This window comes from Variovorax multivorans, assembly GCF_051216835.1.
Classification (GTDB): Bacteria; Pseudomonadota; Gammaproteobacteria; order Burkholderiales; family Burkholderiaceae_C; genus Variovorax.
On the sequence record NZ_JBPJZL010000012.1, the window covers coordinates 110,650 to 193,003 of the forward strand.

At 64.1% G+C, this 82,354-nt stretch carries 84 protein-coding genes, 1 tRNA gene and 3 pseudogenes (1 of these 88 cut by a window edge); 27 read left to right on the top strand and 61 right to left on the bottom strand.

The window, feature by feature from the left end:
- From ACSFCA_RS27480 to lptF, 6 genes are all read right to left on the bottom strand, one after another.
- Nucleotides 1–83 carry the 5' portion of a DUF3592 domain-containing protein gene (locus ACSFCA_RS27480; protein WP_435461726.1) on the bottom strand. 373 nt of this gene lie to the left of the window's left edge, so only the first 83 of its 456 coding nucleotides appear in the window; the start codon lies at nt 81–83; the stop codon falls past the left edge of the window.
- 22 nt (nt 84–105) lie between these two features.
- Nucleotides 106–1,278, bottom strand: a complete 1,173-nt coding sequence (locus ACSFCA_RS27485) for a pyridoxal phosphate-dependent aminotransferase (RefSeq protein WP_435461727.1) — start codon at nt 1,276–1,278, stop codon at nt 106–108.
- Nucleotides 1,275–2,216 carry a CysB family HTH-type transcriptional regulator gene (locus tag ACSFCA_RS27490; protein WP_007832298.1) on the bottom strand — a complete coding sequence of 314 codons (942 nt, stop codon included), beginning with the start codon at nt 2,214–2,216 and terminating at the stop codon, nt 1,275–1,277. The genes ACSFCA_RS27485 and ACSFCA_RS27490 overlap by 4 nt, the downstream gene beginning before the upstream one ends.
- Nucleotides 2,217–2,282: 66 nt before the next feature.
- Nucleotides 2,283–2,642 (bottom strand): sirohydrochlorin chelatase, encoded by a 360-nt coding sequence (locus ACSFCA_RS27495; RefSeq protein WP_435461728.1) that lies wholly within the window; start codon nt 2,640–2,642, stop codon nt 2,283–2,285.
- Complete coding sequence (gene lptG, locus ACSFCA_RS27500) at nt 2,639–3,748, bottom strand: LPS export ABC transporter permease LptG (RefSeq protein WP_307614103.1); 1,110 nt, start codon at nt 3,746–3,748, stop codon at nt 2,639–2,641. The genes ACSFCA_RS27495 and lptG overlap by 4 nt, the downstream gene beginning before the upstream one ends.
- On the bottom strand, nt 3,745–4,866 hold the full coding sequence (gene lptF / locus ACSFCA_RS27505; RefSeq protein ID WP_258355080.1) for an LPS export ABC transporter permease LptF: 1,122 nt from the start codon (nt 4,864–4,866) through the stop codon (nt 3,745–3,747). The genes lptG and lptF overlap by 4 nt, the downstream gene beginning before the upstream one ends.
- 21 nt (nt 4,867–4,887) lie before the next feature.
- Between lptF and ACSFCA_RS27510 the strand changes: the two genes are divergently transcribed.
- From ACSFCA_RS27510 to ACSFCA_RS27525, 4 genes are all read left to right on the top strand, one after another.
- Nucleotides 4,888–6,411, top strand: coding sequence for a leucyl aminopeptidase (locus ACSFCA_RS27510; RefSeq protein WP_435461729.1), 1,524 nt, complete (start codon nt 4,888–4,890; stop codon nt 6,409–6,411).
- The gene (locus ACSFCA_RS27515) at nt 6,408–6,848 is read left to right on the top strand and encodes a DNA polymerase III subunit chi (protein ID WP_258355078.1); all 441 of its coding nucleotides are present in this window, start codon (nt 6,408–6,410) and stop codon (nt 6,846–6,848) included. Before ACSFCA_RS27510 ends, ACSFCA_RS27515 begins: the two co-directional genes overlap by 4 nt.
- A gap of 1 nt (nt 6,849) precedes the next feature.
- Complete coding sequence (locus ACSFCA_RS27520) at nt 6,850–7,245, top strand: hypothetical protein (protein ID WP_435461730.1); 396 nt, start codon at nt 6,850–6,852, stop codon at nt 7,243–7,245.
- A gap of 136 nt (nt 7,246–7,381) precedes the next feature.
- A complete protein-coding gene (locus ACSFCA_RS27525; protein WP_093054731.1) occupies nt 7,382–8,596 on the top strand; it encodes a branched-chain amino acid ABC transporter substrate-binding protein in 1,215 nt (404 codons plus the stop codon).
- 91 nt (nt 8,597–8,687) lie between these two features.
- Here ACSFCA_RS27525 and ACSFCA_RS27530 read toward each other — a convergent pair whose 3' ends face one another.
- The 5 genes from ACSFCA_RS27530 to ACSFCA_RS27550 all read right to left on the bottom strand — a co-directional run bounded on the left by ACSFCA_RS27530 (nt 8,688) and on the right by ACSFCA_RS27550 (nt 11,237).
- On the bottom strand, nt 8,688–9,077 hold the full coding sequence (locus ACSFCA_RS27530; RefSeq protein WP_258355076.1) for a response regulator: 390 nt from the start codon (nt 9,075–9,077) through the stop codon (nt 8,688–8,690).
- A 91-nt stretch (nt 9,078–9,168) separates the two neighbouring features.
- Nucleotides 9,169–9,525 carry a hypothetical protein gene (locus ACSFCA_RS27535; RefSeq protein ID WP_093054735.1) on the bottom strand — a complete coding sequence of 119 codons (357 nt, stop codon included), beginning with the start codon at nt 9,523–9,525 and terminating at the stop codon, nt 9,169–9,171.
- A gap of 207 nt (nt 9,526–9,732) precedes the next feature.
- A tRNA-Ser gene (locus tag ACSFCA_RS27540) sits at nt 9,733–9,823 on the bottom strand.
- A gap of 25 nt (nt 9,824–9,848) precedes the next feature.
- Entirely contained in the window at nt 9,849–10,778 is a 930-nt protein-coding gene (locus ACSFCA_RS27545) for an SPFH domain-containing protein (RefSeq protein WP_258355074.1), read from the bottom strand.
- 33 nt (nt 10,779–10,811) lie between these two features.
- Nucleotides 10,812–11,237 (bottom strand): NfeD family protein, encoded by a 426-nt coding sequence (locus tag ACSFCA_RS27550; protein WP_258355073.1) that lies wholly within the window; start codon nt 11,235–11,237, stop codon nt 10,812–10,814.
- A gap of 216 nt (nt 11,238–11,453) precedes the next feature.
- Here ACSFCA_RS27550 and ACSFCA_RS27555 point away from each other — a divergent pair, with 216 nt between their 5' ends.
- The gene (locus tag ACSFCA_RS27555) at nt 11,454–13,751 is read left to right on the top strand and encodes an arginine/lysine/ornithine decarboxylase (RefSeq protein WP_093054744.1); all 2,298 of its coding nucleotides are present in this window, start codon (nt 11,454–11,456) and stop codon (nt 13,749–13,751) included.
- A gap of 37 nt (nt 13,752–13,788) precedes the next feature.
- On the opposite strand, the gene ACSFCA_RS27560 is transcribed toward ACSFCA_RS27555, so the two are convergent.
- A complete protein-coding gene (locus ACSFCA_RS27560; protein WP_435461731.1) occupies nt 13,789–14,631 on the bottom strand; it encodes a DNA ligase in 843 nt (280 codons plus the stop codon).
- A gap of 64 nt (nt 14,632–14,695) precedes the next feature.
- A complete protein-coding gene (gene fabI / locus ACSFCA_RS27565) occupies nt 14,696–15,478 on the bottom strand; it encodes an enoyl-ACP reductase FabI (protein ID WP_130424770.1) in 783 nt (260 codons plus the stop codon).
- Nucleotides 15,479–15,584: 106 nt separating this feature from the next.
- Between fabI and ACSFCA_RS27570 the strand changes: the two genes are divergently transcribed.
- The 12 genes from ACSFCA_RS27570 to ACSFCA_RS27625 all read left to right on the top strand — a co-directional run bounded on the left by ACSFCA_RS27570 (nt 15,585) and on the right by ACSFCA_RS27625 (nt 31,741).
- The gene (locus tag ACSFCA_RS27570) at nt 15,585–17,348 is read left to right on the top strand and encodes an extracellular solute-binding protein (RefSeq protein WP_435461732.1); all 1,764 of its coding nucleotides are present in this window, start codon (nt 15,585–15,587) and stop codon (nt 17,346–17,348) included.
- A 19-nt stretch (nt 17,349–17,367) separates the two neighbouring features.
- A complete protein-coding gene (locus ACSFCA_RS27575) occupies nt 17,368–18,381 on the top strand; it encodes a microcin C ABC transporter permease YejB (RefSeq protein WP_093054750.1) in 1,014 nt (337 codons plus the stop codon).
- Nucleotides 18,374–19,417 (top strand): ABC transporter permease, encoded by a 1,044-nt coding sequence (locus ACSFCA_RS27580; protein WP_435461733.1) that lies wholly within the window; start codon nt 18,374–18,376, stop codon nt 19,415–19,417. The genes ACSFCA_RS27575 and ACSFCA_RS27580 overlap by 8 nt, the downstream gene beginning before the upstream one ends.
- The gene (locus ACSFCA_RS27585; RefSeq protein ID WP_435461734.1) at nt 19,417–21,054 is read left to right on the top strand and encodes an ABC transporter ATP-binding protein; all 1,638 of its coding nucleotides are present in this window, start codon (nt 19,417–19,419) and stop codon (nt 21,052–21,054) included. Before ACSFCA_RS27580 ends, ACSFCA_RS27585 begins: the two co-directional genes overlap by 1 nt.
- A 16-nt stretch (nt 21,055–21,070) precedes the next feature.
- Nucleotides 21,071–22,270, top strand: coding sequence for a YbfB/YjiJ family MFS transporter (locus ACSFCA_RS27590; RefSeq protein ID WP_435461735.1), 1,200 nt, complete (start codon nt 21,071–21,073; stop codon nt 22,268–22,270).
- A 177-nt stretch (nt 22,271–22,447) separates the two neighbouring features.
- Entirely contained in the window at nt 22,448–23,095 is a 648-nt protein-coding gene (gene rimP, locus ACSFCA_RS27595; RefSeq protein ID WP_258355067.1) for a ribosome maturation factor RimP, read from the top strand.
- A 16-nt stretch (nt 23,096–23,111) separates the two neighbouring features.
- A complete protein-coding gene (gene nusA / locus ACSFCA_RS27600) occupies nt 23,112–24,605 on the top strand; it encodes a transcription termination factor NusA (protein ID WP_093054760.1) in 1,494 nt (497 codons plus the stop codon).
- A gap of 24 nt (nt 24,606–24,629) precedes the next feature.
- Nucleotides 24,630–27,617 carry a translation initiation factor IF-2 gene (infB, locus tag ACSFCA_RS27605; RefSeq protein WP_435461736.1) on the top strand — a complete coding sequence of 996 codons (2,988 nt, stop codon included), beginning with the start codon at nt 24,630–24,632 and terminating at the stop codon, nt 27,615–27,617.
- A gap of 21 nt (nt 27,618–27,638) precedes the next feature.
- The gene (gene rbfA, locus ACSFCA_RS27610) at nt 27,639–28,010 is read left to right on the top strand and encodes a 30S ribosome-binding factor RbfA (protein WP_062479819.1); all 372 of its coding nucleotides are present in this window, start codon (nt 27,639–27,641) and stop codon (nt 28,008–28,010) included.
- Between the two features lie 2 nt (nt 28,011–28,012).
- A complete protein-coding gene (gene truB, locus ACSFCA_RS27615) occupies nt 28,013–28,969 on the top strand; it encodes a tRNA pseudouridine(55) synthase TruB (RefSeq protein ID WP_435461737.1) in 957 nt (318 codons plus the stop codon).
- Entirely contained in the window at nt 28,966–30,804 is a 1,839-nt protein-coding gene (gene typA, locus ACSFCA_RS27620) for a translational GTPase TypA (protein ID WP_093054766.1), read from the top strand. The genes truB and typA overlap by 4 nt, the downstream gene beginning before the upstream one ends.
- Nucleotides 30,805–30,823: 19 nt before the next feature.
- Nucleotides 30,824–31,741, top strand: a complete 918-nt coding sequence (locus tag ACSFCA_RS27625) for a DMT family transporter (protein ID WP_258355064.1) — start codon at nt 30,824–30,826, stop codon at nt 31,739–31,741.
- A 17-nt stretch (nt 31,742–31,758) separates the two neighbouring features.
- On the opposite strand, the gene ACSFCA_RS27630 is transcribed toward ACSFCA_RS27625, so the two are convergent.
- The 6 genes from ACSFCA_RS27630 to smpB all read right to left on the bottom strand — a co-directional run bounded on the left by ACSFCA_RS27630 (nt 31,759) and on the right by smpB (nt 36,100).
- Entirely contained in the window at nt 31,759–33,180 is a 1,422-nt protein-coding gene (locus ACSFCA_RS27630) for a hypothetical protein (protein ID WP_435461738.1), read from the bottom strand.
- Nucleotides 33,181–33,301: 121 nt separating this feature from the next.
- Nucleotides 33,302–33,697 (bottom strand): COG4315 family predicted lipoprotein, encoded by a 396-nt coding sequence (locus ACSFCA_RS27635; protein ID WP_258355062.1) that lies wholly within the window; start codon nt 33,695–33,697, stop codon nt 33,302–33,304.
- Between the two features lie 92 nt (nt 33,698–33,789).
- Entirely contained in the window at nt 33,790–34,608 is an 819-nt protein-coding gene (locus ACSFCA_RS27640; RefSeq protein WP_258355061.1) for an anti-sigma factor family protein, read from the bottom strand.
- A gap of 13 nt (nt 34,609–34,621) precedes the next feature.
- Nucleotides 34,622–35,137 carry an RNA polymerase sigma factor gene (locus tag ACSFCA_RS27645; protein ID WP_258355060.1) on the bottom strand — a complete coding sequence of 172 codons (516 nt, stop codon included), beginning with the start codon at nt 35,135–35,137 and terminating at the stop codon, nt 34,622–34,624.
- Nucleotides 35,138–35,155: 18 nt separating this feature from the next.
- Complete coding sequence (locus ACSFCA_RS27650) at nt 35,156–35,524, bottom strand: COG4315 family predicted lipoprotein (RefSeq protein WP_093054778.1); 369 nt, start codon at nt 35,522–35,524, stop codon at nt 35,156–35,158.
- A 99-nt stretch (nt 35,525–35,623) separates the two neighbouring features.
- Complete coding sequence (gene smpB, locus ACSFCA_RS27655) at nt 35,624–36,100, bottom strand: SsrA-binding protein SmpB (RefSeq protein WP_007832247.1); 477 nt, start codon at nt 36,098–36,100, stop codon at nt 35,624–35,626.
- Between the two features lie 63 nt (nt 36,101–36,163).
- Between smpB and ACSFCA_RS27660 the strand changes: the two genes are divergently transcribed.
- Nucleotides 36,164–36,610 carry a type II toxin-antitoxin system RatA family toxin gene (locus tag ACSFCA_RS27660; protein WP_258355058.1) on the top strand — a complete coding sequence of 149 codons (447 nt, stop codon included), beginning with the start codon at nt 36,164–36,166 and terminating at the stop codon, nt 36,608–36,610.
- A complete protein-coding gene (locus tag ACSFCA_RS27665) occupies nt 36,610–36,948 on the top strand; it encodes an RnfH family protein (protein ID WP_435461739.1) in 339 nt (112 codons plus the stop codon). The genes ACSFCA_RS27660 and ACSFCA_RS27665 overlap by 1 nt, the downstream gene beginning before the upstream one ends.
- A 15-nt stretch (nt 36,949–36,963) precedes the next feature.
- Here the strand turns inward: ACSFCA_RS27665 and ACSFCA_RS27670 are convergent, their stop codons facing one another.
- Entirely contained in the window at nt 36,964–37,497 is a 534-nt protein-coding gene (locus ACSFCA_RS27670; protein ID WP_435461740.1) for a DUF4124 domain-containing protein, read from the bottom strand.
- 128 nt (nt 37,498–37,625) lie between these two features.
- Here ACSFCA_RS27670 and guaB point away from each other — a divergent pair, with 128 nt between their 5' ends.
- The 5 genes from guaB (at nt 37,626) to ACSFCA_RS27695 (ending at nt 43,122) form a co-directional block, all read left to right on the top strand.
- Nucleotides 37,626–39,095, top strand: coding sequence for an IMP dehydrogenase (guaB, locus tag ACSFCA_RS27675; RefSeq protein ID WP_093054786.1), 1,470 nt, complete (start codon nt 37,626–37,628; stop codon nt 39,093–39,095).
- 166 nt (nt 39,096–39,261) lie between these two features.
- Nucleotides 39,262–39,510, top strand: coding sequence for a type II toxin-antitoxin system Phd/YefM family antitoxin (locus ACSFCA_RS27680; protein WP_093074566.1), 249 nt, complete (start codon nt 39,262–39,264; stop codon nt 39,508–39,510).
- Nucleotides 39,511–39,521: 11 nt separating this feature from the next.
- Nucleotides 39,522–39,941, top strand: coding sequence for a type II toxin-antitoxin system VapC family toxin (locus ACSFCA_RS27685; RefSeq protein WP_258355301.1), 420 nt, complete (start codon nt 39,522–39,524; stop codon nt 39,939–39,941).
- 11 nt (nt 39,942–39,952) lie between these two features.
- Entirely contained in the window at nt 39,953–41,572 is a 1,620-nt protein-coding gene (gene guaA / locus ACSFCA_RS27690; RefSeq protein ID WP_258355055.1) for a glutamine-hydrolyzing GMP synthase, read from the top strand.
- A 293-nt stretch (nt 41,573–41,865) separates the two neighbouring features.
- Nucleotides 41,866–43,122 carry a tyrosine-type recombinase/integrase gene (locus tag ACSFCA_RS27695; RefSeq protein ID WP_435461741.1) on the top strand — a complete coding sequence of 419 codons (1,257 nt, stop codon included), beginning with the start codon at nt 41,866–41,868 and terminating at the stop codon, nt 43,120–43,122.
- Here the strand turns inward: ACSFCA_RS27695 and ACSFCA_RS27700 are convergent.
- Nucleotides 43,100–43,483 carry a helix-turn-helix transcriptional regulator gene (locus ACSFCA_RS27700; protein ID WP_435461742.1) on the bottom strand — a complete coding sequence of 128 codons (384 nt, stop codon included), beginning with the start codon at nt 43,481–43,483 and terminating at the stop codon, nt 43,100–43,102. The genes ACSFCA_RS27695 and ACSFCA_RS27700 overlap by 23 nt on opposite strands.
- A 294-nt stretch (nt 43,484–43,777) precedes the next feature.
- On the opposite strand from ACSFCA_RS27700, the gene ACSFCA_RS27705 reads away from it, so the two are divergent.
- Nucleotides 43,778–44,611: a hypothetical protein gene (locus ACSFCA_RS27705; RefSeq protein WP_435461743.1), complete on the top strand. Its 834-nt coding sequence runs from the start codon at nt 43,778–43,780 to the stop codon at nt 44,609–44,611.
- Between the two features lie 51 nt (nt 44,612–44,662).
- Here the strand turns inward: ACSFCA_RS27705 and ACSFCA_RS27710 are convergent, their stop codons facing one another.
- From ACSFCA_RS27710 to ACSFCA_RS27875, 35 genes and pseudogenes are all read right to left on the bottom strand, one after another.
- Entirely contained in the window at nt 44,663–44,908 is a 246-nt protein-coding gene (locus ACSFCA_RS27710) for a DUF2274 domain-containing protein (RefSeq protein ID WP_435461744.1), read from the bottom strand.
- Nucleotides 44,905–46,191, bottom strand: coding sequence for a TraB/TrbI/VirB10 family type IV secretion system protein (locus ACSFCA_RS27715; RefSeq protein ID WP_435461745.1), 1,287 nt, complete (start codon nt 46,189–46,191; stop codon nt 44,905–44,907). Before ACSFCA_RS27715 ends, ACSFCA_RS27710 begins: the two co-directional genes overlap by 4 nt.
- 2 nt (nt 46,192–46,193) lie before the next feature.
- Entirely contained in the window at nt 46,194–47,204 is a 1,011-nt protein-coding gene (trbG, locus tag ACSFCA_RS27720) for a P-type conjugative transfer protein TrbG (protein WP_435461746.1), read from the bottom strand.
- Nucleotides 47,201–47,914 carry a conjugal transfer protein TrbF gene (trbF, locus tag ACSFCA_RS27725; protein WP_435461747.1) on the bottom strand — a complete coding sequence of 238 codons (714 nt, stop codon included), beginning with the start codon at nt 47,912–47,914 and terminating at the stop codon, nt 47,201–47,203. Before trbF ends, trbG begins: the two co-directional genes overlap by 4 nt.
- 22 nt (nt 47,915–47,936) lie before the next feature.
- A complete protein-coding gene (gene trbL, locus ACSFCA_RS27730) occupies nt 47,937–49,307 on the bottom strand; it encodes a P-type conjugative transfer protein TrbL (protein ID WP_435461748.1) in 1,371 nt (456 codons plus the stop codon).
- Nucleotides 49,308–49,310: 3 nt separating this feature from the next.
- The gene (locus ACSFCA_RS27735) at nt 49,311–49,631 is read right to left on the bottom strand and encodes an EexN family lipoprotein (RefSeq protein ID WP_435461749.1); all 321 of its coding nucleotides are present in this window, start codon (nt 49,629–49,631) and stop codon (nt 49,311–49,313) included.
- A 9-nt stretch (nt 49,632–49,640) separates the two neighbouring features.
- Nucleotides 49,641–50,369 (bottom strand): P-type conjugative transfer protein TrbJ, encoded by a 729-nt coding sequence (gene trbJ, locus ACSFCA_RS27740; protein WP_435461750.1) that lies wholly within the window; start codon nt 50,367–50,369, stop codon nt 49,641–49,643.
- Nucleotides 50,366–52,804: a conjugal transfer protein TrbE gene (gene trbE / locus ACSFCA_RS27745; protein ID WP_435461780.1), complete on the bottom strand. Its 2,439-nt coding sequence runs from the start codon at nt 52,802–52,804 to the stop codon at nt 50,366–50,368. Before trbE ends, trbJ begins: the two co-directional genes overlap by 4 nt.
- Nucleotides 52,805–52,811: 7 nt before the next feature.
- The gene (locus ACSFCA_RS27750) at nt 52,812–53,084 is read right to left on the bottom strand and encodes a VirB3 family type IV secretion system protein (RefSeq protein ID WP_435461751.1); all 273 of its coding nucleotides are present in this window, start codon (nt 53,082–53,084) and stop codon (nt 52,812–52,814) included.
- On the bottom strand, nt 53,081–53,413 hold the full coding sequence (locus ACSFCA_RS27755) for a TrbC/VirB2 family type IV secretion system protein (protein WP_435461752.1): 333 nt from the start codon (nt 53,411–53,413) through the stop codon (nt 53,081–53,083). The genes ACSFCA_RS27750 and ACSFCA_RS27755 overlap by 4 nt, the downstream gene beginning before the upstream one ends.
- Nucleotides 53,410–54,423: a P-type conjugative transfer ATPase TrbB gene (gene trbB / locus ACSFCA_RS27760; protein WP_435461753.1), complete on the bottom strand. Its 1,014-nt coding sequence runs from the start codon at nt 54,421–54,423 to the stop codon at nt 53,410–53,412. Before trbB ends, ACSFCA_RS27755 begins: the two co-directional genes overlap by 4 nt.
- Nucleotides 54,420–54,899: a CopG family transcriptional regulator gene (locus ACSFCA_RS27765; protein ID WP_435461754.1), complete on the bottom strand. Its 480-nt coding sequence runs from the start codon at nt 54,897–54,899 to the stop codon at nt 54,420–54,422. Before ACSFCA_RS27765 ends, trbB begins: the two co-directional genes overlap by 4 nt.
- The gene (locus ACSFCA_RS27770; protein WP_435461755.1) at nt 54,896–56,908 is read right to left on the bottom strand and encodes a conjugal transfer protein TraG; all 2,013 of its coding nucleotides are present in this window, start codon (nt 56,906–56,908) and stop codon (nt 54,896–54,898) included. The genes ACSFCA_RS27765 and ACSFCA_RS27770 overlap by 4 nt, the downstream gene beginning before the upstream one ends.
- A gap of 278 nt (nt 56,909–57,186) precedes the next feature.
- The gene (locus ACSFCA_RS27775; protein ID WP_435461756.1) at nt 57,187–58,074 is read right to left on the bottom strand and encodes a LysR family transcriptional regulator; all 888 of its coding nucleotides are present in this window, start codon (nt 58,072–58,074) and stop codon (nt 57,187–57,189) included.
- A 99-nt stretch (nt 58,075–58,173) separates the two neighbouring features.
- Complete coding sequence (locus tag ACSFCA_RS27780) at nt 58,174–59,142, bottom strand: D-2-hydroxyacid dehydrogenase (RefSeq protein ID WP_435461757.1); 969 nt, start codon at nt 59,140–59,142, stop codon at nt 58,174–58,176.
- Nucleotides 59,142–59,909, bottom strand: a complete 768-nt coding sequence (locus tag ACSFCA_RS27785) for an amino acid ABC transporter ATP-binding protein (RefSeq protein ID WP_435461758.1) — start codon at nt 59,907–59,909, stop codon at nt 59,142–59,144. The genes ACSFCA_RS27780 and ACSFCA_RS27785 overlap by 1 nt, the downstream gene beginning before the upstream one ends.
- 80 nt (nt 59,910–59,989) lie before the next feature.
- Nucleotides 59,990–60,646 (bottom strand): ectoine/hydroxyectoine ABC transporter permease subunit EhuD, encoded by a 657-nt coding sequence (gene ehuD, locus ACSFCA_RS27790; protein WP_435461759.1) that lies wholly within the window; start codon nt 60,644–60,646, stop codon nt 59,990–59,992.
- Complete coding sequence (locus tag ACSFCA_RS27795) at nt 60,639–61,295, bottom strand: amino acid ABC transporter permease (RefSeq protein ID WP_435461760.1); 657 nt, start codon at nt 61,293–61,295, stop codon at nt 60,639–60,641. Before ACSFCA_RS27795 ends, ehuD begins: the two co-directional genes overlap by 8 nt.
- A gap of 9 nt (nt 61,296–61,304) precedes the next feature.
- The gene (locus tag ACSFCA_RS27800) at nt 61,305–62,186 is read right to left on the bottom strand and encodes a transporter substrate-binding domain-containing protein (RefSeq protein ID WP_435461761.1); all 882 of its coding nucleotides are present in this window, start codon (nt 62,184–62,186) and stop codon (nt 61,305–61,307) included.
- Nucleotides 62,187–62,267: 81 nt separating this feature from the next.
- Nucleotides 62,268–63,437: a mandelate racemase/muconate lactonizing enzyme family protein gene (locus ACSFCA_RS27805; protein ID WP_435461762.1), complete on the bottom strand. Its 1,170-nt coding sequence runs from the start codon at nt 63,435–63,437 to the stop codon at nt 62,268–62,270.
- Between the two features lie 79 nt (nt 63,438–63,516).
- A complete protein-coding gene (locus ACSFCA_RS27810; RefSeq protein ID WP_435461763.1) occupies nt 63,517–64,509 on the bottom strand; it encodes a Bug family tripartite tricarboxylate transporter substrate binding protein in 993 nt (330 codons plus the stop codon).
- A gap of 48 nt (nt 64,510–64,557) precedes the next feature.
- On the bottom strand, nt 64,558–65,955 hold the full coding sequence (locus ACSFCA_RS27815) for an MmgE/PrpD family protein (protein ID WP_435461764.1): 1,398 nt from the start codon (nt 65,953–65,955) through the stop codon (nt 64,558–64,560).
- A gap of 31 nt (nt 65,956–65,986) precedes the next feature.
- On the bottom strand, nt 65,987–67,561 hold the full coding sequence (locus ACSFCA_RS27820) for an ABC transporter substrate-binding protein (protein WP_435461765.1): 1,575 nt from the start codon (nt 67,559–67,561) through the stop codon (nt 65,987–65,989).
- Between the two features lie 61 nt (nt 67,562–67,622).
- Nucleotides 67,623–68,540, bottom strand: coding sequence for a LysR substrate-binding domain-containing protein (locus ACSFCA_RS27825; protein ID WP_435461766.1), 918 nt, complete (start codon nt 68,538–68,540; stop codon nt 67,623–67,625).
- Between the two features lie 59 nt (nt 68,541–68,599).
- Entirely contained in the window at nt 68,600–70,549 is a 1,950-nt protein-coding gene (locus ACSFCA_RS27830; protein WP_435461767.1) for a DUF3363 domain-containing protein, read from the bottom strand.
- Nucleotides 70,504–70,791 (bottom strand): annotated as a pseudogene (locus ACSFCA_RS36545) (hypothetical protein); the annotation flags it as partial. The gene ACSFCA_RS27830 and the pseudogene ACSFCA_RS36545, both read right to left, overlap by 46 nt.
- A 133-nt stretch (nt 70,792–70,924) precedes the next feature.
- Nucleotides 70,925–71,458: a S26 family signal peptidase gene (locus tag ACSFCA_RS27835; RefSeq protein ID WP_435461768.1), complete on the bottom strand. Its 534-nt coding sequence runs from the start codon at nt 71,456–71,458 to the stop codon at nt 70,925–70,927.
- Entirely contained in the window at nt 71,455–71,904 is a 450-nt protein-coding gene (locus ACSFCA_RS27840) for a DUF2840 domain-containing protein (protein WP_435461781.1), read from the bottom strand. Before ACSFCA_RS27840 ends, ACSFCA_RS27835 begins: the two co-directional genes overlap by 4 nt.
- Before the next feature lie 65 nt (nt 71,905–71,969).
- A complete protein-coding gene (locus tag ACSFCA_RS27845; protein ID WP_435461769.1) occupies nt 71,970–72,233 on the bottom strand; it encodes a ribbon-helix-helix protein in 264 nt (87 codons plus the stop codon).
- Nucleotides 72,230–72,979 carry a ParA family partition ATPase gene (parA, locus tag ACSFCA_RS27850; RefSeq protein WP_435461770.1) on the bottom strand — a complete coding sequence of 250 codons (750 nt, stop codon included), beginning with the start codon at nt 72,977–72,979 and terminating at the stop codon, nt 72,230–72,232. Before parA ends, ACSFCA_RS27845 begins: the two co-directional genes overlap by 4 nt.
- Nucleotides 72,980–73,179: 200 nt before the next feature.
- A pseudogene (locus ACSFCA_RS27855) lies at nt 73,180–74,004 on the bottom strand (replication initiator protein A); the annotation flags it as partial.
- Between the two features lie 25 nt (nt 74,005–74,029).
- A complete protein-coding gene (locus ACSFCA_RS27860) occupies nt 74,030–74,335 on the bottom strand; it encodes a helix-turn-helix transcriptional regulator (RefSeq protein ID WP_435461771.1) in 306 nt (101 codons plus the stop codon).
- Between the two features lie 92 nt (nt 74,336–74,427).
- A complete protein-coding gene (locus ACSFCA_RS27865) occupies nt 74,428–74,967 on the bottom strand; it encodes a DUF2285 domain-containing protein (protein ID WP_435461782.1) in 540 nt (179 codons plus the stop codon).
- A 13-nt stretch (nt 74,968–74,980) separates the two neighbouring features.
- A complete protein-coding gene (locus tag ACSFCA_RS27870) occupies nt 74,981–75,226 on the bottom strand; it encodes a transcriptional regulator domain-containing protein (protein ID WP_435461772.1) in 246 nt (81 codons plus the stop codon).
- A gap of 102 nt (nt 75,227–75,328) precedes the next feature.
- Nucleotides 75,329–75,670 (bottom strand): DUF2958 domain-containing protein, encoded by a 342-nt coding sequence (locus ACSFCA_RS27875; protein WP_435461773.1) that lies wholly within the window; start codon nt 75,668–75,670, stop codon nt 75,329–75,331.
- Nucleotides 75,671–75,866: 196 nt separating this feature from the next.
- Between ACSFCA_RS27875 and ACSFCA_RS27880 the strand changes: the two genes are divergently transcribed.
- Entirely contained in the window at nt 75,867–76,157 is a 291-nt protein-coding gene (locus tag ACSFCA_RS27880; RefSeq protein WP_435461774.1) for a helix-turn-helix domain-containing protein, read from the top strand.
- Nucleotides 76,158–76,202: 45 nt separating this feature from the next.
- Here the strand turns inward: ACSFCA_RS27880 and ACSFCA_RS27885 are convergent, their stop codons facing one another.
- Entirely contained in the window at nt 76,203–76,550 is a 348-nt protein-coding gene (locus ACSFCA_RS27885; RefSeq protein ID WP_435461775.1) for a DUF2958 domain-containing protein, read from the bottom strand.
- A gap of 426 nt (nt 76,551–76,976) precedes the next feature.
- On the opposite strand from ACSFCA_RS27885, the gene ACSFCA_RS27890 reads away from it, so the two are divergent.
- Complete coding sequence (locus ACSFCA_RS27890; RefSeq protein ID WP_435461776.1) at nt 76,977–77,801, top strand: DUF6988 family protein; 825 nt, start codon at nt 76,977–76,979, stop codon at nt 77,799–77,801.
- A 54-nt stretch (nt 77,802–77,855) separates the two neighbouring features.
- On the opposite strand, the gene ACSFCA_RS27895 is transcribed toward ACSFCA_RS27890, so the two are convergent.
- The 4 genes and pseudogenes from ACSFCA_RS27895 to ACSFCA_RS27910 all read right to left on the bottom strand — a co-directional run.
- The gene (locus tag ACSFCA_RS27895) at nt 77,856–78,161 is read right to left on the bottom strand and encodes a DUF736 domain-containing protein (protein WP_435461777.1); all 306 of its coding nucleotides are present in this window, start codon (nt 78,159–78,161) and stop codon (nt 77,856–77,858) included.
- Nucleotides 78,162–78,750: 589 nt separating this feature from the next.
- Complete coding sequence (locus ACSFCA_RS27900; protein WP_435461778.1) at nt 78,751–79,200, bottom strand: thioesterase family protein; 450 nt, start codon at nt 79,198–79,200, stop codon at nt 78,751–78,753.
- Nucleotides 79,201–79,443: 243 nt separating this feature from the next.
- Entirely contained in the window at nt 79,444–81,444 is a 2,001-nt protein-coding gene (locus tag ACSFCA_RS27905) for a ParB/RepB/Spo0J family partition protein (RefSeq protein WP_435461779.1), read from the bottom strand.
- Between the two features lie 642 nt (nt 81,445–82,086).
- Nucleotides 82,087–82,239 (bottom strand): annotated as a pseudogene (locus ACSFCA_RS27910) (JAB domain-containing protein); the annotation flags it as partial.
- Between the last annotated feature and the right edge of the window lie 115 nt (nt 82,240–82,354).

Here is an 82,354-nt window from a genome sequence, read left to right on the forward strand (position 1 = left end):
TACAGCAGCAGGGCGATGCCGCACAGCAGCGCGCCGACCACGCTGAAAACGAGCCTGACGATGGTGGTGGGCTGTTTCGTCATCGACGTGCGGCTGCCGCAAGCGTCAGAGCCGCGCGAGGCGCTCCAGCGCGGCCAGCAGCGTCTCGTCCTTCTTGGCGAAGCAGAAGCGCACCACGCGCTGGTCGAAGCCGTTGCCGTAGAAGGCCGACAGCGGAATGGCGGCAACGCCGATCTCGTGCGTGAGCCACAGGCAGAACTCGGCTTCGGACAGGTCGCTCACCGCCGAGATGTCGACGCACTGGAAGTAGCTGCCTTCGCTGCGCAGTAGCTTGAAGCGAGTCTTCTCGGCCAGGCCCGCCGCGAACAGGTCGCGCTTGCGCTGATAGAAGGCTGGCAGTTCGAGGTACGGCGCCGGCTCGCCCATGTACTGCGCAAGCGCGTGCTGCATCGGCGTGTTCACGGTGAACACGTTGAACTGGTGCACCTTGCGGAACTCGGCCATCAGCGGGGCCGGTGCGGCCACATAGCCGACCTTCCAGCCGGTGACGTGGTACGTCTTGCCGAAGCTGCTGACGATGAAGCTGCGCGCTGCCAGGCCTGGAAAGCGGGCCACGCTTTCGTGGCGGGCGCTGTCGAACACCATGTGTTCGTAGACCTCGTCGCTGATCACGAACACGTTGGTGGGGGCGAGCAGCTCTTCGAGCTGGCGCATTTCGGCTTCGGTCCAGACCGTGGCGCTCGGGTTGTGCGGCGTGTTGATGATGATGGCGCGCGTGCGCGGCGTGAGCGCTGCGGCGATCTTGTCGAAGTCGGGGCGGAAGGTCCCCGGCGTGAGCGGCACGCGCACTACGCTGCCGCCGGCCAGCTCGATGTTGGGCACGTAGCTGTCGTAGCAGGGTTCGAGCACGATCACTTCGTCGCCCGGGCGCACGATGGCGAGGATGGCGGTGATGATGGCCTGCGTGGCGCCGGCGGTCACGGTGATTTCCGTGGCCGCGCTGTAGCTGTAGCCGTACATCGCCGAGATCTTGGCGGCGATGGCGTCGCGCAGCGCCGGGATGCCGGGCATCGGCGGGTACTGGTTGTGGCCCGCGGCCATGGCGGCCGTGACGTCCTCGAGCAGCTTCGGGTCGCAGTGGAAATCCGGAAAGCCCTGGCCCAGGTTGACCGCGTTCTTCTCGGCGGCCAGCGCCGACATCACGGTGAAGATGGTGGTGCCGACTGCCGGCAGCTTGGTGACGATGTCGGGCGTGCGTGGGGATTGAACTGTGCTCATAGCTCGTAGTCTTGTTGATGGCCGCTCAGGGCTTTTGCGATCAGGTTGCGGTCGAGGCGGTCGGAGAGCAACTCGGCGAACTTGAAGACGAAGTTGCGCAGATAGGCGCTGCGCTTGAACGCGACACGCGCAATATTCTGGCCGAACACATGGCCCATCGGGCGCACCACGAGGTCGGCGTTCGACTCGTCGCGCACGGCCATTTCGGCCACGATGCCCACGCCCAGCCCGAGGCGCACGTAGGTCTTGATCACGTCGGAGTCGATGGCTTCGAGCGCGATGCGCGGCGTGAGCTTTTTCTGCGCGAACGCATGATCGATGCGCGTGCGGCCGGTGAACGACGGGTGGTACGTGATGATCGGCTCGCTCGCCAGGTCTTCGAGCGAAATGCGCTCCTTGGCGGCCAGCGGATGGTCTTTGGGGAGCACCAGCACGTGCTGCCATTCGTAGCAGGGCAGGGTCACCAGCTCGGCATAGCCGTCGAGCGATTCGGTGGCGATGCCGATTTCGGCGATCTCGTCGATCACCATGCGAGCCACCTGGTCGGGCGAGCCCTGGTGCAGGCTCACGTTGACCTTGGGATAGGCCTCGCGCAGGTTCGCCACGGGCACGGGCAGCACGTAGCGCGCCTGCGTATGGGTGGTGGCGATGGAGAGGGTGCCGCTGTCCTGTGCGCTGAACTGTTCGCCGATGCGCTTGAGATTGCCCACCTCGCGCATGATCAGCTCGATGCTGGCAATGACGTGCTGGCCTGGCTCGGTAACGCGTTTGAGCCGCTTGCCATGGCGCGCGAAGATTTCAACGCCCAGTTCTTCCTCGAGCTCGATGATGGCCTTGGAGACACCGGGTTGCGAGGTGTGGAGCGCCTTGGCCGCCTCGGTGAGGTTCAGGTTGCGCCGCACGGCTTCCTGAACAAACTTGAACTGATGCAGATTCATATCAAATTCCGTCTTATTGCGGAATTCATTATGCCTTCGGAATCTATCGAAATTGCCGGATGTTCACTATTTGACCGCAATTCTGGCCAGGAGATCGACCAGTTCGGGCTCTTCGCCCACGATGCGGGCGAGCGAGAAGCCAATGTCGGGCCAGCGCTGGCGCAGTGCCTCGAGTTGGTGCGGCAGGTCTTCGCGGGCGTGCTTGCCCATGCCGAGGAAGAGAGGAACGACGCGGATGGCGGTGGCACCGCCTGCAATCAGCGCCGCAACCGCCGTGGGCAAGTCGGGCGTTGCCAGCTCCATGTAGGCGCAGGCCACGCGGGCATCGGGCTCGTTTTTGCATACGCGCTCGGCCACGGCCTCAATGGGCTCCCGCCAGCGCTCGTCGCGCGAACCGTGCGCCAGTAAAACGATGCCCTGGGTCATCGTCGCAAGACCAGCCAGCTGAAGGCTGTCAACGACATCACCGAATAGATCATTCCCGGCGCCGCCGCTGTGAGCCATGGCGACCAGTTGCTGAGGTTGCCGAGGTAGCCGAACACGTTGTTCAGCAGGAAGAAGCTGATGCCGATCATCACGCCGCCGAACACGTAGGTGGTGATGCCGGCCTGGCGGAAGTGAAGGTAGGCGAAGGGCAGGGCGAGCACCACCATCACCAGGCACGAGAGCGGATAGAACACCTTGCGCCAGAACTCGATCTCGTAGCGCTGCGCGGTCTGGCCATTGGCGTCGAGGTGGCGTATGTAGTCGAACAGGTCGATCGTGCTCATGCGGTCGGGGCGCAGGAGCGCGACCGAGACCATTTCGCTGGTCAGCGAGGTGGCCCAGTTCAGCTGCGGGGTCTTGGTCGTGGCAATGCGGGCCTGGTCGGCCGCGCCGCGCGTGTCGTACTTCTGCTCTTCCACGTCGGTGAGCATCCAGTGCCCGTCGCCGATGCGGGCCGAGCCTGCGGTGATCTGGGTGCTGATGTAGCCGTTGTCGTCGAATTCGAAGATGCGCGGGCTCTTCAGCGCGCCCTTGCGGTCGATGGACAGCACGTTCACCGCGTACGAGACATTGCCCCGTTTTTCCTTGAGCCAGGCGCCCGTGTTGCCCGCCAGCGAATAGATGCCCTGGTACTTGGCCTTGAGCAGTTGCCCCGTGCGCTCGGAAGCCGGGGCGACATAGTCGCCGACTGCGAAGGTCAGCACGACGAAGCCGATGCCCAGCAGCAGCAGGGTGCGCAGCGCGCGCCAGGGGCCCAGCCCGCTGGTGCGCAGAATGGTGTATTCGGAGCTCTGCGCCAGCCGGGCCATGACGAAGATGGAGCCGATCAGCACCGTGATCGGCAGCAGCTCGTAGAGGTGGCTCGGCACCAGCAGCATCACGTAGGCCAGCGCCTGTGCGGGCCCGTAGTTGAGGCTGTCCGGCTTGCCGATGGATTGCAGCTCGTCGACGAAGTCGAAGAAGAAAAAGAGGCTCAGGAAGCCGAGCGTCACGAACGCAACGGCCTTCAGCACCTCCACGTAGATCAGGCGTCTTATCGTTTTCACGTGGGTTCGATCTTGGGTGTGGGCGGCACGGCTGCGGACGGGCTTTGCTTCATGCGCCGGCCCCAGTTGTTCTGGCGGGCGCCAAGCCATGCCAGGTTGATCAGCAGCACGCCGCCATGCAACAGCAGCATGAAGTTGCCCATGCCGTACTTGCCGGAGCTGATCCAGCTCTGGCCCAGGTTGAGCATGTTGTAGTAGACGACGAACGCGAACAGCGCGAGCAGCAGGTTGCCGCTTCGGCCGACGCGCGGGTTGGCGCTCGACACGTTCAGCGCCAGGAGCACGAAGTTGATGGCCGTCAGCAGCATGCCGATGCGCCAGGCCAGTTCGCCGCGGCTGGGGGCGCTGGCGTCGGGCAACAGGGACAGCGTGCTGCGCGCGCGCGGCGGTGTCACGTCGTTGACCAGGCCGCTGTTGCCGCCTGCCCGGGTGCCGTAGGTCTTGAACTCGCTGATCTTCAGGCCGGTGTTGGCCATGGGCTGCTCGAGCCGCTGGCCGTTGTTGAGCAGCAGGTAGCGCGAATCGCCGATGTTCTCGATGCTGCCGCTGCGTGCCGAGGTCGTGATCTGCATGTTGCGCTCGATCGACCAGATGAAGACGTTGGTGGCCTTGGAGTTGTCCGGCGTCTCCTTGTCGATGAAGAACACGCGCACCCGGCCCGCGGATTCGCGGAACTCACCCGGCGCCACCCGCTCGATGTCGCTGCGCTGCTCGTACTGCTTGCGCATGCCGATGGTTTGCGAGTTGGCCCACGGCCAGCCCACCAGTGCCATCACCGCGATCAGGATCAGCACCGGCCAGGCGAAGCGGAACAGCGGCTTGATGAAGTCGGTCAGGCCGCGCCCGCTGGAAAACCAGATCACCATTTCGCTGTCGCGATACATGCGCGACAGGGTGCCGACGATGGCGATGAACAGGCTCAGGCTCAGGATGGTCGGCATGTAGCCGAGCACCGTGTAGGCCATCACCAGGAACACCTCCTGCGGGTTCACACTGCCCTTGGACGCGAGCCCGAGGGTACGGATGAGCATCATGGTCATCACGATGGTGACCAGTACCACGAGGGTCGCTCCGAAGCTGCGGGACAGCTCCTTGCGTAGGGAAGAATGGAATAACATCGTTCGAGGAAAAAAAGGATTATGGACTTTCAACTCAAGACCCTCACCGTCGCCCAGGCCGCAGCCGAGAAATCCGATGTCCTGATCGTGCTCGTCGGCAGCGCTCCTCTTACCTCCAAAGACCCGTTGTCGGTGCTCGCCGCCAGTGCCCGCAAGGCCGGCGACCTGCCCGACAAGGCCGGCAAGCTGCTGGGGCTTTACCGTCCGGAAGACGTCGTGGCATCCCGCGTGGTGCTCGCCGCCATCGGCGACGGCAAGCCCGCATCGGTGCGTAGCGGCGTGGTCGCAGCGGTCAATTCGGCCAAGGCCCAGGCCCCCAAGCGCGTGACCCTGGTGTTTGCCCAGCCTGCCGAAGGTGCGGCGGTGGCCAGCGCCGTCACGGCGGCGGCTGACGCCAGCTATGTCTACACCGCCACCAAGTCGAAGGCCGAACCCCGCAGCATCCGCCACCTGACCGTCGGCGTGGCCGATGCCGCGGCTGTCACCGGCGCCTTCGACGCCGCCCGAGCCACTGTCGCGGGCATCGAACTGGCCAAGGAGTGGGGCAACCGGCCCGCCAACCACGCCACGCCCACGCTGCTGGCCGAGGCCGCCAAGGGGCTGGCCAAGCTGCCGAACATCAAGTGCGAAGTGCTGGGGCCGAAGGAGGTCGAAAAGCTCGGCATGGGCTCCTTCGCCGCGGTGGCGCAGGGCTCGGCGGAGCCGCTGCGCTTCATCGTGCTGCGCTACCACGGGGCGCCCAAGGACCAGGCGCCCGTGGTGCTGGTCGGCAAGGGCATCACCTTCGACACCGGCGGCGTCTCGCTCAAGCCCGCTGCCGAAATGGACGAGATGAAGTTCGACATGTGCGGCGCGGCCAGCGTGCTCGGCACCTTCCGCGCGCTCGGCGACATCCAGCCCGCCATCAACGTCGTCGGCCTCATTCCTTCGTGCGAAAACATGAACGACGGCCGCGCGGTGAAGCCGGGTGACGTGGTGACCAGCATGAGCGGCCAGACCATCGAGGTGCTCAACACCGACGCTGAAGGCCGGCTGATCCTGTGCGACGCGCTGACCTATGCCAAGCGCTTCGAGCCAGCGGCAGTGATCGACATCGCCACGCTGACGGGCGCCTGTGTGGTGGCCCTGGGCGGCGTGCGCAGCGGCCTGTTCTCGACCAACGAAGCATTGGCCGCGGCGCTCGAAGCCGCTGGCGAGACCTCGCAGGACCGCTGCTGGCGCCTGCCGCTCGACGACGACTATGCGGAAGGCCTCAAGAGCAACTTCGCCGACGTGGCCAACATCGCCGGCCGCGCAGGTGGCGCCATCACTGCCGCCAAGTTCCTGCAGCGCTTCGCGGGCGACTTCGCCTGGGCGCATCTGGATATCGCGGGCACTGCGTGGAAGAGCGGGGCGGCCAAGGGTTCGACCGGCCGGCCAGTGGGCTTGCTGGTGTCGTACCTGACGAGTCGCGCGGCCAGCGGCGACGCTGACGCCAAGACCGGCAAGGCCAAGAAAACCAAGACCCCCGGAGCCCCGGCCAAAAAGGCCCGGGCCGCGAAGTGACGGAAATCGGCTTTCACTACAACGCGCGGGACAAGCTGAACTACGCCTGCCGGCTGGTTCGCAAGGCCGTGAACACGCGCGGCCTGCGCGTGGTGGTCGTGGGCGATGCGCAGGCGCTCGACGCCGTGGACGCTGCGCTCTGGCAGCTGTCGCCGGTGGACTTCGTCGCGCACTGCCGAGACGATGCGCCGGCTCATGTGGTCGCGCGTTCGCCCGTCGTGCTGTCGGCGCAGGGCGCTGATGCGGCCTCGCTGCCGCACCGCGAGATGCTGGTGAACCTGGGCCTCGAAGTGCCTGCGGGCTTCGAGCGCTATGAACGCATGATCGACATCGTGAGCAACGAGGACAACGACCGCCAGGTCGGCCGTTCGCGCTGGCGCCACTATGCCGATCGTGGCTACACCATCCAGCCGCACGACTTCGCAAAGAGTCCCTGACATGGCCAGCACACTGCGCACGCCGCCCCGGTTCGTTCCCACGCTGACCACGGTGCTCGAGATCCCGGAGGAGCCCGCGATCCCCGAGCCGCAGGCCGCGCCGGCACCCCAGCCTGACCCGGCGAGCGCCATGGCATTGCCGCCAGCTGCGCAGCTTTCGCAGGCGGAAATCGTCAGCCTCGAAGAGCAGTTGTTGCACCGCGTTCTGCAGCGCGTCGACCTGTCTCTGGAAGAGCGTTTGAGCGACACCGTGTCAGCTGCCGTTCAGCATCAACTCGATGCGATGGTGCCGCGATTGCGCAATGAAATCGAAGCCGTTTTGCGCGCGTTGGTGATCGAAGCCATGGCCGCCGAACTCAGCGAAAACACAGGGTCTACGCCAGCTTCCGGAGCCTGAATCCTCGGCTAAACTGCGCCGCAGGTCGGAAGGGCGTGAGGGTGCCGCTGGTCCGCGGCGCGAAACTTGCGAGGTCAGCGCGCCCGGATCACACGACCGGTTTTTTATTCTTTTCATCCAAGTTCTGGAGGTTCTCATGCAATTGAAATGGACTGCGGTCGCACTGGCTGCAATCACGCTCGTGGCTTGCGGCAAGAAGGAAGAAGCTGCTGCTCCCGCTGCAGCGCCCGCGCCAACGGCTGCGGCCCCGGCTGCACCTGCACCCGCACCTGCCGGAGAAACACTGGTCGTCAAGATCGGTCACGTTGGACCTACCAGCGGCGCCATCGCCCACCTCGGCAAGGACAACGAGTTCGGCGCCAAGATGGCCATCGAAGACCTGAATGCAAAGGGCCTCAAGATCGGCGACAAGGTTGCCAAGTTCGAACTGATCGCCGAAGACGACGCAGGCGATCCGAAGCAGGGCACGGCTGTGGCCCAGAAGCTCGTGGACGAAAAGGTCAACGGCGTGGTCGGTCACCTGAACTCGGGCACCACCATCCCCGCCTCGAAGCTCTACAGCGACGCCGGCATTCCGCAGATCTCGCCTTCGGCCACCAACCCGAAGTACACGCGTCAAGGCTTCAAGACCACGTTCCGCGTGGTGGCTGACGACACGCAACTCGGCGGCACGCTGGGCAAGTACGCTGTCGAAACGCTCAAGGGCAAGAACATTGCCGTGATCGACGACCGTACCGCCTACGGCCAAGGCGTTGCCGAAGAGTTCGAGAAGTCGGCCAAGGCCGCTGGCGCCACCATCGTGGGCCACGAGTTCACCACCGACAAGTCGACCGACTTCAACGCCATCCTGACCAAGCTGAAGGCCTCCAAGCCCGACGTGCTGTTCTTCGGCGGCATGGACGCCGTTGGCGGCCCGATGCTCAAGCAGGTCAAGCAACTCGGCCTGAACGTCAAGTTCATGGGCGGCGACGGCCTGTGCACCAGCGAACTGCCGAAGCTGGCTGGCGATGCCATCGGCGAAGAGATGGTGGTGTGCGCCGAAGCCGGCGGTGTGGACGGCGACTTCAAGCAGCCGCTGGAAGACTTCAAGGCCAAGTTCAAGACCAAGAACGGCGTGGAAGTACAGATCTATGCACCGTACGTGTACGACGCGGTCAACGTGCTGGCCGAAGCCATGGTGAAGGCCGGTTCGTCCGACCCCGCCAAGTACCTGCCTGAAGTCGGCAAGGTGCAATACAAGGGCGTGACCGGCCCGATCGCCTTCGACGAAAAGGGCGACATCAAGAACGGTGCCCTGACGCTGTACACCTACAAGGGTGGTGCACGCACGCAGATCGCCGTGGTGCGCTGATTCGCTTCGGCAAACCTGCGGTTGTCCGCAAAAGAGAAAAGGGCCTTCGGGCCCTTTTTTCATGGCCACTCGAAGGCGGCTTACTCAGAGCTCAGAGCGGAGCAAGGCCCGAGGGGCGGTTGGCATTGCAGTACTCGATGAAGGCATCGAGGTCTCGCGACTTGTCGAACACCGCGTCGGCGCCGAGTGCCGTGCAGCGCGCCCGGATGTCCGCCGTCACGTAGTTGCTGAGCACCACCACCCGCTGGCTGGGCTTGCGGGTCTTGCAGCCGCCCAGCACGCCGAGGCCGGAGCCTTCCTTCAGAAACAGGTCGACGATCAGGAGCTGCCAGTCGTCGGGATGCGCCGCGAGCCATGCAAGGGCGTCTGTCTCGGTTTCGGCGAAGCCGACCACGCGGCCATTGACCAAATCCTCGAGTGCCGGGACCAGGTTATCCCTGATGGTCTTGTTGTCCTCGACGAGGAACGTGATGAGGGCCATGCCGTGGTTTCGCTTTGAGAACCAATAGCGTAGCGTGCCTGACGCTGATGCAGCGTAGGAGAAAGGATACGGACGGCGTATTGCGCGCCGGTCAGTCGGAGCTTTCGGCGCGGATCTTTGCCTTGAGCTTCTCGGCCAGAGCCTGGCTTTCGTCGCGCTCCGCGGTGACCTCGAGACGCTTCTCGATTTCCTCGCTCAGCGCGGCATTGACCTCGGCCAGCTTCTCAGCGGACTTGGCCAGCTTTTCTTCAAGTTGGCTCGTGTGCTCGATGGCCTGCGCCACCTCGCCGACCTGCACTTCCTCGGGCAGTTCCTGTTCGAGCACCGTGTTCACCACGGCGAGGTTGTCCGATGCCCGTTGCACGTCGGCGGCCACCTGCTCGCTCTTTTCGAGGGTGCGGTCCAGCGGTGTCTTGCCACGCGGCTGGGTTTTCGGTTGTCCGGCCATCGAGGCTCCTTTGTGGGCTTGAAATGAAAACCTTTGGATGGTACTGCCAGAAGAAAGTGTCCGAGTTCAGGAGTCAAGTTGTTGCAAAGCAACGCACTGCCTTTCAAGTCTGGTTGGGCCAGACGACAAAAAAGCCCAAGTGCTTGTGGCAACTTGGGCTTCTTGCTTTGTCTTCATGTCCGTGAACGGTTACGAACAATCAATCTCTGGCGGAGCAGGCGGGATTCGAACCCGCGGAGGGCTATTAACCCTCACACGCTTTCCAGGCGTGCGACTTAAACCGCTCATCCACCGCTCCTGAGCCCACGATTGTAGCAGTCAGTTCAGGTCGGATTCGACGGCTTGCCTGCCTGGACCATGCGCATGGCCGACGCGATGAGCGCGGCGGTCTCGCTCATGTTGCTCGGCACGATCAGCGTGGTCTTGGAGTCGGCCGCGACCTTGCCGTAGGCGTCGACGGCGCGCTCGGCCACCTTGAGCTGCACAGCCTGTTCGCCGCCGGGCTTCTGGATGGCGGCTGCCACGCGTTCGATGGCGTCCGCCGTCGCAGTTGCAACAGCGGTGATGGCAGCGGCCTCACCCTGGGCGTTGTTGATCTGCGCCTGCTTCTCGCCTTCGGAGCGGGCGATGAAGGCCTCGCGTTCGCCGGTGGCGATGTTGATCTGCTCCTGGCGGCGGCCTTCTGAAGCCGCGATCAGCGCGCGCTTGCCGCGCTCGGCGGTGATCTGTGCCTGCATGGCCAGCAGGATTTCCTTCGGCGGCGTCAGGTCCTTGATTTCATAGCGCAGCACCTTCACGCCCCAGTTGAGCGCGGCCTCGTCGATGGCGGCGACCACCTGGGCGTTGATGACGTCGCGTTCCTCGAAGGTCTTGTCGAGCTCCAGCTTGCCGATCACGCTGCGCAGCGAGGTCTGTGCGAGCTGCGTCACCGCCACGATGTAGTTCGACGAGCCGTAGCTTGCGCGCATCGGGTCGGTCACCTGGAAGTACAGGATGCCGTCGACCTGCAACTGCGTGTTGTCGCGCGTGATGCAGATCTGGCTCGGCACGTCGAGCGGGATTTCCTTCAGGCTGTGCTTGTAGGCCACCCGGTCGATGAACGGAATCAGGAAGTTGGGGCCGGGCGTCATGGTGCCGTGGTACTTGCCAAGGCGCTCGCGCACCCAGGCGTTCTGTTGCGGCACGAACTTCACCGACTGGCTGATGAAGATGATCGCGATGACCAGGATGATGAGAGGGACCGAAAATTCCATGGTGCGCTTCCTTTTCTGAGTTCTACGTATTGACTAAACCTTGTCGACGACCAGCCGGCTGCCGATGACTTCGACCACGCGGTGTTCGCCTGTCGAGGGCGTGCGGCCCGCGCGCTGGATCACCGTCCACTGCGCACCCCGGTAGCGCACGGTCGCCGTGCCGTCGGCATTCCAGGCATCGACGTGCACGGTCTCGCCGATGTCGAGGTTCACGTCGCGGTTGGTTCCGGTGGGCGGGGCAGGGGGGCGCTTGCGCTGGATCGAGTACCAGGTCAGCACGGCGCCCACGCCGATGACCGAGGCCACGATCAGCTGGGTGACGGTGCCGAAGCCCAAGTGAGCCGCGATTGCCGCGGCCGCGAAGCCGGCGGCCAGCAGCAGAAGATAGACGGTGCCCGAGAGCAACTCGACCACGATGGCTACCCCCGCAATCAGCCACCAGACGGTGGAATTCGCCATGTCGACTCCTCTTTTCCTTATTCGATGCGCGCCATTCTGATGCATCTGCTCCAAGCGCTTGCCCTGCGTAGGGGTACTGCGCCGAAGCCGGCGAAAGGGAGCTTGCCGCACAGGCCCGAATGGCTTGCACGAGCCTGACCAGATTCGTCATCCGAATTCCGTACACTTCGCGCCTCGCCTTATTGCCTGTCTGTCAGTCCGTCCGGAGCCCCGCTCATGAAATTCCGCTTTCCCATCGTCATCATCGACGAGGACTTCCGCTCCGAAAACACCTCGGGCCTCGGCATTCGCGCGCTCGCGCAGGCCTTCGAAAGCGAGGGCTTCGAGGTGCTGGGCGTCACGAGTTATGGCGACCTGAGCCAGTTCGCCCAGCAGCAAAGCCGCGCCAGCGCGTTCATCCTGTCGATCGACGACGAGGAGTTCACGGTCGGCCCCGACCTCGACCCGGCCGTGCTGAACCTGCGCAACTTCATCGGCGAAGTGCGGCGCAAGAACGCCGATGTGCCGATCTATATCTACGGCGAAACGAAGACTTCGCGCCACATCCCGAACGACATCCTGCGCGAGCTGCACGGCTTCATCCACATGTTCGAGGACACCCCCGAATTCGTGGCGCGCCACATCATCCGCGAGGCCAAGAGCTATCTCGAGGGCGTGCAGCCGCCGTTCTTCAAGGCGCTGATCGACTACGCGGAAGACGGCTCCTATTCGTGGCACTGCCCGGGCCACTCGGGTGGCGTGGCGTTCCTGAAGAGCCCGGTGGGCCAGATGTTCCACCAGTTCTTCGGCGAGAACATGCTGCGCGCAGACGTCTGCAACGCGGTCGAAGAGTTGGGTCAGCTGCTCGACCACACTGGCCCGGTGGCTGCCAGCGAGCGCAATGCGGCGCGCATCTTCAATGCCGACCACTGCTTCTTCGTGACCAACGGCACCAGCACCAGCAACAAGATGGTGTGGCACCACACGGTGGCGCCGGGCGACGTGGTGGTGGTCGATCGCAACTGCCACAAGTCGATCCTGCACGCGATCATCATGACCGGCGCGATTCCGGTGTTCATGAAGCCCACGCGCAACCACTTCGGCATCATCGGCCCGATCCCGAAGAGCGAGTTCGAGCAAAGCGCGATCAAGGCCAAGATCAAGGCCAACCCGCTGCTGGCCGACGTGGACCCCGACAAGGTCAAGCCGCGCGTGATGACGCTCACGCAATCGACCTATGACGGCGTGATCTACAACACCGAGACCATCAAGAACATGCTCGACGGTTACGTCGACACCCTGCACTTCGACGAGGCGTGGCTGCCGCATGCGGCTTTCCACCCGTTCTACGGCGCCTATCACGCGATGGGCAAGCGCCGCGTTCGCCCCAAGGAATCGCTGGTGTTCGCCACGCAGTCGACGCACAAGCTGCTGGCCGGCATCAGCCAGGCCAGCCACGTGCTGGTGCAGGACTCGCAGAACCGCCAGCTCGACCGCGACCTCTTCAACGAGGCCTACCTGATGCACTCGTCGACCAGCCCGCAATACGCGATCATCGCGAGTTGCGACGTGGCTGCCGCCATGATGGAGCCGCCCGGCGGCACCGCGCTGGTGGAAGAAAGCATTCTCGAAGCGCTCGACTTCCGCCGCGCCATGCGCAAGGTCGAGGCGGAGTTCGGCAAGGACGAGTGGTGGTTCAAGGTCTGGGGCCCCGAGAAGCTCGTCGAAGAAGGCATTGGCCGCGCCGACGACTGGATCATGCAGGGCGAGAAGAACGGCAAGCCCAAGAACAAGAAGTCGCCGCGCAACTGGCACGGCTTCGGCGAATTGGCTGATGGCTTCAACATGCTCGACCCGATCAAGTCGACCATCGTCACGCCGGGCCTCGACCTCGAAGGCAACTTCGCCGAAACCGGCATCCCGGCCAGCGTGGTGACCAAGTTCCTCGCCGAGCACGGCGTGATCGTGGAGAAGACCGGGCTCTACAGCTTCTTCATCATGTTCACCATCGGCATCACCAAGGGCCGCTGGAACACGCTGCTCACGGCGCTGCAGCAGTTCAAGGACGACTACGCGCGCAACCAGCCCATGTGGCGCATCCTGCCCGAGTTCTGCCAGCAGCACCCGGGCTACGAGCGCCTCGGCCTGCGCGACCTGTGCCAGCACATCCACCAGCTGTACGCGCGCTACGACGTGGCCCGCCTCACGACCGAGATGTACCTGAGCGACCTCACGCCGGCCATGAAGCCCAGCGACGCCTTCGCCCACATCGCGCACCGCAAGACCGAGCGCGTGGAAATCGACGAGCTCGAAGGCCGCATCACCACCAGCCTGATCACGCCGTACCCGCCGGGCATTCCGCTGCTGATTCCGGGCGAGGTTTTCAACAAGAAGATCGTCGACTACCTCAAGTTCTCGCGCGAGTTCAACACGCAGTGCCCGGGTTTCGAGACAGACATCCACGGCCTGGTTGCGCGCGTCGACGAGACGGGCAAGAAGCGCTACTACGCGGACTGCGTCAGGGAAGTGAAGTAGGCCCAAGCCTGCCGGCCGGACCGATCGAAGGGCCGGCCTAGCCTTCGCGCACCCGCATGAAGCGCGCGAAGCGGGGCAGGCCCTTGGCGGTGGTGCCGTTGTAGCGGTAGGTCACCCAGCTGCCGATGGCGGGCGGGTTCTCACGCTCGGCGTCGGTCAGTCCGGTGCCGAGCTTGAAGCGCTTGCCGTCGGCCGTCTCTACCACCAGCGCGCCTAGCCGGCCACTGTGCTTGCCCTTGCCGGGCACGTGTTCGACCACGCGGGCCTCGGCGTCTTCGTAGGGCTTGACCTTCAGCAGGTCGCTGTTGCGCTCCCCACGGTACTGGGAGCTGCCGCGGTGGAGCATCAGGCCTTCACCGCCCATCTTTACTGTCTTGTCGAGCAGCGCCTGCAAGGCGGCGTGCGTGGTTGCGCGTTCCTGCGGAACCACGACGACCCATGGCGCGTCGGTAATCGGCAGCAGCTTGCGCAGCACGGCGAGGCGCGTCGTGAAGTCGCCGCCCTGCGCGGGCAGGTCGAACACCATGAAGTGCATCTCGCGCCAGGCGATGTCGTTGGGCGTCTGGCTGCGCACCGTGGAGACGGCGCGCGCGAACTGGCCGCGTCCCGCCCACAGTTCGCCATCGAGCGGCTGCTTTGGCAGCGGGGCGGTGAACCATGCCGGCGCCACGATCCGCTCGCCACCGCGTGTCCAGAGCTGCTTGCCGTCCCAGTAGCCGCGTACACCGTCGTACTTCTCGCTGACCCAGTAGTCGTGTAGCGACATGCCGGGGCGGTAGACCTCGGCCAGCATCAGCGAGGGCGCCGCCTCGCGCGCGAACGCGGCAGGCGCGGCGATCGCGCCGAAAGCGGCAAGCAGGAGGGAGCGTCGGTTCAGCACGATGCTATGAAATGAATAGTGCAACACGGCCATCTCGTGGCCGTGTGAGGGATCGATGGCAGGGTTACTCGGCCATCCCGCCGACGACGTTGCTGAAGCCGCCGTCCACGTAGGTGATCTCGGCGGTCACGCCGCTGGCCAGGTCGCTCAGCAGGAAGGCAGCCACGTTGCCGACTTCCTCGATGGTCACGTTGCGGCGGATCGGCGAGGCATCGGCCACGGCCGCCAGCATCTTGCCGAAACCCTTGATGCCACTGGCTGCCAGCGTCTTGATCGGACCCGCGCTGATGCCGTTGACGCGCATGCCCTTCGGGCCGAGCGAGGCGGCGGTGTAGCGCACCGAGGCTTCGAGCGAGGCCTTGGCCAGGCCCATGGTGTTGTAGTTGGGCAGCGCGCGCTCGGCGCCCAGGTAGGTCAGCGTGAGCAGGGCCGACTTGTCGTTGAGATAGGGCAGGGCCGACTTGGCCATGGCCGGAAAGCTGTACGCGCTGATGTCGTGCGCGATCTTGAAGCCTTCGCGCGAGAGCCCGTCTAGGAAGTCGCCCGCGATGGATTCGCGCGGTGCGAAGCCGATGCTGTGCACGAAGCCGTCGAACTTCGGCCAAGTCTGTGCAAGGTCGGCGAAGAGCTTGTCGATCTGCGCGTCGTCGCCCACGTCGCAATCGAAAATCAGCTTCGAGCCAAAGTCTGCGGCATATTCGGTGATACGGTCCTTGAATCGCTCGCCGACATAGCTGAAGGCGAGCTCCGCGCCCTGTTCATGACAGGCCTTGGCAATGCCATAAGCAATGGAGCGATTGCTCAACACACCGGTGATCAACAGTTTTTTGCCGGAAAGAAAGCCCATGAAGTTGCCTCGTGAAAATCTTGGGCAGAATTCTCGCATGCGAGGTTGGCTGCTTCTGATATTGGCTCTCTTGGCGCTTCCCTCGTGGGCAGCGCATGGTCTGGGCATGGGTTACGAGCCGAAGTACCCGGCGTCGTTCAAGAATTTCGACTACGTGAATCCCGATGCCCCCAAGGGCGGCGAGCTGATCCTCTCGGCCAGCGGAACCTTCGACAAGCTCAACCCCTTCACGCTGCGGGGCGTGCCGCCGCAGGGCATGGGCTACAGCGCCAACGGCTTCGTGTTCTCCGAATACGGCCTGATTTTCGATTCGCTGATGACGCCGAGCGAAGACGAGCCCTTCTCCAACTACGGCATGCTGGCCGAAGACGTGCAGCTTGCCGCAGACCGCCTGAGCGTCACTTTCCGCCTGAACCCGAAAGCCAAGTTCTCCGACGGCTCCCCGGTGCTCGCGAAGGACGTGAAGTACTCCTTCGACACCTTGATGAGCAAGCAGGCCGGGCCGACCTTCCGCTCGTACTGGGTCGACATCAAGGACGCCGTGGTGGTGGGAGAGCGCACGATCCGCTTCGACTTCAAGCGCCAGAACTCCGAGCTGCACATGATCATTGGCCAGTTGCCGGTGTTCTCGAGTGCCTGGGGCAAGGGCAAGCCCTTCGACCAGATCGTGAGTGAGCCGCCGATAGCCAGTGGGCCGTACGTGGTGGACAAGGTCGACTTCGGCAAGTACATCTCGTACCGCCGGCGGCCGGACTACTGGGCCGCGGATCTTCCGGTGCGCAAGGGGATGTTCAATTTCGGCGAGGTGTCGTACCAGTACTTCAAGGACTCGCTGGGTGAAGAGGAGTCGCTCAAGGCCGGCTCACTCGATGCGATGGAAGAACGCTCGATCATCGCCTGGGTGCGCCGCTACAAGGGGCGACGCTTCGATTCCGGCGAACTGGTCAAGGAAGAGATTTCGCACCGCCGCTTCACCGGCATGCAGGGCCTCTCGCCCAACCTGCGGCAGCCTCGCTTCCAGGACATGCGCGTGCGACAGGCATTGGCGCTGGCCTTCGATTTCGACTGGCTCAACCAGCATCTCTTCTACGGGCGCAGGGCCCGCACGATGAGCTACTTCCAGAACAGCGATGACCTCATGGCCCAGCCCGAGATCAGCCCCGAGGAGCAAGTGCTGATCGAGCACCTCAAGAACAGGCAGCGATACATCGACAACACGAAGGGCGAACTACCGCGCCCCGCCAGCAGCGGAGACACCTCCGAAGGCCTGCGGCGCAACCTGGTCCGCGCGCAGGAACTGCTCAAAGAGGCGGGCTGGACCTACAGGAATGGCGCCTTGCGCGACAAGGACGGCACGCCTTTCGTCATCAACTTCGACATTCCGGACCGCAGCTCGGGTGTGGTGCTTGCGCCCTATGCGCGCAACCTCGCCAAGCTGGGAATCGCGCTGGACTATCGCTTGCGCGACCCGAGCCTGATAAAGAAGAAACAGGACGAGCTCGACTTCGACATGGTCATCAACATCGCGGGTGGTTCATCGAGTCCGGGCAATGAGCTGTACGACGATTTCGGCTCGAAATCGGCCAGTGAAAAGGGGAGCCAGAACCTAAGCGGCATCAGCGATCCGGTGATCGACGAGATTCTCGAAGTGATCGTCAACAGCCCGGACCGCAAGTCGCTCGCGGCCGGTGCGCGCCTGCTGGACCGTTACTTGCTCCACCAGAACTACGTGATCCCGATGTACTACGGCAAGCAATATTTCATTGCCCACAAGCGCAAGCTGCGCCGCCCCGAAGCGCCATTGCCGCAACGTCTTCTCGCCGGTTCGGCGATGCTGACGATGTGGTGGATCGACCCGGCGACGAAGTAGACAGACACAGACAGACCGCATGGCCGCCTACCTGCTCCGACGCCTTCTGCTGATCATTCCCACGCTGTTCGGGGTGTTGCTGATCAATTTCGCCATCGTTCAATTCGTTCCGGGCGGCCCGGCCGAGCAGTTGCTGTCGCAGCTGACCAACAAGGAAAACCGCCTCTCCGGTGGCCCCACGGGGCGCTCACTCGACGCCAAGCAGGTGGCGGAAATCAAGGCTCTGTACGGCTTCGACAAGCCGGCGCCCGAGCGCTTCTGGCAGATGCTCAAGCAGTTTGCCCGCTTCGACCTGGGCAAGAGCTTCTTCCAGAGCAAGGACGTGTGGCAGCTCATCAAGGAGAAGCTGCCGGTTTCGATCAGCCTGGGGCTCTGGACCTTCTTCATCAGCTACCTGATAGCGGTGCCGCTCGGTGTTGCGAAAGCGGTTCGCGCCGGTTCGCGCTTCGACTTTCTTACGACGCTGCTGGTGCTCGTTGGCTACGCGATTCCGGGTTTTGTGCTGGGCGTGGCGCTGCTGGTGATCTTCGGCGGCCAGCTGCAATGGTTTCCGCTGCGCGGGCTGACTTCGCCGAATTGGGAGTCGCTGAGCTGGGGCGCGCGCATCGTCGACTATTTGTGGCACATCACCTTGCCGGTGACGGCGATGGTGCTCGGCAGTTTCGCGATCACCGCGATGCTCACCAAGAACTCCTTCCTCGAAGAGATCCGCAAGCAGTACGTGCTGACGGCGCGTGCCAAGGGGCTGGCCGAACGCCAGGTGCTCTGGAAGCACGTGTTCCGCAACGCGCTGATTCCGATCATCACGGGCTTCCCGACCGCCTTCATCGGGGCCTTCTTCTCAGGCGCGCTGCTGATCGAGACGCTGTTCTCGCTCGACGGGATGGGCCTGCTCAGCTACGAAAGCGTCCTGCGGCGCGACTACCCGGTGTTTCTGGGCACGCTCTATCTGTTCACGCTGATCGGTCTGGTGACCAAGCTCATTTCCGATCTTTGCTATGTCTGGGTCGATCCGAGGGTGAAGTTTGACTAAAGCGCCTGTCGTGTCCGTGAGTCCCGGCCGTCGTGCCTGGCGCCGTTTTCGCCGCAATCCGCTGGGGTTCTGGAGCCTGTTGATCTTTTCGGTGCTGGTGGTGCTGAGCCTTTTCGCCGATGTGTTGTCGACCGACAGGCCGTTGGTGGTGCGCTACGAAGGCAAGACCTATTTCCCGGTGCTGCGGGACTATTCGGAGAAGACCTTCGGCGGCGACTTCGAGACGCCGGCCGACTACCTCGATCCGTTCATCGAGCAGCGCATCACCCAGGGCGACAACTGGGCGATCTATGCCCCGAATCGCTATGGCCCGGCCACGCTCAACTATTTCTCGAAGCCGCCGAACCCCGCGGCCCCTTCGAGCGAGAACCTGCTCGGCACGGATGAACGGGGTCGCGATCTGCTGGCCCAGCTGATCTACGGCTTTCGCGTGAGCGTGCTGTTCGCGCTGGCGCTCACGGTAATAGGGGTGGTGCTGGGCATCGCGACCGGCGCGGTGCAGGGCTTCTTCGGCGGAAAGATCGACCTGACCTTCCAACGGCTGATCGAGATCTGGGGGGCGATGCCCGAGCTGTACCTGCTGATCATCTTCAGCGCGATCTTCACGCCTAGCGTGGCGCTGCTGCTGATCCTGCTGAGCCTGTTCGGCTGGATGGGGTTGTCGGACTACGTGCGCGCCGAGTTTCTGCGCAACCGGCAGATGGACTATGTGCGCGCCGCGCGCGCGCTCGGCGTGGGCAATCTGCAGATCATGTGGCGCCACATCCTGCCCAACAGCATGGTGCCGGTCGTCACCTTCCTGCCGTTCCGCATGAGCGCGGCCATTCTGGCGCTGACCTCGCTGGACTTTCTCGGCCTCGGCGTGCCGCCCGGTACGCCATCGCTCGGCGAACTGCTGAGCCAGGGCAAGGGCAACATCGACGCCTGGTGGATCTCGCTGTCCACCTTCGTCGTGCTGGTCGTCACGCTGATGCTGCTGACCTTCATGGGCGACGCGCTGCGCGATGCGCTCGATCCGCGCAAGGCCGACAAGTGATGAGCGATTCACAACAACCCAACCAGCCCCTGCTCGACGTAAAGGGCCTGCGCGTCGCGTTCAGCGGCAAGGAGGTTGTGCACGGCATCGACTTCCAGATGGCCGCTGGCGAAAAGCTCGCACTCGTCGGCGAGTCGGGCTCGGGCAAGACGGTCACTGCGCTGTCGCTGCTGCGGCTGGTGCAGAACGCCGACCTGTCCGGCACGGCCCAGCTTTTTAGCGGCGGGCGCTCGCAGGGCGCGCGCGACTTGCTGTCGATTCCCGAGCGGGAGTTGCGCGGCATCCGCGGCAAGGAGATCGCGATGATCTTCCAGGAGCCGATGACCGCGCTGAATGCGCTCTACAGCGTTGGCGACCAGATCGCCGAGGTGCTCGAACTGCACGAAGGGCTATCGGCCCGCGCTGCGCAGGCGGCCGCAGTCCAACTGCTGGCCGACACTGGCATTCCGGAACCGGCGCGGCGGGCGAGGGCGTTTCCGCACCAGCTCTCGGGCGGCCAGCGCCAGCGCGCGATGATCGCGATGGCGCTTGCCTGCAAGCCGCGCCTGCTGCTGGCCGACGAACCGACCACCGCGCTCGACGTGACCGTACGGGCGCAGATCCTGGAATTGCTGGCCGACCTGCAGCGCAAGTACGGCATGGCCGTGCTGCTCATCACGCATGACCTGAACCTGGTGCGGCGCTTTGCCGATCGGGTGGTGGTCATGGAGAACGGCTATGTCGTCGAACATGGCGCGGTGGCGCCTGTGTTCGATGCCCCGCAGCATCCCTACACACGCAAGCTGATCGACAGCCATCCCGAGCGCAATGTGGCGGCTGTCGCTGCGCGTGCCGACGCGGCGCCGGTGATCGAGGCCAAGGCCCTGCGCGTGATCTATCCCGTGCCGAAGCCAGGCTTCGCCGGCTGGTTCCGCAAGGGCGAGTTCGTGGCGGTGCAGGGGGCGGATTTCCGCATCGTGCCGGGCGAGACGCTGGGCGTGGTCGGTGAATCGGGTTCGGGCAAGTCGACGCTGGCGCTGGCAGCGCTGGGGCTGCTGAAGCACCAGGGCGCGCTGACGGTCGCGGGAAAGGGCTGGGCTGTCGACCGCGCCTCCGATCTCGGCCTGCGCCGCGTGATGCAGGTGGTGTTCCAGGACCCGTTCTCGTCGCTGTCGCCGCGCATGACGGTGGAGCAGATCGTGGGCGAGGGGCTGCGCGTGCACGCGCCCGAACTCGACACCGCGGCGCGCCGTGCCCGTGCACTCACCGCGCTGGCCGATGTCGGGCTGATCGAGGCCCAGTTCCCCTCGCTGCTCGACCGCTATCCGCACGAGTTTTCGGGCGGTCAGCGGCAACGCCTGGCGATTGCCCGCGCGCTGATCGTCGACCCGCAGCTGCTGGTGCTCGACGAGCCCACCAGTGCGCTCGACGTGACGATCCAGAAGCAGGTGTTGAGCCTGCTGCAGCGCCTGCAGCGCGAACGGGGGCTGAGCTATCTGCTGATCACGCACGACGTCGAGGTGATCCGGGCGATGGCGCATCACGTCATCGTGATGAAGGACGGAGCCATTCTCGAAACCGGGTCGGTCGAGCGCGTGCTCGACGCGCCTGAGCACCCCTATACAAAGAAGCTGGTGGCCGCCGCGCTGCTGGAATAAACGGAGACTGCAAGAAATGTCGGAAATCGGACGCGACCGGCGCGGCGCCTGGCGCGCGGCGCTGGCCTGCATGGTCACCCTTGCAGTGGCGATGGGCCTGGGGCGCTTTGCCTTCACGCCCATGCTGCCCATCATGCTGCACGAGGGAAAGTTGGAGCTGGCGGCGGGCGGAGTTCTGGCGTCGCTCAACTACCTGGGGTACTTCCTCGGCGCGGTGAGCTGCGCGGCCATCGGCATCAAGGCGTCGAGCATGGTGCGGGGTGGGCTGGTGGCCACGGCCGCTCTGCTGATTGGTATGGGCTTGTTGCACAGCTTCACGAGCTGGGGCGTGCTGCGCACAGCGGCAGGCGTGATGAGCGCCTGGGTCTTCGTCTTCGCCTCGGGCTGGGGCCTGCGCCGGCTGGCTGAGACAAACGCGCCGACGCTGGCCGGCGTGATCTACACCGGGCCGGGAATCGGCATCGCGATGACGGGCTTGCTCGGCGGTGCGCTGGGGCGCTGGGGTTCCGAGGCGGGCTGGATCGGCCTGGGCATCCTGGCGGTCGTGCTGATCGCGGTTATCTGGCGGGTGTTTGACGACGGCGAGCGGGCGTCGGTGGGTGGCGGTGCTGCTCCGGCGCCGGCTGCGCCGGTTCGTGCGGCCGCGCCGGCTGACCGCAGTGACGCGATCTGGCTGGTCGCGCTCTACGGGCTGGCGGGCTTCGGCTACATCATCACCGCCACCTTCCTGCCGGTGATCGCCCGGCAGGCGCTGCCGGGATCGTCCTGGCCGGACTTCTTTTGGCCGCTGTTCGGGCTGGCCATCATTCCAGGCGCGCTGATAGGGGCCCGCGCGCCCACGCATTGGGACAACCGGCTGCTGCTGGCTTGCGCCTACGCGTTGCAGGCGCTGGGCGTCGTGCTGTCGGTGGCATGGCCGAGCATTGTCGGATTCGCGCTCGGAAGCCTGCTGCTGGGCATGCCGTTCACTGCCATCACCCTTTTTGCCATGCGGGATGCGCGCCGGCTGCGCGGCAATGCGGCTGCCGGGCTGATCGGCTACGCGACGGCTTCCTATGGGGTAGGGCAGATCGTCGGACCGTTGTTTGCGGCGCCACTGGCCCAGCGGACGGGGTCTTTTCAGCTGCCGTTGCTGGTCGCGGCGGCGGCATTGGCGCTCGGCGCGGTGCTATTCGCATTGGTTTGGTTCAAATCGCGCCAATCAATAGGTGGCTGAGCCTCGAAGCCCCTTCATTTATTACACAAATAGCATATAATTCGAGGCTCACGACCAAACGGGCGGGTACCAACCGCCCGTTTTTTTTGGTCTATGCATTCTGAGCATTCATGGCGATCTGGCATCCGTGGCGGGCGGATGGCATGAACCCAGTATTTAAAAGGCACCTTCAAACACGTGGCATTGCAGCAAATAGTGGAACAAACCGTGGCCGGTCTCGGCTATGACCTGGTCGAGATCGAACGCTCGGCCGGGGGATTGCTGCGCGTGACGATTGATTTGCCCTGGACGGCCCCCACCTCCGAAGATGCGGCTGCCGGCGTGCCAGAGCCCTTCGTGACGGTCGAAGACTGCGAGAAGGTAACGCGCCAATTGCAATTCGCGCTCGAGGTCGATGGTGTCGATTACAAGCGGCTCGAGGTGTCCTCGCCCGGTATTGACCGTCCGCTGCGCAATGAGCAGGATTTCGAGCGTTTCGTGGGCGAGGTGATCGACATCACGCTCAAGGCGCCCATGGGCGCTGCGGCGGCGGGCCAGGTGTCGGCCAGCCGCAAGAAGTTTCGCGGCACGCTGGAGCGTGTTGCACAGGTTGAGGGCGCTGTCGGCGCCCAGGGCTGGCAAATCGTCTGGAGCGATGCGCCGGAGCCCAAGCCGGGTCAAAAAGTGAGCAAGAAGCGCGCGCCTGCAACGCTGCAGGCGCTGGGCTTCGTGCTTGACGAGCTGCGCGAGGCGCGGCTCGCGCCTATTGTGGATTTCAAGGGCCGCAAGGCCAAAACCCAACCGGGTTTTTCGGATATTGACGACGGAACGCAGGTTCCGGACTGACTAGAGGAGTGGTGGCATGAATCGCGAAATGTTGATGTTGGTGGATGCGATCTCGCGCGAGAAGAACGTCGAGCGTGACGTGGTTTTCGGTGCGGTCGAGTCCGCTCTGGCGCAAGCCACCAAGAAGCTCCATCAGGGCGATGTGGACATTCGCGTCGCGGTCGATCGCGACAGCGGCGACTACGAAACCTTCCGCCGCTGGCACGTCGTACCCGACGAGGCCGGCCTGCAGCTGCCCGACCAGGAAATCCTCCTGTTCGAAGCCAAGGAAGAAATGTCAGACATCGAAGTCGGCGAGTACATCGAAGAAGCGGTGGACTCGGTGCCGATCGGCCGCATCGGCGCCATGGCCGCCAAGCAGGTCATCCTGCAGAAGATCCGCGACGCCGAGCGCGAGATGCTGCTCAACGACTTCATGTCGCGCGGCGACAAGATCTTCGTGGGCACCGTCAAGCGCCTGGACAAGGGCGACATCATCGTCGAGGCCGGCCGTGTCGAAGGGCGCCTGCGCCGCAGCGAAATGATCGCCAAGGAAAACCTGCGCAACGGCGACCGCGTGCGCGCCATGATCATGGAAGTCGACCTGACGCTGCGCGGCGCGCCGATCATCCTGTCGCGCTCGGCTCCCGAGTTCATGATCGAGCTGTTCCGCCAGGAAGTGCCCGAAATCGAGCAGGGCCTGCTCGAAATCAAGAGCTGCGCCCGTGACCCGGGTTCGCGCGCCAAGATCGCAGTGCTATCGCACGACAAGCGCGTCGACCCCATCGGCACCTGTGTCGGCGTGCGCGGCACCCGCGTCAACGCCGTGACCAACGAGCTCGCCGGCGAGCGCGTGGACATCGTTCTATGGAGCGAAGACCCGGCCCAGTTCGTGATCGGTGCGCTGGCTCCGGCCAACGTGTCGTCGATCGTGGTGGACGAAGAAAAGCACGCCATGGACGTGGTGGTCGACGAGGAAAACCTCGCCATCGCCATCGGCCGCGGCGGCCAGAACGTGCGCCTGGCTTCCGACCTCACCGGCTGGAAGATCAACATCATGGACGCCAACGAGTCGGCCCAGAAGCAGGCGACCGAAACCGATGCCAGCCGCAAGCTCTTCATGGAAAAGCTCGACGTCGACGAGGAAATCGCCGACATCCTCATTTCGGAAGGCTTCAACAGCCTCGAGGAAGTGGCCTACGTGCCGATCTCCGAAATGCTGGAAATCGAGGCCTTCGACGAAGACACCATCAATGAGCTGCGCTCGCGTGCCAAGGATGCGCTGCTGACCATGGAAATCGCCAAGGAAGAGGGCGTCGAGGCCCAGTCGACGGTGTCGCAAGACCTGCACGACCTCGAAGGCCTGGACCCCGAGCTGATTCCCAAGCTGACCGAAGCGGGTGTGAACACCCGTGACGATCTTGCCGACCTCGCGGTCGATGAACTCACCGAGATCACCGGCCAAAGCGCCGATGACGCCAAAGCCCTCATCTTGAAAGCCCGCGAACACTGGTTCGCCGGCCAAGAGTGACGGTCATGGAGGCACGAAACCAATATGTCCAGTACCACTGTCGCCGAGTTCGCGAACGAGCTCAAGAAGACTCCCGAAACCTTGCTTGACCAGCTCAAGAGCGCAGGTGTGCCCAAAGCGGCCGCCACCGATGCGCTCACCGAGGCTGACAAGCAGCGCCTGCTCGGCCACCTGAAGGCCAGCCACGGCACCGTCGAGCCCGAGCGCAAGAAGATCACGCTGACCAAGAAGTCGACCAGCGAGATCAAGCAGGCCGACGCCACCGGTCGCGCCCGCACCATCCAGGTCGAGGTGCGCAAGAAGCGCACCTTCATTCAGCGCGAAGACGGCCACCCCGCCACGCCCGAGACGGCGCAGCAAGTGGCCGAGGCACCTGCCGCCGCGCCCGCCGCTCCCCGCATCGACGAGGCCGAACTGGCCCGCCGCGAGGAAGAAGCGCGCCGCCAGGCCGAGCTGATCCGCCGCCAGGAAGAAGAGCTGGCCGAAAAGCGCCGCCTGCGCGAAGAAGCCGAAGCCCGCGAACGCGAGCAGGCCGAAAAGGCTGAGAAGGCCGAGCAGGAAGCCGCGCGCGTCGCCGCCGAAACCGCCGAGAAGAAGGCCGCTGCCGCAGCAGCCGCTGCCGCCGCGAGCGCAAAGGACAGCACCACGGCCACCAAGCCGGCGGCTGCTCCCGCGCCTGCCGTGACAGCTGCCGCCGCTGCTGCAGAGCAGCAGGCTGCCGACACCAAGCTCGCCGCGCAAACCGCCGCGACGCAGGCCAAGGAAGACGCGAAGGCCAAGGCCGCCGCCGAATCGAAGGCCCGCGCCGATGAGGAAGCTGCGCGCGCCAAGGATCTCGACGAGCGTCGCCGCAAGGCCCTGGCCGAAGCCGAAGCCATCCGCGCCATGATGAACGCACCGGCCCGCGTGCTGGTGCCGCACAAGGCACCCGAGAAGCCGCAGCCCGAAAAGGCCGCGGTCAAGGGAACGCTGCACAAGCCGACCGCGCCCGCAGCGCGTGCCGGCGCACCTGCCGCGCCCGGCGCTGCAGCAGCTGCACCCGGCGCTGCCGGTGCCGCAGGCAAGGAAGTCAAGTCCGCCAAGCTCTCGTCGAGCTGGGCTGGCGATCCTGCCAAGAAGAAGGAAATCAAGACCCGCGGCGATGCCAGCGGTGGTGTCGGTCGCGGCAACTGGCGCGGAGGCCCGCGTGGTCGCCGTGGCAACGACCGCGGCGGTCACGACGAGCAACACGCGCCGGCCGCACCGGTCGAGGCGCGCATTCTCGAAGTGCATGTGCCCGAAACCATCACGGTGTCCGAGCTCGCGCACAAGATGGCCGTCAAGGCGCAAGAGGTCATCAAGCAACTGATGAAGCTCGGCCAGATGGCGACCATCAACCAGTCGCTCGACCAGGACACCGCAATGATCCTGGTGGAGGAAATGGGCCACAACGCGGTGGTTGCCGCGCTTGACGACCCGGAAGCCTTCACCGACGAGGACGTGTCGGCGCAAACCGCCGAAGCCCTGCCGCGCGCACCGGTCGTGACCGTCATGGGTCACGTCGACCATGGCAAGACCTCGCTGCTCGACTACATCCGCCGCGCCAAGGTCGCAGCGGGCGAAGCCGGCGGCATCACGCAGCACATCGGCGCCTACCACGTGGAAACCGAACGCGGCATGGTGTCGTTCCTCGACACCCCGGGTCACGAGGCCTTCACGGCCATGCGTGCCCGCGGTGCTCAGGCTACCGACATCGTGATCCTGGTGGTGGCGGCCGACGACGGCGTCATGCCCCAGACCAAGGAAGCCATCAAGCACGCCAAGGCTGCTGGTGTGCCGATCGTGGTTGCCATCAACAAGGTGGACAAGCCCGACGCCAACCTGGACCGCGTGAAGCAGGAACTGGTGGCCGAAGAAGTCGTGCCCGAAGAGTACGGCGGCGACGTGCCGTTCGTGCCGGTGTCCGCCAAGACGGGCCAGGGCATCGACGACCTGCTTGAACAGGTGCTGCTGCAAGCCGAAGTGCTGGAACTCAAGGCGCCGGTGGATGCCGCCGCCAAGGGCCTGGTCATCGAAGCCCAGCTCGACAAGGGCCGCGGCCCGGTTGCTACCGTGCTGGTTCAGTCCGGTACGCTCAAGACCGGCGACGTGGTGCTGGCTGGCTCGACCTATGGCCGCGTGCGAGCCATGCTGGACGAAGACGGCAAGTCGACCAAGACCGCAGGCCCGTCGATCCCGGTCGAAATCCAGGGTCTGACCGAAGTGCCGCAAGCGGGTGACGAGTTCATGGTGATGAGCGACGAGCGCCGTGCGCGCGAAATCGCAACCTACCGTGCCGGCAAGTTCCGCAACACCAAGCTGGCGAAGGCGCAAGCCGCGAACCTGCAGAACATGTTCACCGACCTGTCGGCGGGCGAAGTGCAGACGCTGCGCATCATCATCAAGGCCGACGTGCAGGGCTCGCAGGAAGCGCTGGCGCAATCGCTGCTCAAGCTGGCGACGGACGAGGTCAAGGTGCAGGTGGTGTATGCCGGCGTGGGTGGTATCAGCGAAAGCGACATCAACCTCGCCATCGCCTCGAAGGCGGTCGTGATCGGCTTCAACGTGCGTGCCGATGCCGGTGCGCGCAAGCTGGCCGAGAACAACGGCGTGCAGCTGAACTACTACAGCATCATTTACGACGCCGTGGACGAGATCAAGGTCGCGATGTCGGGCATGCTGGCTCCGGAGCGCCGCGAGGAAATCATCGGCTCGGCCGAGATCCGCACGGTGTTCGTGGCCTCGAAGATCGGTACCGTTGCAGGTTCCTACATCACCTCGGGCTCGGTCAACCGCAGTGCGCATTTCCGCCTGCTGCGCGACAACGTGGTGGTCTACACGGGCGAAGTCGACTCGATCAAGCGCATGAAGGACGATGTGCGCGAAGTCCGCGAAGGTTTTGAGTGCGGTATCAAGCTCAAGAACTACAACGACATCAAAGAGGGCGATCAGCTCGAATTCTTCGAAATCAAGGAAATCGCCCGGACGCTGTAAGCGTTCGATGCGAGAAAGTCCATGCCGAAGAGAAAAGCCGCCGCCCCCAACCGCGCGTTCAAGGTTGCCGATCAGATCCAGCGCGATCTGACGGAGCTGATCGCGCGCGAGTTGAAGGACCCGCGCGTGGGCATGGTCACGATCCAGGCCGTCGAGGTCACGCCCGACTATGCGCACGCGAAGATTTTCTTCAGCCTGCTCACGGGCGACGTGGCCGAGACCACCGAAGCGCTGAACCAGGCCGCGGGCTTCCTGCGCAACGGCCTGTTCAAGCGCCTGCACATCCACACCGTGCCCACGCTGCACTTCCTGTTCGACCGCACCACCGAGCGTGCGGCCGACATGAACGCGCTCATCGCGCAAGCCGTCGCTTCGCGCTCGAAAGACGACTAGCCATGAACGCGCCACGCACAAGGGTGCAGCGGCGCCCTGTGCATGGGGTGTTGTTGCTCGACAAGCCGCTGGGACTCTCCAGCAACCAGGCCTTGCAAAAGGCCAAGTGGTTGCTGCGCGCGGAAAAAGCGGGCCACACCGGCACGCTCGATCCGCTCGCGACGGGTGTTCTGCCGCTTTGCTTTGGCGCGGCCACCAAGTTCAGCCAGTTGCACCTCGAAGCCGACAAGACCTACGAGGCCACGGCTCGCCTGGGCGTCAAGACCGCGACCGGCGATGCCGAGGGCGAAGTGATCGCCGAGCGGCCCGTGCACGTCACGCCTGAAGACCTGGCGCGCGCAGAGGCACGGTTCACCGGCCCGATCCGCCAGGTGCCCCCGATGCACAGCGCGCTCAAGAAGGACGGCAAGGCGTTGTACGAATACGCGCGTGAGGGCGTCGAGGTCGAGCGGGCGCCGCGCGACGTCGTGATCCACAAGCTCGAACTCAGCGCGATCGGCGACGACGTCATCCGCATCCTCGCCTCCGTCAGCAAGGGCACCTACATCCGCACCCTCGGCGAAGACATCGGCGAAGCGCTTGGCTGCGGTGCACACCTGAGCTCGCTGCGCCGGACCGCCACGGGCGGCTTCGTCGAGGCCCAGTGCATCACGCTCGAGGCGCTCGAAGCCATGGACGAGGAAGAGCGCCTGGCACAACTCCTGCCTGCCGAAGCCCTGGTGGACGGCCACAGCCGCGTCACGCTCGGCGCGGAAGATGCGGCACGTTTTCTTTCGGGCCTGCGCCGCCGTGGCGGCTGGGCCGATGCCGATGAGGTGGCCGTGTTCGGCTCCGACCCGCAGGCGTTCCTGGGCACAGCCCATGTAACGGCCGGCGAATTGATCCCGGGGCGCTTGCTGAACCCCATCGAAATCCAGCAAATTCTTTTGAACGCACAACAGACCGAAGCGACACCATGAGTACCAAGCAAATTCGCAATATCGCCATCATTGCCCACGTGGACCATGGCAAGACCACGATGGTCGACCAATTGCTGCGCCAGTCCGGCACCTTCGCCGAGCACGAGAAAGTGGTCGACACGGTGATGGACAACAACGCCATCGAAAAGGAACGTGGCATCACGATCCTGGCCAAGAACTGCGCCGTGACCTGGGAAGGCACGCACATCAACATCGTCGACACCCCGGGCCACGCGGACTTCGGCGGTGAAGTGGAACGCGCGCTGTCGATGGTCGACGGCGTGGTGCTGTTGATCGACGCGCAGGAAGGCCCGATGCCGCAGACGCGCTTCGTGACCAAGAAGGCGCTGGCCCTCGGCCTGAAGCCCATCCTCGTGGTGAACAAGGTCGACAAGCCGGGCGCCAACCCCGACAAGGTGGTCAACGCCGCCTTCGACCTGTTCGACAAGCTCGGCGCAACCGACGAACAGCTCGACTTCCCCGTGGTGTACGCCTCGGGCATCAACGGCTGGTCGTCGCTGGAAGAAGGCGCGCAGGGCGAGCAGTGGGGCCCCGACATGTCGGCCCTGTTCAACACCATCCTGAAGCACGTGCCTGCGCAAAAGGGCGATCCCGCTGCGCCGCTGCAACTGCAGATTTCCGCGCTCGACTTCTCGACCTTCGTCGGTCGCATCGGCGTGGGCCGCATCAGCCAGGGCACCCTGAAGCCGATGATGGACGTGGTGGTGATGGAAGGTCCGGACGGCAAGGCCATCAAGGGCCGCGTCAACCAGGTGCTGACCTTCCAGGGCCTGGACCGTGTGCAGGCCACCGAAGCCGGCCCGGGCGAGATCGTGCTGATCAACGGCATCACCGACATTGGTATCGGTGTCACCGTGACCGACCCCGCGAACCCCGCGCCGCTGCCGATGCTCAAGGTCGACGAGCCGACGCTGACGATGAACTTCTGCGTCAACACCAGCCCGCTGGCTGGCCGCGAAGGCAAGTTCGTCACCAGCCGCCAGATCTGGGACCGCCTGCAGAAAGAACTGCAGCACAACGTTGCGCTGCGCGTGAACGAAACCGACGAAGAAGGCATCTTCGAAGTGATGGGTCGCGGCGAACTGCACCTGACCATCCTGCTGGAAAACATGCGTCGCGAAGGCTATGAAATGGCCGTGTCGAAGCCGCGCGTGGTGTTCCGCACCGTCAACGGCGAGAAGCACGAGCCGATCGAACTGGTGACGGCAGACATCGAAGACCAGCACCAGGGCGGCGTGATGCAGGCCCTGGGCGAGCGCAAGGGCGAACTCGTCAACATGGAACCGGACGGCCGTGGCCGCGTGCGCCTCGAATACCGCATTCCGGCGCGTGGCCTGATCGGCTTCACGAACGAATTCCTGAACCTGACGCGCGGCTCGGGCCTCATCAGCAACATCTTCGACAGCTACGAGCCGCACAAGGGCGACATCGGCAGCCGCAAGAACGGCGTGCTGATTTCCATGGACGACGGCGAAATCTTCACCTACGCCCTGGGCAAGCTGGACGACCGCGGCCGCATGTTCGTGAAGGCGAACGATCCGGTGTACGAAGGCATGATCGTCGGCATCCACAGCCGCGACAACGACCTGGTGGTGAACGCCACGCGCACGAAGCAGCTGACGAACTTCCGCGTCTCGGGCAAGGAAGACGCGATCAAGATCACGCCCCCGATCGAACTCACGCTCGAATACGGCGTGGAATTCATCGAGGACGACGAGCTCGTCGAAATCACGCCCAAGAGCGTGCGCCTGCGCAAGCGCTACCTGAAGGAACACGAGCGCAAGCGCGCCGGCCGCGATACGTCGCAAGGCTGATCGACTCCGTCGATTTGCCATGCGCCTGACGCACGGCGGCGCCGTCTGGCTGATGGTCGTCGTGACCCTGATGTGGGGCACGGCGGGCGTCGTCACACGGCATCTGGCGCAGGCGCACAGTTTCGAGATCACCTTCTGGCGCAGCCTCTTCACGACGCTGGCGCTGCTGGTGATCTTGCCGCTTTGGCGCGGCCGTGCCGTGTTCTCGCAACTGCGCCGTGGCGGGCGCGAACTCTGGATCTCGGGCGTGTGCTGGGCCGTGATGTTCACGGCCTTCATGGTCGCGCTCACGCTGGCTTCGACGGCCAGCGTGCTCGTCACCATGTCGCTCGGGCCATTGCTCACCGCGCTGGCGGCACGCTTCTTCATCGGCCACAAGCTGCCCGCGCGCACCTGGCTGGCCATCGTGGTCGCGGGTGCGGGCATCGGCTGGATGTACGGTACACAGTTGATGCAGGGCGGGGGCGGATCGTTGGCCGGCACGCTGCTCGCGCTGTGTGTGCCGCTGGCCGGCGCGGCCAACTGGACCGTCGTTCAGCACGCGCAGGCAAAGGGCCACAAGGTGGATCTGGTGCCTGCGGTGCTCATCGGCGCGGTGCTTACAGCGCTCTTCACGCTGCCATTTGCGTGGCCCTTCCGTGCAAGTGCGCACGACCTCGGGCTGCTGGCCTTCCTGGGCGTGTTCCAGCTCGCCATTCCCTGCGTTCTCTCGGTGCTGTGCGCCCAGGTGCTGAAGGCGCCCGAAGTGGCGTTGCTGGCTCTACTGGAAGTAATTTTCGGCATTGCGCTGGCCTGGATCGGTGCGGGCGAGCAGCCCGCAGCGAGCGTGCTGACCGGCGGGGCGCTGGTCATCGGCGCGCTGGTGTTCAACGAACTGTTGGCGCTGCGCGGTCGGCGCACCACGGTCGCCGACACCGTGGTGCCGGGTGCGCACTGACCGACTGGCGCTTCTGCCTACTGCGGCATGGCCGCGTCGGTGACGCCCATGCTGCTCAGCCGCGCTTCAAGCACCTTGCGCACGAAGGTCTTCGGAAAGTCGTCGCTGACGCGCCAGCTGCCGTTGTCTTCCACGAAGGTGAATTCTCCGGTCACCGGCAATGAGGTGTCGCTGCCCGAGAGGGCGCCCAGCAGGCTGTCGTTGTATTCGATGACCAGTGGGCAGGCGTGGCCCGCGCCGTCGTCCAGCTTGCGGCAGGGGCCCGTGGGCTCGATCTCGGCGATCTCGCGCGAGCGGTTCGGGTCCTTGCGCACCAGGCCCGAGTCGGTGCGCGGACGCATGCGCATGGCGGAAGCCGAGCGTGCCGCGCTCAGCGGCGCCGCGCCTTCGCGGAAGGCTTTCTCCATCGCCTCGCGGCCAATGGGCTCTGCGTTGTAGAGCGGCCTGCCGTCGGCGTCGAGGTGCCCGAAGCGGGCCTCGACGATGGCGACGTCCGCGCCGCGCACCACCATCTCATCGCTCTTCGGCTCCGTGGGGCCGATGGTGTAGGCCATCGGTTCCTTGCTGTCGCCCCGCGTCATGACCGCCACGCAACCGCGCACGCGCTCCGGCTTGCGGTAGCCGACTTCGCGCATGCTGCCGACGGAGGGTGTCTCGATCACGGTGCCAGCGTTCGGGTCTAGGTGGCGCATGCGTACGTCCATGGTCACGCGGCGCATGAGGCTGTCGAGTGTCTTGCGCGTGGAGGCGGCGTCGCAGGCGGGCACGCTGGCCGGAGCGAACAGGTACCAGCCGAGGCCGCCGCCGATCACTGCCACGGCCAGGATGAACTTCCACGCGCCGATGCGGCGGCTGCGCTGCGCGCGGGCCTGCCATGCCTTGACGGCCTGCTCGTCGGCTTCGATGAGGGCCTGTGCCTCGCTCACGATGCGCGTGCGCTCGGCGGCCATGGCAAAGGCGGGCTCGACGGCGACCTGGGCGCGCAAGGCGTCGAAGCGTTCTTTTTCGAGCGGGCCTTCGGTCGCCAGCCAGGCCAGCGTGGCCACGGGTGAAGCGGCCACGGTGCCCACGACGGGCGTTTCCGTCAGCGCCATGTCGCGCGTCTCGGCGTCGATGAGGCTGTCCTTGAAGAGCGCCTGAATAGCTTCGTGCGTGATGCCTTGCTCGGCCAGCTCGATGAGATCGTCGGCATCGATGGCGGTGTCGGCCGCGTCGTCGACGTGAGGGGCGTCGTCGCCGATCTTGTCGAGTGCCGCGTTCTGCTCTGCCTCGGTGACCAGGCCGCGTACGCGCATCCAGGCCAGCGCATGGGCCGGGCTCGGGAGCGGGGGAAGGGCGGCGGCTTCAGGGTGGGCGCGCGCGGCGTCGTGCTGTGCGTCGCTGATCAGGCCCTGGGTCAGCAGGGCGAGGAAGGCATCCGGATTGGCGTCAGAGCTCATGCGGGGATTCTGCCGTGGGTGGTGCCGGCCTCTACACCGGGAAACACCGGGAGAAGCCGGGAAAGGCCGATAAAAGAAACGCCGGCGGGTGCCGGCGTTCTTGCATCAGATCCGTGATGGATCAGGGACGGGCGACTTTCCAGGCGCCGTTGGCCACGCCGTCGCCGGTCTTGTCGCCGGGCTTGGCATCTTTCGCCCAGTAGTACAGCGGCCAGCCCTTGTAGGCCCACTGGCGCTTGCCGTCTTCGCGAATGATGATGGTGTAGCCGCCGATGGGCTTGGCGGTGTCGGCCACGCTGAGCGCGGGCCAGTTGGCGGCGCACTGGGCGTTGCAGGCGGAGGTGCCGGAACCGGCAGTGTCCTTGGTGAAGGTGTACAGCGTCATCCCGTTCGGTCCGACCAGCACGCCGTCGGCGGTGCGGGTGGGCGTGTCGGGGGCGCTGGCGGTCTTGTTGGACATGCCGCCGCAGCCGGCGAGCAGGGCCGCCGCGAGGATCGAGGCGCTGAGCAATTTCATGCAGTTTCTCCTTCAGTTGAAAAATCGCGAAAACAAGCCAGGTGACGGAAAGCCGGGCAATGTGATTGCGCGACCGGCAGTTTATGCGGTCGTTACGACAAATCGCGGTAGGCCAGCGTCGCAAGTTTGAGCAGAACTTCTCGCGGCAGCTTGCCGGCGAGGGCATAGCCGAAGCCCTGGTCGACCCAGTAGAAGCTGGGTACGGGGCCTTCGGAGGCGAAGCGGAAGGCGGTTTCGCGTGCGGCGGTGGCCCCGGCGGCATTGGCGTCCAGCGTGCCGATGTAGAGCGTCACGCGCTCGCCGGCCGCGTCCTCGAACATGAACTGGGCGCGCGCGCCGGTTTCCCCTGGCAGCAGGCGGCCACCGACCAGGGTGTAGCCCTGGGTGGAGAGGTCGGGCACCTTCAGCGGCCTGTCGAGGCGCCTGGAGAGCCACTGGACCAGGTGCTGCTGCTCGGAGGCGGCTACTTCGACGGGGTGTCTTTTCTCGGGCGCGTAGACGGCGTGCGCGACCGAGGCGTCGTGCACGAATTCGCGCACCGCCGGCACCTTGGCCAATTGCGCGCCGCCGCGTGTGATGGACCATTGCGCATTCCCAAGCCAGCCGGCAGCGAAGGCGATCAGCAGGCCGGCCGCCATGCCACCCCAGCGAAGCCAGGAGACGTGCCGCGCCGTTCGTGGCAGATGCCGATCGAGTGCGCCCATCAGGGCAGCGGGAACGGGTTCGTCGAGCAGCTCACCATGCAGCCGGCGCAGGGCATCGCGCTGCGTGTGCCAGGCCGCGACCTTGGCGGCCACGGCGGGATCGCTGGCGATGGCTTCCTCGACCGAGTCATGGCGCTCGGCGGCCAACTGGCCATCGACCCAGGCGTGCAGTTCGTCGTCGGTAGGGGGCGGGGCGGGGCGGCTCATGGTGCGGCGGGTTTCATTTGAGGCGGCGCAGGCCGGGGCGAACGGGCGTCGATGCGCCGTCCATCAGTTCCTGCAGTCGGACGCGGGCACGCGACAGGCGCGACATCACCGTGCCGGCGGGAATGCCGAGCACCTTGGCCACTTCGGCATACGACAGGTCTTCGAGCGTCACCAGCAGCAGCACGGCGCGCTGTTCGTCCGGCAACTGCATCAGGCAGCGCTGCAGGTCGAGGCTGGTGCCCTGGTCGCGGCCGGGGTCGATGCCGCCCTGCAGCTCGTGCGGCAGGTCGTCGAGCGGCACCACGGCATGGGGTGGTGGCGTGCGGCGCACCTGGCTCGCGAAGATGTTGTGCATGACGGTGAAGAGCCACGCGCGCAGGTCGCTGCCCACCACCCATAGACGCCACTTGCTGCAGGCGCGCTCCAGCGTGTCCTGCACCAGGTCGTCGGCCGCCCACGCATTGCCCGTGAGTGCCCGCGCATAGCGGCGCAGGCTCGGGATGTGCTCGACCAGCAGGCGGGCGTCCATGGGGTGTGGGTCGGTCGATCAGGGCTTGGCGGTTTTCCAGGTGCCGTTGACGCCGTCACCGGTCTTGTCGCCCGGCTTGGTGTCCTTGGCCCAGTAGTACAGCGGCCAGCCCTTGGCGGCCCATTGCTTCTTGCCGTCGTCGCGGGTGACGATGGTGAAGTCACCACTCGGCTTGTCGCTGTCGGCGGCCATGAAAGGTGGCCAGTTGGTGGCGCAGCCGCCATTGCAGACCGACTTGCCGTTGCCGGCCGTGTCCTTGTCGAAGGTGTAGAGCGTCATGCCATTCGCACCGACCAGCGCGCCGTCGGCTGGCTTGGGCTGGGCGAAGGCGGGGAGCGCGAGAACGGCGCTCAGCAATACGGCGGAAGATGCGCGAAAAGGCGACATGGAAAGACTCCTGGGTTGTGTGTGGCGACACCGGTGGTCCGGTGACAACCGCACAAACGCCCGCAGCCCGTCTTTTATTCCATTGCCCGCAAAAAAGATTCAGCGGCTGCGGTTCTTCATTGCGCGCTCGACTTCGCGCTTGCCTTCGCGGTCCTTGATGGTGTCGCGCTTGTCGTGCTCGGCCTTGCCCTTTGCCAGCGCGATCTCGCACTTCACCTTGCCGGCTTTCCAGTGCAGGTTGAGCGGCACCAGCGTGTAGCCTTTTTGCTCGACCTTGCCGATCAGGCGGCGGATTTCGTCCTTCTTCAGCAGCAGCTTCTTGGTGCGGACCGAATCGGGGTTGACGTGGGTGGATGCGCTCTTGAGCGGGTTGATCTGGCAACCCACGACGAACAGTTCGCCATTGCGGATCACCACGTAGCCGTCGGTGAGCTGCACCTTGCCTTCGCGCAGCGATTTGACTTCCCAGCCTTCGAGGACCATGCCGGCCTCGAAGCGTTCTTCGAAGAAATAGTTGTACGCGGCCTTCTTGTTGTCGGCGATGCGGGAGGAGGTATCTTGTTTCTTTGTGGCCATGACTCGGGAATGTGGGGGCTGCATGGCTTCAATACAATCCGTCGCGCACGCTGTGCCGATTCTATGAAAACAGTCAACAAGTCCGTCCTCATCTGGTACAGCGCCGAAGAGATGTATGCGCTCGTCACCGATGTGGCGAGGTATCCGCAGTTTCTTCCCTGGTGCGACAAGGCCCGCATCATCGAGCAGGACGAGGCCGGCATGACGGCCGAAGTCGGCCTGGCCTTTGCCGGTCTGCACCAGAGCTTTACCACCCGCAACACCCATGTTCCGGGGCGCGAGGTGCAGCTGAAGCTGGTCGACGGGCCGTTCTCCAACCTCGACGGCAAATGGAAGTTCGTGCCCGTGGGCGAGCAGGGCGAGCGCGCCTGCCGCGTCGAGCTGCACATGAGCTACGGCTTCAGCAATTTCGCTCTGCAGGCGCTGGTCGGCCCGGTGTTCGACACCATCGCTTCCAGCCTTGTCGAGGCCTTCGTCAAGCGCGCCGAGCACGTCTACGGCGCAACCTGATGACCATCGAGGTCACGCTGAGCTGTTCGCCCGCGGCGCGCGAGGTGTTCGAGCAGGTGCTGCAGCTCCCGCCCGAGACGACGCTGGCCGATGCGGTGCGGGCCAGCGATCTTTCGCTGCGTTTTCCGGATCTGGATTGGCGTCATGCGATGACGCCGGGCATCTGGGGCAGGGTGGTCGAGTGGGACCAGGCCCTGAAGGACGGCGACCGCATCGAACTGTGCCGCCCCCTCGCGGTGGACCCCAAGGTGGCGCGCCGGGAGCGCTTCCAGCGCCAGGGCTCGAAGGGAACCGGCCTGTTCGCGAATCGCCGCAAGGGCGGCAAGGCCGGCTACTGAGCTCGAGCTGCCGGGCTACTTGCAGTCGCTGTTGATGACCGTCTGAAGGCGCTTTTGCTCGGCGGCGCGCGCGGCGTCGTCCATGATCTCGCGCTCGCCCTGCGAATTGACCTTGGCAATGCGCATGCCGCTGTCGACGGTGGCCTTGCCTTGGCGTGCGAGCGCGCAGTTGTCGGCCTTCGCCTTTGCGACCTTGGCGGCTTCTGCGGCTTCCTTGGCCTTTGCTTCGGCCTCGGCCTTCTTGGTCTTTTCCTCGAGTTCCTTGTCGACGCCCGTGGGCTTCGACGTGGTGCTTGCCGTCTTGGCCGGCGCAGTTGCCTCGGCCGACGTGCCTTCAGCGGGCGGTGCATCGACGTTGGGGTTCGCGGTGGAGCGCGCCGCCGGCGGCGGACCCACGCGGCGCAGGATGTTCTTCTCGGGCACATCGGGCGGTGGCGCCTGATCGCTGAAGACCTTCTTGCCGTTCTTGTCGAGCCATTGCCATTGCGCGCTTGCCGAAAGCGGCAGCGCAACGACACATCCCAGTACCAGCCAGTGCACGAATTTCATCCCCGAAGTTTAGCCGGGCCTTACTTTTTGCAACATCCCGCTTAGGTAGTTTTGCAACGCCCGTGAAAAGCCCGGGCCGGCGAACAGGTCGGGCGCCTCGTTACAATCCGTCTTTTGGAGCTTCACCCATGCGCCTTCTCGGCAAAGCGCTCACCTTCGACGACGTGTTGTTGGTGCCAGCGTTCTCCCAGGTCCTGCCCAAGGACACCTCTCTCGCCACCAAACTCTCCCGCAATATCACGCTGAACCTGCCGCTCGTCTCGGCGGCCATGGACACCGTGACCGAAGCCCGCCTGGCGATCGCCATCGCGCAAGAGGGCGGCATCGGGATCGTGCACAAAAACCTCACCGCGCAACAGCAGGCCGCCGAAGTGGCCCGCGTGAAGCGATACGAGTCGGGCGTCCTGCGCGACCCGGTGGTCATCACGCCGACGCACTCGGTGCGCCAGGTGATGGCGCTATCGGACCAGCTCGGCATCTCGGGCTTCCCGGTGGTTGACGGCGGCAAGGTCGTTGGCATCGTGACGGGGCGCGACCTGCGCTTCGAGAACCGCTATGACGTGCCGGTCAGCGAAATCATGACCCAGCGCGAGAAGCTCATCACCGTGCCTGACGGCACCACGCTGGCCGAAGCCAAGGCATTGCTCAACAAGTACAAGCTTGAGCGCCTGCTCGTCATCAACGGCGACTGGGAGCTCAAGGGCCTTATCACCGTCAAGGACATCACGAAGCAGACCAGCTTCCCCAATGCCGCACGCGATGCCAACGGCCGCCTGCGCGTGGGCGCCGCGGTCGGCGTGGGCGATGGCACCGAAGAACGCGTCGAAGCCCTGGTGAAGGCCGGCGTCGACGCCATCGTGGTCGACACCGCCCACGGCCACAGCTTTGGCGTGATCGAGCGCGTGCGCTGGGTCAAGAAAAACTACCCGCAGGTCGAAGTCATCGGCGGCAACATCGCCACCGGCGACGCCGCGCGCGCGCTGGCCGACGCCGGCGCCGACGCGGTCAAGGTCGGCATCGGCCCAGGCTCCATCTGCACCACCCGCATCGTGGCCGGCGTGGGCGTGCCGCAGATCATGGCGGTCGACAGCGTCGCTACCGCGCTGCAGGGCACGGGCATTCCGCTGATTTCCGACGGCGGCGTGCGCTACTCGGGCGACATCGCCAAGGCCATCGCGGCCGGCGCGAGCACGGTCATGATGGGCAGCATGTTCGCCGGCACCGAAGAGGCACCGGGCGAAATCGTTCTGTACCAGGGCCGCAGCTACAAGAGCTACCGCGGCATGGGCTCCATCGGCGCGATGCAGCAGGGCAGCGCCGACCGGTACTTCCAGGAGTCGACCACCGGCAACCCCAACACCGACAAGCTGGTGCCCGAAGGCATCGAAGGCCGCGTGCCCTACAAGGGCTCGATCGTCTCCATCGTCTACCAGATGGCCGGCGGCGTGCGTGCCAGCATGGGCTACTGCGGCTGCGCGACCATCGAGGACATGCAGAACAAGGCCGAGTTCGTCGAGATCACCACGGCCGGCATCCGTGAAAGCCACGTCCACGACGTGCAGATCACGAAGGAAGCGCCGAACTACCGCGCTGAATAGTCTGGCCCCCACGCTCCCCCACTGCGTGTGGGTCGCTGCCCCCCGAGGGGGCGGCAGGCCGCCTTGGGGCGGCCCGGCGCCGGCCTGAAGCCCATTCTGGCCAGACCTTGAAAGTCAGGCCAGACTGGGTTTAGAATTTGGGCCAGATTCAAATTTTCTGGCCCAAATGCAATCCATCGGCATCGCTGAAGCCAAGAACAACTTCTCGGCCCTGATCGACCTGGTCGAAAAGGGCGAGGAGGTTCGCATCACCCGCCACGGCAAGGAAGTCGTGCGCATGCTGCCGGTGCGCCGCAAGCCGGTCATTACCGACGAGCAGATCGAGCGCGAACTCGGCCAGATCGACGCGCTGCACGCCACCATCCAGCCCGGCCTGCCATTGCGTGCCTTGCTCGACGAAGGGCGCCAATCGTGACAGCCTTCGTCATGGACGCCTCCGTCACCGCCGCCTGGCTGCTGCCAGACATGGCCAGCGAACACACGCGCAAGCTCTACGCCGCCATCCGCCGCGATGAGGTCGAGCCGCAGGCACCCAACGCCTGGCAATGGGAGTGCGCCAACATCCTTGCCAACGGCGTGCGCAGCGGCCGCATTCCGGCGTCCGCGGTCGAAGGGCTGTGGAGCGTGCTCGACGCCATCCGCCATCGCGTCGAGCTGCATGAACTCGCGCCGGCCCAGCACAAGGCCGTGCTCGCGGTCGCCATCGATGCCGGCGTCTCGCTCTACGACGCGGGCTACCTCTGGCTCGCCAAGTCGCTCAATCTCCCGCTCGCCACCTTCGACGAGCAACTCATCCAGGCGGCGCCGCAAGCGGGCGTCAAGCTGTTCGACATTTCAACGCTCTGAGTCCTTTCGCCATGCAACACGACAAGATCCTCATCCTCGACTTCGGCTCGCAAGTCACGCAGCTCATCGCGCGCCGCGTGCGCGAAGCCCATGTGCTGAGTGAAGTGCACCCCTGCGACGTTACCGATGAATGGGTGCGCGAATACGCCGCCGACGGCCACCTCAAGGGCGTGATCCTTTCCGGCAGCCACGCCAGCGTGTACGAAGAGACCACCGACAAGGCTCCGCAGGCCGTGTTCGACCTCGGCGTGCCCGTGCTCGGCATCTGCTATGGCATGCAGACCATGGCGCACCAGCTCGGCGGCAAGGTCGAGGGCGGCCACAAGCGCGAGTTCGGCTTCGCGGCCGTGCGCGCCCATGGCCACACCGCGCTGTTGAAGGACATTGCCGACTTCACCACGCCTGAAGGCCACGGCATGCTCAACGTGTGGATGAGCCACGGCGACAAGGTCACCGAGCTGCCGCCGGGCTTCAAGCTCATGGCCAGCACCGACAGCTGCCCCATCGCCGGCATGGCCGACGAGGCGCGCCGCTACTACGCGCTGCAGTTCCACCCCGAAGTGACCCACACCGTGCAGGGCAAGGCGATCATCGAGCGCTTCGTGCTCGGCATCTGCGAAGCCAGGCCCGACTGGGTCATGCGCGACCACATCGCCGAAGCCGTCGAAAAAATCCGCGAGCAGGTGGGCGACGAAGAAGTCATCCTGGGCCTCTCAGGCGGTGTGGATTCGAGCGTGGCCGCCGCACTCATCCACCGCGCCATCGGCGACCAGTTGACCTGCGTGTTCGTCGACCATGGCCTGCTGCGCCTGAACGAGGGCGACATGGTCATGGAGATGTTCGAAGGCAAGCTGCACGCGAAGGTGATCCGCGTCGATGCCAGCGACCTGTTCCTCGGCAAGCTCGCCGGCGTGAGCGACCCGGAAGCCAAGCGCAAGATCATCGGCGGTGAGTTCGTCACCGTGTTCAAGCAGGAAGCCGCCAAGCTCAAGGCGGGCGACGGTGGCCACAAGGGCGCGACCTTCCTGGCGCAGGGCACGATCTACCCCGACGTCATCGAGTCCGGCGGTGCCAAGAGCAAGAAGGCCGTCACCATCAAGAGCCATCACAACGTGGGCGGCCTGCCCGAGCAGTTGGGCCTCAAGCTGCTCGAACCGCTGCGCGACCTGTTCAAGGACGAAGTGCGCGAACTCGGCGTGGCACTCGGCCTGCCGCCCGAGATGGTGTATCGCCATCCGTTCCCCGGCCCGGGCCTGGGCGTGCGCATCCTCGGTGAAGTGAAGAAGGAATACGCCGACCTGCTGCGCCGCGCCGACGCGATCTTCATCGAAGAGCTGCGCAACTTCACCGACGCTGAAACCGGCAAGACCTGGTACGACCTCACGAGCCAGGCCTTTACCGTGTTCCTGCCCGTGAAGAGCGTGGGCGTGATGGGCGACGGCCGCACCTACGACTACGTGGTGGCACTGCGTGCCGTGCAGACCAGCGACTTCATGACGGCCGACTGGGCTGAACTGCCTTATGCGCTGCTCAAGAAGGTGTCGGGCCGCATCATCAATGAAGTGCGGGGTATCAATCGCGTGACTTACGACGTGTCGAGCAAGCCGCCGGCGACGATCGAGTGGGAATGATTTGCCGCTATTCGCGGACAATCGGCAACTATCGAAAAAGCGTCGTAAGTTGTTGATTTATAAATATTTTCTCGTCGGCATCTATCGGCAACGATTGGTGGCAAGCAACTCAAACTGTCGGTTGTTCTGTCGGTAGCCAAAGTTGGTCCAACTCGCCTAAAATTTGTACCGTCAGCCCGTTTCGATGCATGACGGTAAAAATGAAGGCGAAAAGCTAGGTTTCATGCGGGTTCCGGGCGTGTTTGCAGTTTGAGCGTGCTTGACGGTAAAGGCGCTCTCACCCAGGAGAACGCATGCTCACCGACACCGCGCTCAAGAACCTCAAGCCCAAGGCCGCGCTCTACAAGGTGACCGACCGGGACGGGATGTACGTCACCGTGTCGCCGGTTGGCACTGTCACCTTCCGCTACGACTACCGCATGAACGGTCGCCGTGAGACCCTGACGATCGGACGTTATGGAGCGGACGGCTTGTCGTTGGCCAGGGCCCGCGAGAGGTGCATAGACGCCCGGCGCACGGTGTCTGACGGTAAATCTCCGGCGCAGGAGAAACAGCGCGAAAAGCGCCGGCTGTCGGAGGCAAAGAACTTCCAGGAATTCACCGACAGGTGGGCCAAGGGTGCCAGGATGGCGGACAGTACTCGCTCAATGCGCAAGAGCATCCTCGATCGCGACATCCTGCCCGTCTTCAAGAACCGCCTCTTGACCGAAATCACGTCGGACGACCTGCGCGATCTCTGCAACAGGGTCAAGGGCAGGGGGGCCCCGGCTACGGCAGTACACGTGCGAGACATCGTCAAGCAAATCTACGGGTTCGCCATCCTGCACGGCGAGAAGGTCACCAACCCGGCCGATGACGTCGGGCCGTCGTCGATCGCGACCTTCGTGCCGAAAGACCGCGCCTTGTCGCCAATCGAAATCCGACTAATGCAACATCAATTGGAAACGGTGGCGTCGTACCCGACCATCCGCCTGGCACTCCGGCTCATCCTGCTTACCCTGGTGCGCAAGGGTGAGCTGATCCATGCCACCTGGAACGAGATCGACTTCGAGAACGCGCTCTGGACCATTCCCAAGGAGCGCATGAAGGGTTCCAAGGCGCACAACGTCTATCTGTCGCAGCAGGCACTCGACATCATGGTCGCGCTGCGCACTTGCGCTGGCGGTTCCAGGTACGTGCTGCCTTCGCGTTACGAGCCTGACAAGTGCATGTCCAATGCGACCCTCAACCGCGTGACGCAGCTGGTGGCCGCGCGAGCGAAGGAGAAAGGCCTGCCCTTGGACGGCTTTACCGTGCATGACCTGCGCCGTACCGGCTCGACCATCCTGAACGAACTGGGCTTCAACAGTGACTGGATCGAGAAGTGCCTCGCCCACGAAGACGGCCGTTCGTCGCGCGGGGTTTACAACAAGGCCGAGTACGCCGAGCAGCGCCGGCACATGCTGCAAGAGTGGGCGGACATGATCGACGCCTGGGTGGCAGGCAAGTCCCACACGCCCACCTTGCTGCCTCCGTCGATGAAGGTCATCACGACGCAAGCATTGCTTTGACCGGACGGCGCTTGCGCTGCCGCACGTCGGGGGAGGGCGCACGCTTCATCTGCGCGGCGTCCGAGACCTGGCGGCGCGCCGCGATCCAGGCCTCGACCTCCGCGAGATCCCACACCACGCAGCGCGAGGTCAGGTTGAACCTTCGCGGAAACTCGCCTCGGCGCTCCATGTCGTAGATCGTGGTGCCAGAGAGTGGCACCATTTTGTGCAGTTCCGTCCGTCGGATCGTGCGCCGATAGGACGGGGCACCTGAGTCCATAAATGGGGGAGGGGGTTCGGAACTCTGCAAGCGTTCGAGGCGTCCGCCTTGCATGGGCTCGACAGCGGCTGACTCTGCACCTTTTCTCATGTTCGACTCCATCTATGCCGTGGCGTCACCGCTGTCCGGTCACGCTCGGCGCTTCATACGTTGGTGCCGTCATCATCCTGGAGCCGCCATCTATCGAAAACCTGCCGTAGCGGGCTCGAGCGTAGATCGCCTAGCCTGAACAGCAGCTCTCGCCTGCTGCGCGAGAATGCTCAAGTAGGCAAGCCGCTTGGCGGGACATTTGCTGAGGGCACGATCGCGTGCGGCACGAGGGCAACTGAATGCGGCCACGCTCAGAAACGACTCAGTTCCTTCGATTTTCCCAATAGAAAAGGGCAGTGGGACACGATGATCAAAGACGACAATGAACGGGCAGCAGTCGATGATTTCATTCGACAGGTGACGGTTCCCATCTTGCTCGACATAGGGCCAACGCCGGCCCTCCAAGGGACCGGCACGCTGCTCAGTGTTCACGACAAAGTCTTCCTAATCACCGCCCGCCACGTTCTCGACGGCATCGATCCGTTGATTTTTGCGTTCCCTGCGAATGCTCAGCGTGGACACATTCACACGCTCGGGTCTCGCCAAATTCTGAAACCGACGGACTTTCGGATAGACGTCGCGGCGATGGAACTGCAGGATCCTGAGGTGTTGGAACTCGTGCGCTCTAACTGGCGAACGCTAACACTAGCCAACGTGGCTGGGCCTTCTCAGACAACGGCGGATCAGGCAGTGCTAGTGGCGGGTTTTCCCGCCGCTCTCACGAAACCCAAAGGTGGATGGTTGGGTGGGGCGCTTGTCTCAACATACACCCAACGGATCCCGTTTGTACCCGACGAAATGAGCGATTCGTTCGTGTATGGCAGCTATCCGCATAACCCCGACTTCGATCTCTACTACGACCACAACAATGAAGGGACCGGCTTGGACGGAAAACCTGTTGCAACTCCAAAACTGGAGGGTGTTAGCGGAGCATCGATTTGGGAGTTTGTTCCACAAAGTGGATTGCTGTGGACGGCTGAGAGCGGCGCTCGAGTTGTGGGCATCCAGTCTGGCTACGTCCGCGGCAAGTTCCTGCGCGCTGTCAATTGGAAGGCCGTCGCGTTGGTGCTAGATCAGAGTGATCCTGAGATTTCGCAGGCAGTCCGTGGCGCATATTCATTGGGTGTGGCTGACTCATAAGAGCCGCGTGCGGATGTCGTGCGACTGAAGCGCAAAGCGGGCACGTGGCCTTCAATTGCTAGCCATATCGCCACTATGAGACTTGGTGCGCATCGATCTGAAGGCTCGATCACGCGCCATGAAGGCTTCCAGCATATGCGGAACAAGTGAAGCCGCATCAACCTGCTCGCCATAGGTCAGCGAATGCTGGACCGCATAGCGGTCGAGCATGGCCTTGAGGTCGGTAGGCATCGTGACGGTGAGCTTCACTGTCGTTGCCTTGGGCAATGGGCCCAGGCGGAGCTTGATTGCGCTCATTGCGACGACCCCCGCTGGAAGAACAACGGCTGATATGGCCGCAGTACCAGGTCCTTGCTGACCATCACCCGCATGGGGAAGCCCGGCCTGATCGTCAGCGTCGGCTGGATGCTCATATTGCGCTTCGTGATCTCCTGCCCGACCTGGTTTACGGTGTCCTGCGCGCTCTCACGCCCCGCAATGACGATGCGGTTGCCGTCGGTGCGGTTCTCAGGTGCCGCCAATTCAGCGCCAACGCCCAGCAACGTGGACAGCGCAGCGCCGGCCAGGATGCGGTCCCAATGCCAATCGACGCCATCCTCGAGCCCGGCGTAGCCGGCAGGGTCGATACCGGGTAGACGGTCGAGCGCAACCGACGACGTGTCCGGCAGGATCAGGCGTGTCCACACCAGCAGCACTCGCCGTTGGCCGAAGGCCACCTGGCTGTCGTAGCGACCGATCAGGCGCGAGCCCTGCGGAATCAGCAGATGGCGGCCCGTGGCGGTGTCGTAGACCGCCTCGGATACGTTGGCGATGACTTGGCCAGGCAAGTCGGAGTTGATCCCCGTCACCAGCGCCGCCGGGATGATCGTGCCAGCCATCACCTGGTACGGTGACGCCGGCAACTGCAAGCTGCCGGGGTTGCGCGTCGACGTGTCGCCTGCCTTCGCGACGAACGCCTCCTTCTGATCCTGCCGGTTCTGCACAGCCGTCGGATCGGAGGGCTGCGCTGCGGTGACAGTGGTCCCCATCGGGTTGAACGGCTGATTGCCTGAAGCGAGCGCCGAAGGGTCAGCGGCGGCCTGTGCCGCGCCCGGCTTCGACCCAGTGTTGCTGCCGCTGCTTCGGAAAAACACAGAAGACCGTGCAGCCTCTTCGGCCGCCAGACGCTCGGCCTGCGCCGGATCCACGCCACCGCCTGGCGGGCGCATCTCCATCGGCTGCTGCGCCTTGACGATGGCCGGCCCCAGGTCGCCAGGCAGCGGCTCGCCCAGTACGGGCGGCGCATGCTTCAAGGTCGACGGAAGCCCGGCATAGTCCTTAGGCAACTTGTCCAAATTCTCGGCGCGCGAGACGCGATCGACGTTGAACAGCTCGGTGGCCGGATTGCGCTCGCGCTTGCTCGACTGCAGCGACCAGAGGGTGCCACCAAGTACGGCGGCGGCCAGGGTGCCGGCACCGACCGCCAGCATACGGCGGTTCAAGCGCGTGACGGGACGCGGCGAAGCGCGCAAGGCCACGGATTCGGGCGCGACCTTCGGGGCCGCGGCTGGCGCCGCATCGGGCATGTCGGACGTGCCCATGCTTAGTTCCTCCGTGTGGTGCCCGCACTGGCACCATCCGAGCGCTCGATGCGTACCACCTGCGCCTTGTCGCCGCCCAACCGCAGCTCGGCCGCACCGAACAGCCGGTCCACCACGTAGTACGGCGAGCGGAATCGGTAGTTCACAAGTTGCCCATCGCCCTGCGGCCCAATCACGAACAGTGGCGGCAACTCGCCCTGTGCGATGCCGCCTGGGAACTGGATGTAGACCCGCTCGCCGTCGTCGAAGGCGCGCAGTGGCTTCCATGGTGGGTTGTCGCCGCCGATGGCATAGCGGAACCTGATCTGCTCCAGCGCCATGCCAGTTTCCACCGGCGCGCTGGCTTGTGCCTGCTGCGCCTGCTTCTGCAGGGCCAGCATCCGGTCCTTCGGGTAGTCCCAGGACACGGAAGCCATCCAGGCCTGCGGCGTCGATGAGAGTTCGAGTAGGTAGGTGCGACGGTTGGTCGTCACCACCAAGTTGGTCTTCAAACCGATACGCGTGGGTTTCACCAGGATATTCACGCGCAGCGTTGCACCCGCACCGCTGGCCGTATCGCCAACGATCCAACGCACCGTATCGCCGGCCGAGACCGTCACCAGCTCCTCGCCCTGCTGCAGGGCGACAACAGTAACGCGTCCCGGGCTGGTGTAGACCTGATACAGCGCGCCATCCGCGTAGGGCCAGACCTGGATGGCATTGACGTAGCCTTCGCGCGTGGGCGCGATGCGGGCCTCCGCGTTGGCACGAGAAACGCGGAGCTTTTCGTCCACGGGTTCGGGTACCAGCTTCACGTCGGACTCGCTCGGCAGTGCTTTCAACTGCTCGGGCAACGGCAGAGGCTTGGGTACCTCAACTACTTCGATGGGCTTGGGCGGTTCCGGCAACTGCTGCGCGGCAAAGGCAACCGGCTCGTCCAGTGAGATCGTCGGCGGGGGTTTTCCCTGCGTGGCGCAGCCAGCGAGGATCAGCAGGATCAACGGCAGTACGGATTGGCGGAAATTTGGGTTCACGGCTTTGCTCCTTTAGTCGGTTCGGTCGCATCAAGTTCACGGCTCCAGGAGAGGCCGTTGACGTAGATGCCCAGTGGGTTCTTGCGCAGCCGCTGCTCGGTGCGCGGCGGCTGCAGCACGACGGCCAGCACGGCCGTCCAGCGCTCCATGCCGGAAGGCGAGCCGTTCGCGAAGCTGCGTTCGATCCAGCGCACCTGGAAAGACGTGTCGCTGGCCCGCACAACGCTCGTCACCTCCACGGCCACCGAGCTTTGTCCGATGCGCGAGAACGGATCGTTCCCCCGCGCGTAGTCGTTCAAGGTGGCTGCTCCACGGTCCGTCGTGTACTCGTAGGCCTCGAGCCAGTTCTGCCTTACCACGATCGGGTCTATGGACAGCGAACGCACGTCGGTGACGAAGCGCGCCAGATGGTGCGCGATCTGCGCGTCGTTGGGCTTGTAGGGTGTAGCCGCTTCGCCCACCGCACGCACCTGGCCGGCGTTGTCCACCTCAACGACGAATGGCGTCACGATGGACTGAGCCGAACGCCACACGAGGCCGCCGGCCATCAGCAGTGCGAGGGACAGGCAACCGAAAGCCATCAGTCGCCAGTTCTTGGCCTGCACGCGCGCGCTGCCGATGCGCTGGTCCCAGGCCTGCGCGGCGGCCTGGTAGGGGGTGACGGGTTCGGGCGTCGCCGAGTACCGCACCTGGGGTCGTTTGAATCTCATCTGGATCTCCTAAGAATTCGAGTCAGGCATTCGAGCTGTCATGCAGGCTCGGACTGGCACCACTCCCGCCGGCATCGCCCGAACGCAACGTGTGCGCGGCCGTCGTGGCCGCATGCGTCATCTGCTGTTTGCGGCGCATCTGCTTGGCCCATGCGGGCTCAGCCGCTGGCGCATGGGCTGCAGACCCATCGGCCGCGGGCTTGGCTGCGGCAGGCGCAGCCGCATCGGCAACGAAGCTCGCCACCCCGTCTTTGACCGTCCTGGCGCCGGATGCGACGCGGTGGCTCACGGCACTGGTGCCGCTGCGCGCGACGTTGGCAAGGCCCGCACCGGCCGCGCGCATGCCGCCAGCGCCCGATGCGGCGGCGCCGGCCTGGTAGGCTGATTTCGCCCCGCTGGCCATGGCCGTCGCAGAACGCGCGGCGCTCGCGCCGCCTCCAATAGCCGCTCTCGCAGCACCCGGCGCCATCCGGGCCCCAGCGGCCACCGCAGAACCCGCACCTGCCACAGCAGCACCGCCGGCCACGGCCAAGCCGGCGGCACCCAGCGCCGTCCCCACCGCCGCCCCCGCTCCGAGCTGGGGTGCGCCAGACACCAGACCCGTCGCAATGCCCGGCCCGAAGATCCCCAAACCCAGCATCGCCAGCGCGGCCAGCATGATGACCAGCGCGTGGTCGATGGAAGGCTCGGTGCTTGGCGGCACCGTGAACTCGGCGAACAGGCCTGTGCCGATGCCCACGATGACGGCCAGCACCAACACCTTGATGCCCGAAGACACCACGTTGCCCAGCACCCGTTCAGCCAGGAACGCCGTCTTGTTCCAGAGCGCGAACGGCACGAGTACGAAGCCCGCGAGCGTGGTCAGCTTGAACTCGATCAGCGTCACGAAGAGCTGCACCGCGAGCACGAAGAAGCTCACGATCAGCACCAGCCAGGCCAGGAACAGCACGGTGATGACATCGAGATTCGCGAACACTTCCGGAAACCCCGTCAGATCGCTGATCTGCCGCATGATCGGCGCCCCGGCCTCCACGCCCACACGCGCCAATCGACCCGGCTGCAGCAACTGGCCCTGGGTCATTGACGAACCTGACGCCGCCAGTCCCAGTCCGGCGAATGACCGGAACACGATCCCCGACAGGCTGTTGAAGTTGTTCAGGATGAAGGCGAAGGCGCCAACGTACAGCACCTTCTTGATCAGTTTGCCGATCACGTCGTCGCCACCACCGCCGCTGGCATTGCTCATCGCCCAGAAGAGACCTGCCAGCGTCATGTCGATTGCGACCAGCGTGGCGGTCAGAAATCCCACCTCGCCGCCCAGCAGGCCGAAGCCCGAGTCGATGTAGCGCGAAAAGACGTCCAGGAAGCGGTCGATGACCGACAGGTCGTTCATCTGTCAGTCCTTGGGCACCGATGGAGGCGCAGGAGGCGGCGTTGCGGGCGCCGATGCCGTCGGCGGCGAGGATGGGAGCGAAGAGGGCGGCGCGTACTTCGGCCCGTCGCTGCCGAAGAAGCGCTGGCGCGTCACCTCAGCCACCGCGTTGCACTGCGCATCACCGACCTTGGCGTGGTCAGCCTTGCATTGCGCGCGCAGCTCCTTCAGTCGCTCGGGATTGGCCACCAGCGACTCGACTGACTCGATGGGCGCAGGCTTGCCGCATGCGACCAGTAGCAGGGCTGTGACAGCGGCCAGGATCATGCTTAGAGACTGTTTCATGGCCGCCCCTCAGTTGCCGTAGAAGTTGACCGTGTAGGGCGTGTACGCGGTGCCGTCGCCCTGAAAGCGCCGACGCACCTCGCGTGCGCGCTCCTGCACCGCGACCTGCCGCGCCTGCTCCAGCGCCACCGCACGGTCCTGCGTGATCTGAATCTGCTGCGCCTGCATCGCCTGGCGCGACTGCAAGGCCAGCAACTGGTTCGTCGCCTGCATTGCCTGTAGGGCACCGGCGGCCGACTGACTGCGGTTCACCAGGTCGGTCAAAGTCCGCTCGTCCGACGTGAAGTTCTGCACCGCTTGCGACTGCACCTTGGCCGCGGTGCGCAGCGCTTCGAGGGAGTTGGTCCAGCGCGTGCGCGCGTCGGTTGCCATCTGGGTGCCCGAGATCGCGGCCGTGTACGACTGGGGGTACAGCCTCCGGAAATCCGTCTCCATCTGCGCAACGTTGAAGGCCAGGCCCTGGCCCTGCTGGATCAGTTGGTTCGTCGCCGACAGGGCGGCGCGTAGCTCGCCCAGCGCGCTGAAATCCAGGCTGGTCAGATTGCGCGCCTGATTCATCAGCGATTGCGCCTGGTTCTGCAGTTGCTTGATCTGGTTGTTGATCTGCTCGAGCGTGTTGGCGGCTGTCAGGATGTTCTGCGCCAGATTCGTGGGATCGATCACGACCCACTGAGCATGCGCCGCAGGCGCAAGAGCGATCAGCGATGCCGCAGCGGCGGCGAGAAGTCGGTTCTTCATGGTGAGTTCTCCTGAGGTGACGAAGGAATGGACGGAAACGAAGGGATGAGGTCTGCAGCCCAATCGAGGTCGCGATGACGCAGCCAAGCTGCTGCGAAGCCCGAGGAGGTGGCGGAAGCGGACACGGCGTCGATGGACCTTTGGTCTTCCGGCGTGGAAGCACCGGCAAAAGCCAGCGCCGCTGGCCCGAGCCCGAGGTCGAAGACGCGGTTGCCCAGCCGCGACTGGTAGTAGTAGTCCCGCTTGGGCTGTGCGGTCGCGACAATCTCGATCTGCCGGGTGTTAAGCCCGAAGCCCTCGTAGATCACGCGAATCTGCGGTTCGGTCGCTTGCGGGTTCGGCAGGAAGATGCGACTCGCGCAGCTCTCCACGATAGCCGGCGCGATCGTCGAATCCTTGATGTCCGCGAGCGACTGCGTGGCAAAGATCACCGAGACGTTCTTCTTGCGCAGCGTCTTGAGCCACTGGCGGATGCGCGAGGCGAACACCGGGTCATCGAGGAACAACCAGGCCTCATCGAGGATCAGCAAAGTCGGCGCGCCATCGAATCGTTCGTCGAAGCGAGCGAACAGATAGCCCAGCACCGCCAGCACGGCGGCCTTGCTGTGCATCAGCTCTTCCATCTCGAAGCCCTGCACAGATGCAGTACCGAGTCGGTCCAGATCGGCATCAAGCAGCTTGCCGTGCGCGCCACCCAGAACGTAGGGCTGCAGGGCCTGACGCAGGGCGTTGGACTGCAGCAGCACCGACAGCCCGGTCATGGTGCGCTGTTCGACGGGCGCACTGGCGAGGCTGTTGAGCGCGGACCAGACGGCGTCCTTCTCGGGCGGGCCGACGGCGAGGCCTTCCTGAATCAAGCGACCTTCGATCCATTCGGCCGCCCAGGTGCGGTAGCCGTGCTGGTCGATGCGAGCGAGCGGCTGGAACGCAATGGCGCCCTCGGTGCCGAGGTCGTAGTGCTCGCCATCGAGCCCGAGAATGGTGGCGCGCATCGAGCGGCCCATGTCGAAGGCGAAGATGCGTGAGCCAGGGTAGCGGCGGAACTGCATCGCCAGCGTGGCAAGCAACACCGACTTGCCCATTCCGGTCGGTCCGACGATCAGCGTGTGACCCACATCGCCTATGTGCGTGACCAGCCGGAACGGCGTCGCACCATCGGTGCGGGTGACGATCAAGGGCGGGCCGTCGAGGTGCACATTGCGCTCCGGCCCCGCCCACACGGCCGACACCGGCATCATGTGCGCGAGGTTCAGCGTCGAGACGATGGGCTGGCGGACGTTGGCGTAGGCATGGCCCGGCACCGACGACAGCCATCCGTCAACCGCATTCAAGGTCTCGGGAATCGTGACGAAGCCGCGACCCTGGATAGCTCGCTCCACGGCACGCAGCTTCTCGTCGGCCGCCGTCGCGTCGGTATCGAGCACCGTCACGGTCGCCGTGACGTAGCCGAAAGCTACCTGATCGCTGCCAAGCTCCTGCAGCGCCGCGTCCGCATCGGTGGCCTTGTTCGATGCATCGGAGTCCACAAGCGGACTCTCCTGCTGGAAGATCGTCTCACGCAGTAGCGCGACGATGTTCTTGCGCTTGGCGAACCATTGGCGGCGCAAGCGCTTCACCTCCGTCTCGGACTCAGACTTGTCGAGGCAGAGGAAGCGCGTGCTCCAACGGTAGGCAAAGCCCAGGCGGTTCAGGTCGTCCAGAAGGCCCGGCCAAGTCGAGGTCGGAAAGCCGCGGATAGACATCACCCGCAAATGCTGATTCCCCAGCATCGGCGCCAGGCCACCCACCAACGGTTCATCAGCCAGTAGCGCATCCAGGTGCATCGCCACCTCGGGCACCGCGACCGCTTGCCGGCGCGTGGACACGCAGCCGTGCAGGTAGGTCAAAGTCTGTGCGTCGTCAAGCCAGACAACCTCCGGCATCACACCTTCGAGCAGGCCGAAGAAGCGTTCGGTCTCTGACACGAATGCCTCAAGTCGCTCACGCCAGTCCACGCCTTCGGAGCGATTGTTCTCGTACAGCAGCCGGGCTGCGCGCGCCGTCGATTCCTCGGGCGGCAGGTACAGCAATGTCAGGTGGTAGCTGCTCTCGAAGTGGCTGGCGTCTTCCTCGAAAGCAGCGCGGCGTTCTTCCTCGACCAGCCAGGACAGGGGTTCGGGGAACGACGACTCGGGGTAGTTGGCCGCTTCGCGCCGTTCGGCGTCGACGAACAGCGCCCAGCCGGAGCTCAGACGCCGCAGCGCGTTGTTGAGGCGCGCCGATATGGCGATCAGTTCGCCCTGCGTCGCGCTGTCCAGGTCCGGCCCGCGGAACCGCGCCGTTCGCTGGAAAGAGCCATCCTTGTTGAGCACGACCCCGGGTGCCACCAGCCCGGCCCAGGGCAGCCAGTCGGCTAGCAGCGCCGGGCGCTTGCGGTATTCGGCGAGGTTCAACATGGTGACCTCACACGTCCAGCAACTGCCGGTGCTTGATGTGCCGCGAGAAGACCTGCATGAACTGCGGGTCGAGGCGCGCACCCCAGACAGCCAGCGAATGCCCGACGATCCACAGCACAAGGCCGGGCAGCCAGAGCTGCAGGCCCAAACCGACCGCGGCGGCCAGTGTGCCGTTGGCAATCGCCACGGTGCGCGGCGCACCGCCCAGCAGGATGGGTTCGGTCAGCGAGCGGTGAAGTGGAACCTCAAAGCCGGCAATGGTTCCGGGCGCCGTGTTCATGCCAGCACCGCCCCGCCGGTGAAGCTGAAGAAGGTCAGGAAGAAACTTGACGCCGCAAACGCGATTGACAGGCCGAACACGATCTGGATCAGCTTGCGGAAACCGCCGCTGGTGTCGCCGAAGGCCAGCGCGAGGCCCGTTGCGATGATGACGATCACCGCAATGATCCGTGCCACAGGCCCCTGGATGGATTCGAGCACCGACTGCAGCGGTGCCTCCCAGGGCATATTCGAGCCGGCCGCGTGCGTGGGGAGCGCCACGGCCAGCATCAGCGCGGCTGCAGCGGCAAAGTGCAAAAGCGGTTTTACGGGAATGCGTGAAGTCGTCATGAAGGATCTCCTGTGGAAAGGTTGGATGAAGGAAGGGACGGGAAGGCAGACAGATCGGTGTTGAGCTGGTAGGCGTGGCTGTCATGGCCGACGACGCGGGCAATCTCGCGCACGCGGCGCGCGCGGCCGCGGCCAGCGATGAAGACGATGACGTTGACAGCCTCGGCGATCAGCGCACGAGGAACTGTCACGCTGACTTCCTGCACCAGTTGCTCCAGCCGCGTGAGCGCGCCACGTGCAGAGCTGGCATGCACGGTGGCAATGCCGCCGGGGTGTCCGGTGCCCCAGGCCTTGAGCAGGTCGAGTGCTTCGGAACCGCGCACCTCACCGACGACGATGCGGTCCGGTCGTAACCGCAAGGTGTGGCGCACCAAGTCGCTCATGGTGCTCACGCCCGGCTCAGTGCGCATGGCTACGTGGTCGTCGGAGCGGCACTGGAGCTCCACCGTGTCTTCGAGGATCAGTACACGGTCACGCGTCTCGGCGATCTCGTCCAGCAAGGCATTGGCCAGAGTGGTCTTGCCCGTGCTGGTGCCGCCCGCCACGACAATGTTCAGGCGTTCGCGTACCGCGCGGCGCAGGAACGCCGCCTGGTCCTCGGTCATCACGCCATCGGCCACGTAGTGGGCGAGCGTCATGATGCGCAGCGCTCGCTTACGGATCGCGAAGGACGGCGCACGCACGACGGGTGGCAACACGCCCAGGAAGCGTTCCCCCGTCTCGGGCAATTCGGCCGACAGGATCGGCGCACCCGCATGCACCTCCGCGCGCACGTGTGCAGCTACGAGTCGGATGATCCGTTCAGCCACGGCCGGCGGCAGCGCAGCGCCGGTGGCTTCGCGGCCCGTCCCCAGTCGGTCCACCCACAGCGAGCCGTCCGGATTCAGCAGAACCTCGACGACTTCAGGATCGTCTAGCGCTGCCGCGATTTCCGGCCCCATGGCCGTGCGTAACATGCGGATGCGCCGTTCCAGCGACGCATCCATGGCGTTCGGTTCAGGCAGATTCATGCGGAACCTCCTGGGACGTCGATACCTGACCCCGCCTGGATGCTGGCTTCCGTTGGGTCGTCGCCTTTCCCGGGTCCGATGTCTTCGTGGACTTCGCGCACCAGGCTGCGCCCGCGCTGGATATGGCGTGCGAGCTGTTCGATGAACTGCACGTAACGTGCGCGGCCCTGCGCACGCGCGGCTTCCTGCTGCCCCTCGGGCACAGGGATTGAGACTGTCAGGAAGTAGCGAAGGTAGAGCGCCACCGTCTCAATCAGCACGTTCTGGTCGCGCTCCAGCCGATCGAACTGCCGCGAGAGCCTGTCAAGGCGCTTGGCCAACGCCGCCTCACGCTGGTCCTCGCCGTCAGGCGAGAGGAAAGAGGCCAGGGCCGCGGCAATCACAGCGGACTTCGAGACGCCTTTGTGCGAGGCGACGTGGTCCAACCGCTTCGCATGCTCCGGCTCGATGAAGATGTTCAACCGCGCGCGAGTCATAGCGCGATCCCGTCATCAGGGTCCAATGCGGCCAGACGCGCGGTGCGCATCAACTGCCGGTCCACGTCTTGCGGTCTAAGCGGCACGTCGTCTTCGTCATCGAGCACCAGCAGGCCCTCGGCGTCTGGAAGCGAGGCCACATTCGCGGCGACGTCCAGTTCTGGCTTGAGCTGGTGGCCACCCTCGTCGGCAAGACCTCCAGCGTCCCCGCCTGATGACGGCATCGGTGCGAGCGGGGTGAGTTCACTCCAATCGTCAGGCCGCACTGCCGGTCGGTCCGCATAAACACCCACTGCCAACACGGGCGCGGGCAGGACGCGGGTGGAGAAGTTCCGGTCCTGGTAGTAGCGCAGCTTCTTCGCCTTGATGGGCGGATGGCCTGAGACCATCACCACGGCATCGTCGGGCGGCAACTGCATCACTTCGCCCGGTGTCAGCAGCGGGCGGGCCGTCTCTTGGCGAGAGACCATCAGATGCCCGAGCCAAGGCGCAAGCCGATGGCCCGCATAGTTGCGCTGTGCGCGCAGCTCGGTCGCCGTTCCCAAAGCCTCAGAGATACGCTTGGCCGTGCGCTCGTCGTTCGTCGCGAACGCGATGCGCACGTGGCAGTTGTCGAGGATCGAATGGTTTTGACCGTAGGCCTTGTCGATCTGGTTGAGCGACTGCGCAATCAGGAAGGCCCGTAGGCCGTAGCCGGCCATGAAGGCGAGGGCGCTCTCGAAGAAGTCCAATCGGCCCAGCGCCGGGAACTCATCCAGCATCAGCAGCAGCTTGTGCTTGCGCGTGATGCCGTCCGAGCCATCCAGTGATTCGGTCAGACGCCGGCCGACCTGGTTGAGGATCAACCGGATCAGCGGCTTGGTGCGGCTGATGTCCGACGGCGGCACGACCAGGTAGAGAGACACCGGGTGCGCGGCCGAGATCAGGTCGGCGATCCGCCAGTCGCAGCGTGAGGTGACTTCGGCCACTGTGGGATCGCGGTACAGACCCAGAAAACTCATGGCGGTAGACAGCACGCCCGAGCGTTCGTTGTCGCTCTTGTTCAGCACTTCGCGCGCGGCAGAAGCCACGACGGGATGAACCCCATCTTCCCCATCGCTGTCGAGATGCTTCGTGGTCATCATCCGGTGCAGCGTCACCTCGAACGGACAGGCCGGGTCCGACAGGAAGTTAGCGACGCCGCGCAGCGTCTTGTCCTCGCCCGCATACAGCACGTGCAGGATGGCGCCGACCAGCAGGGCATGGCTGGTCTTCTCCCAGTGGTTGCGCCGCTCCAGCGCACCTTCGGGATCGACCAGGATGTCGGCGATGTTCTGTACGTCGCGCACTTCGTGCATGCCACGCCGCACTTCGAGCAGTGGGTTGTACGCGGCCGACTTCGCATCGGTTGGGTTGAAGAGCAGGCAATGCGAGAAGCGTGATCGCCATCCGGCGGTGAGGTTCCAGTTCTCCCCTTTGATGTCGTGGATCACCGCGGAGCCCGGCCAGGACAGCAGCGACGGAACGACCAATCCAACGCCCTTGCCGGAGCGCGTGGGAGCAAAGGCCATCACGTGCTCCGGCCCTTCGTGGCGCAGGTAGTCGGCTTCCTTGTGCGCGGTTTTGCCAAGGAACACGCCTGCAGGCCGAGTCAGGCCAGCGTCGGCGATCTCCTCACGCTCGGCCCATCGAGCAGAACCGTAAGTTGTGACCTGCTTGGCCAACCGAGAGCGCCAGACCGCCATGCCGATGGCTGCCGCGGTGGCGAGCATCCCACTCGACGCAGCGATGATCCCGCCGCGCTCGAATACCTTGGGTGCGTAGGCATCAAAAAAGTACCACCACTCGAAGAGCTTCCACGGCTCGTACACCGGCAGGCCCGAGAGGTCGAACCACGGTGGCCCGAGCCTGGCCTGATAGCCCAGTGCATGGGCTGTCCATTGCGTGCTGGTCCAGAGGCCGCCGAAGGCGACACCCAGCACCACAACAATCTGTCCGAACAAAATGCCGGTTGCACCCCGAGTCGGCATGGGCTACTCCTCCTTTGCGTCTTGAATCCAGCGCGCGCGTGCCGCAATGGCACCGCTTGCCCGAGTCTGGAATCGAGTCGCCAAACCGCCGACCCATCGGGGCGTGATGGAGCGTGGTGAGGAGTACGCCGACGGAAATCGCCGCCTCGGACTAGATGAAATGCAAGCGCCTCAGGCCGGCAATCTCATCAGCGGGCTAACAGCATTGCGAATTGATTGGGGTATGTCCAAGGCCGATTACGACGCAGCGCGCATCGCGGGCGCGATAGGCGTAACGATCACAACAAAGTTTTAGCGTTCGCAACGAAACGTTGTAAAGCTTCGGGTAAGCCAAAGCGATGGTGCTTGTGCAGCACGAAAGTGATGATGCGCTCGTCCTCGCTCAGTGGTACAGCCACCACATCGCTGCGGCAGAACGTCGCAATGTGCCCCGCATCTCCTAAACCCACAGCCAAGCCGGCAGCGATGCGCGTGACGTATCCCGCAAGCGTACCGGCCTCACCCGTAAATGTGGGTGTAGTCGTGTGCCGCTGCACGATGGTCCGCATCTGCTGCAAAAGACCTTTCTGCCGCTCGGCATGAAGAGAAAGCAGCGGAAAAGCCAGCAGGTCGGCGATGGGAAGGACGGTTTGCGCCGCCAGCTCGTGCCCCTTGGGAAGTAGGGCCATAGCCGGGTAGCTCCACGCTGGCTGTTGCGCGATGGCGTCGTTGTCGGGGATGCCGAAGGAAAAACCAGCATCAATCTCTTCACGTTCCAGCGCATTCGCAAGCTCAGAAGCACGCATCTCCATCAAATCCAGCGGAACCTCCGGCGTCGACTCGCGCCACCGGATAAGACACTCAGACAACTTCGGCTGTGCGATGCCGTCCGCTACTCCTATGCGCAACGGTGCGCGGAAACGGGTATCTGTCTCGCGCACAGCGCGATAGGCGCGTTCGATCCGGATGAAAACCTTGCGTGTCTCTTTCAGCAGCCGCTGACCAGCAGGAGTCAGATGTAGGTTGCGAGGAGTACGAACGAACAACTGCAGGCCGAGGCGGTCTTCAAGGTCACGGATAGACCGCGAGAGGGGTGTTTGGTCGATGTGAACGCGTTCGGCCGCGCGACGGAAGTTGAGTTCCTCTGCGACAGCGACGAAGTAGCGTAGATGTCGCAACTCGATCATTCACGCCTCGCCTCCGGATTGTGAGCCTCAGGCGAACTCGCCCTTTGTGCAAGTGCGATGGTGGACCTACTTCTATCCATCACAGTCGTGCACCGGGAGTCAGTAACCGAGGTCGCCGTCGACTTGGTTCTCGAATTGGTTCGTGGAACCATCGAGAAGTCTTTTGGTGTTGCGTCCGAGAATCTGCAAGGAACGAGAGACGTAGTCCGGCGTGTCGCAGGAGATGTGGGGCGTCACAAGAAGTCCGGGCGCGTCCCAGAGCGGACTATCGGTTGGCAATGGCTCGACATCGAATACATCGAGCAGCGCCCCGGCCAGTCGGCCAAACATGAGCGCAGTACACAGCGCAGCCGAATCGACGATCGGTCCGCGCGCGATGTTGAGAATCGATGCATTGACTGGCAAACGGGCGATGGCGCGAGCATCGATCAGTCCTCGCGTAGCCGGCGTAAGTGGGCATGCCAACACCAGGAAGTCTGCCGACGGCAGCACCTCGTCCAGTTGCGCTATGGGGAGCACACGGATCATCGGACTCGGTTGTCCGCTGCGCGTTACTGCAGTAACGCGGAGTCCCAGGCCTCGGGCAGCATCCGCGACTGCACCGCCAAGTCCACCGAGACCAACTACGACCACGTGCTTGCCGGCAATCAAACCCGTGAGCCTTCGATCCCACCGCCACTCCCGCTGGGCCTGTGCAAATCGCGGCAGCCCTGCGTGTAGCGCAGGCAATGCCCAGGTCACGAACTCCCGTGCCTTCTCGGCGTGGATGCCGCTGCTGTTCGTGAACACAGCTCCTGGTGGTAGCCAGTCGAGGGGCAGGTATCGATCGACGCCCGCGCCTGTCGAATGCACGAGCCGAAGGCGCGACGAGTACCGTGCAACTCGCTCTGGGTCGAACCCGCCGCCGACAAACACATCTGCGTCAGCAAGCGCGGCGAGATCCGGCTCGTCGTTCCATCGGACAGTGACCTCGGCTTCGATAGATGGATCTACATTCGAACGCAGAAGATCCTCCGTGATCACGTATGCCGGGTCCCTGCCACGAAGGTTTTCAGCGTAGATGTGCATCAGTGCAGCAACTGAGAAAGGAACTTCCGAGTGCGATCATGTTTCGGGGCGCCAAAGAACTCTTTGGGCGCCCCTTCTTCGACGACGGCACCTGCGTCCATGAACACGACTCGATCGGCAACCTCACGTGCGAAGCCCATTTCGTGGGTAACACAGAGCATGGTCATACCGTCCCGCGCCAGGCCGGTCATGACTTCCAGCACCTCCTTGATCATCTCGGGGTCGAGTGCAGAAGTGGGCTCATCGAAGAGCATGACCTTCGGCTTCATGCAAAGCGACCGCGCGATTGCAACCCGCTGCTGCTGTCCCCCGGACAATTGACTGGGGTACTTGTGACCGTGTTCAGGGATGCGCACTCGGTCAAGATAGTGCTTCGCAACCTCAATCGCTTCGGATCGAGCCATCTTTCGTACCCTTGTGAGAGCCAGCGTGCAGTTCTCAATTACGGTTAGATGTGGGAAGAGATTGAAGTGTTGGAAGACCATCCCGACCTCCTGGCGCACCTGCCGAAGATGCCGAGGGAGGTCATCGACAATGTGCCCGTTGGCCAGAATTTGGCCTTCCTCATGACGTTCCAGTCCGTTGATGCAGCGAATCAAGGTCGACTTTCCCGACCCCGACGGGCCGCAAATTACGATCTTCTCGCCGGGTCGAACACTCAGGTTGATGTCATTCAGCGCGTGGTACAGGCCGTACCACTTGTGAAGGCCTTCGATCCGAACTGCATACGCACTGGTCAATGCTGTCGTGACTTGCTCGATTTCCATGTTGTCTCTCATCGTCTGCGAAACGTCGAACGTTTCGTTCGCGCCGCGTGTTTGTATTAGTGCCATCTTGTTTTCCTACATCAGCGCTTGTCGGACGCCAGCAGACGAAGCTCCAGCCAGTGGACTGCCTGGGCAATAGCGAGTGCCAGGGCCAGGAAAATGATCCCGACCGCAATCATTGGCTCGGGGTAGCGGAAGGTTTGCGATCCAATGTCGAGGGCCGCTCCAAGCATCTCGTGCACGGAGATCACTGCCAGATACGGAGTCGCCTTGAGCAACGAGACGAAATAGTTTCCCATCGGTGCGGCCACTGCACGAAGCATTTGAGGTAGCACCACGCGGAAGGTGGTGTCCCATCCGCTCAGCCCCAGCGATTGAGCGGCCTCGAATTGGCCTCTTGGAATGCTGTCGATGCCCGCCTTGAACACTTCCGCGAGGTACCCTGAGTAGTACAAACTCAAAGCGAAAACGCCGACCACGAGAGAGGGCATCGTTACACCGTAGTGGGGGAGTACGAAGTAGAAAAAGTAGAGTTGCACGAGGATGGGCGTTGATCTGATGAAATCAATGACAAATCTCATCGCGACGCCCCGCAGCCGACCGGATCGCCTCAAGAGTTCGAAAGCGAATCCGAGCGTTGCTGCGCCGATGCTGCACACGATCGCGACCCATACCGTCGTTCCCATCGCCCTAAAGATTGCCGGCACTGTCGAAAGCATGAAAGAAAGGTCAAACACCGCTTGCCTCCCGGGCAACGCCAAGCCGCCGCTCGCACAAGCGGCCAACGATCGTGAGCGGGTAGCAGATAACGAAGTACGACACAAGCAGTCCCACATAGGTAGCCACAGGATCAAAAGTCGACAACGCGATCTCCTTCGCTCGAAAGGTCATGTCCGCGAGCGAGAGTAGCGACACAAGGGCAGTGCTCTTGACGAGCTGAATGAGCAGGTTCACGAAAGTCGGGATCATTGCCTTTAGCGCCTGCGGCAACTCGACCAGCGTCAGGGTCTGAAACCTCGTCAAACCCATCGCCATGCCTGCTTCGTACTGGCCTCGGTCAAGCGCCTGAAGTGCGGCGCGTACTGCCTGACTGCCATAGCCACCGATGTTGAGCCCTAACACCAATGTGCCGACGGTGATCGCTTGCAGCGTCAGCCCGACCATTGGCAGGGCGTAGTAGAAGACGAAGAGGAGAATGACCACTGGTGAGCTACGCCAGAACTCGATCAGTGACGTGATCAGAACCCGCTCCCATGCGGTCGTGCTGTACTGGAGAATGCCGAAGACCAGCGCAAACGGAACACCATAAGCGAGGCTAAGCGATGTGACCTGAGCGGTCACGCCGAACCCCGCCCATATTCCTGCAAGAACATCCAGAAAGCTCATTCGCTGCCTTCACTTCTTGCCCGCGCACACGTCGGCGCCGGTGAGGCCATCAGGAGCCTTTTCGTCGGGGGTGAATCCATACTTGGACATGATCTTGGCCACGGTTCCGTCCGCCTTCAGTTCCGCAAGCCGCTTGTTGAACAGGTCGCGCAGGTCCGTATCCTGTTGGCGAAACACGGCGGCGACGTAGGATGCAAACGGCTTGCCGCTCGCGTCGGTGCGTCCGGTGAACGGCCTTGCGCGTTCGGCCGCGCCGGCAATTTGCGGGTTCGTCAAGAGCGCGTTGACCGTACCGGATGTGAATGTGATCCCGTCGACGCGGCCGGCGAGGAGCGCGGAGATTGTCGATTCGGTGTTCTGGAACAGTTGGAGCTGGTCACCAGTCACTCCAGCTGCCTCGGCGTTCTTCCCCTGCTGACTGCCGCGGCTCGCTCCGATCTTCAGTGAAGGGGTCTTGATCACATGGCTGAAGCTCGTGATCTTTTGAGGGTTGCCCTTCTTGACGAGGAGTGCATCGACGCTGGTCAGCTCAGGATCACTGAATGTGACGATCTTGCAGCGCTCCTCCGTAATCACGACGCTTGAGTCGATAACGTCGAAGCGATTCGAAATTAGGCCCGGAATTAGGGAGCCGAAGTCGCCCGTCACGAAGTTGACCTTCACGCCGAGCGGCTCGAACACGGCGCGGACGATCTCGACATTGAATCCTTCCACCCCGCCGTCGGGCGTCTTGTATCCCCACGGCTTGCCGTTGTGGATGCCTGCCGTCAGCGTTTTTTCACTCAGGATCCGGTCCTTCGTGGTGGCGGCATGCACCACCGCTTGCGGCCAAAGGGAAGCCAGCGTACTGAGTGCCGCTAGCACGAGAACTGAACGAAGAGACCTGACCATGATTGCTCCTTTGCCCACAGGCGGTTTGATGGCGCATGCATATGTACGCGTGCGTTTTGAAAGATTCGCTTTCGAGCGCGCTCAGCCAGCCTTGACGGTTTCCCAGAGGAACGGTTCGACAACCTTGCGGTTCAGGCTGATCCCGAGTCCGGGCAGGTCGGGGATATCGAGCTTCCCGTTCTTGATGCGCGCCTCGGGCGGGTTGTCGGTGAGCTCGACGTAGCCGGGCATGGTCTGCCAGCAGGGATAGACCTCTTGAATGGCGAAGTTCGAGATGCAGGCGCCGATCTGCAATGCCGCTGCGGTGGCAACAGGACTGCCACACACGTGCGGCTGAACGCGCATGTTGTAGGCCTCGGCCATTGCCGCGATCTTTTTTGTTTCCATGAGGCCACCCGTCAGACAGATGTCCGGCTGAACGATGTCGACAGCATGTGCCTCCAGCACCTTGCGGAAGCCGTACCGTGTGTACAGACGCTCTCCTGCAGCTACCGGAATACGCACCTGGTCGGAGATCTTCTTGAGCGCTCCCACATCAAAGGGATCGCACGGCTCTTCGATGAAGAAGATGTCCAGTTCCTCTACCTTCCGACAGAATCTGATCATCTCGTCGGTCGTGAGACCTCCACTCACGTCGAGCATGATGTCCACATCTGGACCCACTGCCGATCGGAGCGCCTTGACCTTTTCGTAGGCAAGCTTCAACACGCTCTTGTCCAACGAGCGCAGCGACGGATGCTTGGACGTCGCCCGCGGGTCAGGATCGCGATAGGCGAAGGGATAGCACTTCAGCGCGTCGTAGCCCTCCGCGACAGCTCGCTCGGCCGCATCCGCGAACGGCTTGACCTCCATGTGGTCCTGGCCCCAACCGTTGTTGTACACACGCACTTCATCTCGGAACTTCCCGCCCAGAAGCTCGTATATGGGAACGCCGAGGACCTTGCCCTTGATATCCCAAAGCGCCTGCTCGATGGCGCTGATGGCCGCGAAGATGATCGGTCCGCCACCTTTGGCCCAAAACGTGTGGTCGTACATCTCTGACCACAGTGCCTCGATGCGCGCTGGATCCTTACCGATCAACATCCGCTCGGCAAGGTCCTTGATCATTCCCGCCGCTGCGGTCTGCCCCAGTCCATAGGCAATGCCCGCCTCACCCACGCCTACGACACCTTCATCGGTAAGCACCTCGACAAGCACCGGGTGCAGACGAGCCATCTTGGCGCGGTAAATCTTGATTTCTCGAATCTTCATATATTTCAATCTTGGATATGCAGAATGCGTCGCCACCGGTGGCTTGCCTACGAATGACCTTTTCAGGCCCCGTTTACGTTCAATCGATCTTTGCGCCCGAGGCCTTGACGACTTTCCCCCAGCGAGCACGCTCTTCCTGCAACAGCTTGTTGAAGCTCGCGGCATCACCACCGTACAGTCGAGGCGACGAGCGATCCGCGCCCATCGTGGAGAGCTGTTGCACCACACTTGGCTGCGACAACGCTACGTTCAGCTGCTTGTTCAGCCGATCGATTGCGGCTTTCGGAGTACCGCCGGGGGCGACGATGCCGAACAGTGCGCTGGCCTCCATGCCGTCGAAGCCGGCTTCAGCGAAGGTCGGAACGGTGGGGAATTGCGGAGATCTCGTTGGCGCCAGAATGGCGAGCGCCTTCACCTTGCCTGCGTTGAGCATGGGCGTCGCAGACGCGATGGACGCAAAGTACAGGTCAGTCAGGCCTGCCGCGAGGTCCGTCATTGCCGGCGGAGCGCTCTTGTAGGGGATATGCACCAGATTGAGCCCTGTCTTCTGCTTCCAAAGTTCAGCAGTCAGGTGAGCAAGCGTCCCGTTGCCTGGAGTGGCATACGAGAGGGACTTCTTCTTCCCCTCCGCGACAAGATCCGCTACGGAGCGATGGGGCGCCGTTGCCGGCACCACCAGCAGCAGCGGCACTTTCGCGATCAGGATCACCGGAGCGATGTCTCGCTCGGGATTGAACGGCATCTTGCTGTAGATGAATTGGTTTACCGTGAGATTGCTGGATTCGCCGATCCCGATCGTGTAACCGTCTCCCGGCGCCTTCGCGACCTGGTCCAAACCGATATTCCCCGCTGCGCCAGGGAAGTTCTCGACCACCATGGCCCATTTGGTTGAATCGGCTAGCCCGTTTGAGATGCTGCGCGCTATGCCGTCCGTTGCGCCACCAGGCGATGCTGGGACCACGAAGCGAATGGGCTTCGATGGAAAGTCATCAGCTAGAGCTTGCTGGCAAAAGCCAGCAAGGACTGCAGCCCCCGCGAATCCGATGACCTCTCTGCGAAATAGTTTCTTCATGGCATTCCCTTTCATTGTCAAAACGAGCTATGAGTAAATACATCTGGCTTAGGTTGGCTTGTGAATCTGCACAGGATCACGCAGGCATCTGCTGAGAGGCCCCAAGTCATCTATCGCTCGTAGTGTCTCGACGGCAGTCACCAGCTTTCCCTGCTGGGATTTGCTCAGGATTCCTTGGGTTACTGCGGTGAACTTATCCTCAAGTTCCTTCCACGTCAGCGGGTCTCCTGCTTCTCCTCGTGGCGCTGTCACGTCTGATGTGAACCGCTGCCCTTTGGTAGTGACGGTGACCCGCGCCAGGGTCTGAGCCGGAAACTTCGCGTCCAGTCCAACATCTAGGCTCAACGACACCTTGCCGGCCAATTCGGGCAGCCCTTTGCGCGACAAGGCGTCTGCTGCAAGCGGCAGGAGTGCCTCTCGGCCGCCCACTGCGGCCAAGGCGAGGCAGTAAGGGATGCTGTACTGAACGTCCACCACGCTGCTCGGATGAGTCTTGTTGGTGATGCGAAGTGCGCCGCTGTATGCCTCGACCTCGATCTTCTCGATGTCTTGCGCGTCGATCCCGTGTTGGTCAATCAGATGCAAGAACGCATCTAGAGGTGGATGGATGTGCCGGCAGCATGCATACAGCTTGAAGTACGAACTGCAAATGTGGCTGGCCTCACCTATCGGTCGAAGTTCGCCAAATTTGTAGTGGAGCGCGCTATCGAGGACGTTTCGGGGTCCAGTGAAGCCAGCTTCCGCCAGCTCAAGCGCGAAGATGCCCGTTACCACTGCCCACGGTATCCCTTCCTTGATGTCGCTGCCTTCCGGCGTCGGCAATGAGAACGGCGGTGCGCTGCTGAAGAGCTGATTCGGCGCGCTTTCTCCGGCGATCGCCAGTGCGTGCTCCAGTACGCCCAAGGACGTGCCGCGCAGGGCTGCCACCGTCGCAACCACGGCATACGAAGCCCATGTGCCGCTACTGCCGTAAGTTGTTCGTGCTGCTGCGATCGTGACTCCGACTTCATACCCGATGACGATGGCAGCGAGAAGGTCTTCGAGTTCCGATCCGATCTCGGCGGCGGCCGCAAACGCCGCCGGAATGACTGCGGCGCCTGGATGACCGCGGGCAACGCGATTTCCGTCATCGAGATCCAGCGTCGAAGCCGCCATGCTGTTCGCCCAGGCAGCGGCGACAGCCGAGCCGGATGCACCGGTGAACCAGATCGGGATGTCGCCTGTGCCAAGGAGCTTGCTAGCCACTTTTTGAACGGCAAGCACACCTGGCTCGCCAATGCCAGCCCCCGCTGCACTTAGAAGATCAAAAATGCGCTTGAGCGCGGATTCCCGCTCTGCATCAGATGACTTCATTCCGCGCTTGTTCACGATGTATGCAGCGACACGGTGAACAGTGCCATGTACCTCCTGAACATCGTTGGCGAGTTGAGCTTTGTCGTTGGTCATTAGAATTGCGACTTGAATGTGATGAATGGCTTTAGCGAGTGGTTGCCGTCATGAGCGTCGTCTTTTCGCTGATCGGCGGAATGAGGCTCAGACTTCCTTCCAGCGGCACTCCGTAGTCGAGTGCCGCGCGACGCACCCAGGCCTGCTGAAGATCAAAAAGCGGAATTGCGCACAGGTCGGCGGTGATCTTGGCCTGCGCTACGCGCCATAGTGCGTTGCGTGTCGCCGCGTCGGTAGCAGCCCTGGCCTCGTCGATCTCCCTGTCGGCCACGCTGCAGTGCGCGAAGTTTGTGGCTTGGGTGGGCGATCCGATCTGAGCGCGAGAGTGGAAGAACTCGTTCAACCATGAGTCGGCGATTGGGAACCTCGCTGCGCCGTAGAAGACGAGCGCGCTAATGTCCTTTCGGATCTGTGCGTGGTATGTGGAGTGCTCGACCCCATCGATTTCAAGTTCGATGCCCGCGCGCTTGAGCTGTTCTCGAATCACCTTCATCACAGGAAGATTCGTCGAGAGGTTGGAAACCACGGCCTTGAGCGTGACGCCGTTCGGATGGCCGGCCTCCCGCAGCAGCGCTCTGGCTCGCGCTACATCCTGCGGGAACGTGTTCCCCATGTCCGCCTCGCCTACGTATCCTGGTGGAACCACGGAGCGCCCGGCCTTGACGACGTCGCTACCGACGAGGCGAATAAGCTCCTGCACATCTACTGCGCGGGCCACGGCCTCTCGCACACGTAGATCGTCGAGGGGCTTGATGTTCCTGTTCAGCATCAGCAGACGGAACTCGCCTGGGCCGAAGACATCGACCTTGACTGGCGATTGATCCCTTGGCGGTGACCAGCCGCGAGCCTGTTTCAGCCATTGCTGCTCGCGTTGCCCATAGATGAGGTCCAGATCACCAGTTGCGAACGCCAACCCACGCCGCATATCTGAGGGGAAGAACTTGAACTGGATGCGGGCAATCTTCGGCTTGCCGCGGAAATATTTGTCGTTCGCCTTGAGCTCTACTTCTTGCTGCGCTCGATGCTCAACGAATTCGAACGGGCCGAAGCCAACAGGCTTGAGCCTAAAGCCCTCTTTCAACTCTTGATCGGCCCTGCGGCTGACGATCATCCCCGCCTGGTGATTGGCCACCAGACCAAGCAGGCTGGGCACAGGCGTCTTGAGTTGAATGCGCACCGTGAAAGGGGCAATGGCCTTGATTTCCTTGATCGCGTCCAGGCTTGCCGAGTACGACGATCGCTTCGCATCCGCAGCACGGGTAAGGCTGTAGACAACGTCTTCGGCGTTCGCTTCGCCGTAGTTGCGGTGGAACTGGACACCCCGCCGCAGCTTGAACGTCCAAGTCAGGCCGTCTGCCGAGGCTTGCCAACTCTCAGCTAGGTCGCCTTCGATTTTGTCCGGATCTGCCGAGCCGAGCGGGAACCGTACCAGCCCGCCGAATAGCATGCTGATCAGGTTTTTTTCCGGAGTCGTCGTAGCGCGATGCGGATCGAGCGTTCCGATATCGGCGCCACCGGAACCGATGCGCAGCGAGTTCTCCTGAGCAAAGGCCGGGACGGCCAAGCCTAAGGAAACTGTAATGATGAGGACACGGAATGAGTTCATAAGCAATGTGTATTCATATGCTACGAACGGTCATCCGTGCCGTCGAATTCAATGTTTTTCGTCAGCCATAGCCGGAAGCTATGCCCATGGGGTCTGCCTCAATCAGTGCGCCAAGTTTGCGCGACTCTTGAGCGAAGGCCTCCGCTAAGCGCGAGAGCCGGCGCGAGCGCGGCGAGGCCATCACAATTTCTTCCATCAGAGCTGGTACGAGCGGACGAATTGCCAACAGCGGCGCAGTCATACCGACGTGGAGTGGGTTGACGACGGCTACCCCAAGACCGCGCGCAACGAACGCGCAAATCGGGGGCGCCGTCATGGCCTCAAAGGCGATGACACGGGACACCTTGGCACGCTGGAAAGCCAGGTCAGTGAGGCCGCGCAACTGCGTACCCAAGGTAAATGATGCGACACGCTCACCCCGAAGATCGGCGAGCCGGATTTCCTTCTTCGATTCCAACGGATGGCCTTTAGGCAAGATACAAACGAGCGGCACACGACAGATCCGCTCCACCTTGAATTCGGGATGATCAATGGCTCTTGACGTGAACAGAAGCTCGATCTGCTGCATTGCCAATTGCTCAATGAGCTGAGTCGTTTCCCGCGAGTGAAGGTGGGTCTTGATTCCAGGGTGCTTGGCGTCTAGGCGCGCCAGAACCTCCTGCGCGAATCCGAAGGCCATGCCTGGCATCATGCCGACGGATAGGGTTCCGCGCTGCAATGCTCGAATCTCTGCAACGGCTTGGTTGACCCGTTCTGCGCCCTGGAACACTCGCTCGACTTCCTCATAGAGCAGGCGAGCTTCAGCAGTGGGCGTGAGGCGCCCTCTATCGCGGGTGAAGAGCGGCATTCCCACACTGCGCTCGCACATCTGCAGCAACTTGGTGGCCGAGGGCTGCGCAATGTGGAGCCGTGCCGCAGCTTGCGTCACGGTACCTGTTTCCATGACCGCTTTGAAGGCTTCAATTTGGCGTAGGTTCATGGGCTATAGCATACGGCTATGACCAAGCTTCGCAAAATCGCTGAGATTTAGTTATCGCCTCAAATGGCGATGCTTCGCCCTCGTTCCAACTGCCAAGTGATGGACTGTCCGCGCATGATTGCTGACACTTGCTGTCCCAATCGGCGCTCAACGACTGGCCTCCACGGCACGAGGTTGAAGCTCACTCCGTCGTCGAGCATTGCGAATCTGCCGCTCACAAGCTGAATGCTTCTCCGATAGATGCCGCTAGCTTGTCCGCCGTCCTGTACCGCGCGGTATGTTTGCCCAGTCTCTTTCCCAAGTGCCTTGCCAACTTCGGCAAGCTCCCGGTCACGCAGTGTTGCCAAAAGGCTGGTCGCGAGAACGGCCCGCTGACCACGCCATTCGGCAAGTCCCTGCGTAGCAAGAAAATCCACGCGCTCGTGCATCGCCGCGCGCACCTGAGCCCCAAAGCCTTGACCGGTTAAGCCCAAATCGGGGCCCACCAGTTGCTTGTCCAGCCAAGTAGCGCCGAGGGCGCACACCTGCCGATCGATGGGCAGATGCGATCGCAGCTCGATCACCAATCCAACATTCTTCTGCGCGTCATACGTTCGGGCCTTCTGCAGCAGATCGGGCGGCACCGTCCAGACACCATCGGCAATGCGCTCCACGATGCCGGCGCGGCGCAGCGCTTCGAGTCGGCGCACGTGTGCATCGACGGTGGACTGCGGGTCTCGGTCATTGGCGCGCTTCAGTTGCGCCAAGTGGTCAGCGGTCGCGTAGATGCCGTCTTTCGTGACGGTCGCGATGTGGCGATCCACCGGCTTCTCCTGGCCTGGCGGCTTCGCCTCCACGATGCCGCGTACGGGCAGTTCTGCGAGGTCGGTGCCAACTGGCAGCTTCAGGTAGTGCGCCCGTCCGTCGATGCCATCAACCACCAGATAGCCGCGGTCGTGCAGTTCGTCGAACAAGCCCTTGCCCACGATCCGACCGATGACGGGGGAGGTCGGCCGCTCATCAACCACGCATTCCCGCCGCTGGCCCTTTAGGGCAAGGCGAATCGTCTCCAGCGCATCTTCGCGCTGGCCCATGGCGTCGAGTGTGGAGGCCATCCCGGGCTGGAGCTTCCAGCGGTGGGCATTCATCCTTTCGGCCAGGCCCATGCCTTCGAGCCGCTGCAGCCGCGCCCGCAGTGCGTTCTGACGTGGCTGGTCTTGCGAGTTACCTGTCAGGCCGACGCCATCGGCACCAGCCTGCCGGATCAATGCTCGGTCCAGGCTGGTGAGCCGCTGCTGGTCGACCTCCCGCAGCAGGCTCTGGCGGATCTCCGCCTCGGTGCGCGGCCCTAGCCATTCGGTCGCGATCTCGCTGGCGCGCAGGCGCATGCCGTGGGCCATGTAGTCGGGTGCGATCACGAGATCCTCCCTTGCACTTGCGAGCCCGCCTGTATGGCCGTTCAGCACGATGTGGGTGTGCGGATTGTCTGTGTCCCAATGGTCCACGGCCACCCAGTCCAGTCGAGTCTCCAGGTCGGTCTCCATGCGGCGGATCAGCTGGCGGGTGAAGCCCTTTAGGTCTTCCAGCTCCAGGCCGTCCTCGGCCGAGACGATGAAGCGGAACTGGTGGCGGTCGTTCTGCCCGCGCTCCTGAAAGGCCTTGAGGTCGGCCGCGTCGGTGTCGGCGCCGTATGCCTGGCCCTTCTCCCCATCGCGTGTGACGCCGTCGCGCTCGATGTAGCGCAGGTGCACGGCTGCCGAGTTCGGGCTGGCACGTCGGAGCACGACGAAGCGGGACTTGATGACCACACGCCGCGCGTTCGGCCCCAGGCGTCGGCCGGCCATGGAGGCCGCGACGCGGCCGCGTCCGAACGTGTTGGCGGGTCTGCCAGGGATCCTGCCGGAGGACTTTGCGCCGGTCTTCGATACCTGCTTGAGGACCTGCGATACAAAGCGCTGCGAACGCGGGCCACCGGGCGACTTAGGCGCCGCGGGTTTGACGCGAAAGCGGTCCTCGTCAGCGCCGGCCATGGCGAAGACTCCAGCGCCCAGTGGCGCAGTGCGTCGAAGACGGCACGCGCCTGACGCCGCTGGCATGCGGATTCCAGGCTCTGCGCGGCACGCGCAGGACCCTTTGCGGTGCCGCCGCAAACCCACGTGCAGACTGACTTGGAGGGGCGCGACGTGCCACCCCCTTTATCTGGCCCTCCGTCTCCGCCTTCCGCATCCGCTCCCGGCTCCGACCTGCCGCCAGCCGCGCACCGGGTGTGCAACGCTGCCCGTGAGGCAGCGGCGGTGCAGCGCGTGCTGCACGCTGGCGACGCGCTCCCTGCACGACGGAGTGCAGCGCGAGCGCATGCTCAGCTACGGTTCGGCGGCATGTTTGACGACGCGATAGGGCAGGGCTCATGGCGTGCTCCAAGTCCACAGCGGTCTCGCGATGCCGAGCACGGCAGAGGCGGGGATGGGGCCGAAGTAGCGGCTGTCGAACGACGCCGGATTCGTGTCGCTGAGCAGGAATAGTTCGCCGCCAGCGAGAGGGCGGCAATGCCGCCAAGCAGGCAGTGGCCGGCGCGCGCCGTCATGTGTGCGTGCGGTCGCCGCCACCGCGCCATCAATCAGCACGACCTGTTCTCGAACACACACCGACTGCGGTGCGATGGCGCCGATACGCTTGAGGATCGGCACGCCGATCGGCAGGTAGCCGCGTTGTCCTGCGAAGGCCGCTACGTCGACAGGGAGGCGGGCCAGCACGATGCTGCCGACGTGCAGCGCAATTCCGCTGTCGATGCTGCCGACCCCGTACCAGCCGCGCGGCACGCTGTCCGTCGGGTTGTAGACCACGAACACACGTTCATGCACCGTCATCGGCATGAAGGCCGGCGCGCACAGCGCAGCCAAGCCCACGCCCATGCCGGCGAAAAGTACCCGCCGGCTCATCGCAGCGCCCCGCGCGCAAGATGCGCCGCATGCCGCTCGCTGGTGTAGTCCGGCAGCGGCTGGCGTGCAGCCAGTCGGTTGCCAACGGTGCGCCAGTACGTGGCGGCAACCGCGGCCGGTTCTATGCCCAGCGCTTCGATGGCGTCGATCACTTCGAGCACCGCCTTGACCTGCTGCTCGCCATCAGCGCGCAGCAGAATGCGTGCGCCAGGCACCACGCCTGCGATGCGCTGAGCGCCATCGAACGGCATCGGTGCTTGCAGCACCATGAGCTGCCAGAGTGCCGTGCCGTAGTCGTTGCCGATCCATTTGACGCGGCAGCACACCGTGTTGGGCTCGAAGGTTGCCACGCGCCGCCAGCGGTCGAGTACCGTCTCGCGCACCGGTTGGCCGAAGCGCAGCCAGACGTTCACGCGATGCTCGACGAAGGCGAGCGAGACCCGCATGTTGACAGGCCGAGGCGGCAGCGCGGCCTGGGGCCAAGTCTGCACGGTAAAAGGTAGCAACTGCGTCATGACTGGCCTCCGCCGTATTCGCGCTCCAGCAGCTCGCGCAGCATCTCGGCTGCCGTAGCACCGCGCTCGAAAGCGATCACCTTGATGCGGCCCCGCAGCGCCGGCGTCACGTCGACGGTGAGGCGCGCGGTATAGATCGACGTCTTCGCGACGATCTCTGTTGCATCGGCCTGGCGCACCCAGGTCGAGGCCGGGTCGGCGGCAGGTTTGCGGCCGATGGATGCCCGCTTCGGCGCTGCAGATGACGCGGATGCCGTCATCGCAGCATCTCTTGCACAGCCTGCGCCAGCGCCGCGATCTCGCGCGCCGCGGCGCACTTCGGCGCGGCTTCGCATGCGAGCCGACCAGCAGCCACGCTGTCGGCGAACACGATGCGCTGCGACACTTCGGTCTGTAGCGCGGCAAACGGCTGGTCGGCCAGGGCGGCGCGGGCTTCGCGGCCGATCACCGTGCCGACCACACGCCGGTTGATCACGAAGGCCGCGCGAAGCTGCGGCCTGAACACCCGGGCCTCGGCAATGAGCGCCACCATCTCGTGGCTGGCCCATACGTCATAGGCGCTCGGCTGAACCGGGATCAGCACCAGGTCGGCGGCCAGCAGCGCAGAGCGCGCGAGGGCGGCGACCCGCGGCGGGCCATCTATCACAACGAAGTCCGCCTCCAATGCGATTTGCGGCGCTTCCTGGTGCAACGAGTCCCTGGCCAGCCCGAACACGCCGTAGAGCCGTCCCTGGCCGTTCTGGAGCCGGCGTTGCGCCCAGTCGAGGGCCGAGCCCTGCGGATCGGCGTCGAGCAGCGTCACGCGGCTTCCCGCCATCGCCAGTTCGCCGGCCAGGTGCGTGGCGAGCGTGGTTTTGCCCGCGCCGCCTTTCTGGTTGAGCAGCGCGATCACTTTGCCAGGTTGATTTCGTCTTCCTGGCAAGCGGTTTTCGGCTGTTCGGACGGCCTCCGGCGAGGCATTGCCCACTTTTTGAGCAGCTTCGATTCGCGCGCGCGTGAATTCCATTTATGTATCCCTTTAGATGTTTAGGGAGGCCAGAAACCGTTACTGGGCGCGGCTTCCCGGTCGATCGGTGCGGGCGATCCACCGATAGTTCTGCGGGCGATCCACCGAGGGTCGTGCGGGCGATCCACCGAGCCCATCCCCATGCCATCCACAGGTTCTTCAACAGAAGCTGTGGATAAGTCAGTCTCGGAAGGCTCGGCCGGACCGGGCCGGAAGGCCAGCCATTCGATGCCGCCGCTGCGCTCCACGGACAGCTGGTAGCCTGGCAGCGCCTGGCGCCGCGCGAGTTGGCGCACCTGCAACGCGAAGTCGGAAGGGCGCTGCAGGCTTCCGGATTTCAGGTGCAGGTGGCGCATCTCGAAGCGCCAGCCTGCAGGCTGTCGGCCGCCGTGCTTGCGCACCAGCCGGTACAACCAGCGCTCGATGCCGCCGGAAAGCCGGAAATACGTCGGATCGAGCGTGAGCACCAGGGCCTCGTCCATCACACCGGTGAAGAACCAGTCGGCCAGGATCAGCTCGATGCCGTCGGAACGCCCGTCGGGCCGGATGTATTCCTTCCACTCGTTGATCCAGGAGAAGCGGTGCACGCGCTTGCCGCCGTTCGGGCGCTCGCGCTGGCGTAGCGTCGTGGCGACGGTGGTGGACTGCAGGCGGTCCAGCGCGGCGCGCAGCGCCAGGTAGTCGCTGCGACCGGTACCCCGCTGCGCGAAGCGCAGGATCTCGTAAGGCGTGGCTACCATCAGACGCGAAGGCGCGATGCCTTCCTTCTTCGCCTGGATGATCTGGCTGGCAGCCCAGATCAGCACGTCGGCGTCCCAGATCGTGGCGATGCCGTGCTCGGGCACGCCTTCGACAGTGAGCGAAATGCTGCCGGCCTCGAAGCGGATCGGGACGATGCGCGGTGACTTAGCCAGAGAGAAGAAGGGGTAGGCCATCAGGTCCTGCGCATCGCGCAACGCCATGTCGCCGTGCGGCAGTGCGCGGAACAGCGTGAGCTGTTCGCGTTCACTGTGGCGCTTCGACATGCGGCGGTTTCCCCTCGTGCGGTATTCAGCGGACGGAGTCGCGCTGCACGTAGCCGGGATCTGAAGTCATGCCGTAGGTGTGACTGTCGGCCCATGCACGCAGGTCGGCAGCCGCGTACACCACGCGTGCGCCGAACTTGCGAAAGCGTGGACCACCGCCCAGCACGCGCTGCTTCTCCAGCGTGCGCGGTGAGAGCCGCAGGAATGCGCCGGCTTCGTCCGTGGTCAGGAACTCGGGATTGGCGGGAGCCGCCTGGACCGCCGAAGCCGCAGGGGGCTGCGGCGCAGCCGCGGCCGTCGTGCGGGAAGGGAAAGAACTGCCAACTGCCATGACGGCCTCCATCGCTGTCGATGGGCCGCAAACCATTCACGGCCCGATGGAGGCAGTCTCGGGAACCAGGCCCGATCAGGGCAGGGAAAGATTCAGCGTACCGGTTCGTCTCCGGGGTGATTCGCTGAGGGATGGTGGACCCCGGCCAACGCCAAGTAACCGCTGGCCATGAACGTCTCGGCGCGTCGCAGCAGGTGGCGCACCTGCGCGCGCAGCTCGCCATCCTCGTGCCAACGCAGGACGACGGCCTCGAGGCCGAACAAGGCCTGGGCGATGTCGCGATGCGACGCGCCCGCCTGCGAAGCATCAAGCGCCTGCAGGGCGCGCAGGTGCAGCAGCGAGGAGCGTGTCACTGCCCGCGCGGGATCCAACTGCGGCGCATGGCCTTCTAGGGCCTGTGCCTGCGCGTTGAATGTGTCGAGCTGGCTGCGCAGGCGCGGCGTTAGCGGCACGGTGCCCGCGTAGGCGGCGCCGTCGACCAAGGCCCCTGACAGCGACAAGCGCATGCGCTGTGCGCTGTGGTCGGCAGTCAGCGCTAGATCGTGACCGTCAAGCGCCAGGCGCTTGCGGCCGGGAATGCGCCAGAGATCGAATCGACGAGTTGCCGCATTGTGGGCGTGTGCAGCACGCACATGCAGCAAGCCGTCAGAGGACGACAGCCACAGCGGCTGCGCATTGCGTCCGTCTAGGTCGGGATCTTCTGCGACATCGCAACCCCCAGCGGGCGAAGGACACCACGCGCCTGCGACGCGCCCAATCCGAGCCGTAATCCGGATGGCGGCGCAAGTATTCCCATGCGACGCCCGAGTCGTCGAGGTCCAGCACGTAAAGATAGGCGGCCGACATGCCCCACGGCGCGCGGGGCAGGTCTTCGGGGTCAGGTTTCAACATGCAATCCTCCTTCAGAGGAGGAACGCTGCCACAGGCGAGGGAAAGCGGGGTCGCCTTTGCGGCGACCCTTTGCCGCGCGATTGGCGACGTCGCAGCAGCGCGTCAGTCGTTAATCGATCCGTCTCGCTGTGCGTCAGCCAGGTAGCCCGAGAGCGGCTGGCGCGGCTTGAAGTGTGGATCGGCCACGATGCGCATGCCGCGCGGGCCGCGAACGCCTTCGAGTGCCGAGAGAGTGACTTGCCCCAGCTCTGGACTGCCGGTGCCGGCATCGCACAGTCCAAAGGCTCTATCTCCATCGGCATCGAGCTCAGTCAACAGCCAGACGGCCCCAGCGTCCAGGGTGTAGAGCTTGACCACGGGCAGCGGATCGATGGTTTCGCCACGCGCCCGCGCTGCGCCATTGGCCAGTAGCCGGCTTCGCTGTTCTTCGGTCAGGAAAGTCATGGTTTTCGCGTGAGGCAGTTAAATACTAATTCGCAGGAGGCATAAAGCAAGTCCCAGAAGCGACGCCCAGACGCTTCCTACCGGGCGGTAGGAAGCCGTCTTTTTCAGCACTACAACCGAAAACGCTTTCGGCGCGGCATTTTATGAGTTAAAGATAACGTGGTTTTAATTGCTTTAAAACGTAACGCTTCTGTTTATGCAGAAGCAGGGAATACAGCGCGGGCGGCCGACCGGCGCGACGACGTTTGAGGCAGGCCCGGCACGGGCCTTTGGAGATGCGGTGCGCGCCCTGCGCACCGAGGACGGCGTTGCCCAGGAAACCCTGGCGCACCAGGCCGGTATCGAGCGTTCGCACATGGGCAAGATCGAGCGCGGCGAGCACATGCCGACCTTGGCGATGATCCTGAAGATCGCGCGGGCGCTGGGCCGTAGCGCTGGCGAACTGATGCTGGAAACCGAAGCGCGTCTGCCGAAGGACGGAGATTGAGCCGAGATTGGCCGCCGAATATCGCCGGCGGCCAATGCACCGCGGCTAGACTACGACGCGCCCGGCGAGGCGCGCCTCTCGCGCATACGCGCTCAAGCATTTCTGCGCTTTGAAGTGCAGATCCCGTTCCACGGGAAGGCCAAGCTGGCCGCGCACGGTCGCGATCTCTGCGAGGCTGACCCACCCCAGCTCGGGGTAGCCCAGCCCCAAGTCGCACAGCCCAAACACATGGTCGTGGTCGTCCGGGTCGATCTCGGTCAGCAGCCAGGTCGCCCCGGCGTCCGGGGTGAACAGTTTGACCACCGGAGCGGGATCGAATTTTTCCTGTTCGTGGGACTGCCGGCCGTTCGCCAGCAGCAGCGCGCGTTGTTCGTCGGTGATGAGCTTCGTCATGGTCTTCTCCTTGGAAGGAATCAGGGCGGGATTGCCCGAGACCGGAAGCAGCACGGCGCAGCGCAGCCGTCAGGGTTCGAGAGACGGCCGCCAGGACGCCAGCGTGCACAGCACGTGCAGACCTTGACGGTGAGAACGGCGTGATACGGTTAAGGGAACAGCAAGCCAGCCCCACCCACCAGCGCCACACACCTGATTTGGAAAGCGCAGCGCGCAGCGCCGATAGGCGCGAAGGCGTCAGTGATGGAAGCCCGAAGGGGCGAGACGCCATGGGCGGCTCGATGCGCAGCACGACAGCGCGGCCGGCATCGCCGGCGACGCACGAAGACTCTCAGAATCAATGACGGATATACGGAGAGTCGTAGAGCCAGCAATGCGTCATTCAACAAAGCCCTGGAAGCGCAAATTCGCCTTCACGAATCGCAGTTGAACCGTAGAACCGCAAAGTCGCAAAAGCTGATTGGCGAGCAGGCGCAGATACGGGTTTACTTCTTTGGCAACATCCGCAAAGCCGTGAGTCGGGTGCCCGCCTGTGCCGATCTGCTGACGCGCAGACCTGCAGGGAGCGAATACGATGCCTGTATGGAAGCCCCCCAACAAGAAACCTCCGACGATGCCCTGGAAGTGATGCTCCGTCGTTCCGACGAACTGCATGAAGCCCTGCTGAACCTTCTCGACGGCGCCGAGTTTGATCCCTCACCTCGTGGTGAGGCTGCCTTCGGCATGTGTTCCGTTGCGCTGGAGCACGGTCTCAGCCTGCGCGCCTTGATGGCGATGGGATTGGCCACGTCGGCGGTCGGGCTGATGCGGCTTCAGTTCGAGGCCTTGACTCGCGCCATGTGGCTGCAGTACGCGGCCAGCGATCTGGCCATCGAAAAGCTCACCGCACCGCTGACCATTGAGAGCGAGCAGGCCGCGAAGAACCTCCCATCGGCCAGCGAGATGATCGAGCAGATCGGAAAGCGTGTCGGACCCAGCGTGCCCGCGGCCGCGCACCAGATGCTGGCGCACTTCAAGGACGTGTCCTGGCATGCCATGAACTCTTTCGTGCATGGCGGCATCCATCCGCTGCGCCGGCTGGCCGAGGGCTTCCCGGTTCACCTGGCCCTGCAGATCCTGCGCAACTCCAATGGACTGCTCACGATGACCGCCATGGCCCTGGCGGTCCTGACGTGGGACGAAGCCGTCGCCAAGCCCATGAGCAAGATCCAGCCTGCGTTCGCAGACTGCCTGCCCGACCTGTTGAAGTAGCGGGCCGACAGAGAAAAAAGCGCCCCGCCACCGGCGGGGCGCCGAGGGCGACGTTCAGTCGCCCTTGCTGCGCGACCAGATCAGGTTGTGCGCGCCGTCCTCGCCTTCGACCAGGCGGGCATAGATGGTCGCCGGGAACGACGGGTCATCCAGGGTCACCGACAGGTAGGGGCGTTCGGCCCGGCTGATTTTCTTCCACGCCGCGCCGATCTCGAAGTTGCCGGCGACGATGCGGTAGTCAGGAGCGTTCTCGCTGTCCTTGTCGTTGGGCACGATCTTGACCTTGACGTTGAGCGTCAGGGTGCGAACCGTGCCGGTGTAGCTGTCGTTCTGTGCGGTGAAGGTGCCAATGTTGGCCATGATGAAGTCCTTTTGAAGTTGACCAGGTCGCGCCCATCGCGGCCTTGGCGTGATCCGATGGGTGAGGGTCCGGGCGCGCCGCATCCCATAGCGAAGCGAAGGGGCCGCAACGCAGTGAAGGACCGGGAGGCCCGAGAAATTTGCCTCGCGAGGAAGACCGCAGGTCGGGGAAATTTGTCGGGCTGGACGGTTGCGGCGAACATGCCCGAGGCGGCGCGAAACGAAGTGCAGCGCCGCCGTGCCCTCGCCAGGATTCACGACAAATACAAGGCCGCTGTGGGTGTGATCCTGCAGCGAAAGGACGCATGGCCCCAGCACACTCATCGTCGCAACAGCGTTTCGGCACTGCTCCCGACGCAGACCAGGTCCATGTCGACGAGCAAGGAGCACGGAAGAACGATCCCGCCGCATTGGCGCGGGCCAGCGGATCGGCATCTGCAGCGTGGAAGGAAATTGCGCATGGGAACGCCCTCTGTGAGCCAACGCCGTCATGGCGGACTGCCTACCCGCTTTATTCAGGACGGCACGTACCACCATCGAGCAACCTGAGTCGTGTCCTGCGCTCCGCAAACGGCGGAGCGGGTCTTTTCTAGGTTCCAGGGCATTGGAGTGCCAGAACCTTTGTCGCGATGCGCGAATCCAGATGTGCCCGCTGCGCGGCCACCAGTGTGACAGTGGCCTCGCAGACGATTTCGTGCGCATCGTGGGCTTGAACGCGAAATGTCGCGCTCCGATCTCCCAGCCGTTCGAGCCATCCCCGCAGCCGCAGGGGCGACCCGGGCGGGATCGGGCCCCGGTGGTCGATGCGGATGGTTCGGCCGACCACCACTTCAGCGGCAGCATCGACGTGCTGCTGCATCTCACGGATGCAAATGGATTCGATCACCGCCACGAGGTACCCGGTAGCAAGACATTCGATCAGTCGCTCCGCATACCCGCTTCCGTGAGGAAGCCGCGCAAACAGCGACTTCGCCGTCTGGTCCGCTGGCACGGTGTAGGACTCTTCAAAGAATATCTCGCTGACGCCTTGGTGGTTCATAGGGGTATCCGGGTGGGGTTTCGAAGGCTCGATCAGCGCGCTGGATTGCAGGCGATCGGTGCTGTTCGATGCTCCCGTGTCCAGCAGGCATCCCCAACCCACCGCAGCGAACGCCGGCGTAGGGGAGCATTCAGGGAGTGGAGGGCTTGCGCGTTCCGGAAGTCAAAACGCGCGCGGCAGACCTGCCGCGCGCGTCGCGCTGATTTATTCGATCCCGGCCTCGCGGCCGGGGACTCATGAGGACTACGCCGTCGCGTGCTCGTCGTCCCACGCTTCGGCGTCAGCCTGTGCCTCGGCATGCGGCTCGGCGGCGTCAATCGCCGCTGCCTCCTGGGCGCGGAACATCGCCGGCAGCCAGCCCGTGCCGGTAGCCAGCCGCTCGGCCTCGCTGGCGATCTGCGCCTTCTTGAGCTTGCCGAGCCGGTTCACCTCACCAGTCGCGAAGGCCTGCACCCCTTCCAGGACCTTGGCCTTGGAGACGTGATCGAAATAGCCCGCTGCGGTCGGTGTCCACCACGCGTGCATGTCCAGTTCCACGGCCTGCGCCAGTGCAGCAGCCGGGGCTTCGTCCTCACGCGAAGCGATTGCCGTTACCGTGAAGCCCACGCACACCGCCAGCAGCGACAGCAGTTCCTGCTGTGGCATTGCCAGCAACTCGGCGAACAGCGCTTCCGAGTCGTTGGGCAGGCGTTCAGCCCAGGCCTCCCGCACCTGCCGCATGCCCACAGCAGCCGGAGCTTCTGCGACGTCTGGAGCGTACTGCTCCAGACGGTCTTGCAGGTTGGCGGTGATGTTGATGGGCGAACCGTAGTGCGCGTCATGAATGACGCGCAATGCAAGCCGGTGCACCACGGCGACCAAGGCCACCTGCGGGTGCCGCGCAACTTCCGCCTGAAGGGCGGCGGTGCGATGGGCACTCAGGCGCTTGACCAGCCTCTCAGAAATGGAGAGCTTGGCTTCCTGCTGTTCGCCGCCCCCTTCGGCTTCGTCATCCGCACTGCGCTCATCGCGCTCCTGCTCCCGCAACGCCTTGGCCTGTTCCTCGCGCAGCAGCCCGCGATGCACGATCACGCCGCCCATGTGGTCGAGCGACACCACGGCTCCTGCCGTCGTCATCGCGCGCGGGGGATAGATCACCAGCGTGCGTTCAATGGCTTCGAGTTCGTTGCCCAGGCTGTCCATCTCGTCCTGCGTGGCCTGCGCCTGCTCGTCCGTCATGTCGTCGTTCTCGTCGTCGAGGCGGTCTTGCAGCTTGCCCTGCTGCGCTTCGAGCTTGGCGATGCGCTTGGCCTCGGCCTTGCTCGGTTCGCGCCGCTTGCTGCGCATGCGCTGGAACTGGTGCAAATCGGCGTAGGTGGCACGCGGAGCTATGTCCACCCAACCCCAGCCCTCGGCCTGCACCTGCTCGGACACCGGCGCGAGCCGGTCTTTCGCCAGCGACTCCAGCAGGGCCGCGTCCGTGAGAAAGATACCATTCTGTTCATCCGCGAACAGGTCGCGCCGCACAGCGCCGCCCGCCTGCTCGTAGACCTGAACCCCCACGAACTTCGCCAGCGCGTCGCGGTTCGCATCGATTTCCTCGTGCGTGAGGTGGTCGCGCAGCGCCTCCGGGTTACGCTGCCACTGCGGCGACTCGTAATAAGCCGCCTCCTGCGCCGCATGGTCGTCGGTGATGGCAAGCGCCATCAACTGCTCCAGCGTTACGGCGTCCGCCCTGTAGTCGGCCAGCAGGCGCGGGGAGACGTTGGCGAGCTTCAAGCGCCGCTGTACTACCAAGGGCGCCACCCCGAAGTCGGCGGCAATGTCCTCGATGGGCCGTCCCTCAGCCACCAGATCGGCGAAGGCCTCGAACTGATCGGCCGGGTGCATGGCTTCGCGCTGCACGTTCTCGGTCAGGCTGACGGTGCGTGCCGCCGCATCGGACCCCAGCAGGCAGGCCACCTCGAAGTCCTTGGCGAGCTTGCGACGCTTGACCAGCAGCTTGAGCGCGGCGAGGCGACGGCGGCCGGCCACGACCTCGTAGTGCTCGCCATCGGCGGCCAGCACCACGTTGAGGTTTTGCAGCAAGCCCACGCGGGCGATGCTCGCCGCCAGTTCGGGAATGGACGTGCCTCCGCTCTTGCGCACGTTGCGGCTGGAAGGCCGCAGCTTGGACAGCGGAATCAGCAGCAGTTCCTGCGAGGCCACGACGGCTGCGACAGCGGAAGCGATGGCGGTGATTTCGTGAAGGGTAGAGGTGTTCATAGTGAAAAACTCCTGTCCCGTGCCGGGACGTTGAAAGTGAAAAGATGGAAAAGGGGAAGGGATTCAAGGTGTCGGTGTCTGCATGCGCGGCTCTCCTGTGGTTTCCCACACCAGCCGGATTCCAAGATTCGGAGCCCGGTGTTGGCTTCGGTGGGTTCGGCGCAGTGACCTGGGCTGGTCGCCGTTGCCGCCGTCTTTCCTGAGTTCATCGCCCGCGAAAAACCGGGCCGGCGGGGACTGGCCGTCAAGGAAACAAGCGCAGGGTTGGTGCGGCCCGCAGCCGCAGGCGAGGACACGGCCCTGCGCGCCTTGACGGCCAGGCACCGGCGGCTACGGTCGCGGGATCAGCGATGAAGGAGGGGAAAGACGGAAACCCGGCCAACGGCCAGGGGAGCGATGAACCCACGGCCGCGCGGCGAGCGCCCCCGCGTGCTGCAGGCACGCCTAGCTGGAAGTGAACAAGCGCGCAGCGCGCATCGGCACCATGGGCTGGCCGATCAGGCGCCGCCTGGTCGGCGGTATCGAGGGGCGCCAAGCCTGCGCGGCGGGGATTGGCTTTAGCCAGTCCCCTGGAGAACTCCGAGACCACGCGCGTAGCGCGCAAGACGATGAATGAATCAAAGGGCCCGCAGGCCCTTTGTCTCACAGCAGCCCGCGCTCCGCAAAGCTCAGAACGTCCCTGCCAGCCACGATCAGGTGATCCAGCACCCGCACGTCCACCAGCGCCAGCGCCGCCTTCAGCGTCTGCGTCAGGTGTTCATCGGCCCGGGACGGGTCGGCGACCCCCGATGGATGTTAGGTTGCATTGGAGAGTGTCAACAGGGTTGCCTGATCTGACGAGTCGCCGAACACTGGGAACTGCCCGAGCAGCCCAAGCCTCTTTCAGAGGCGAGTAGCCCGGCGCGCCGCA

Coding starts and splice junctions, on each gene's coding strand:
- ACSFCA_RS27485 (WP_435461727.1), bottom strand. CDS start 1,278: ATGAGCACAGTTCAATCCCCACGCACGCCCGACATCGTCACCAAGCTG.
- ACSFCA_RS27490 (WP_007832298.1), bottom strand. CDS start 2,216: ATGAATCTGCATCAGTTCAAGTTTGTTCAGGAAGCCGTGCGGCGCAAC.
- ACSFCA_RS27495 (WP_435461728.1), bottom strand. CDS start 2,642: ATGACCCAGGGCATCGTTTTACTGGCGCACGGTTCGCGCGACGAGCGC.
- lptF (WP_258355080.1), bottom strand. CDS start 4,866: ATGTTATTCCATTCTTCCCTACGCAAGGAGCTGTCCCGCAGCTTCGGA.
- ACSFCA_RS27510 (WP_435461729.1), top strand. CDS start 4,888: ATGGACTTTCAACTCAAGACCCTCACCGTCGCCCAGGCCGCAGCCGAG.
- ACSFCA_RS27520 (WP_435461730.1), top strand. CDS start 6,850: ATGGCCAGCACACTGCGCACGCCGCCCCGGTTCGTTCCCACGCTGACC.
- ACSFCA_RS27525 (WP_093054731.1), top strand. CDS start 7,382: ATGCAATTGAAATGGACTGCGGTCGCACTGGCTGCAATCACGCTCGTG.
- ACSFCA_RS27530 (WP_258355076.1), bottom strand. CDS start 9,077: ATGGCCCTCATCACGTTCCTCGTCGAGGACAACAAGACCATCAGGGAT.
- ACSFCA_RS27535 (WP_093054735.1), bottom strand. CDS start 9,525: ATGGCCGGACAACCGAAAACCCAGCCGCGTGGCAAGACACCGCTGGAC.
- ACSFCA_RS27545 (WP_258355074.1), bottom strand. CDS start 10,778: ATGGAATTTTCGGTCCCTCTCATCATCCTGGTCATCGCGATCATCTTC.
- ACSFCA_RS27550 (WP_258355073.1), bottom strand. CDS start 11,237: ATGGCGAATTCCACCGTCTGGTGGCTGATTGCGGGGGTAGCCATCGTG.
- ACSFCA_RS27555 (WP_093054744.1), top strand. CDS start 11,454: ATGAAATTCCGCTTTCCCATCGTCATCATCGACGAGGACTTCCGCTCC.
- fabI (WP_130424770.1), bottom strand. CDS start 15,478: ATGGGCTTTCTTTCCGGCAAAAAACTGTTGATCACCGGTGTGTTGAGC.
- ACSFCA_RS27570 (WP_435461732.1), top strand. CDS start 15,585: ATGGGTTACGAGCCGAAGTACCCGGCGTCGTTCAAGAATTTCGACTAC.
- ACSFCA_RS27575 (WP_093054750.1), top strand. CDS start 17,368: ATGGCCGCCTACCTGCTCCGACGCCTTCTGCTGATCATTCCCACGCTG.
- ACSFCA_RS27585 (WP_435461734.1), top strand. CDS start 19,417: ATGAGCGATTCACAACAACCCAACCAGCCCCTGCTCGACGTAAAGGGC.
- ACSFCA_RS27590 (WP_435461735.1), top strand. CDS start 21,071: ATGTCGGAAATCGGACGCGACCGGCGCGGCGCCTGGCGCGCGGCGCTG.
- nusA (WP_093054760.1), top strand. CDS start 23,112: ATGAATCGCGAAATGTTGATGTTGGTGGATGCGATCTCGCGCGAGAAG.
- infB (WP_435461736.1), top strand. CDS start 24,630: ATGTCCAGTACCACTGTCGCCGAGTTCGCGAACGAGCTCAAGAAGACT.
- rbfA (WP_062479819.1), top strand. CDS start 27,639: ATGCCGAAGAGAAAAGCCGCCGCCCCCAACCGCGCGTTCAAGGTTGCC.
- truB (WP_435461737.1), top strand. CDS start 28,013: ATGAACGCGCCACGCACAAGGGTGCAGCGGCGCCCTGTGCATGGGGTG.
- typA (WP_093054766.1), top strand. CDS start 28,966: ATGAGTACCAAGCAAATTCGCAATATCGCCATCATTGCCCACGTGGAC.
- ACSFCA_RS27625 (WP_258355064.1), top strand. CDS start 30,824: ATGCGCCTGACGCACGGCGGCGCCGTCTGGCTGATGGTCGTCGTGACC.
- ACSFCA_RS27630 (WP_435461738.1), bottom strand. CDS start 33,180: ATGAGCTCTGACGCCAATCCGGATGCCTTCCTCGCCCTGCTGACCCAG.
- ACSFCA_RS27635 (WP_258355062.1), bottom strand. CDS start 33,697: ATGAAATTGCTCAGCGCCTCGATCCTCGCGGCGGCCCTGCTCGCCGGC.
- ACSFCA_RS27640 (WP_258355061.1), bottom strand. CDS start 34,608: ATGAGCCGCCCCGCCCCGCCCCCTACCGACGACGAACTGCACGCCTGG.
- ACSFCA_RS27645 (WP_258355060.1), bottom strand. CDS start 35,137: ATGGACGCCCGCCTGCTGGTCGAGCACATCCCGAGCCTGCGCCGCTAT.
- ACSFCA_RS27650 (WP_093054778.1), bottom strand. CDS start 35,524: ATGTCGCCTTTTCGCGCATCTTCCGCCGTATTGCTGAGCGCCGTTCTC.
- smpB (WP_007832247.1), bottom strand. CDS start 36,100: ATGGCCACAAAGAAACAAGATACCTCCTCCCGCATCGCCGACAACAAG.
- ACSFCA_RS27660 (WP_258355058.1), top strand. CDS start 36,164: ATGAAAACAGTCAACAAGTCCGTCCTCATCTGGTACAGCGCCGAAGAG.
- ACSFCA_RS27665 (WP_435461739.1), top strand. CDS start 36,610: ATGACCATCGAGGTCACGCTGAGCTGTTCGCCCGCGGCGCGCGAGGTG.
- ACSFCA_RS27670 (WP_435461740.1), bottom strand. CDS start 37,497: ATGAAATTCGTGCACTGGCTGGTACTGGGATGTGTCGTTGCGCTGCCG.
- guaB (WP_093054786.1), top strand. CDS start 37,626: ATGCGCCTTCTCGGCAAAGCGCTCACCTTCGACGACGTGTTGTTGGTG.
- ACSFCA_RS27680 (WP_093074566.1), top strand. CDS start 39,262: ATGCAATCCATCGGCATCGCTGAAGCCAAGAACAACTTCTCGGCCCTG.
- ACSFCA_RS27685 (WP_258355301.1), top strand. CDS start 39,522: ATGGACGCCTCCGTCACCGCCGCCTGGCTGCTGCCAGACATGGCCAGC.
- guaA (WP_258355055.1), top strand. CDS start 39,953: ATGCAACACGACAAGATCCTCATCCTCGACTTCGGCTCGCAAGTCACG.
- ACSFCA_RS27695 (WP_435461741.1), top strand. CDS start 41,866: ATGCTCACCGACACCGCGCTCAAGAACCTCAAGCCCAAGGCCGCGCTC.
- ACSFCA_RS27700 (WP_435461742.1), bottom strand. CDS start 43,483: ATGGAGTCGAACATGAGAAAAGGTGCAGAGTCAGCCGCTGTCGAGCCC.
- ACSFCA_RS27705 (WP_435461743.1), top strand. CDS start 43,778: ATGATCAAAGACGACAATGAACGGGCAGCAGTCGATGATTTCATTCGA.
- ACSFCA_RS27710 (WP_435461744.1), bottom strand. CDS start 44,908: ATGAGCGCAATCAAGCTCCGCCTGGGCCCATTGCCCAAGGCAACGACA.
- ACSFCA_RS27715 (WP_435461745.1), bottom strand. CDS start 46,191: ATGGGCACGTCCGACATGCCCGATGCGGCGCCAGCCGCGGCCCCGAAG.
- trbF (WP_435461747.1), bottom strand. CDS start 47,914: ATGAGATTCAAACGACCCCAGGTGCGGTACTCGGCGACGCCCGAACCC.
- trbL (WP_435461748.1), bottom strand. CDS start 49,307: ATGAACGACCTGTCGGTCATCGACCGCTTCCTGGACGTCTTTTCGCGC.
- ACSFCA_RS27735 (WP_435461749.1), bottom strand. CDS start 49,631: ATGAAACAGTCTCTAAGCATGATCCTGGCCGCTGTCACAGCCCTGCTA.
- trbJ (WP_435461750.1), bottom strand. CDS start 50,369: ATGAAGAACCGACTTCTCGCCGCCGCTGCGGCATCGCTGATCGCTCTT.
- trbE (WP_435461780.1), bottom strand. CDS start 52,804: ATGTTGAACCTCGCCGAATACCGCAAGCGCCCGGCGCTGCTAGCCGAC.
- ACSFCA_RS27750 (WP_435461751.1), bottom strand. CDS start 53,084: ATGAACACGGCGCCCGGAACCATTGCCGGCTTTGAGGTTCCACTTCAC.
- ACSFCA_RS27755 (WP_435461752.1), bottom strand. CDS start 53,413: ATGACGACTTCACGCATTCCCGTAAAACCGCTTTTGCACTTTGCCGCT.
- trbB (WP_435461753.1), bottom strand. CDS start 54,423: ATGAATCTGCCTGAACCGAACGCCATGGATGCGTCGCTGGAACGGCGC.
- ACSFCA_RS27765 (WP_435461754.1), bottom strand. CDS start 54,899: ATGACTCGCGCGCGGTTGAACATCTTCATCGAGCCGGAGCATGCGAAG.
- ACSFCA_RS27770 (WP_435461755.1), bottom strand. CDS start 56,908: ATGCCGACTCGGGGTGCAACCGGCATTTTGTTCGGACAGATTGTTGTG.
- ACSFCA_RS27775 (WP_435461756.1), bottom strand. CDS start 58,074: ATGATCGAGTTGCGACATCTACGCTACTTCGTCGCTGTCGCAGAGGAA.
- ACSFCA_RS27780 (WP_435461757.1), bottom strand. CDS start 59,142: ATGCACATCTACGCTGAAAACCTTCGTGGCAGGGACCCGGCATACGTG.
- ACSFCA_RS27785 (WP_435461758.1), bottom strand. CDS start 59,909: ATGGAAATCGAGCAAGTCACGACAGCATTGACCAGTGCGTATGCAGTT.
- ACSFCA_RS27795 (WP_435461760.1), bottom strand. CDS start 61,295: ATGAGCTTTCTGGATGTTCTTGCAGGAATATGGGCGGGGTTCGGCGTG.
- ACSFCA_RS27800 (WP_435461761.1), bottom strand. CDS start 62,186: ATGGTCAGGTCTCTTCGTTCAGTTCTCGTGCTAGCGGCACTCAGTACG.
- ACSFCA_RS27805 (WP_435461762.1), bottom strand. CDS start 63,437: ATGAAGATTCGAGAAATCAAGATTTACCGCGCCAAGATGGCTCGTCTG.
- ACSFCA_RS27810 (WP_435461763.1), bottom strand. CDS start 64,509: ATGAAGAAACTATTTCGCAGAGAGGTCATCGGATTCGCGGGGGCTGCA.
- ACSFCA_RS27815 (WP_435461764.1), bottom strand. CDS start 65,955: ATGACCAACGACAAAGCTCAACTCGCCAACGATGTTCAGGAGGTACAT.
- ACSFCA_RS27820 (WP_435461765.1), bottom strand. CDS start 67,561: ATGAACTCATTCCGTGTCCTCATCATTACAGTTTCCTTAGGCTTGGCC.
- ACSFCA_RS27825 (WP_435461766.1), bottom strand. CDS start 68,540: ATGAACCTACGCCAAATTGAAGCCTTCAAAGCGGTCATGGAAACAGGT.
- ACSFCA_RS27830 (WP_435461767.1), bottom strand. CDS start 70,549: ATGGCCGGCGCTGACGAGGACCGCTTTCGCGTCAAACCCGCGGCGCCT.
- ACSFCA_RS27835 (WP_435461768.1), bottom strand. CDS start 71,458: ATGAGCCGGCGGGTACTTTTCGCCGGCATGGGCGTGGGCTTGGCTGCG.
- ACSFCA_RS27840 (WP_435461781.1), bottom strand. CDS start 71,904: ATGCGGGTCTCGCTCGCCTTCGTCGAGCATCGCGTGAACGTCTGGCTG.
- ACSFCA_RS27845 (WP_435461769.1), bottom strand. CDS start 72,233: ATGACGGCATCCGCGTCATCTGCAGCGCCGAAGCGGGCATCCATCGGC.
- parA (WP_435461770.1), bottom strand. CDS start 72,979: ATGGAATTCACGCGCGCGCGAATCGAAGCTGCTCAAAAAGTGGGCAAT.
- ACSFCA_RS27860 (WP_435461771.1), bottom strand. CDS start 74,335: ATGGCAGTTGGCAGTTCTTTCCCTTCCCGCACGACGGCCGCGGCTGCG.
- ACSFCA_RS27870 (WP_435461772.1), bottom strand. CDS start 75,226: ATGTTGAAACCTGACCCCGAAGACCTGCCCCGCGCGCCGTGGGGCATG.
- ACSFCA_RS27875 (WP_435461773.1), bottom strand. CDS start 75,670: ATGACTTTCCTGACCGAAGAACAGCGAAGCCGGCTACTGGCCAATGGC.
- ACSFCA_RS27880 (WP_435461774.1), top strand. CDS start 75,867: ATGCAGAAGCAGGGAATACAGCGCGGGCGGCCGACCGGCGCGACGACG.
- ACSFCA_RS27885 (WP_435461775.1), bottom strand. CDS start 76,550: ATGACGAAGCTCATCACCGACGAACAACGCGCGCTGCTGCTGGCGAAC.
- ACSFCA_RS27895 (WP_435461777.1), bottom strand. CDS start 78,161: ATGGCCAACATTGGCACCTTCACCGCACAGAACGACAGCTACACCGGC.
- ACSFCA_RS27900 (WP_435461778.1), bottom strand. CDS start 79,200: ATGAACCACCAAGGCGTCAGCGAGATATTCTTTGAAGAGTCCTACACC.
- ACSFCA_RS27905 (WP_435461779.1), bottom strand. CDS start 81,444: ATGAACACCTCTACCCTTCACGAAATCACCGCCATCGCTTCCGCTGTC.